106 protein-coding genes (2 of these 106 running past the window's edge) are annotated in these 113,719 nt (G+C 64.8%); 49 read left to right on the forward strand and 57 right to left on the reverse strand.

Annotated features, from left to right (window positions below; genetic code table 11):
• Positions 1-615 carry the end of an LLM class flavin-dependent oxidoreductase gene (locus QCE88_RS19845; RefSeq protein ID WP_309905251.1) on the forward strand. The gene continues 717 nt to the left of window position 1, outside the view, so only the last 615 of its 1,332 coding nucleotides appear in the window; its start codon lies off the left edge, out of view; its stop codon occupies positions 613-615.
• Positions 616-710: 95 nt separating this feature from the next.
• Here QCE88_RS19845 and QCE88_RS19850 read toward each other — a convergent pair whose 3' ends face one another.
• Positions 711-2,360: a rhodanese-like domain-containing protein gene (locus tag QCE88_RS19850; protein ID WP_309905253.1), complete on the reverse strand. Its 1,650-nt coding sequence runs from the start codon at positions 2,358-2,360 to the stop codon at positions 711-713.
• A gap of 520 nt (positions 2,361-2,880) precedes the next feature.
• Between QCE88_RS19850 and QCE88_RS19855 the strand changes: the two genes are divergently transcribed.
• Complete coding sequence (locus QCE88_RS19855; protein ID WP_309905254.1) at positions 2,881-4,461, forward strand: ABC transporter substrate-binding protein; 1,581 nt, start codon at positions 2,881-2,883, stop codon at positions 4,459-4,461.
• 96 nt (positions 4,462-4,557) lie between these two features.
• Positions 4,558-5,685 carry a YbdK family carboxylate-amine ligase gene (locus QCE88_RS19860; RefSeq protein ID WP_309905257.1) on the forward strand — a complete coding sequence of 376 codons (1,128 nt, stop codon included), beginning with the start codon at positions 4,558-4,560 and terminating at the stop codon, positions 5,683-5,685.
• Positions 5,686-5,703: 18 nt separating this feature from the next.
• Here the strand turns inward: QCE88_RS19860 and QCE88_RS19865 are convergent, their stop codons facing one another.
• The gene (locus tag QCE88_RS19865) at positions 5,704-6,882 is read right to left on the reverse strand and encodes an SGNH/GDSL hydrolase family protein (RefSeq protein ID WP_309905259.1); all 1,179 of its coding nucleotides are present in this window, start codon (positions 6,880-6,882) and stop codon (positions 5,704-5,706) included.
• Positions 6,883-6,957: 75 nt separating this feature from the next.
• A complete protein-coding gene (locus QCE88_RS19870) occupies positions 6,958-7,545 on the reverse strand; it encodes a MarR family transcriptional regulator (RefSeq protein WP_309905261.1) in 588 nt (195 codons plus the stop codon).
• Between the two features lie 257 nt (positions 7,546-7,802).
• On the opposite strand from QCE88_RS19870, the gene QCE88_RS19875 reads away from it, so the two are divergent.
• The 7 genes from QCE88_RS19875 (at position 7,803) to QCE88_RS19905 (ending at position 14,972) form a co-directional block, all read left to right on the forward strand.
• Positions 7,803-9,128: an MFS transporter gene (locus QCE88_RS19875; RefSeq protein ID WP_309906531.1), complete on the forward strand. Its 1,326-nt coding sequence runs from the start codon at positions 7,803-7,805 to the stop codon at positions 9,126-9,128.
• 165 nt (positions 9,129-9,293) lie between these two features.
• On the forward strand, positions 9,294-10,268 hold the full coding sequence (locus QCE88_RS19880) for a PDR/VanB family oxidoreductase (RefSeq protein ID WP_309905263.1): 975 nt from the start codon (positions 9,294-9,296) through the stop codon (positions 10,266-10,268).
• Between the two features lie 50 nt (positions 10,269-10,318).
• Positions 10,319-11,644 (forward strand): Rieske 2Fe-2S domain-containing protein, encoded by a 1,326-nt coding sequence (locus tag QCE88_RS19885; RefSeq protein WP_309905265.1) that lies wholly within the window; start codon positions 10,319-10,321, stop codon positions 11,642-11,644.
• Positions 11,644-12,831 carry a Gfo/Idh/MocA family oxidoreductase gene (locus QCE88_RS19890; protein WP_309905267.1) on the forward strand — a complete coding sequence of 396 codons (1,188 nt, stop codon included), beginning with the start codon at positions 11,644-11,646 and terminating at the stop codon, positions 12,829-12,831. Before QCE88_RS19885 ends, QCE88_RS19890 begins: the two co-directional genes overlap by 1 nt.
• Positions 12,832-12,833: 2 nt before the next feature.
• Positions 12,834-13,826, forward strand: a complete 993-nt coding sequence (locus QCE88_RS19895) for an ABC transporter substrate-binding protein (RefSeq protein WP_309905269.1) — start codon at positions 12,834-12,836, stop codon at positions 13,824-13,826.
• Positions 13,827-13,840: 14 nt separating this feature from the next.
• On the forward strand, positions 13,841-14,248 hold the full coding sequence (locus QCE88_RS19900) for a GFA family protein (protein WP_309905271.1): 408 nt from the start codon (positions 13,841-13,843) through the stop codon (positions 14,246-14,248).
• 82 nt (positions 14,249-14,330) lie between these two features.
• A complete protein-coding gene (locus QCE88_RS19905; protein ID WP_309905272.1) occupies positions 14,331-14,972 on the forward strand; it encodes a dihydrofolate reductase family protein in 642 nt (213 codons plus the stop codon).
• 12 nt (positions 14,973-14,984) lie between these two features.
• Here QCE88_RS19905 and QCE88_RS19910 read toward each other — a convergent pair whose 3' ends face one another.
• The 7 genes from QCE88_RS19910 to QCE88_RS19940 form a co-directional block, all read right to left on the reverse strand.
• A complete protein-coding gene (locus tag QCE88_RS19910) occupies positions 14,985-15,308 on the reverse strand; it encodes a hypothetical protein (protein WP_309905274.1) in 324 nt (107 codons plus the stop codon).
• Between the two features lie 41 nt (positions 15,309-15,349).
• Entirely contained in the window at positions 15,350-16,606 is a 1,257-nt protein-coding gene (locus tag QCE88_RS19915; RefSeq protein WP_309905276.1) for a hydantoinase/carbamoylase family amidase, read from the reverse strand.
• A 10-nt stretch (positions 16,607-16,616) separates the two neighbouring features.
• Positions 16,617-17,351, reverse strand: coding sequence for an amino acid ABC transporter ATP-binding protein (locus QCE88_RS19920; protein ID WP_309905278.1), 735 nt, complete (start codon positions 17,349-17,351; stop codon positions 16,617-16,619).
• Positions 17,332-17,985 (reverse strand): amino acid ABC transporter permease, encoded by a 654-nt coding sequence (locus tag QCE88_RS19925; protein ID WP_309905280.1) that lies wholly within the window; start codon positions 17,983-17,985, stop codon positions 17,332-17,334. The genes QCE88_RS19920 and QCE88_RS19925 overlap by 20 nt, the downstream gene beginning before the upstream one ends.
• A gap of 6 nt (positions 17,986-17,991) precedes the next feature.
• Positions 17,992-18,663 carry an amino acid ABC transporter permease gene (locus tag QCE88_RS19930; RefSeq protein WP_309905282.1) on the reverse strand — a complete coding sequence of 224 codons (672 nt, stop codon included), beginning with the start codon at positions 18,661-18,663 and terminating at the stop codon, positions 17,992-17,994.
• Between the two features lie 96 nt (positions 18,664-18,759).
• Positions 18,760-19,566 (reverse strand): transporter substrate-binding domain-containing protein, encoded by an 807-nt coding sequence (locus QCE88_RS19935; protein ID WP_309905284.1) that lies wholly within the window; start codon positions 19,564-19,566, stop codon positions 18,760-18,762.
• A complete protein-coding gene (locus QCE88_RS19940) occupies positions 19,563-20,342 on the reverse strand; it encodes an alpha/beta hydrolase (RefSeq protein ID WP_309905286.1) in 780 nt (259 codons plus the stop codon). The genes QCE88_RS19935 and QCE88_RS19940 overlap by 4 nt, the downstream gene beginning before the upstream one ends.
• A gap of 135 nt (positions 20,343-20,477) precedes the next feature.
• Here QCE88_RS19940 and QCE88_RS19945 point away from each other — a divergent pair, with 135 nt between their 5' ends.
• Positions 20,478-21,347 (forward strand): helix-turn-helix transcriptional regulator, encoded by an 870-nt coding sequence (locus QCE88_RS19945; protein WP_309905287.1) that lies wholly within the window; start codon positions 20,478-20,480, stop codon positions 21,345-21,347.
• Between the two features lie 207 nt (positions 21,348-21,554).
• Here the strand turns inward: QCE88_RS19945 and QCE88_RS19950 are convergent, their stop codons facing one another.
• From QCE88_RS19950 to QCE88_RS19970, 5 genes are all read right to left on the reverse strand, one after another.
• Positions 21,555-21,875, reverse strand: coding sequence for a hypothetical protein (locus tag QCE88_RS19950; RefSeq protein WP_309905289.1), 321 nt, complete (start codon positions 21,873-21,875; stop codon positions 21,555-21,557).
• Positions 21,876-21,964: 89 nt separating this feature from the next.
• Positions 21,965-22,111 (reverse strand): hypothetical protein, encoded by a 147-nt coding sequence (locus QCE88_RS19955; protein WP_309905291.1) that lies wholly within the window; start codon positions 22,109-22,111, stop codon positions 21,965-21,967.
• Between the two features lie 58 nt (positions 22,112-22,169).
• A complete protein-coding gene (locus QCE88_RS19960; RefSeq protein WP_309905293.1) occupies positions 22,170-22,487 on the reverse strand; it encodes a hypothetical protein in 318 nt (105 codons plus the stop codon).
• 374 nt (positions 22,488-22,861) lie between these two features.
• Positions 22,862-23,368, reverse strand: a complete 507-nt coding sequence (locus tag QCE88_RS19965) for a GNAT family protein (protein WP_309905296.1) — start codon at positions 23,366-23,368, stop codon at positions 22,862-22,864.
• A gap of 178 nt (positions 23,369-23,546) precedes the next feature.
• Complete coding sequence (locus QCE88_RS19970) at positions 23,547-23,990, reverse strand: diacylglycerol kinase (RefSeq protein ID WP_409018167.1); 444 nt, start codon at positions 23,988-23,990, stop codon at positions 23,547-23,549.
• 378 nt (positions 23,991-24,368) lie between these two features.
• Between QCE88_RS19970 and bcsB the strand changes: the two genes are divergently transcribed.
• The 9 genes from bcsB (at position 24,369) to QCE88_RS20015 (ending at position 39,525) form a co-directional block, all read left to right on the forward strand.
• Positions 24,369-26,636, forward strand: a complete 2,268-nt coding sequence (gene bcsB, locus QCE88_RS19975; protein WP_309905300.1) for a cellulose biosynthesis cyclic di-GMP-binding regulatory protein BcsB — start codon at positions 24,369-24,371, stop codon at positions 26,634-26,636.
• A gap of 474 nt (positions 26,637-27,110) precedes the next feature.
• Positions 27,111-28,232: a cellulose synthase complex periplasmic endoglucanase BcsZ gene (gene bcsZ, locus QCE88_RS19980; RefSeq protein ID WP_309906534.1), complete on the forward strand. Its 1,122-nt coding sequence runs from the start codon at positions 27,111-27,113 to the stop codon at positions 28,230-28,232.
• A gap of 59 nt (positions 28,233-28,291) precedes the next feature.
• Positions 28,292-32,242: a cellulose synthase subunit BcsC-related outer membrane protein gene (locus QCE88_RS19985; protein WP_409018193.1), complete on the forward strand. Its 3,951-nt coding sequence runs from the start codon at positions 28,292-28,294 to the stop codon at positions 32,240-32,242.
• Position 32,243: 1 nt separating this feature from the next.
• A complete protein-coding gene (gene bcsE / locus QCE88_RS19990) occupies positions 32,244-34,187 on the forward strand; it encodes a cellulose biosynthesis protein BcsE (RefSeq protein WP_309905305.1) in 1,944 nt (647 codons plus the stop codon).
• 3 nt (positions 34,188-34,190) lie between these two features.
• Positions 34,191-34,391: a hypothetical protein gene (locus QCE88_RS19995; protein WP_309905307.1), complete on the forward strand. Its 201-nt coding sequence runs from the start codon at positions 34,191-34,193 to the stop codon at positions 34,389-34,391.
• On the forward strand, positions 34,388-35,155 hold the full coding sequence (gene bcsQ, locus QCE88_RS20000; protein WP_309905310.1) for a cellulose biosynthesis protein BcsQ: 768 nt from the start codon (positions 34,388-34,390) through the stop codon (positions 35,153-35,155). The genes QCE88_RS19995 and bcsQ overlap by 4 nt, the downstream gene beginning before the upstream one ends.
• Entirely contained in the window at positions 35,152-37,671 is a 2,520-nt protein-coding gene (bcsA, locus tag QCE88_RS20005; RefSeq protein ID WP_309905313.1) for a UDP-forming cellulose synthase catalytic subunit, read from the forward strand. Before bcsQ ends, bcsA begins: the two co-directional genes overlap by 4 nt.
• A 67-nt stretch (positions 37,672-37,738) precedes the next feature.
• Positions 37,739-39,298, forward strand: a complete 1,560-nt coding sequence (bcsG, locus tag QCE88_RS20010) for a cellulose biosynthesis protein BcsG (protein WP_309905314.1) — start codon at positions 37,739-37,741, stop codon at positions 39,296-39,298.
• Positions 39,295-39,525, forward strand: a complete 231-nt coding sequence (locus tag QCE88_RS20015; RefSeq protein WP_309905315.1) for a hypothetical protein — start codon at positions 39,295-39,297, stop codon at positions 39,523-39,525. Before bcsG ends, QCE88_RS20015 begins: the two co-directional genes overlap by 4 nt.
• 21 nt (positions 39,526-39,546) lie before the next feature.
• Here the strand turns inward: QCE88_RS20015 and cynS are convergent, their stop codons facing one another.
• A complete protein-coding gene (cynS, locus tag QCE88_RS20020; protein WP_309905317.1) occupies positions 39,547-40,014 on the reverse strand; it encodes a cyanase in 468 nt (155 codons plus the stop codon).
• Between the two features lie 135 nt (positions 40,015-40,149).
• Between cynS and QCE88_RS20025 the strand changes: the two genes are divergently transcribed.
• From QCE88_RS20025 to QCE88_RS20065, 9 genes are all read left to right on the forward strand, one after another.
• Entirely contained in the window at positions 40,150-41,448 is a 1,299-nt protein-coding gene (locus tag QCE88_RS20025) for a nitrate- and nitrite sensing domain-containing protein (RefSeq protein ID WP_309905319.1), read from the forward strand.
• 278 nt (positions 41,449-41,726) lie between these two features.
• Entirely contained in the window at positions 41,727-42,566 is an 840-nt protein-coding gene (locus QCE88_RS20030; protein WP_309905322.1) for a formate/nitrite transporter family protein, read from the forward strand.
• Positions 42,567-42,750: 184 nt separating this feature from the next.
• Entirely contained in the window at positions 42,751-43,740 is a 990-nt protein-coding gene (locus QCE88_RS20035) for a TRAP transporter substrate-binding protein (protein ID WP_309905324.1), read from the forward strand.
• A gap of 55 nt (positions 43,741-43,795) precedes the next feature.
• On the forward strand, positions 43,796-44,374 hold the full coding sequence (locus QCE88_RS20040) for a TRAP transporter small permease (RefSeq protein WP_309905326.1): 579 nt from the start codon (positions 43,796-43,798) through the stop codon (positions 44,372-44,374).
• Between the two features lie 31 nt (positions 44,375-44,405).
• Complete coding sequence (locus tag QCE88_RS20045) at positions 44,406-45,710, forward strand: TRAP transporter large permease subunit (RefSeq protein WP_309905328.1); 1,305 nt, start codon at positions 44,406-44,408, stop codon at positions 45,708-45,710.
• Between the two features lie 44 nt (positions 45,711-45,754).
• On the forward strand, positions 45,755-47,866 hold the full coding sequence (locus QCE88_RS20050) for a hydantoinase/oxoprolinase family protein (RefSeq protein WP_309905330.1): 2,112 nt from the start codon (positions 45,755-45,757) through the stop codon (positions 47,864-47,866).
• Positions 47,863-49,521 (forward strand): hydantoinase B/oxoprolinase family protein, encoded by a 1,659-nt coding sequence (locus tag QCE88_RS20055; protein ID WP_309905332.1) that lies wholly within the window; start codon positions 47,863-47,865, stop codon positions 49,519-49,521. Before QCE88_RS20050 ends, QCE88_RS20055 begins: the two co-directional genes overlap by 4 nt.
• A 67-nt stretch (positions 49,522-49,588) precedes the next feature.
• On the forward strand, positions 49,589-50,479 hold the full coding sequence (locus tag QCE88_RS20060) for an alpha/beta hydrolase (RefSeq protein ID WP_309905334.1): 891 nt from the start codon (positions 49,589-49,591) through the stop codon (positions 50,477-50,479).
• Between the two features lie 48 nt (positions 50,480-50,527).
• A complete protein-coding gene (locus QCE88_RS20065; protein ID WP_309905336.1) occupies positions 50,528-51,490 on the forward strand; it encodes a LysR substrate-binding domain-containing protein in 963 nt (320 codons plus the stop codon).
• Between the two features lie 12 nt (positions 51,491-51,502).
• Here QCE88_RS20065 and QCE88_RS20070 read toward each other — a convergent pair whose 3' ends face one another.
• The 6 genes from QCE88_RS20070 to QCE88_RS20095 form a co-directional block, all read right to left on the reverse strand.
• On the reverse strand, positions 51,503-52,285 hold the full coding sequence (locus QCE88_RS20070) for a TIM barrel protein (RefSeq protein ID WP_309905339.1): 783 nt from the start codon (positions 52,283-52,285) through the stop codon (positions 51,503-51,505).
• Positions 52,282-52,704, reverse strand: a complete 423-nt coding sequence (locus QCE88_RS20075; RefSeq protein WP_309905341.1) for a RidA family protein — start codon at positions 52,702-52,704, stop codon at positions 52,282-52,284. The genes QCE88_RS20070 and QCE88_RS20075 overlap by 4 nt, the downstream gene beginning before the upstream one ends.
• Positions 52,705-52,721: 17 nt before the next feature.
• Positions 52,722-53,426, reverse strand: coding sequence for a substrate-binding domain-containing protein (locus QCE88_RS20080; RefSeq protein ID WP_309905342.1), 705 nt, complete (start codon positions 53,424-53,426; stop codon positions 52,722-52,724).
• The gene (locus tag QCE88_RS20085; protein WP_309905344.1) at positions 53,426-54,094 is read right to left on the reverse strand and encodes an arylsulfatase; all 669 of its coding nucleotides are present in this window, start codon (positions 54,092-54,094) and stop codon (positions 53,426-53,428) included. The genes QCE88_RS20080 and QCE88_RS20085 overlap by 1 nt, the downstream gene beginning before the upstream one ends.
• A 256-nt stretch (positions 54,095-54,350) precedes the next feature.
• Positions 54,351-55,118, reverse strand: a complete 768-nt coding sequence (map, locus tag QCE88_RS20090) for a type I methionyl aminopeptidase (RefSeq protein WP_309905346.1) — start codon at positions 55,116-55,118, stop codon at positions 54,351-54,353.
• The gene (locus tag QCE88_RS20095) at positions 55,115-55,336 is read right to left on the reverse strand and encodes a ParD-like family protein (protein ID WP_309905348.1); all 222 of its coding nucleotides are present in this window, start codon (positions 55,334-55,336) and stop codon (positions 55,115-55,117) included. The genes map and QCE88_RS20095 overlap by 4 nt, the downstream gene beginning before the upstream one ends.
• Positions 55,337-55,469: 133 nt before the next feature.
• Between QCE88_RS20095 and QCE88_RS20100 the strand changes: the two genes are divergently transcribed.
• Positions 55,470-56,381: a LysR family transcriptional regulator gene (locus QCE88_RS20100; protein ID WP_309905350.1), complete on the forward strand. Its 912-nt coding sequence runs from the start codon at positions 55,470-55,472 to the stop codon at positions 56,379-56,381.
• Between the two features lie 20 nt (positions 56,382-56,401).
• Here the strand turns inward: QCE88_RS20100 and QCE88_RS20105 are convergent, their stop codons facing one another.
• The 3 genes from QCE88_RS20105 to QCE88_RS20115 all read right to left on the reverse strand — a co-directional run bounded on the left by QCE88_RS20105 (position 56,402) and on the right by QCE88_RS20115 (position 59,829).
• Complete coding sequence (locus QCE88_RS20105) at positions 56,402-57,706, reverse strand: MFS transporter (protein ID WP_309905353.1); 1,305 nt, start codon at positions 57,704-57,706, stop codon at positions 56,402-56,404.
• A gap of 98 nt (positions 57,707-57,804) precedes the next feature.
• Positions 57,805-58,614: a class II aldolase/adducin family protein gene (locus tag QCE88_RS20110; protein WP_309905355.1), complete on the reverse strand. Its 810-nt coding sequence runs from the start codon at positions 58,612-58,614 to the stop codon at positions 57,805-57,807.
• Positions 58,615-58,770: 156 nt separating this feature from the next.
• Positions 58,771-59,829 carry a hypothetical protein gene (locus tag QCE88_RS20115; RefSeq protein ID WP_309905357.1) on the reverse strand — a complete coding sequence of 353 codons (1,059 nt, stop codon included), beginning with the start codon at positions 59,827-59,829 and terminating at the stop codon, positions 58,771-58,773.
• Between the two features lie 228 nt (positions 59,830-60,057).
• Between QCE88_RS20115 and QCE88_RS20120 the strand changes: the two genes are divergently transcribed.
• Both QCE88_RS20120 and QCE88_RS20125 read left to right on the forward strand, forming a co-directional pair.
• The gene (locus QCE88_RS20120; protein ID WP_309905359.1) at positions 60,058-61,215 is read left to right on the forward strand and encodes an epoxide hydrolase; all 1,158 of its coding nucleotides are present in this window, start codon (positions 60,058-60,060) and stop codon (positions 61,213-61,215) included.
• A gap of 120 nt (positions 61,216-61,335) precedes the next feature.
• On the forward strand, positions 61,336-63,273 hold the full coding sequence (locus QCE88_RS20125; protein WP_309905361.1) for a DNA/RNA non-specific endonuclease: 1,938 nt from the start codon (positions 61,336-61,338) through the stop codon (positions 63,271-63,273).
• Positions 63,274-63,279: 6 nt separating this feature from the next.
• Here QCE88_RS20125 and QCE88_RS20130 read toward each other — a convergent pair whose 3' ends face one another.
• The 14 genes from QCE88_RS20130 to QCE88_RS20195 all read right to left on the reverse strand — a co-directional run bounded on the left by QCE88_RS20130 (position 63,280) and on the right by QCE88_RS20195 (position 78,472).
• The gene (locus QCE88_RS20130; protein ID WP_309905363.1) at positions 63,280-64,236 is read right to left on the reverse strand and encodes a hypothetical protein; all 957 of its coding nucleotides are present in this window, start codon (positions 64,234-64,236) and stop codon (positions 63,280-63,282) included.
• Complete coding sequence (locus QCE88_RS20135) at positions 64,233-64,760, reverse strand: 2Fe-2S iron-sulfur cluster-binding protein (protein ID WP_309905366.1); 528 nt, start codon at positions 64,758-64,760, stop codon at positions 64,233-64,235. The genes QCE88_RS20130 and QCE88_RS20135 overlap by 4 nt, the downstream gene beginning before the upstream one ends.
• On the reverse strand, positions 64,757-67,549 hold the full coding sequence (locus QCE88_RS20140; RefSeq protein ID WP_309905368.1) for a molybdopterin cofactor-binding domain-containing protein: 2,793 nt from the start codon (positions 67,547-67,549) through the stop codon (positions 64,757-64,759). Before QCE88_RS20140 ends, QCE88_RS20135 begins: the two co-directional genes overlap by 4 nt.
• A gap of 275 nt (positions 67,550-67,824) precedes the next feature.
• Entirely contained in the window at positions 67,825-68,763 is a 939-nt protein-coding gene (locus tag QCE88_RS20145) for a glyoxylate/hydroxypyruvate reductase A (protein ID WP_309905371.1), read from the reverse strand.
• A 52-nt stretch (positions 68,764-68,815) separates the two neighbouring features.
• Positions 68,816-69,733: a LysR substrate-binding domain-containing protein gene (locus QCE88_RS20150; RefSeq protein ID WP_309905373.1), complete on the reverse strand. Its 918-nt coding sequence runs from the start codon at positions 69,731-69,733 to the stop codon at positions 68,816-68,818.
• A gap of 42 nt (positions 69,734-69,775) precedes the next feature.
• The gene (locus tag QCE88_RS20155; RefSeq protein WP_309905375.1) at positions 69,776-71,041 is read right to left on the reverse strand and encodes an FAD-binding oxidoreductase; all 1,266 of its coding nucleotides are present in this window, start codon (positions 71,039-71,041) and stop codon (positions 69,776-69,778) included.
• Between the two features lie 41 nt (positions 71,042-71,082).
• Complete coding sequence (locus tag QCE88_RS20160) at positions 71,083-72,336, reverse strand: MFS transporter (RefSeq protein WP_309905378.1); 1,254 nt, start codon at positions 72,334-72,336, stop codon at positions 71,083-71,085.
• Positions 72,337-72,451: 115 nt separating this feature from the next.
• Positions 72,452-72,988, reverse strand: a complete 537-nt coding sequence (locus QCE88_RS20165) for a flavin reductase family protein (protein ID WP_309905380.1) — start codon at positions 72,986-72,988, stop codon at positions 72,452-72,454.
• Positions 72,985-74,331, reverse strand: coding sequence for an LLM class flavin-dependent oxidoreductase (locus QCE88_RS20170; RefSeq protein ID WP_309905382.1), 1,347 nt, complete (start codon positions 74,329-74,331; stop codon positions 72,985-72,987). Before QCE88_RS20170 ends, QCE88_RS20165 begins: the two co-directional genes overlap by 4 nt.
• Before the next feature lie 164 nt (positions 74,332-74,495).
• Positions 74,496-74,849 (reverse strand): cupin domain-containing protein, encoded by a 354-nt coding sequence (locus QCE88_RS20175; protein ID WP_309905385.1) that lies wholly within the window; start codon positions 74,847-74,849, stop codon positions 74,496-74,498.
• 45 nt (positions 74,850-74,894) lie between these two features.
• On the reverse strand, positions 74,895-76,235 hold the full coding sequence (locus QCE88_RS20180) for an FAD-binding oxidoreductase (protein ID WP_309905387.1): 1,341 nt from the start codon (positions 76,233-76,235) through the stop codon (positions 74,895-74,897).
• Entirely contained in the window at positions 76,228-76,959 is a 732-nt protein-coding gene (locus QCE88_RS20185; RefSeq protein WP_309905389.1) for an amino acid ABC transporter ATP-binding protein, read from the reverse strand. The genes QCE88_RS20180 and QCE88_RS20185 overlap by 8 nt, the downstream gene beginning before the upstream one ends.
• A complete protein-coding gene (locus tag QCE88_RS20190) occupies positions 76,956-77,615 on the reverse strand; it encodes an amino acid ABC transporter permease (protein ID WP_309905391.1) in 660 nt (219 codons plus the stop codon). The genes QCE88_RS20185 and QCE88_RS20190 overlap by 4 nt, the downstream gene beginning before the upstream one ends.
• 104 nt (positions 77,616-77,719) lie before the next feature.
• Positions 77,720-78,472 (reverse strand): ABC transporter substrate-binding protein, encoded by a 753-nt coding sequence (locus QCE88_RS20195; protein WP_309905393.1) that lies wholly within the window; start codon positions 78,470-78,472, stop codon positions 77,720-77,722.
• Between the two features lie 213 nt (positions 78,473-78,685).
• On the opposite strand from QCE88_RS20195, the gene QCE88_RS20200 reads away from it, so the two are divergent.
• Positions 78,686-79,360, forward strand: coding sequence for a GntR family transcriptional regulator (locus QCE88_RS20200; protein WP_309905395.1), 675 nt, complete (start codon positions 78,686-78,688; stop codon positions 79,358-79,360).
• Between the two features lie 38 nt (positions 79,361-79,398).
• Here the strand turns inward: QCE88_RS20200 and QCE88_RS20205 are convergent, their stop codons facing one another.
• Genes QCE88_RS20205 through QCE88_RS20225 form a run of 5 tightly spaced genes read right to left on the reverse strand, consistent with a single transcriptional unit; the run spans position 79,399 to position 85,296 of the window.
• Positions 79,399-80,697, reverse strand: a complete 1,299-nt coding sequence (locus QCE88_RS20205) for an MFS transporter (protein WP_309905397.1) — start codon at positions 80,695-80,697, stop codon at positions 79,399-79,401.
• Positions 80,698-80,738: 41 nt separating this feature from the next.
• Positions 80,739-81,668 carry an amidohydrolase family protein gene (locus QCE88_RS20210; RefSeq protein ID WP_309905399.1) on the reverse strand — a complete coding sequence of 310 codons (930 nt, stop codon included), beginning with the start codon at positions 81,666-81,668 and terminating at the stop codon, positions 80,739-80,741.
• Positions 81,669-81,685: 17 nt separating this feature from the next.
• Positions 81,686-82,591, reverse strand: coding sequence for an amidohydrolase family protein (locus tag QCE88_RS20215; RefSeq protein ID WP_309905401.1), 906 nt, complete (start codon positions 82,589-82,591; stop codon positions 81,686-81,688).
• On the reverse strand, positions 82,588-83,889 hold the full coding sequence (locus QCE88_RS20220) for an MFS transporter (RefSeq protein WP_309905403.1): 1,302 nt from the start codon (positions 83,887-83,889) through the stop codon (positions 82,588-82,590). Before QCE88_RS20220 ends, QCE88_RS20215 begins: the two co-directional genes overlap by 4 nt.
• Positions 83,890-83,928: 39 nt before the next feature.
• A complete protein-coding gene (locus QCE88_RS20225; RefSeq protein WP_309905406.1) occupies positions 83,929-85,296 on the reverse strand; it encodes a homoserine dehydrogenase in 1,368 nt (455 codons plus the stop codon).
• Positions 85,297-85,749: 453 nt separating this feature from the next.
• Here QCE88_RS20225 and QCE88_RS20230 point away from each other — a divergent pair, with 453 nt between their 5' ends.
• Positions 85,750-86,466, forward strand: coding sequence for a GntR family transcriptional regulator (locus tag QCE88_RS20230; protein ID WP_309905408.1), 717 nt, complete (start codon positions 85,750-85,752; stop codon positions 86,464-86,466).
• A 24-nt stretch (positions 86,467-86,490) separates the two neighbouring features.
• On the opposite strand, the gene QCE88_RS20235 is transcribed toward QCE88_RS20230, so the two are convergent.
• Positions 86,491-87,618 (reverse strand): aminotransferase class V-fold PLP-dependent enzyme, encoded by a 1,128-nt coding sequence (locus tag QCE88_RS20235; protein ID WP_309905409.1) that lies wholly within the window; start codon positions 87,616-87,618, stop codon positions 86,491-86,493.
• Positions 87,619-87,712: 94 nt separating this feature from the next.
• Entirely contained in the window at positions 87,713-88,609 is an 897-nt protein-coding gene (locus QCE88_RS20240; protein WP_309905411.1) for a LysR family transcriptional regulator, read from the reverse strand.
• 98 nt (positions 88,610-88,707) lie between these two features.
• Between QCE88_RS20240 and QCE88_RS20245 the strand changes: the two genes are divergently transcribed.
• The 3 genes from QCE88_RS20245 to QCE88_RS20255 all read left to right on the forward strand — a co-directional run bounded on the left by QCE88_RS20245 (position 88,708) and on the right by QCE88_RS20255 (position 92,103).
• Entirely contained in the window at positions 88,708-89,358 is a 651-nt protein-coding gene (locus QCE88_RS20245) for a 4-carboxy-4-hydroxy-2-oxoadipate aldolase/oxaloacetate decarboxylase (protein ID WP_309905413.1), read from the forward strand.
• A gap of 66 nt (positions 89,359-89,424) precedes the next feature.
• Entirely contained in the window at positions 89,425-90,789 is a 1,365-nt protein-coding gene (locus QCE88_RS20250) for an MFS transporter (protein ID WP_309905415.1), read from the forward strand.
• A gap of 84 nt (positions 90,790-90,873) precedes the next feature.
• Entirely contained in the window at positions 90,874-92,103 is a 1,230-nt protein-coding gene (locus tag QCE88_RS20255) for an alpha-hydroxy acid oxidase (protein WP_309905416.1), read from the forward strand.
• Here the strand turns inward: QCE88_RS20255 and QCE88_RS20260 are convergent.
• From QCE88_RS20260 to QCE88_RS20270, 3 genes are all read right to left on the reverse strand, one after another.
• Positions 92,085-92,981: a DMT family transporter gene (locus QCE88_RS20260; protein WP_309905419.1), complete on the reverse strand. Its 897-nt coding sequence runs from the start codon at positions 92,979-92,981 to the stop codon at positions 92,085-92,087. The two genes, QCE88_RS20255 and QCE88_RS20260, sit on opposite strands and share 19 nt — an antisense overlap.
• A 22-nt stretch (positions 92,982-93,003) precedes the next feature.
• Positions 93,004-93,879, reverse strand: coding sequence for a glycine betaine ABC transporter substrate-binding protein (locus QCE88_RS20265; RefSeq protein WP_309905421.1), 876 nt, complete (start codon positions 93,877-93,879; stop codon positions 93,004-93,006).
• A gap of 196 nt (positions 93,880-94,075) precedes the next feature.
• Positions 94,076-94,696 carry a TetR/AcrR family transcriptional regulator gene (locus QCE88_RS20270; RefSeq protein WP_309905423.1) on the reverse strand — a complete coding sequence of 207 codons (621 nt, stop codon included), beginning with the start codon at positions 94,694-94,696 and terminating at the stop codon, positions 94,076-94,078.
• Between the two features lie 140 nt (positions 94,697-94,836).
• On the opposite strand from QCE88_RS20270, the gene QCE88_RS20275 reads away from it, so the two are divergent.
• The 4 genes from QCE88_RS20275 (at position 94,837) to QCE88_RS20290 (ending at position 99,982) form a co-directional block, all read left to right on the forward strand.
• The gene (locus tag QCE88_RS20275) at positions 94,837-96,873 is read left to right on the forward strand and encodes an NADH:flavin oxidoreductase (protein WP_309905425.1); all 2,037 of its coding nucleotides are present in this window, start codon (positions 94,837-94,839) and stop codon (positions 96,871-96,873) included.
• Between the two features lie 14 nt (positions 96,874-96,887).
• Positions 96,888-97,880 carry a LysR substrate-binding domain-containing protein gene (locus tag QCE88_RS20280; protein ID WP_309905427.1) on the forward strand — a complete coding sequence of 331 codons (993 nt, stop codon included), beginning with the start codon at positions 96,888-96,890 and terminating at the stop codon, positions 97,878-97,880.
• Between the two features lie 99 nt (positions 97,881-97,979).
• Positions 97,980-99,047 (forward strand): proline racemase family protein, encoded by a 1,068-nt coding sequence (locus QCE88_RS20285; protein WP_309905429.1) that lies wholly within the window; start codon positions 97,980-97,982, stop codon positions 99,045-99,047.
• A 2-nt stretch (positions 99,048-99,049) separates the two neighbouring features.
• A complete protein-coding gene (locus QCE88_RS20290) occupies positions 99,050-99,982 on the forward strand; it encodes an ornithine cyclodeaminase (protein ID WP_309905431.1) in 933 nt (310 codons plus the stop codon).
• A gap of 37 nt (positions 99,983-100,019) precedes the next feature.
• Here QCE88_RS20290 and QCE88_RS20295 read toward each other — a convergent pair whose 3' ends face one another.
• Genes QCE88_RS20295 through QCE88_RS20305 form a run of 3 tightly spaced genes read right to left on the reverse strand, consistent with a single transcriptional unit; the run spans position 100,020 to position 102,421 of the window.
• On the reverse strand, positions 100,020-100,850 hold the full coding sequence (locus tag QCE88_RS20295; RefSeq protein WP_409018169.1) for an amino acid ABC transporter permease: 831 nt from the start codon (positions 100,848-100,850) through the stop codon (positions 100,020-100,022).
• Entirely contained in the window at positions 100,840-101,583 is a 744-nt protein-coding gene (locus tag QCE88_RS20300; protein ID WP_309905435.1) for an amino acid ABC transporter permease, read from the reverse strand. Before QCE88_RS20300 ends, QCE88_RS20295 begins: the two co-directional genes overlap by 11 nt.
• A 1-nt stretch (position 101,584) precedes the next feature.
• Positions 101,585-102,421 carry a transporter substrate-binding domain-containing protein gene (locus tag QCE88_RS20305; RefSeq protein ID WP_309905437.1) on the reverse strand — a complete coding sequence of 279 codons (837 nt, stop codon included), beginning with the start codon at positions 102,419-102,421 and terminating at the stop codon, positions 101,585-101,587.
• 204 nt (positions 102,422-102,625) lie between these two features.
• Here QCE88_RS20305 and QCE88_RS20310 point away from each other — a divergent pair, with 204 nt between their 5' ends.
• The 6 genes from QCE88_RS20310 to QCE88_RS20335 are packed head-to-tail and all read left to right on the forward strand — an operon-like array spanning position 102,626 to position 108,868.
• A complete protein-coding gene (locus tag QCE88_RS20310; RefSeq protein ID WP_309905439.1) occupies positions 102,626-103,867 on the forward strand; it encodes an aminotransferase class I/II-fold pyridoxal phosphate-dependent enzyme in 1,242 nt (413 codons plus the stop codon).
• Positions 103,864-104,697 carry an amino acid ABC transporter ATP-binding protein gene (locus tag QCE88_RS20315; RefSeq protein WP_309905441.1) on the forward strand — a complete coding sequence of 278 codons (834 nt, stop codon included), beginning with the start codon at positions 103,864-103,866 and terminating at the stop codon, positions 104,695-104,697. The genes QCE88_RS20310 and QCE88_RS20315 overlap by 4 nt, the downstream gene beginning before the upstream one ends.
• 16 nt (positions 104,698-104,713) lie before the next feature.
• Positions 104,714-105,328, forward strand: coding sequence for a cysteine dioxygenase family protein (locus QCE88_RS20320; protein ID WP_309905443.1), 615 nt, complete (start codon positions 104,714-104,716; stop codon positions 105,326-105,328).
• Entirely contained in the window at positions 105,328-106,518 is a 1,191-nt protein-coding gene (gene metC / locus QCE88_RS20325; RefSeq protein WP_309905445.1) for a cystathionine beta-lyase, read from the forward strand. Before QCE88_RS20320 ends, metC begins: the two co-directional genes overlap by 1 nt.
• Before the next feature lie 25 nt (positions 106,519-106,543).
• Entirely contained in the window at positions 106,544-107,422 is an 879-nt protein-coding gene (locus QCE88_RS20330) for a transporter substrate-binding domain-containing protein (RefSeq protein ID WP_309905447.1), read from the forward strand.
• A gap of 3 nt (positions 107,423-107,425) precedes the next feature.
• Complete coding sequence (locus QCE88_RS20335; RefSeq protein ID WP_309905449.1) at positions 107,426-108,868, forward strand: NAD(P)/FAD-dependent oxidoreductase; 1,443 nt, start codon at positions 107,426-107,428, stop codon at positions 108,866-108,868.
• Between the two features lie 9 nt (positions 108,869-108,877).
• Here QCE88_RS20335 and QCE88_RS20340 read toward each other — a convergent pair whose 3' ends face one another.
• From QCE88_RS20340 to argC, 5 genes are all read right to left on the reverse strand, one after another.
• Complete coding sequence (locus tag QCE88_RS20340) at positions 108,878-109,441, reverse strand: hypothetical protein (protein WP_309905451.1); 564 nt, start codon at positions 109,439-109,441, stop codon at positions 108,878-108,880.
• A 68-nt stretch (positions 109,442-109,509) separates the two neighbouring features.
• On the reverse strand, positions 109,510-110,079 hold the full coding sequence (locus QCE88_RS20345; protein ID WP_309905453.1) for a hypothetical protein: 570 nt from the start codon (positions 110,077-110,079) through the stop codon (positions 109,510-109,512).
• A gap of 38 nt (positions 110,080-110,117) precedes the next feature.
• Positions 110,118-110,660 carry a hypothetical protein gene (locus tag QCE88_RS20350; RefSeq protein ID WP_309905454.1) on the reverse strand — a complete coding sequence of 181 codons (543 nt, stop codon included), beginning with the start codon at positions 110,658-110,660 and terminating at the stop codon, positions 110,118-110,120.
• A 34-nt stretch (positions 110,661-110,694) separates the two neighbouring features.
• Complete coding sequence (locus QCE88_RS20355; RefSeq protein ID WP_309905457.1) at positions 110,695-111,255, reverse strand: hypothetical protein; 561 nt, start codon at positions 111,253-111,255, stop codon at positions 110,695-110,697.
• A gap of 219 nt (positions 111,256-111,474) precedes the next feature.
• The gene (gene argC / locus QCE88_RS20360) at positions 111,475-112,404 is read right to left on the reverse strand and encodes an N-acetyl-gamma-glutamyl-phosphate reductase (RefSeq protein WP_309905459.1); all 930 of its coding nucleotides are present in this window, start codon (positions 112,402-112,404) and stop codon (positions 111,475-111,477) included.
• 123 nt (positions 112,405-112,527) lie between these two features.
• Here argC and QCE88_RS20365 point away from each other — a divergent pair, with 123 nt between their 5' ends.
• On the forward strand, positions 112,528-113,412 hold the full coding sequence (locus tag QCE88_RS20365; RefSeq protein ID WP_309905461.1) for a LysR family transcriptional regulator: 885 nt from the start codon (positions 112,528-112,530) through the stop codon (positions 113,410-113,412).
• 75 nt (positions 113,413-113,487) lie between these two features.
• A protein-coding gene (locus tag QCE88_RS20370; protein ID WP_309905464.1) for a hypothetical protein crosses the window boundary here: on the forward strand, positions 113,488-113,719 show its 5' portion. The gene runs 161 nt beyond the window's last position; only the first 232 of its 393 coding nucleotides appear in the window; it begins with the start codon at positions 113,488-113,490; the stop codon falls past the right edge of the window.

Genomic DNA, 113,719 nt, shown 5'->3' on the forward strand with positions numbered 1-113,719 from the left:
CCCACCGCGCAGGCTTTCTATACGGAGATGAAGGAGCGCGTGCGGCGCCATGGACGCAATCCGGATCATTTCCTGTTGTTGCCGGGGTTGTATCCGGTGATTGGCGGTACTGAAGCCGAAGCGCGGCAACGCAAGGCCGAACTGGATGCGCTGCTGGATACGGAGCGTGAGGTTGCGCGGCTTGCGGGCGCATTGGGACTTGCACCGGACGATCTGCGGATCGATGCGCCGCTGCCTTATGAGTTGATCGCGAAGGTGTCGCGCTCGGACCTGCCGCGCGGTTTCATCGATTCGACGGTCGCGCTGGCGCGCAGCGAAGGTCTCACGGTGCGCGACCTGCTCGATCGCAATCCGGGCGCGCACCGGATGATCGTCGGCACGCCGGAGCAGATCGCCGACGACATCGCGCGCTGGTTTCATGAACGCGGCGCGGACGGTTTCAATCTGAACGCGGATGTGTTCCCGTCTGGTCTGGCGGCGTTCGTGGATCATGTCGTGCCGCTGTTGCAGCGCAAGGGCATCTTTCGACGCGAGTATGAAGGCACGACCTTGCGTGAGCATCTGGGCTTGCCGCGTCCGGTCAGTCAGTATGAGCGTGGGGCGGATGCGGCGTGAGGCGCGGCTCGCGCCGCGATCATCCTGGGGGCTAATGCGGGAGCAACGGCATGCTCAGTTCCGGATCAGCTTACCGTTGCGCTTGGGTCTCGAGTCTAGCCCCCGCTGACCGCCGCCTCTCCCACGCGAAACACCGCGAGCTCGTCTTCCGCGCATTGCGCGATCAAGCCGGTTTCCCATTCGAGATAGGCGCGCGCGGCATCGAGATTGCCTTCGTGGCGATCATGCACGAAGAACAGGAAGTCGATGCGGTCTTCAGGCGCGAGACGGAGCGGCGTGTCATCCACGGGCCAGCCCGCGCTCGACCATCCGTTGATCCCGTGTGCTGCAAGCGTGACCCGTGCATGGCCCGCATCGCGAAGATCCTGCACGACGAGACGCGCGGCGTCGCGTGAGCGGGCATCGGCGAATATGACCAGCGGCGCATCGCGATGCACGTTGCCGGACCGCAGTGCGCCGAAGACGCGCGCGCGGTTCGTCCAGATGCTCCCGGCCGGCCGCGAAATCTGATGCGCTTCGCTGGCGCGCAGATCGAGCACGAGGGCGGCTGGATCGACCGGAGTGTCTTCGTCCAGTGCGGATGATGCCTTGGCCTGGGCACGCACCTGCAATGCCGCCGACGCCAGCGCTTCAGCCTCCACGATGGCCGTCTCATAGCCCAGTTGCACCAGCCAATGCGCCACCACCGGTGCACGGATGCCGTCGTGATCCACCAGCAGGATGCGTGCATGCCGCACGGCCACGCTCTGGTCCGTTGCCTGGATCAACTGGCCGCCGGGCGCGTGCCGGGCCGACGGCAGGCCATCGCGCCGATACTCTTCGGCGGTGCGGACATCGAAAAGATATGTGGTGCGGGCAGGGTCGCCGAGCCATTGCCGCGCCGTGCCGGCATCCACCGCGCCTACACCGAAGCGTTCCGCCAGCACCCGGGCGCGTTCACGCGCGGTATCGCGTTCGGCTGCGCTCAACGGCGGCAGATCGGCATGACTGCGTGTGCTGTCGTGTTCGAGCGCCAGGCCCGCGAGCGCCCAGCCCTGCGTGCCGTTTTCCAGCGCGAACACGTCGCGGCGCACGCCGAGATTGCGCAGCGTCTGCGCCCCGATGATGCTGCGCGTGCGCCCCGCGCAATGCACGACGATGGTGGTGTCCGGCGGTCCCGCGAAGGCGTCGACCCAGGCGGACAGTTCGCCGTTTGGCACGCATACCGAACCCGGAATTGCCATCTTGCGATGCTCTTCGCGGGTGCGTCCGTCGATCAGCGCGAGCGGACAGCCGCCGCGTTCGGCCTGCCAGCGCGACAGTTGCGACGCACTGACATGCGGTGTGCCGTACGCGTGTTCGACGAGTTCGCCGAACGTCTTGGACGGTACGTTCACTCCGCGAAAAAGTGTTCGGCCTGCGCGCTGCCAGGCCGGCGCGCCGCCCTCCAGCACCGCGAGATTGCCGTAGCCGAGCGCGTGCAGACGCGCGGCGGCTCGCTGCGCGACCGGCGCATGGTCGATGCCCGCGCCGCCGGGCGTCGCGCCGTCGTCGATCAGTACGATGCGCACGCTGGTGCGCGGCAGCAGGCGCGGCGCATCGAGTTCGAGGCGGCTGAACGGCAGCGGGATCGCGAAGAAGGGATGGCCTTCACCGAACTGTCCGGCCTCGCGGACGTCGAGTAGTGCGAGTTCGCGATCATCGTTGAGCCAGGCGCGCAGGGTGGCGGCGTCGATGAAGCGGATAGCGTCGATGGCAAAGGGCATGGGCGGGTTGTTGGTCACGGTGTTTGAAGGAGGGCGGCTCGCGTTCTGCGTTTTGTGTTTTGTGTTTGCGCTTCACGCTTCACGCATCACGCTTTGCGTCTCGTGCTTTATGTTTTGCGGTTCGCGGTTCGCGGTTCGCGGTTCGCGGTCCGCGCTTCGTATTTCGCGTTTCGCATTTCGCGTTTTGCGTTTTGGGTTTTGGGTTTTGCGGTTCGCATTTCGCATTTCGCATTCGCATCTCACGGAGAGCTCATTCTAGAAACGCCGCACGGCTTTCCGAACCAAGCATTCGTCACAACCTTATACGCGCGCAAACCGCGTTTCCCGCACGCGAGCTTTGCATAGCAGATCAGATTGGTTCGCGTGATGGCGCGCATGGCCTACGCTTTCGGTCCTTCGAAAGCACGGCGTCCCGCCGCGCGCAACCTTGTCTTCCAATCTGCCCATGAATCCGGATTCGCCCCTCATCACACGCCGCCGCATGCTGCAACTGCTTTTGGCAAGCTCCGGAGCCGGCCTCGTGTCCTCCGCTCACGCCGCGCAGACGCTGGCCGCATCGCTGCCCGGCGCCGTCGTGCGGGGCGGAACGCTGCTCGCGAACGTGACGCCCGAGCCGGGCGGTCTCGTGGCGGGCATCAATATCTCCAGTCCGGCTGTCGTGATCTCGGCGAACATCTTCGACGGCCTCCTGACCTACGACAGCGACTATCGCCCGAAACCGCAACTGGCGGAATCGTGGGACACGGCGCCCGATGGCAAATCCATCACGTTCCGGCTGCGCAAGAATGTCAAATGGCACGACGGCGTGCCGTTCACCTCCGCCGATGTCCAGTACTCGATCCTCAACGTGGTCAAGAAGACGCATCCGCGCGGCGCGTCGAATCTGGCGAAGGTAATCGGCGTGGACACGCCCGATCCGCATACTGTCGTGTTCCGGCTCAGCGGTCCTTCGCCGGTACTGTGGGCCGTATTGTTCGGCACTGAAACGCAGATTGTCCCGAAGCATCTGTACGAAGGCACCGATCCGCTGACCAATCCATGGAACGTGAAACCCATCGGTACGGGCGCGTTCGTGTTCAAGGAGTGGGTGCGCGGCAGTCATGTGACCCTGCAGCGCAATCCGGATTACTGGGACAAGGGCGCTTCCGGCAAGGAAGACAAGCCTTATCTGGAGCAGATCATCTTCAAGATGGTGCCGGACGCGGCGGCGCGGGCGGTCGCGCTGGAGACGGGCGAACTGACATTCGCAGCGAACAACCCGGTGCCGGAAGTGGATGTCGCGCGCTTGCAGAAGAACCCGAAGCTCGTGCTCGATACCGTCGGCTGGCAGGCGCCCGCGCCGATGTTCTTCTTCGACTTCAACTACCGCCGCAAGACCTTCGACGATATCCGCGTGCGACGTGCGTTCGCGCATGCCATCGACCGGGCCGCGCTGGCGCGCATCGTCTGGTTTGGTCTCGCCGATGTCGCGCAAAGTTGCGTACCGAGTTATCAGAAGCAGTTCTTCAAGCCGGGATTGCCGCAACACGCGTTCGATCCGAAGGAAGCCGAGCGCCTGCTCGATGAAGCCGGGCTGAAACGCGGCGCGGACGGCGTGCGCTTGCGCATCGATCATGTGACCGAGGTGGCGTATGGTCAGGTCTACCTGCGCGCAGCGGAATTGATGCGTCAGCAGTTGCGCAACGTGGGCGTCGAGATGACGCTGGTCAATCTCGACCTGCCGGGCGTGATCCGCAAGCTGTACACGGAACGCGATTTCGACACCGCCTCGATGTGGTATTCCGCTTATCCGGATCCGCAGATCGGCGTCACGCGCCGTTTCTGGAGCAAGAACATCAAGCAGGGCGTGCCGTCGAGCAATGCATCGAGTTATGCGAATCCGCAGATGGACCGGATCATCGAAGGCATTCAGGAAGAAGGCGATGTCGCGAAGCGCAAGGCGCTCATCGACGAGATGCAGTTGCTCGTGCAGACCGACGTGCCCTCGATCAACCTGCTCGAACTGAAGTTCTTCGGCTTCTATTCGAGCCGGCTCAAGGGATTGCGCGAGGGGCCGATGCTGTTCTATTCGACGCTTGCGGATGCATGGCTTCAAACCTGATCACGAATGGCACGGACGTGCGTCGCGGATAGCCATGACGTAGAGACGGCGCGCGTAGAATGAAAGCACGCGCTTCCCGACCGCACAGGACATCCCATGCTGCAAGCCTTTGCGTCATCAGATCCGTTCACGATCGGCGTCGAACTCGAAATCCAGGTCGTCAACACACACGACTACAACCTGACGAAGGCCACCACCGAGCTTCTGACCCGGGTGCGCGAAGAACGCTTCGCGGGCGCGATCAATCCCGAAACGACCGAAGGCATGATCGAGTTGTCGACCGGCGTTTGCCGGAACTTCGATCAGGCGCGCAGCGAGTTGCAGACACTGCGCGACACGCTGGTGCGCGCGGCGGATTTCCTGAACGTCGGCGTATGCGGCGGCGGCACCAACTTTTTCCAGAACTGGTACGACCAGCGTTCCGACGGTCGCGAGCGTTCCGAATATTTGATGGGCCTGTACGGTGCGCTTTATCAGCAATTCACGATCTTCGGCCAGCACGTGCACGTGGGCTGTCCCGATGCGGATTCGGCGCTCGTGCTGCTGCATTCGCTGTCGCGCTATGTGCCGCATTTCATCGCGCTGGCCGCTGCTTCGCCCTTCGTGCAAGGCAGCGACACGCAGTTCCAGTGCGCACGGCTGAACTCGGTCGCGCCGTTTCCGCTGTCGGGCCAGGCGCCGTTCATGACGAACTGGTCCGACTTCGAAGCCTACTTCGAGCGCATGACGAATACCGGGCTGGTTCATAGCCTCAAGGATTTCTACTGGGACATTCGCCCGAGTCCGGGCTATGGCACCGTGGAAGTGCGTGTCATGGATACGCCATTGCGCGTCGAATGGGCCGCCAGCATTGCCGCTTATATCCAGGCGCTTTCGCGTTATCTACTGATCGACAAGCCCTTGCGTCTCAGTGAGCGCGACTACGAGGTGTATCGGACGAACCGCTTCATGGCGTGCCGCTTCGGTCTGGACGGCGCTTGCGTCGATCCCGAGACCGGACAGCGCGCGCCGATCCGCGAACGCATCCTCGCGACGCTGGACGTCCTCGCGCCTCATGCGCAGGCGTTAGGCGCGGAAGAGGGACTGGCGGACATCCGGCGCGCCGTGACGCAAGGCGCCAGCGATGCCGCGTGGTTGCGTCGCGTGTATGGCGCGCATGATTCGCTGCATGAGGTCGTGCGTCAGCAGTGCCGGATATGGCGTGGGGCGCAGATGCCGGAATAAGGGCGTAGCGCGTGCCCGTCAGCGCGCATCACGCCGCGAGAAAGGACCATTGTCAGCAAAAGCGAACCGTGCGAACCGCTCGCCGATCAGGCGATGCGCCGGCCCGTCGGGATGCAGCTCGTCGGGCAGCGGATGCGTTTCGAATGCTTCAGGGCCATACAGAGACGTGCCGTCGAGATAATGCAGGTTCGGATCGTCGACGGCACGCTGCTCGACCATGCGGCGCAGTTCTGCGCGAATCACCTGCAAGGTCAGCTTCCCGGTTTGAACATCGTCCGGATTGCCGGTTGCGCGAAACGCTATCCTGCCTTCGGCCAGCGCGCCGAAATCGAATGCGCCTGGACCGGGCGTAGCTTCGTGGATCGGACAGTAGAGCGGTGAAACGATCAGCAGCGGCGTGTGCGGATGACCGTCGCGGATCGTATCTATGAAGCCGTGCATCGCCGGGCCGAAGGCGCGCACGCGCATCAGATCGAAGTTGACCAGATTGATGCCCATCTTGACGCTGATGAAGTCAGCCGGCGTGTCGCGCATGACGCGCGCCGTGAACGGGTCGAGCAGCGCGCTGCCGCTGAAGCCCAGGTTCATCAGCTCGACATCGGCGAGCCGGGCCGCGAGCGCGGTCCAGATCGATGTGGGGCTGTCGCCGTTCGAGCCCTGGCTGATCGAACTGCCATGATGCATCCATATCGTCCTGCCCTCCGTGCTGACTGCTTCGATGCGGCCATTCGTGCGCAGCGCGGCGAGCACGCTGAGTTCGTCGTGCGGCAACCAGATCTCGATGCGCTTGCTGCGCTCGGGAAGGCCGGAGAACGCGAGCGTGACAGGGCCGTCCGATTGCACGGAGGTGGTGTTCGTCGCGGCATTGACCGTTATGGTGTCGCCGCCTTCCGCGCGACGTTGCTGGGCGAGGTGGCCATCGACGACGAGATCGTGGAGGCCCGAAAGACGCGTCGGTGCACCGGCATGGACATGGCGCGTGGGCAGGACGTCGAGTTCGATGTCGGTCGCGGCGGTATCGAAGACGAGCCGCACGCCGGAAGGCTTGGCCTCTGCAAGCATCAGTTGCGGATCGGGACATTGCTTGCGTGCCCAGGCCGGCAAGCGATGCGGTCGCACGCCATTGGCCGTGTTTTCGAGTTCGATGGCGCCGCGCAGCAGCGAGGTATCAATGGGCGTGGTGATCCAGTCGTGCATGTCGTGTGATTGTGCGGTTAGGGCGAGCGCATCCCGCGTCATGCGGACGGGATCATGCCGAAAGGAACGAGCGAATCAGGCGTCTTCCAGACTCTCGCCGCGCTCGGCGATCAGCTTTCCAAGTTCGCGCGTGGACAGCACACGCCTTCGCGGATCGGTGGAACCCGACTCGTCATCCGCCAGATTTTCGATGATGGTCAACAGCACCTTGCGCGCGACCTTGATCTCGCGCTCGCTCAGTCCCGTCACGCTGATGTCGTTCACTTCTTCTGCGAGGGGCACGAGCTTGTCCTTGAGCGCGCGGCCCTCGGCCGTGAGATACACGTGTGTGTTCTTCTTGTTCTCGGGACGCTGCTGACGTTCGACCAGCCCGAGCTTCTCCATTGCCGTGACGGCTGCGAACGTCGTGGGCGCCATCACGCCGGCCTGCTCGCTCAGTTCGCGCTGCGTGAGCCCGTCCGTCTCCCACAGGATGCGCAGGAAGGTCCAGTGCCCGAACGATACCGCGTGCTCCGCGAGCCGCATCTGCAACCCGCGGACCATCGAGCGCGCGGCGTCCTTCACGAGGTGCGCGAGACGGTCGTGCGGCACGGACTCATGCCAGTGGCGCAGCATTTCCACGGTTTCGCGCGGCGCGCCTTCAACGGTCTTCTTTCGTGTCATGGCGATGTCTTCTTTCATGAGAGCGGGTTTCTCCCGACATGATAGCCGCTGGTCCCTGCAAGCAGCCGTCCAGCCGCGCGCGCGGCGCTCTCCGTGCAAACCCGAACTTGTTCGCACCGCGCCGTCTCCTTACCATTATGATTAGATATCGAATAAAAATAAATGCGTGATCCAGGCACTCGGGCCGGCTCGCGCATCATCCTCATTAGTACGGGAAACGGAGACGTTTGGTGGCCAAATCCACAGTCACGCAATTCATGTCGGAATCGGACGCAGCAGCGGCGCGCGTCGAGGCGACTTATCACAAGGTCACCTGGCGGCTGATGTCGTTCATCTTCGTCTGCTGGGTGTTGAACTACCTGGACCGCGTGAACGTGAGCTTCGCGCAATTGCATCTCAAGCAGGATCTCGGTCTGTCCGATGCCGCCTATGGCCTCGGCGTGAGCCTGTTCTTCATCGGCTACATCCTGCTGGAAGTGCCGAGCACGCTGTGGCTCAAGCGGATCGGCGCGCGGCTGACCATCTCGCGCATCATGATTCTGTGGGGCGGCATCTCCACCGCGATGGCCTTCATGACCACGCCGATGCAGTTCTACATCGCGCGCATCCTGCTCGGTGCGGCGGAAGCCGGTTTCTGGCCCGGCATCATCCTGTACCTGACCTACTGGTATCCAGGCGCGCGGCGCGCGCGCATCACGTCGCGCTTCCTGCTGGCGATTGCGGCGGCGGGCATCATCGGCGGGCCGCTGTCGGGCTGGATCCTGCATAACTTCGTCGATGTGCTCGGTTTCCGTAACTGGCAATGGCTGTTCTTCCTCGAAGGCCTGCCCGCGCTGCTGATGGGCGTGGTGGCGTTCTTCTACCTCGTCGATCGTCCGCAGGACGCGCGCTGGCTCGACGACGAACAAAAGCGGATCATCCTCGACGCACTCGCCGCCGACCGTGCCGAGAAAAAAACGGAAAAACACACGCGTCACCAGTTGCTGGTCGCGTTGAAAGATCCGCGCGTGTATATCCTCGCGGCGGGCTGGGGCACGGTGCCCCTGTGCGGCACGATCCTGAATTACTGGACGCCGACCATCATCCGTCAGGCCGGCGTATCCGACGTGCTCAACGTGGGTCTCCTGTCCGCCTTGCCGTACATCATCGGCGCGCTCGGCATGTTCGCGGTCGCGCGCAGTTCGGATGTCACGCTCGAACGCCGCTGGCACTTCTTTGCCTGCACGGCCATTGGGGCATTGGGCGGCTTCCTGTTGCCCGTGCTGTCCGGCAACACGGCGGCGGCGATCATCTGCCTCGGCATGATCTCCATTTCCTACTTCGGCGCGGCCGCCATCATCTGGTCGATTCCACCGGCCTATCTGTCCGACGAAGGCGCCGCCGCGGGCATCGGCGCGATCAGCTGTCTGGGCCAGGTCGGGGCGTTCTGCGGTCCGATCGCGCTCGGCTGGATCAAGACCATGACGGGCAGCCTGGCGATCGGGCTCGCGGCCATCGCGGCGATCGTGTTGCTCGGCGGACTGGCGGTGCTGATCGGCGTGCCTGCAAACACGCTGCGGGAGCACGCAGAAAAACTTACCTGACGTTCCGTTTTTTTTCGGCAGCGCGGCGCCTTCGTGTTGGAGGTGCCGTTTTTTTTTTGCAACGGCGCAACAGAAAAAACAGCGCGTTCAGGGAAAACCCGCTTGCCCCATAATGATTAGATATCTAACATAAAGAGCATGGAGATCAGCAAGGGAGCAGGGGCAATGAACGAGTCGGCGAGCAACGAACTGTCATTCAGGACGCTCGTGGTGACGAAGAAGGAATGCGTGGCGCAGGGCATCTTCCGTTTCGAATTGCGCGACGAGGCCGGGCGCGAATTGACGCCGTTCACGGCGGGCGCGCACCTCACAGTGCGGGTGCCGAGCGGGGCGAACCGCAACTATTCGCTGTGCAGCGATCCTGCCGAAGCCGACCGCTATGTGATCGCCGTGAAGCGCGAAGCAGCCGGTCGCGGCGGCTCCGTGAGCATGGCGGACGAGGTGGCGGAAGGCGCGCGTATCGAAGTCTCGGAACCGCGCAACGAATTTGGACTGAGCGAGCGCGCGCGAAGCTTCGTGTTTGTCGCGGGTGGCATCGGCATCACGCCGATTCTCTCGATGATGCGTCATCTCAAGGCCACGGACGGCCCGCGCTTCAAGCTGTATTACGTGTCGCGCAGCGCGGAGACCACGGCGTTTCTCGACGAACTCGCGAGTGAAGAATGGCAGCAGCATGTGGTGATTCATCACGATCACGGCGACCCTGCGCGTGCCTTCGACTTCTGGCCTGTTTTCGAAAAACCGGGCAGCGGGGCACACGTCTACTGTTGCGGCCCGCGCGCGCTGATGGATGGCGTGCGCGACATGACGGGTCACTGGCCGACCGGCAGCGTGCATTTCGAAAGCTTCGGCGTGGATCAGTCGCGCGCCGCGGAGAACACGCCTTTCAGCGTGAAGCTCGAACGGACGGGCCGCAGCTTTGCCATTCCCGCCGACCGCTCGATTCTCGAGATCCTGCGCGACAACGGCATCCGCGCGCCGAGTTCATGCGAGAGCGGCACGTGCGGCTCGTGCCGCACGAAGCTGTGCGCGGGCGTGGCGGAGCATCGCGACATGGTGCTCGGCGAGGACGAGCAGTGCGACCAGATCATGATCTGCGTGTCACGCGCCCGGAGTGAAGAACTCGTGCTGGATCTTTGAACCCATCCCCATTGCATTGATTGCAGATACGCAGGTCAGGAGAAGCGCTAATGCTTACGCACGAAGAAAACGAATTGCTGTGCCGCGTCGAAGGCGACGCGCCGATGGGCCAGTTGATGCGTCGTCACTGGACGCCGGTCTGCCTCATCGAGGAAGTGAGCGAGCCGGACGGCGCGCCAGTGAAGGCGCGTGTGTTCGGTGAAGACCTGGTCGTGTTCCGCGATACCGACGGCAACGTCGGCGTGATGGACGAATACTGTCCCCACCGCCGCGTGTCGCTGGTGTACGGGCGCAACGAGGACTGCGGCCTGCGCTGTCTCTATCACGGCTGGAAGATGGACGTGAAGGGCAACGTCATCGAAATGGTCTCGGAGCCTTCATGCAGCGACATGACGAAGAAGGTCCGCCACAAGGCCTATGAAACGAAGGAGTGGGGCGGCTTCATCTGGGCGTACATGGGCCCGCAGGACGCGATCCCCGCGTTCGTGCCGCCCGCGTGGGCGCCGACCGAGGACACGCGCGTGAGCATCGCCAAGGTCATCGTGCCGTGCAACTGGGCGCAGATACTCGAAGGCGCGATCGACTCCGCGCACAGTTCGAGCCTGCATTCGTCGGACTTCGTGCCCGCACGCGTCGGCGGCGCGGAAGCCACGGCGAAGAACTGGCTGCGTCCGTCGACGGACAAGGCGCCGCGCCTGCAAGTGCATCGCACGAGCTATGGCTTCCGCTATGCCGCGCTGCGTCGTCCCATCCAGAACGCCGCCACGCATGACTACGTGCGCTCCACCGTGTTCGTCGCGCCGGCCACGGCGCTGATTCCGCCGAACAACCTCTACAACGTCGCCAACATCAACGTGCCCTGCGACGACACCACTACGGCCTTCTATTTCATGGCGTGGGGGCATCCGGACAAGACGCCGGAAACCGAAACGTGGCGCAAGTTTCTCGGGCAGCAGGTGGGCGTCGATCTGGATGCGACATACCGGCCGCTGCGCAATCATGACAACCGCTTCTGGCAGGATCGCGAGGCGATGAAGAACGGCAACTTCACCGGCATCAAGGGCTTCCCGAATCAGGACATTGCGATGTGGGTGACGATGGGGCCGATCGCCAATCGCACCGAAGAAAGGCTCGGCGCCAGCGATGTGGCCGTGGTCGAGTTCCGCCGCCGCATGCTCGACGCGCTGCGGGAATTTCAGGCGGGCGAGGCCGGTATCGGTACGGGTGAGCAGGCGATTCCGCGCCACGTGTGCTCGTTCCAGGCGATGGTGCCCAAGGACACCGACTGGAAGCAGTTCCCCGCGCATCCGGTGTGGGTCGAGCCGGCTGCGGAAGCGGCGCCGGAGCTCGAAACGAACTATCAGGTGCAGGTCTGATGGAGCCGCTGCGGCTTGGCATCGTGGGCCTCGGGCGCGCGTTCTCGCTGATGCTGCCGACCTTTCTCGCGGACCCGCGCGTGCGGCTGGTCGCGGCATGCGATCCGCGCGAGACAGCACGTGCGCAGTTCACAGCCGACTTCGACGCGCCCGCCTTCGCCGATATCGAAGCACTCGCGCGACGGACGGACATCGATGCGCTGTACATCGCCAGTCCGCATCAGTTTCATGCGGCGCATGCGCGTGTAGCGGCCCGGCATGGCAAACACGTATTGGTCGAGAAGCCGATGGCGCTCTCGCTCGCCGAATGCGACGCGATGATCGACGCGTGTCGTGATGCGCATGTGCATCTGATCGTCGGCCATTGCCACAGCTTCGACACGCCGTATCTGCGCACACGCGAGTTGCTTGCATCGGGTGCATACGGCGATGTGAAGATGATCCAGGCGCTCAACTTCACGGACTATCTGTACCGGCCGCGCAGGCCCGAGGAGTTGCAAACGGAAGAGGGCGGCGGCGCGGTGTTCAGTCAGGCGGCGCATCAGGTGGATATCGTGCGGCTGCTCGCCGGAAGCCGCGTCACGCGCATCCGTGCGGCGGTGGGACGCTGGGACGCCGCGCGTCCGACCGAAGGGGCATACACGGCGACGCTGTGGTTCGAGAACGGGGCGTTCGCGACGCTCTCGTACAACGGCTATGCGCACTTCGATTCCGACGAATGGACCGGATGGATCGGCGAGATGGGGCAGCCGAAGCATGCCGCCGATTACGGCGCTGCACGCCGCAAGCTGGCCCGTGTGCAATCGCGGGACGAAGAGGCGCGGCTAAAGGCTGCGGGAACGTATGGCGGCGCGGCTTATTTGCCAACCAAAGCCGATGCGCGCTGGCATCAGCACTTCGGGCCGCTCATTGTCTCGTGCGAACGGGGCGACCTGCGGCCGTTGCCGGACGCCATCGTCGTGTATGGCGACGAGCGCTGCGAACGCATCGCGCTCGATGCGCCGCAGGTGCCGCGCGCTGAAGTCGTCGACGAACTGATCGCCGCCGTGCAGGGCGATATCGCGCCGCTGCACGACGGCGTGTGGGCGCGCGGCACGCTCGAAATCTGCCTTGCCATGTTGCGGTCGAGCGCTGAGCAGCGCGACGTACTCATCGGCGGCGAGACGCTTACAACACAGGAACTTTAACGATGAGCAAGTTGAATCTGTCGGTCGCGGTGGGCAACTACGACCGCATGCGGCCGCTGGTGGATGGTGAGGTGCAGATCGACGGCGTCGATCCGGTGTTCATGCTGCAAGACCCGGAAGAGATTTTCTTTCGTGCCTTCCGTCACGCGGATTACGACATCTGCGAACTGTCGCTCTCCAGTTACAGCGTGAAGACAGCGGCAGGCACGAGTCCGTATATCGGCGTGCCGGTTTTTCCGTCGCGCGCGTTCCGTCATACGTCCATCTACGTGCGCAATGATCGCGGCATCGATACGCCTGCCGATCTGAAGGGCAAGCGCATCGGCGTGCCCGAGTATCAGCTGACCGCCAATGTATGGGCGCGTCTGTTTCTCGAAGAAGATCATGGCGTCAAGGCGTCGGACGTAACATGGGTGCGCGGCGGTTATGAAGAGACCGGCCGTGAAGAAAAGATCACGCTGAATCTTCCCGCCGATGTGCGCCTGGAGAACGCGCCGTCGAATGCGACCATCACGGGCATGCTCGCATCCGGTGAAATCGATGCGGTGATCGGGCCGCGCGCGCCTTCATGTTTCACGAGCGGGCATCCGAACGTGAAGTATCTTTACGACGATCCGCAGAAAGCCGCCGCCGACTGGTACACGCGCACGAAGCTGTTTCCGGTGATGCATCTGCTGGGCGTGCGGCGCACGCTCGCCGAGCAGCATCCGTGGTTGCCGGGCGCGGTGGCCAAGGCGTTCGAGAAAAGCAAGGCGCTTGCGCTCGCGAAGTTGAGCGACACGTCCGCAACGAAGGTGACGCTGCCTTTCGTCGAGGAACAGTTGAGCAATGCGCGTCGTTTGATGGGCCACGATTTCTGGTCGTATGGGTTCGCGCCCAACCGGCATGTGTTGTCGCGCTTTTTGAAGCGGCATCATGACGAAGGTCTGTCGTGCCGGCTGCTGCAACCGGAAGAGTTGTTCCATCCGGCTACGCTGGAGAGCTTCAAGATCTGATCGGAGGGGTGTCCATGAAAGTCGAAGGGCAATGTCATTGCGGCGCGATCGCCTATGAAGCCGAGGTCACGCCTGGAACCGTCGCCATCTGTCATTGCGCGGACTGTCAGACGCTGACGGGCTCGGCGTTTCGCGTGAACATCGCTGCGCCTGCGGAGACCTTTCGTATCCTGAAGGGTAAGCCGAAGCGCTATCTGAAGACCGCCGACAGCGGCGCGCGCCGCATCCACGCATTCTGCGCGGAGTGTGGCGGGCCGGTGTATTCGTCGGCGGAAGAGAACCCGTCCTCGTATTCGCTGCGTGTTGGCGCGCTGAAGCAGCGCTACGAACTCGGCGCGCCGAAGCGGCAGTCGTGGACCCAACGGCGCTTCGATTGGCTCTCGGGTCTCGGCTCAGCGGAGGCCTTCGAAGGGCAGCCTTGAAGAGACAAACCGCTATTGCGTCCGCGTCGATTCGTGCTCATGCTGTGCTGACCGACATGCACGACCTGACACGGAGACGTGAATGAGCAAAGTAAAAGTTGCCGGCTTCAGCGTTTCACTCGATGGCTTTGCTGCGGGCCCCGCTCAAAGCCTCGATCATCCGCTCGGCGTGCGGGGCCACGAACTCTTCCAGTGGTTCTTCCCGACGCGCACGTTCCGCGCGATGCAAGGCAAGGACGATGGCGACACCGGCCTCGACGACACCTTCGCCCGCCGCGCCATGGACAACTTCGGCGCCTTCATTCTGGGCCGCAACATGTTCGGGCCGGTGCGTGGAGAATGGCCCGACGATGAATGGAAAGGATGGTGGGGCGAAGATCCGCCTTATCACGCGCCGACGTTCGTGCTGACGCATTACGCGCGCCCTTCCATTGAAATGCTCGGCGGCACCACGTTTCATTTCATCACTGGCGGAATCGAGGAAGCCTTGCACCGGGCCCGCGAGGCGGGGGGCGCACGGGACGTCAAGATCGGCGGCGGGGTGTCCACGGTGAAGCAAACCATTCAAGCGGGCCATGTGGACGAGATCCATCTCGCGATGGCGCCCGTCGCATTGGGCACTGGAGAATCACTCTTCGACGGGCTGGATCTTCATGCATTGGGCTACCGGACAGTCGAGCATGTTCCGACCGAACGCGCCACGCACATCGTCCTGACGCGCTGAAGACTGCCGCGCTCAGATCACCACGTCGTTCGAGAAGGCGAAAGCGAATGCGTTCAACGCATCGATCAGCGCGGCATCGCCTGCCTTGGTGGCCGTGCGCAGACGCGTGACATCGGCGGCGAGGTTATCGACGAAACCTCGCAGCGCGTCGTTGGTCATCGCGATGCCTTCATGCCGTTCGAAGAACGCCGATGCCTTCTCCGCCAGCAGGATCAGCGCAGCAGCATCGCCACCGGGCTGACGGGCGCCGTCACGGCATTGCAGCGCGAACGCGCGAATATCGGTCAAGCCCAGACCCCGTCTCGAAAGCGATGCCGCTGCCAGTTCCAGATTCATAATCCCTTCTCCAAAGATGAGGCGTCGCGCTGTGCGACCGGTCAGACGAAGGCGTTGATGCTGTCGTACAGCAGCGCCACGCCGTCCATGTAATCGACGAGACGCATGGCCTCGTCGGGATTGTGCGAACCGTTCTGGTTGCGCACGAAAATCATCGCGCTGCGAATGCCGGCTGCGGCGAACATGGCGGCGTCGTGACCGGCGCCGCTCGGCACATGCGGCGCGGGCAACTTCAGTGCACACGCGTGCTCTTCGAGCAACGTGATCCAGCCCGCATCCATGCGCGCGGGCGCGGTCTGCAACAACGCACCCGTTTCGAAGCGCACGCCATGGGAGGCAGCCGTGTCCGCGAGCGTGCGTTCGAACACGTCGAGCACCTGCGCCAGCGCGTGCGGGTCCGCGCTGCGTGCTTCGAAGCTGAAATCGACTTCGCCTGGAATGCGCGAGATCGCGTGCTGTTCCGCACGCGTGCCGAACACGCCGCACGTGATCACGAGGTCCGCGCCTTCGGCGAGCGCGTGCTTCCAGTACGCATCGAGCGCGCTGACCACGTGGGCCGCCGCGAACACCGCATCGTGACGACGCTCGCGCGGCACCGCGCCTGAATGACCCGGCTCGCCGATACAGCGCACGTTGCGATAACGGACGTTGCCGCGTATCGACGGCACGATGGCCACCGCGCGTTGCGCATCATCGAGCAGCGCACCCTGTTCGATATGCAGCTCGATATAGCCCGCGACCTCGTTCGCGTCGAGCAGCACTTCGCCCGCCGCGATGGCATCGACATCGGCACCTGTATCGCGCATGCAGGCCGCAAGCGTCTCGCCTGTCGAGCGCTGTTGCGCGTCCAGCGTCGCCCGCGGCAAGCGGCCGAAGAGCGCGCTGGAGCCGATATACGCCTTGCCGAACCACGCGCTTTCTTCGCCGCGCAGCGCGAGCACGCGCAGCGGATGCGTGCCGCGTCGTCCTTCGTCGCGTTGCCGCATGAGGCACAGCAGGCCCGCGACGACGCCCGCAAGACCGTCGAAGTTGCCGCCCTCTGGCACGGAGTCCATATGCGAGCCGCACAGGATGGGCTGCGTCCGTGCATCATCGGGATGCGAGAAGGTGACGTTTCCCGCGCGATCGACCTGTGTGGCGAAGCCTTGTGCCTGGGCAAATGCCGTCAGCAGTTCAATCGCGCGGCTTTCGCCCGCGCCATACGATTCGCGTGTCACGCCGCGACCTTCGGCTGTGGCTTCGCGCACCGTGTCGAAGAGATGCTGCGCGATGCGCGCGTAATCAGTCGATGCCGTCATGCGAGTGCGCTCATGCATCGTGGGCCGCAGCGAGAAACTGACGCAGCTCGTCGGTGCGCGGCTGGTTGAAGAGCACGTCGGGTGCGCCGCTTTCATGAATGCGCCCTTGATGCAGGAACACCACGCGATCGCAGACCTCGCGCGCGAAGCGCATTTCGTGCGTGACCATCACGAGCGTCATGCCGCCTGCCGCGAGTTCCTTCATCACCGCAAGCACTTCCTGCACGAGTTCCGGATCGAGCGCGGACGTGATCTCGTCGCATAGCAACGCCTTGGGCGACATGCATAGCGCGCGGGCAATCGCCACGCGTTGCTGCTGCCCGCCGGACAGTTGATCGGGATAGGCATCGAACTTGTCACTGAGGCCAACGCGTTCCAGTTGCAGGCCCGCTTGCCTGCGGGCTTCGGCGGGCTTCATGCCGAGCACGATCATCGGTGCGAGCATTACGTTGCGGCCAATGCTCAAGTGCGGAAACAGATTGAACTGCTGGAAGATCATGCCGACCTGGCGCCGCAACTGCTTGAGCGCTGCGGCGTCATCGGACAAGGGTGTGCCCGCGACATCGATGCGGCCACCGTCGATGCTCTCCAGCCCGTTGATGCAGCGCAGAAGCGTGCTCTTGCCCGAGCCGCTCCTGCCGATCAGCGAAATGACTTCGCCGTGGCCGATGTTCAGGTCGATGCCCTTGAGCACTTCGTTACCGCCGAAGCGCTTGGTGACCTGGTCAATTGCGATAAGGGGCATTGAAATGCTTCTCCAGATGGCGGCTCAACGCGGATAGGGCCGAGCACAGCAGGAAGTACATCAGCGCGACGAGCCCGAAGGTTTCGAGCGGCCGGAAGGTCGTGTTGCTGATCATCGTGCCTGCCTTCGTGAGTTCGACGAAGCCGATGATCGACGTGACCGAGGTGTTCTTGACGATCTGCACGCAGAAGCCGACCGTCGGCGCAACGGCGAGACGGCAGGCCTGCGGCAGCACGATATGGCGGTATTGCTGGATGCGCGTCATCGCCAGCGAAGCCGATGATTCCCACTGTCCGCGCGGCACCGCTTCGATGCAGCCGCGCCAGATCTCGGCGAGAAACGCTGCCGACCACAGCGACACCGCCATGCCCGCCGCGAGCCACGCGGGCACGTCGAAGCCGAACAGCGCGATGCCGAAGAACACGATGAACAGTTGCATCAGCAACGGCGTGCCCTGGAACAGTTCGATGAAGGCAGCCGCCACGCCGCGTGACAGGCGCGAGGGCGTCAGGCGCAGCCACATGATCGCGAACGCCAGCGTGCCGCCGCAGACGAACGCGACGCACGAGAGCGCCACGGTCCAGCGCAGCGAAACGAGCAACACGCGCAGGATGTCCCACAGGGTGAAGTCCATGGCGGCTTACCTTGCAGGGCGCGCGGTCACGAAGCGCTTGCCGAGCGTGCGCAGCGCATGGCGCAGCGCGATGGCGAGCAGCAGATATGTGAGCGTCGTGGTGGCGTAGGTTTCGAACGAGCGGAAGGTGCGGCCCTGGATGAAGTCCGCGACATGCGAGAGGTCCATCAGCGCGATCTGCGAGCAGACGGAGGTCGTCAGCATCATGATGATGAACTGGCTGGTGAGCGCGGGCCATACCTTCTGCAATGCGGGCCGCAGCAGCACGTGACGGAAGGTTTGCAGACGCGTCAGCGCAAGACTCGCGGCAGCTTCATGCTGGCCGCGCGGCGTGGCCGCAATCGCGCTGCGCAGGATCTCCGTGCCGTAGGCGCCGAAGTTGATCATCACGGCCAGCAGCGCGGCCTCGAAGGCATCGAGCCTGACATGCAGTTGCGGCAAGCCGAAGAAGATGAAGAACAGTTGAATCAGGAACGGCGTGTTGCGGAACACTTCCACATAGGCCCGCGTGATGGCGCGGGCCCACGGCTGGCCTTCCGCGTGAATCCACGTACCGGCGATGCTCAGCGCGAAGCCGCCAAGGCCGCCGGCGATACTGACGGCAAGCGTCATCGCCACGCCCTGGACGAGCAGGGGCAGATACGGCGCAATGGCGCCGAAGTCGAATTGATAGGACATGGTCTGAGGCTATCCGGAGCCGGATGCGGCGGAAGGGCGCTTCACTGCCTCATGCAACGCATGGGAAGCGGATGAGGCGGCGAAGTGCGGCGGCTTTCAGGGTTTTGCGTCGAGCGGCTGCCTGAGCCACTGGCGCGACAATGCGTCGAGCTGGCCGCTGGCCTTCTGTGCCGCGAAGACGCTGTTGACTGCGGCGAGCATCGCGCTGTCGCCCTTGCGCACGGCGGCGCAGACCGGCGAATCGATCAGCAGCAGCTTCTGGGCGAAATGCTTCTGCGGATTGTCGGCCAGCAGCTTCGCACCGACGATGTTGCCCGTCGCGAGGTATTCCGTCTGCCCGGACAGGAACGCCGCCACCGCCGAGCTGTTGTCCTGGTAGCGCGAGAACAGCGTGCCGGCCGGGGCGTTCTTCGTGATGAACAGGTCTTCCTGCGAGCCCGTCACCACGCCGATCTTCTTGCCCTTCAGGCCGCCGACGTCCGGCAGCGCATTGGCTTGCGGACCGAACACGGCTGTGTAGTACGGCGCGTATGGCGATGTGAAGTCGATCACTTCGGCGCGCTGCGGATTCTTGCCGAGATTGAGCACGAGATCAACCTTGTTGGTGACGAGGAACGGAATCTTGTTGGCCATCGTCACCGGCACGATCTGCAGCTTCACATGCAGCGCGGCGGCGGTCAGCTTCGCCACTTCGACATCGTAGCCGTGCAGCTCCATGTCGCTGCCCACGGAGCCGAACGGCGCGTAATCCTGCGGCACCGCGACGCGGATCACGCCGGTCTTCTTCACGGTGTCGAGCGTGTCGGCGTGCGCGGCCGGGGCGTGGCTCAGCAGCGCCATCGCGCCGGCAACCGACAACATGGCCGCACCCAGGCGGCGCTTGAACGTAGCGGTGAGACTCATCGTGCAGACTCCGGAATGGACTTCAGGAAAGCGTGGAAGGCGTCGTCGAATACAGCGGGGGTTTCGAGCATCGGCGAGTGGCCGCTGTCGGTCATGGCGGCGAGCGTGCTGTTCGGCAGGCCATCGAGCAGGCGCTGCGCATGCTCCATCGTGCGGCCGCTGTCGTGCGCGCCCCAGACCACCAGCGCGGGAAGCTGCACGCCCGGCAGGTGCGGGCGCATGTCGGTCTCGATCAGCGAAGACTGGATATCGATCATCGCCGTCAGCGGCGCGGCCTTGGCGCGCTCCACGTAGCCATCGAAGAACGGTTGCGGCAGTTCGCGGAACCAGTGCGCGCTGATCTCGCGCATCGTGTCGATGCCTTCGTTTTCCAGTTGCGCGAGCAGTGCGCGGCCCAGTGCGTGATTGGTCATCGAGGGACCCGTGCAGACCAGCACGATGCCGCCGAGCTTCTCCTGATAGCGCACGGCCGTCATCTGCGTGACCACGCCGCCCATCGAATGACCGACCACAACGGGCCGCTCCAGTTCGAGCCGGTCGATGAACGCGGCTACGCGGCGCGCAAGCGCTTCGATGGTGAAGCCATCGGGCGGCGCATCCGAGCGCAGGAAGTTGTCGATGGCGAGACCGCGATAGCCGGGCGGCAGCGCGTCGATGGTGCGTTGCCAGAGTTCCGACGAACTGCCGAAGCCGCCGTGCAGGAAGATGACCGGGCGGCCTTCGCCACCGCTGTCGGTGTAGTGAACGCGGGCGCCGTCGAGTCGGATGATGGGCATGAAGTGCTCCTGGTTGGATGGAGCGAGTATCAAGCGGCAAAACCAGCGGGCCAACGCTCATTTTTATGATTTGACGCAGATTTATGGCGCATGTAACTTTTTTGAGTCACGGACCACCACAAAAAAACGCAACGCATGGAGAGTTTTCGCGCCATCGGGGAGCGCCTGAAATGGCATCGCCAGCAATTGAAGATGACCGCCGATGAAGTCGCCGAGGCCATCGGTGTCTCGCGCGCGCTGTTGCACCGGTATGAAGCGGGCAATATCGTCAAGCTGGAAACGCTCGAAAAATTCGCGCGGGTCTATGGCATGTCGCCGAGCACGCTGCTCGGACTCGGCGCCGAATACCTGACCGACGGGTTCCGCTTTTTCGAGCGCGTCGCGAGCCTGGAAGAGAAGGCGGATCGTGTTTCAGTCGTGTTCGGTCCGCTGATTTACGTGCTGAGTTCGGCGGGTTACGACCGCTCGCTTGCGCGCAGCCTGCACGATCCGCAGGACCTCGATCCGCTCACACCCGCCGAAGGCAAGCGGCTGTTGCAGGTCCTGGAGCGGCGCAAGGCGATCTTTCGTTTCCGCCAGCCGGCGATGGTCAACATCGTTCCGTTGAGCAGCATCGAACGCTATCTTGCCAACGGACTCGCGGTGACGGCTGACAAGCCGTACGCGGAGCGCGCCGAACTGAGGCGCGAGGCCGCGCGCGAGATCGGGCATATGGCCGACCTGATCGCTTCGCCGCCGATGCATGTGCAGATCGGCCTGACGACGCAGCCCTTGCCCACCTCCGGCTATCAGATCATCCACGCGGAAGGGCGGCGGTATCTCGTGAACAGTCCGTTCCGGATCGGTCAGCCCACCAACCTGCGCTATGGCGTGGGCACCATCACGGAAGATCCGGAGGCGCTGGCCAAGCACGATCATCTGACCGGAACGCTATGGGAAAGCGCGTTGAAGGGCGGGCAGGCGGAGCACGAGTTGCATCGGCTCATCAAGAAGTATTCGGACTGAGTGTGATGGTTTGCGGGAAGGACGCGTCGGGCCTCGTTGCGCGGAGACGGGCTGAACGTCGCAAGCACTGCATCATCCCGGCGTTGTCACTTGCGCGAGTTTGAAGAAGTTGGCTTGCCTCGTGCCCTTCGAGGTTCGTTTCGAAGAGACAGGGTTCGCGCGTCCATGGCCTTGCAGGAACGCGAACCGCTTCCGGCATGCTGTTCCTTAGTAGTAGCGCCAGTGTCCCGGTATCCATCGGCCGTAGGGGCCGTAGTGCGCAGGCACCCAGACATACGGGCTTTGCGCCACGACCGGCGGCGCGACCACAACAGGCGCGGGCGGCGCGACCACGACCGGCGCGGGCGGGGCAGCCGCCACCACAGGCGCGGTCTGTGCTGGCGTCACTGCCGCATCGGCAACGGGGGATGCTACTACGGGCGCAGCCGGCAAGGGGCCGAGCAGTTGACCATTGGGCGTGTCATAAACAGCGCACCCGCCGAGTCCGAGCCCGAGACCCAGCACAGTGATTGCATGGAAGGTTTTCAAGGTTTCTCCACTCCAGCGATAAATAGTCGAGCCAGCCTCTTCGAACGGTCTGGCGGGATGCACGCGCGTGATGGAACGGATAGCGCGCATCATCTCCAGTGCCCCGGAATCCAGCCGCCGTAAGGGCCGTAATGCGCCGGCACCCATTGCGCCGCAGGCAACGGTTCCACCACACATCCGCCGAGCATCCCGGCCAGTAAGCCCGACACGATAAGTAATCTGAACAGCCTGTTCATTTGCGCTCCACCAGCAAACCAGAAACGGGGATGACCAGCTAATGCGCCGTTACCCGGCCTACCACCTGCGATGGCCCCAGTGGTGATAGACGACCCGCGCATGCCATCCGTAATGCGGATGCCACCATCCCCAGCCGCCTCCGACGCGATAGCGCCACAGATAGCCCGGGGCCGGCGCCAGGCCTACGGGCGCGACATACGCCACGCCTGGCGGCGCGACCACGGGTGGCGGCGCGACAAGTACTGCGGGCGGCGGCGCAACCACGACAGCCGGAGGCGGCGCGACCGCTACGGCCGGCGCCACGATGACCTGCGCCTGGGCGTTGGATAGATAAAGTGCACCGGCAAGCGCGAGAAGTGTGAGGGTGGCTTTCATGATCGGTGAGCCTCATAGGACGTTTTCGAATTGATGTGCGCCGTCACATTTCCAGGCGGCACGTTTTTCGAAACGGTGGTGAGCCGCTTTGAACAAAACCGCGCGTGAACATGACATCAGCCAATCGTGCGTATTGCCTCGGACAGGATTTTCGTCGGGCAATGATTCTTTAACGTCGCTGTGCTTTTCGATCCGTCGCGCCCGTCCGGCTTTTCGTGTAACCGAATATTTTTCGCCGATAAATAACGGAATGCGTTTCGAAAATTAAAACAATGCGCGATGGAAAAACTTGAGGCATTGAAACAGTCGGAACGTGCGCGTGCTTTCCGCTCGTGAAGCGGTGCGGTCGTGCCTGCGTCCGGGCACTCGTGTTTTCAGATACGGACGAGAAGCTGCATCAGCATCTCGTCGTGCAACCGTCCCTCGGCGAAGATCGCGTTGCGCTCCAGCCCGAACTGCTCGAATCCGAGCGAGGCATACAGCCGTATCGCGGCTGCGTTGTCCGCATTCACGGTCAGGTTCAACTGCGTGATCCCCGGCGTGCGCTGCGCGAAGGCGATGGCTTCATTGAGCAGGCTTCGGCTGATGCCTTTGCCTCTCCTGTCCCGGGCGACATACACGCCCCAGACGAAGGCCTTGTGACTCAACTTCCGTAGAGCCTCGCGCTTCACGCCCGCGATGCCGATCAGGCGTGATCGTTCGAAGCAGCCCAGAACGCCCTGGTCGTCGCTCGTCTCGAGCATGCGCTCGACATGCAGCGCGGAGCGATCCACTTCTTCTTCATGACTCGATGCAAACGATGCCGGACATTCGCTGAGTCCGGCGAGTCGCAGTGCCTGGAACGAGGTTGCGTCGGCTGCGGTGAGAAGGCGAACAAGCATGGCGGCTCCGCGAATCGATGAAGGCGATGAAGGTGACGATCCTTACTCATGGCTTTCGAAGAGAACATCTTTCCGACTTCGTTCGCGACAAGCGCAGCGTCGCCACGCGCTTGCCATCAAGTTCCAGGCATGCGCGCCGACATACGTTCGAAGGAACGCGGCACGGCACAGCGCGTCGTCACAGATGCGCCCGCAGCCACTGCCACGCGAGCGGTCCGCAGATCACGCTCCATGTCATGACACCGATCACGAGCGCCACGGTGACTGCCGCGCTGCCGCAGTCCTTCGCGCGGCCGGACAGTTCATGGCGTTCGAGCGAGATGCGGTCGATGGCCGCCTCGATGCTCGAATTGATCAACTCGACCAGCAGCACGAGCAGCACCGAGGCAGCCAGCAAGACGCGCTCGGCGCTCGTGACCGGTACGAGGAACGCGATCGGCAGCAGGACCACTGCGATGCACACCTCCTGACGGAATGCGCTTTCTTCGCGCCACGTCGCGACGATGCCGTCACGGGAATGGCGCAACGCGAAGAAGCCGCGCAGCAAGCCGCTGCGTTTGCCGTTGCCCGGCTTGGAAGAAGGCATGGCCTTGGACGATGACGAAGAAGTGGAACGAACCATGTCGCGTATGTGGCATTTGTGTTGAAGGAAATTGATGCAGATACAAATTGTTTCAAATTATGCTACTGTTGCGCCCGCTGTTTCGCGACAAACGTGCGTCAAGCGCTTGACAGACAGCAAAAAAACAACAACGGACCGTGCCTTGCCGCCGTATGCCGCATGCATCTTTCGCTTCTGCACTGTGCCTCAGAAAGTCATTGCAGTCCGGGCCTGCGCCATCGCGACGTTGCCGCCTTCCGCGCGCATCGTTCGACCTCTTTCCGTTCATTGCCTTGCCGCTGCCTGCAGCGCGGCGCTCGTCGTCCCGTCTCACATCATCAAGCACGCAGCCTTGAAGCACGCGGCGTGCGGCCGTAAAACCCGGAAGCTGATCTGTCGATGAAACCAGTCGTCTCGTTCTGCCTGTCTCTCACGCTGGCCACCAGCGCCCTGTATGCCGCCGTGCTGCCTGCCGCGCAACTCGCGACGCCGGCCGCAACTGCCGTGAATCCTGACGCGTCTTCGAACGCCTCCACGATCCATGTGCCGTTCGCGGCGCTCGGCGCCTATCAGGCGATGCATCTGCGCGGCCTCGAAGATGCGCGGTCCATTGCGCTCGGCGTGCGGCTCGACCGCGTGGTGACCGGCGCGCGCCTGCGTCTGCGCTATACGTATTCGCCGTCGCTGGTGTTCCCGCTGTCGCACGTGAAGGTCTCGCTCAATAACGAGGTGATCGCCACGGTGCCCTTCGACAAGGATCACGCCGGCTCCATGGTCACGCAGGACATCGTGCTCGATCCGAAGCTGCTGACCGACTATAACCAGTTCGGGCTGCGCTTCATCGGTCATTACACGCTCGATCATTGCGAGGATCCGGCCAACACCGCGCTGTGGGCCGACGTCAGCCCGACCAGCGAATTCATTCTCGACACCGCGCCGATCAAGCTCCCCGACGATCTCGCGCTGCTGCCCGCACCGTTCTTCGATGCCCGCGACGTGAGCCGTCTCACGCTGCCGTTCGTGCTGCCCGCTTCGCCCGACAACGCGACGCTGCGCAGCGCCAGCGTGCTCGCGTCGTGGTTCGGCGCGCTCGCCGACTATCGGCAGGCGCGCTTTCCCGCGTTGAACACGCTGCCGACGGACCAGCACGCGGTGGTCATCGGCACCCGCGCGCAGTTGCCCGCGAACCTGAAGCTGCCGGCCATCGATGGCCCGACGATCCTCGTCGCCGACAACCCGGCGTCCACGGACCGCAAGCTGCTCATCGTGACGGGCAACGACGCGGCGCAAGTCGACGATGCCACCGCTGCGCTGGTGCTCGGCCGCACGGCGATGTCCGGTGCATCGGTGAAGGTCGCGCACGTGGATATCGGCAAGCCGCGCGAACCGTACGACGCGCCGCGCTGGATGCCGACCAACCGGCCCGTGAGCTTCAAGGAACTCGTCGACGATCCTGCGCAACTGCAAGTGACGGGCGGTGCGCCCGACGCCATCCGCCTGAACCTGCGCGTGCCCGCCGACCTGTTCTCGTGGAACAGCGCGGGCGTGCCGCTCAACCTCCGTTATCGCTATACGGCGCCGACGGTGCAGAACAATTCGGCGCTGGCCGTCGATATCAACGAGCAGCTCGTCAAGTCGTTCCGCCTGCCGGCCGCCAAGAGCGATGACAGCCAGGGCCGCTTCAGCCTGCCGATCCTCGCGAGCGCCAACAACGGCGCGAACAATGCGCTCGACATTCCGGCGTTCCGCGTCGGCAGCTCCAATCAGTTGCAGTTGCGCTTCACGCTTGAATCGCAGAAGCAGGGCGTGTGCGCGGGCGTGGCGTCGAATCCGGCGCGCGCGGCCGTCGATCCGGACTCGACCATCGACTTCTCCGGCTTCGTGCATTACGCGCAGCTGCCGAACCTCGCGTTCTTCGCCAATAGCGGCTTTCCGTTCACGCGTTACGCGGATCTCGCGCAGACGGCCGTCGTGATTCCGGACCGGCCCGCCGCGAACGAACTCGAAGCTCTGTTGACGATGATGGGCCACATGGGCCAGTGGACCGGCTTCCCGGCGTTGCGCGTGAGCATCGCGCGTCCGGGCGACGTGCCGGGGCTGGCACAGAAGGATCTGCTGGTGATCGGCGGGGCGCCTTCGTCGCCGGTGTTCGCGCGTTGGCGCGATGCGTTGCCGCTTTCCATCGCGAGCACGGTGGCCAATCCCGATCAGACCGCGCAAGGCGGCATGGCGCGCGCGTCGTTTTCGATCGGCGAACGCTGGCGCGATGGCAAGCTCGTCACGCACGGCGGCGCGTCGCTCGATCAGAGCGGGCCGATTGCCGCGCTGATGGGCTTCGAATCGCCGGGCACGAAGGGACGCAGTGTGGTCGCGCTGGCCGCGACGGGCGCCGGCCGTCTCACCGATCTGCTCGACGTGCTGGAGCGGCCCGACCGCGTGGCGCAGGTGCAGGGCGATGTGTCGCTGGTGCGGCGCGGCGGCGTGGACAGCATGCGCGTCGGCGATACCTATCTCGTGGGTTATGTGCCGTGGTACGCGAAGCTGTGGAGCCGTCTGATGCTGCATCCGGTGCTGCTCGGTTTGCTGGGTGCGCTCGCGGGGCTGCTGATCGCGGTCGGCGCATTCGCCGCGCTGCAGGAACTGGCTGCACGCCGCCGGGGCATCTGAGCGATGAAGCGCATCCCCGGACTCGAGCCGATCCTGGCCCTGGCCGCGTCCGCGGTCTTGTTTGCGGTATTCGCGGTAGCTGCCGTGCGCTGCGGTGGATGGCGGCTCGCACTGGCGCGACGGAGCAGGTAAATGAAGGCTCTGTTTGTCAGGCGCGGGTGCGCCGCTGTGGCGATGGTGTTCGCTTGCGTTGGTGTGGCGGGTGCGCCTGATGCACACGGCGCGACGAACGCGACCAACGCGACCAACGCGACCAACGCGACCAACGCGACCAACGCGACCAACGCGACCAACGCGACCAACGCGACCAACGCGACCAACGCAACCAACGCAACCAACGCAACCAACGCAACCAACGCGAGCAACGCGACCAACGCAACGAACGCAACCAACGCAACCAACGCAACGAACGCAACGAACGCAACGAACGCAACCAACGCAACGAACGCAAACAAAACACCCACCGCCCCCCGCATGACCAACCCCACCGCGCCGCGCACCTGCGTGCCGGCCGCGAACGCCGCACCTCCTTCAACCTGGCCACGCTGGGAAGCCTTCAAACGCGACTTCGTTTCGAACGAAGGCCGCGTGATCGACGTCGGTTCCGCCGATGCGCGCACCGTCTCCGAAGGCCAGTCCTACGCGCTGTTCTTCGCGCTGGTGGCGAACGACCGCGCGAGCTTCGACACGATTCTCCGCTGGACCGAGGACCAGCTGGCGCAAGGCGATCTCACGTCGCATCTGCCCGCCTGGCTGTGGGGACGCGACGACACCGGCAAGTTCCGCGTGCTCGACACGAACGCCGCATCGGACGCCGATCTCTGGATTGCCTACGCGCTCATCGAAGCAGGCCGCGCGTGGGGCGAGCGCAGCTATACGGCGCGCGGCGCGGCGCTTGCCCGCCGCGTGCTCGACACCGAAGCCGCGCAGTTGCCGGGTCTCGGTCTCACCCTGCTGCCCGGACCGGTGGGCTTTCATCCCGCCGCCGATACCTGGCGCGTCAATCCGAGTTATGTGCCGTTGCAGGTGCTGCGTGGCATTGGCGTGTCGCTGCCGGACGATCCGCGCTGGCAGCGTCTCGCCGCGACGAGCGCGCGCCTGCTGACCGACACGGCGCCGCACGGCTTCTCGCCCGACTGGGCGCTGTATCGCGTGCAAGGGGGCTTCGCGCCTGACGAGGACACGCAGGCCGAGAGCGCCTACAACGCCATTCGCGTGTACCTGTGGGCAGGTCTGCTCGATGCCGCCGATCCGGCGCGCGCAGCGCTGCTGGAACGCTTCGCGCCGTTCGCTGCGTATATCGCGGAACACGGTGCGCCGCCCGAGCGCATCGATACGCGCAACGCACAAGCCGGCCCGAACGACGGCAACGCGGGCTTCTCCGCCGCCGCCGTGCCTTTCCTGACGGCACGCGGTGAGACCGCACTCGCCGATGCACAGGCCGCGCGTGCCGCGAACGCCGTCGCGCCGGGCTATTACACGAGCGTGCTGACGCTGTTCGGCCTGGGCTGGCGCGAAGGCCGCTATCGCTTCGACGCGGACGGCCGCCTGCACGCCGCATCGCTCGATGCACGCGTGTGCGAGGGTGCGAAGTGAAGCACACGCGCCCGATCTCGTTCATACGGCTGCATGCGGCACTGGTTTCGCTGAGCGCGATGTGCGCGTTGCCGTGCGCCGTGATGCCGGCGCATGCCGCCGACTCGCGCGCGCCGGTTCAGAAGGCGCACGATCCCGCCATGCCCGTGCTCGCCGAGCGTCTCTACGGCACCGCGCGCGCGTGGGGCAACAAGCATCGCGACGACCTGGCGCTGCAAGCCATCGACAAGGCCTTGCTGATCGCCCCCACCGATCCGCGCTTGCTGGCCGAACGCGTGCGCATCCAGTTGCGGCTCGGCCAGGCGCAGCAAGCGCTCGCCACGCTCACCCGCATGAAGACGCTCGCGCCAGACGCGCTGCTTACGCGCCAGCTGGACGACGAGTATCGCGTCGCTGTGAGCGGCCGTCAGGAAATGGCGGCTATCCGGCTGTTGTCGCGCAGCGGCCAGTCCGATGAAGCGGCGCGCCGGCTCGGCGCATTGTTCCCGCACGGCGCGCCTTCCGGCGCGCTCGGCGCGGAGTATTACCAGATCATCGCGGCGACGCCCGCGCGACGCCAGGAAGCACTCGATGCATTGCGCCGCCGCGTCGCCGCCGATCCCGCCGACGTCGATGCCGCGCAGACCCTGGCGCGCCTGCTCAACAGCAGCGACGCGACGCGTGCGGAAGCGAACCGCATTGCGTGGAATCTGGCCACGCGCGACGACACCGACCGCAATGCCGCGCTCGATGTCTGGCGTCACGTGCTGCAATCGGCGGGTGCGGATGTCGCGTATCTGCCGTCCTTGCGCGCTTATCTCACGCTCGTGCCCGACGACACCGAATTCAAGGACCGCGCCGCGCTGCTCGACGCGCGCGTCGAGGCGCAGCGTGCGCTCGAACGCGATCCGGACTACATCGCGCAACAACGCGGCCTCATGGCGCTGACGCGCGGCGACCTCGCCGCTGCGGCACCCTTGCTCGCGCGCGCGGCGGCAGCGCGTCCGAACGATGCGGACGCGGTCGGCGGCCTGGGCATGCTGCGCATGCGCGAGGGCAATCGCGACGAAGCGCGCGCGTTGTTCGAACGTGCCGCTTCGCTGGGCGGCGACGATCGCTCGAAATGGCAGAGCCTCGCGCGCACGGCGCTGTTGTGGGGCACGCTCGCGCATGGTCGCGATGCGGCCGCCGCCGGCCGGCCCGCCGATGCTGAGCGCTATGCGCGTCAGGCGCTGACGCTCGATCCGGGCAACGCCGACGCCAGCGTGCTGCTCGCCGATGCCTTGCTCGCGCAGGGCGACTTCAGGCATGCCGAGCCGCTGTTGCGCGCGCAGCTCGCTGGCCGCGCGCCGAGCATGTCCGCATTGCGCAGCACGCGCACATTGCTGGAGAGCACGGGACGCGCCGATGAAGTCGAACCGCTGATCGCCGCGTTGCAGACGCGCTTTACGTCCGCTGAAGATCGCCAGAGCCTGGTCGAGATGCGCGCGGACAAGGTCGCGTCCGACGCGAAGCAACTGGCCGATCAGGGCCGCAACGGCCCGGCTGCGCAGCGCTACGAGGCGTCGTTGCGCATCGAGCCGGATCAGCCATGGACGCGTTTCGCGCTGGCGCGCCTCTATCAGAACCTGGGTCTGCCGCAACTCGGCCGAGCCGTGATGGATGACGGTCTGGCGCGCGCGGAACAAGGCGAGAAGCAAGGAGAAAACGCGGCACAGATGCGTTACGCCAGCGCGCTCTATCGCAATTCGCTCGACGATCTCGCGGGCGCGCAAGCGGCGCTCGCAGGCATCCCGGAGTCCGCGCGCAGCGACGCGATGCGCGCGCTGTCCCGCAACCTCGACGCCCAGCAAGCCTTGCTCGATGCCCGCGCGGCCGACGCGCGCAACGACACCGACGCCGCGAAGCATGCGCTCGCCCGCGCCGAAGCGCTGTCGCAGGACGATCCGAACCTGCTTGCGTCGGTGGGCTCGCTGTATATCGATCATGGCGAGACGCAGCGCGGTCTTGCGCTGATGCAGGACTGGATGAACACGCATGCCGCAGCCACCGATGCCGACGTGCGCCTGCGGTACGGCGACCTGCTCGGCGGCGCGCGCCGCGAAGACGCCTTGGCGGCGACGCTCGCCACGGTGCGTCGCGACCCCGCGCTCACACCGCGTCAGGCTGAACGTCTGGAAGATCAGGCGCTGCGCATGACGCTGCGTCAGACCGACGACGCCATCGACGCAGGCGACTATGCGCGCGCGCAGACGCTGCTTGCCAACGTGAGCGCGGCGGGCCGACGCGACAAGCGCTATGCCTTCGAAGTGGCCGATCTGGCGCGCGTGCAGGGCGGCTATGCGCAGGCGCGCGCCGCGCTCGCGCCGGTGCTCGCCGCCGCGCCCGACGATGCCGAAACGCAGCTTGCCCTCGCGCGCGTGCTCGGCGACGACGGCCAGCGCCGCGACGCGCTCGCGCTCGTGCAACGCGTGGTGGATGGCGCCGCGCCCGACGATATCGACACACGTCTTTCGGCGGCGCGCCGTTACGCGGCGCTGCATCGTCCGCTGGCGGCGCAGGCGATCACGCAGCCGTTGCGCGTCGCGTATCCGGCGCGGCCGGACGTGACTGTGCAGGCGGGGCGCGTCGCGGAAGACCTCGGCGCATACGAGGAAGCGGCGTCGCTGTACCGGCTTTCGCTGGATCAGGAGCGCGCGGCGGGCATGACGCCGGGCTTCAGCACGCCGGCGGGCGCGTCCGGTTTTGCAAGCGGCTACGCTCAGGCACGCCCGACGCCCGCGCAAGCCGCCCTCGACGACCTCGACCAGCGGCGCGATCCCGAAGTGGAAACGGCGTGGATTCCCGCCTACAAGTCCGGCGATGCGGGCGTCTCGGCGTATCGCGCGCAGCAGGTGCCGATCTACGCGCAGATTCCGTATCGCTACGACGGGCATTTCTTCGTCCACGCCGATGCCGTGCATCTCGATGCCGGCACGCTCGACATCAGCGGCATCGACCGGACTTCGGCCACGCCGAGCCTGCCTTACGTGGTGCAGACCTTCGGCACGAACGCCGGCTTCTACGACGGCACCGCGCAGTCAGCGGCGCAACTGGCCCAATACCTGAAGACCTCGCCGGTCACGACAGGCGATCTGCATCAGCACGCCAACGGCCTGGGCGGCGGCGTGGGCTATCAGTCCGATGCATGGCGTCTCGATCTGGGTTCATCGCCGCTCGGCTTCCCGGTCCACTACCTGGTGGGCGGCGCGCGCTACAAGTTCGATGCGGGTCCGGCGAGCTTTTCGGTATCGGCCTCGCGCCGCGCGGTGACGAGCAGCGAACTGTCGTACGCGGGCCTCACCGATCCGCTCACGCACGTCACCTGGGGCGGCGTGCGGCGCGACGGCATCGACGTGCACATGGGCGTCGACTTCGGCCGCGTGAGCACCTTCGCGGATCTCGGCGCAGGCGTGCTGAGCGGACGCAACGTCGCGAGCAATCAGGAGTTCATCCTGCGCACGGGCTTCACCGTGCCGGTCTATGAACGCGGCACGATGCGCGTGCTGACGGGCCTCGTCGGCAATGCCTGGCATTACACCGACAACCTGCGCTACTACACCTTCGGACAGGGCGGCTATTACAGCCCGCAGCGCTATCTCTCGCTGGGCGTGCCGATCGAATGGATGGGCAAGCGCAATGACTTCCGCTGGGACATCACGGCGACGGTCGGCGTCTCCAATACCTATGAAAAGGATTCGCCGTACTTCCCGAACGGCCTGCCGAACACGCCCGGACTGAGCCAGACGAACCTGGGCAACCTCGTGTTCGGCGGCAGCTCGACGCGCGGCGTCGGCTTCTCGTACGGGCTCGGCGCGACGCTTGAGTATCGCGTGAATCCGCAGTTCGTCGTGGGCGGGCGCGTGAGCATCGACCACTCGCACGACTATGCGCCGAGTTCCGGGATGATCTACGCGCGCTTCGCGTTCTCGCCGCGCAAGGACGAATACCGCATCGGGCCGCAGCCGGTGCGCCTCTATTCGAGCTATTGACATGCATCCGAACCCCCTGGGCGACGCGCGCGACGCGTCATCGACAGCAGGACAGACCGAAGTGAGCAACGAGACCCATCGCAGCGGCGAGAGCGGCGTAAGCGGCGGAACGGGCGTGTTCGCCGCGCTCGCGCAGTGGCTGCGCAGACGGCTGACCGCAGGCGAACACACGGCGAGCCGGCTCGCCATCGACGCTTTGCCCGACGATCTCGCGACGCTCGTGCCGGGCGCGCTGCATGCCGTACACGTCACGCCGGGATCGCCGGAATGCGACGCGCTGATCTGGTCCAGCGCGCGCGCCGCGAACACGCGCCACGTGACGGTGGTGCTGGCGCGAGGGCGGGCGCAAGCGGCGGTACGCCTGCGCGAACTCGGTTTCTCCGGCGCGGCGGCAGAGGGCTGGCCGCGTCATCTGAACGTGCTGGCGATGCCCGCCGATGCGCCCACCGAAGCCGACGCGGAAGCCCCCGTAACCGAGCCGCCCGCGTTCGCGCGACTGTTCGGCGGACTGCGCGCGCTGAAGCGTTTTGGCTTGCGGCGCGGGGCGCTGGTGTTGGTCGAAGGCGCCGGGCGCTGGTTCAGCTGGAACGATCCGGCCGCGCTGGCGCGTGAAGGACGTCTGCTGTCGGGTTGGTGCGCGTCGCGCGGCATCACGATGGTGCTGCTGCTCGGCCCGAACGCGGGCGAGGAACAAGACGACCTCGACGACGCCCAGCCGCACGCCGGCCGAAGCGAACTGAACGGCGCGTGCGCGGGTGTCGCGCGGGTGCGCCGCTCGCATGGCGAACTGCTGTGGCAAGTGGATTTCTGGCGCGCGGGCAAGGCGCTGGTCACCGGCGACGTGCGCGCGCTGCGTTTCGCCGGCGATGGCCGCCTGAGCGTCGCGCCGCAGGAACGCGTTGCGACGGATCAGGCCCCGCAGCAGGCGCGTCTGGCTCGCGATGAACAGCGCGTCGTGACCTGCCGCGCCGTTACCGGCGATCAGGCTGGCGTGCCGCGCGACTGGGACGTGCTGACAGACCGCGATGCCGTCGTCGCCGCATGCGAGGGCGCGCGTGGCGCGACCGTCGTGCTGGCGTATCGGAACCGCGCGGAACTGGACGCGCTGTGCGCCGCCGTGCATACGCTGCGCCGTCGCTGCGGCCGCGCGCTGAAAATCGCGGTGGTGGAGCGCGGCGAAGTGCTGCGTCACCAGTACGAGCTGCTGATGCTGAGCCTCGGCGCGAATCTGGTTGTCGGGCGCGACGTGCCGTTCTCGCGGCTCGAATCGCTGTTGCAGTCGCTGCAAGGACAGCTCTATACGCGCGCGCTGGTGCCGGACTATCGCACGGCGCTGGCCGCGTCGCTCGCGGATGCCGCGCTCGGCTATCTCAATCTCGCGGCCTTCTGCGCGCATACCCACGGTGCGCTGGCGCGCGGCGCGATGCTGCGTCTGCCGCACGTACTGGCCCGGCTGACGCTGCCGCCCGCGCTTGCGCACGTCGAGGCGCTGGGTCAGTGCCATCCGCGCCGCGCCGGCGATGTCTTCACGGCGGACGCGACGCATCTCTATGTGTTCCTGTTCGGCTGCCGTCAGGCCGATGCGGGCGCCGCGCTGGCGCGCATCTTCACGGCGCCGCTGGAGCGCATCGCGAAGGACGTGACCTATCTGGCGAACGAGCAGATCGAAGCGGCGTTGCAGGCGCTCGAAGCGGCGAACCGGCGCGCGCCCGCTGCGGACTATACGGATCTGTTCGCGGCGTCTGCACGACCGCAGATTGCACACGCTGAGCAAGAACCGCAAGCCGCCGATCCCGTCGAGCGCGCCCGCGCCGAGCTCGCCGCCATCGAACACGCGCTGCACGAAGACACGCGCCGGCACACGGCACTCGACGAACTGCACGGCAAGCAACGCGTGCGCCGCGCGATGCCCGCGCGCATGCCGCTCGCTGAACCGAGGAACTGAACCATGGACATCCTGTTGTTCTCCGTGATGATCGGCGCGCTCGCGGGCGTGCCCGCGTGGATGATCTGGCAACGTGCGAGCGCGCGTCGTGGCCTGGCGGATCTGCGCGGTTTCGATCCCCGCGATGCGGTGCCGTGCGTGCTCGAACCGGTCGTGCTCAATGCGCGCCTGCTGCCCGAGCGCAACGACGAGGCTCGCTCATGAAAACCATCGCCCTGATTTCCACGGCAGGCGGCGCGGGCCGCACGACGCTGACGGCCGCGCTCGCGACCTTGCTGGCCCGCGCGGGACGCGAGGTGGTCGCGCTCGATCTGGATCCGCAGAACATGCTGGGCGCGCATCTCGGACTCGATGAATTGCCGCCGTCCGGCATCGCGCAGGCGCTCACCGACACGACGCGTCACTGGCACGATCACACCTTCCGCAACGAAGACGGCGTGCTGTTCGTGCCGCACGGCCAGGTGACGCTCGCCGAAGCCGCCGCGTGCGATGCCCGGCTCGCCGCGCAGCCGCGCTGGCTCGAACGCGCGCTGGGCGAGATCGGCTTGCCGGAGACGGGCGTGGTGCTGCTCGACACGCCGCGCTACCCGTCGCCCCAGGCGGACCACGCCGTGCGCGCCGCCGATCTCGTGCTGTGCGTGACGCCGCCCGAGCCCGCAGCCTGCGCGACGCTGGTCGCGCGTCTGGCCGCGCTGCGCGAAGCCTGCGCCGACGTGCGGCTGGTGGTGAACCGGTTGAACCCCGCGCGCGAGATGCAGCGCGATCTGCTGGCGATGCTGCGGGTCGCTTCGCACGGCGCGTTGCTCGCACAGCGCATCCATGTCGATGCCGCGCTGCCCGAAGCCTTTTCGCGCGGCGCGTGGCTGTTCGACGAAGCGCCGCATTCGCAGGCATCGCACGACCTGCATGGGCTCGCGCATGAACTCGATGCGTGGTTGCCCGCGAAAACAGCGGATGTAACGGCATGAAGCCCTTTCGCAAGCACGCCATCGACTGGATCGCGCGCGGACTCGGCGTGCCGGACACGCGTTCGGCCATCGACTGGTGGGTGCGCATTTTCTTCAAGCCGCCGCGCGCGGGTCGGCGCGATATCGCGCGTGAACTGCTGCGGGCCTTCGTGCTGGCGTGGGCGCGCGAGTGGGGCGTCATGGACGTGCGCAATCCGTGGGCGTGGCTCCTGCGCGCGTTCGTGCGGCCGCCGCGTGCCGACGCGAAGAGCGTGCGCGTGCGTCTCGCCGCCGTGTCGCGCGTGCTTGTAAGGGTGTGGACGCCCATCGGACAGTCACTGGCGTGGGCGAAACGCGCGATCGACACGCAGATCGACAAACTGCCGTGGTCACGTTGGGGCGCGCATCTCGAAGGCGGCGCGAACGGTCTCAGCCGCGTGCGCTTCCTGCTGCCGGTGCTGGCCGCCATCGGGCTGCTGCTGTGGGCGCTGGTCGGTACCTCGCCGCTCGCGGGGCACGGCCAGTTCGGCTTCTTTGCCGTGCTGATCGGCGTGGCGCTGGTCATCCGCCGCATTCCCGGACGCATGCCGGTGCTGATTCTCGCGGGCATCGCGCTGCTCGTCACCGCGCGCTATGTCTGGTGGCGCACCACGCAGACGCTCGACTTCCGCACGCCGGGCGAAGCGGTGGTGGGTTATGCATTGTTCGCCGCGGAAGCCTATACGTGGATGATCCTGCTGTTCGGCTTCATCCAGACCGCCTGGCCGCTCGACCGCAAGGTGTCGGCGCTGCCCGCCGATCCCGCCCTGTGGCCGAGCGTCGACGTCTACATTCCGACCTATAACGAACCGCTCGCCGTCGTGAAGCCGACGCTGTTCGCGGCGCAGGGCATCGACTGGCCGGCGGACAAGCTGCGCATCTATCTGCTCGACGACGGCCACCGTCCCGAGTTCGAGGCGCTCGCGCGCGAGGCGGGTATCGGCTACCTCACGCGCGACGACAACCAGCACGCAAAGGCGGGCAACATCAACCGCGCGCTCGCGAAGACGCAGGGCGACTACATTGCAATCTTCGATTGCGATCACGTGCCCACACGTTCGTTCCTGCAAGCAACGATGGGCACCTTCTTCGCCGATCCGAAATGCGCGATGGTGCAGACGCCGCATCATTTCTTCTCGCCCGATCCGTTCGAACGCAATCTCGGCACCTTCCGCCGCGTGCCGAACGAAGGCAGCCTGTTCTATGGGCTCGTGCAGGCCGGCAACGACCTGTGGAACGCCACGTTCTTCTGCGGCTCGTGCGCGGTCATCAAGCGAGCGCCGCTGGAAGAGGTGGGCGGCATTGCCGTGGAAACCGTGACGGAAGATGCGCATACGGCGCTCAAGCTGCATCGGCGCGACTATACGACGGCGTATCTGCCGACCGTGCAGGCCGCGGGGCTTGCCACCGAATCGCTCGCGAGCCACATCAAGCAGCGCACGCGCTGGGCGCGCGGCATGGCGCAGATCTTTCGCATCGACAATCCGTTCATCGGCCGGGGCCTCGGCTTCTTCCAGCGCCTGTGCTACGGCAACGCGATGCTGCACTTCTTCTACGGCATTCCACGCCTGGTGTTCCTCACCATGCCGATGTGGTACCTGTTCTTCCAGATGTACTTCATCAACGCGGCGGCGACCACGATTGCCGGCTTCGTGCTGCCGTACATCGTGATTGCGAACATCGCGAACTCGCGCATGCAGGGCAAGTACCGCCATTCGTTCTGGGCCGAGGTGTATGAGTCCGTGCTCGCGTGGTACATCGCGCTGCCGACCACCATCGCGTTCTTCAGCCCGAAGCACGGCAAGTTCAACGTGACGGACAAGGGCGGGCGCATCGACCAGACCTATCTCGACTGGGCGATGAGCAAGCCGTATCTGATCCTGCTCGGCCTGAACGCGGCGGCGATGGCCTTCGGTCTCTACCGCCTCGCCTTCGACGCCGGCGACGAAGCCGCGACCATCCTGATGAACGTCTTCTGGACGCTCTACAACCTCGTGATGCTGGGCGCGGCGGTGAGCGTCGCGCGCGAAGCGCGGCAGGTGCGCGTCACGCATCGCATTGCGATGAACATGCCCGCCACGCTCGTGCTCAACGACGGCAGCACGGTCGCGTGCCGCACGAGCGATTACTCGACGGGCGGTCTCGGTCTCGTGGTGGAAGCGGGTGCTCTGGACCTGCGCGCGGGCGACACGCTCGGCGTCGTGGTGACGCGCGGCGAGCGGCCGTTCCATTTTCCGGTGCGCGTGTCGCGGCATGCGGGCGCGCATCTGGGCGTGCAGTTCGATGCACTCACGCTGGAGCAGGAGCGCCGGCTCGTGCAATGCACGTTCGGCCGCGCGGATGCATGGCTCGACTGGGAAGATCACAGCGAGAAAGATGCGCCGCTCAAGGGCCTGAAGGAAGTGCTGCTGATGGGCTTCGAAGGCTATGCGCGTCTGTTCGACGGCGCGCGGCGCACGCTGCTCGCGTGGCTGGCGCTGGACCGGCCGCGCTATTGAAAGCGGCCTTCAAAAGATTTGCACGACGCGCCGTTCAGCGAGCGGCGCGTCAAACAAGAGCACGACAATGACATTCTGGAACCTGTATTTCATCATCAAGCTGGCGCTGTTTTCCACGGGCCATCTGCAACCGCTGTGGTGGGCGAACATTGCGTTCGCGCTGGCGCTCGCGATGAGTTCGCCGCTGCGCGCGCAGCTGTGGCGCGCGGTGCGGCTCGTCGCCGGACTGGCGATTGGCCTGCCGCTCATGTATCGCGAGGCGAACGTGCCGCCGTTCGCGCGCATCGTCGAGGAGTTCGGCAATCTGCGCACGTTCAGCTTCGACTACTGGCTCGAACTGCTGCCGCGCTTTCTTCCGCCGATGCTGATCGTCCTCGCGCTGTGCGGGCTGGTTGCGTATCTCGTCGTCAACCGCTGGCTGCGCGTCGCGACCTTCGTGATCATTGCGCTGCTCGCGCTGCCGATGTGGCAAGGCGCGAACGCCGTGCTCGCGCGCCTGCACGCCGCGCCGCAAGATACGGCCGTGGCTGCCGCGGGCACCGGGCCGTCCAGCGGGCCGCTGGACTATAACGCGACGCTCGCCGCCTTCCGCGCGAAGGAATCGCAGCGACAGGTGAGCTTCGGGCATCTGTCGGCGGATCAGAAGGAACAGTTCGATGTCATCGTGCTGCATATCTGCTCGCTCTCGTGGGACGACCTCGATGTGTCGAAGGAGCGCAATCACCCGTTCCTTTCGCACTTCGATTATCTGTTCACGAACTTCAGCACGGCCGCGAGCTATAGCGGCCCCGCCGCGATCCGCGTGCTGCGCGCCGCGTGCGGACAGGAAGCGCATGCGGACCTGTACAAGGACGCGCCTGCACAATGCCACCTGATGGCCGACCTTGCGCAAGCGGGCTACACGCCGCAAGTGACCTTCAATCACGACGGCCACTTCGACAACTTCACGCAGGTGGTGAAGGACAATCTCGGCGTGCCGAACGTGACGATGGTGCCCAACACCGGCGCGCAGGTCGGCATGCATGCGTTCGACGGCTCGCCGATCATGGACGACTACGGCACGCTGGCGAACTGGTACGCGCAACGCGCGCAGGTGCCGGGTCCGGTCGCCCTGTACTACAACACCATCAGCCTGCACGACGGCAACAAGCTCGCCAACAGCAAGCTTACGAGCCTGGAGTCGTATCCGGTGCGCGTCAACAAGCTGATGAGCGACTTCGATCGCTTCGCCGATCTGATCCAGCAATCGGGCAGGCGCGCGGTGATCCTGTTCGTGCCCGAACACGGCGCGGCCCTGCGCGGCGATAACAATCAGGTCGCCGGCCTGCGCGAGATTCCGACGCCGTCCGTCGTGCATGGACCGGTCGGCGTGCGTCTGGTCGGCTTCACGGGCAATCATGGGCCGACCACCGTCGTCGATCAGCCGACCAGCTTCCTCGCGGTCTCGCAGTTGCTGTCGAACCTGGTGTCGAACAGCCCGTTCAAGCCGGGCGTGACGCTCTCGCAATACGCGGCCAATCTGCCGCAGACGCCGATGATCGGCGAGAACGAAGGCACCGTCACGATGAAGACGGCGAATGGCTATGTCGTGAAGACGCCGGACGGCGTATGGCTGGAGCAGAAATGAGCGATGCGTTGCATGGCGCGAAGCCGCCGCGCGGGCAGCATGATGTCGCGGCGCTGGCGCACAAGCTGGAAGGGCTCGACGCCGCGCGTTATTTCGATGCCCAGGCCGACGACGAATACCGCGCGGCGCTGCAACGCTGGGCGACGCTCGCGCGGCTGATGGGTCTCGCGCCTGTGTCGGCGCGGGGCGTCGCCGAACACGAAACGCCGCTTGCTACCGTCCGTTGAACGGCCCGTTGCAGCGCCTGCTCAGAACGGCTTGTACGGCAGGAACTTGCCGTCCAGCGTGATGACCGCCCGCGATCCGCCTTCCGGGTCGTCCACTTTCTTGATGTCGATGCGAAAGTTGATCGCGCTGATGATGCCGTCGCCGAACTGTTCATGCACGAGCGCCTTCAGCGTCGTGCCGTAGACCTGGACCATTTCGTAGAAGCGATAGATGGTCGGGTCGGTCGGCACGTTGCCGGGAATGCTGCCGCGCAAGGGGATGGTTTGCAGCAGCGCGGCGGCGTCGGCGTCCATGCCGAGCTTCTCGGCGACGCTCTGCGCGGCCTGTTCGGGCAGCGGATGCTGGCCGAGTATCGCGGCCGTGACGTAGGGCACGCTCAGGCCGGTGCCTTCCGCGAGTTCGGCATAAGTCAGGCCCAGGCGCGCCTTGGCCGCGACGAGCGCCTCGCTCAGCGTGGCACGCGACAACGACGAGATCTGCGATTGCATGACGTTTCCTCCTGTCGATTCGAACAGCGGGAAACACAGTTGAACACTTCAAAAATCCACGTGCTGCGGCGAATATTGGCCGGCTTATTTTCGGGCTTAGAATCCGCACCATTCGCCTTCGCTTTTTCCAAAACGATGTTCGCACCCGCATCGCAGTTCGCGCTGCGCGCCAAGCAACGAGAGATCGCCTCGTTGCAGCTTCTGGCCGACCGTATCGAACTCGTCGATCTCATCGGCCGCACCATTCACGTCCTGCAACGCGAGCGCGGCATCACGAGCATCTTTCTCGCGTCCGGCGGCAAGCGCTTCAGCGAAGAACGCCTGACGGCGCGCGGCGAGCTTGCGCCGCTCGTCGTGCAATTGCAGGCGCATCTCGAACTCCAGCTCATGCCCGAGCGCGATGCGTCGTCGCGCATGCTCGCATCGATCGCGTGGGTGTTGCTCGACCTCGACTCGCTCGATGCATTGCGTGGACGGATCGACCGTCGCGGCATGTCCGCGCCAGCTTCCGTGCTGGCCTTCAGCAAGGTGATCGGCGGCCTGATGGAGCTGGTGTTCCAACTGGCCGACGGTGCACCCGAGCCGGCCATTTCGCGGCTGCTCGTCGCGCTGGTGCATGTGGTGCAGGGCAAGGAGGAAGCCGGACAGGAACGCGCGGTGGGCGCGCATATGTTCGCGTCGGGCGGCTTCCCGGCGGACCAGCAGCAGCGCTTGCTGCATCTGATCCACGCACAGGACCGCAGTCTCGAAGTCTTCGAGAATTTCGCCGATGCCGCGCAGGCCGACTGGTGGACCAGCCGTGCGCTCACGGCGCACGCAGGCGCGCTGATGCGGCTGCGGCGCATCCTGTGCAGCGCGCAGGCGGGCGAGACGCTCGATGCATCGCTGACCGACTCCTGGTTCGATGCCAGCAGTGCGCGCATCACCGACCTGTGGCATTTGCAACTTGCGCTGACGGCGCTCGGCCGCGCGGCGTGCGATGCCTCCATCGCGCTCGCGCAACAGGCGCTGCGCGACTCCGAAGCGCTGTTGCAGGCGTTGCGCGATACGCCGCCCACACACGCGCAGGCGCTCGATCATTTCTTCGCGGGCGATGGTGCGCCGGTCTCGTCGGACACGCTGATCGGCGCGGACCGCGCTACGGTCAGCAGCCTGAAGTCGGTGCTGGAGGCGCAGTCGGCACGGCTCGCGCGCATGGAAGTCGAACTCGACGAAGCGCGCCGCGCATTGCATGAACGCAAGCTCGTGCAGCGGGCCAAGCACGCGCTGATGGCGCGGCATGGCCTCAGCGAGGACGTCGCCTTCAGACTGTTGCAGAAGACCTCGATGGACCGCAACCGCTCGCTCGTGGAGCTTGCTGAAGAGATCCTGATCTCGCCGGAGACGGTGAGCTTCTCGCCGGGTCATGCGCGTGTGGACAAGCGCTCTTCCTGAGCACGCCTGCACTACATTGGTCCCGCACGATTCACCGAAGCACTCCCGCAGTGCAGCCGCGAACGCACGATCGGCACGCACGCCCCGTCATACCGTCATGAACGCTGCATGGTATGGAAGGTGCTTTTAGAGGGCATCAAGCTAACGGTGGTTTGATCGTCGCGCAGGCATCACGCTGCGCGTCAACCCGTGGATAACGAAGTCCGCGCACAAGGTCACGCATGCGAATGCGTTGCCCGTGCGCGGTTTTTTTTTGGCTTTTCAAAGCGAGTACACCCATGGCCTATCTGTCTCCCGCCGAGTTCGTTCCGAAGATGATCGATGCAGGCGAGTCCAAGCTGCTGATGTCCACCCGCGATACGCTGATCCGCGCCTACATGGCCGGCGCCATTCTCGCGCTGGCAGCGGCGTTCGCGGTCAGCATCACCATCAACACGGGCAATGCGCTCGTCGGCTCGCTGCTGTTTCCGGTGGGCTTCTGCATGCTGTATCTGCTGGGCTTCGACCTGCTCACCGGCGTGTTCACGCTCGCACCGCTCGCCGTGCTCGACGGCCGTCCCGGCGCGACATGGGGCGGCGTGATGCGCAACTGGTCGCTGGTGTTCATCGGCAACTTCGCGGGCGCGCTGACCGTGGCCCTGTTCATGGCCATCATTTTCACGTTCGGTTTTTCGGAAGCGCCGAACGCCATCGGACACAAGATCGGCGGGATTGGCGAGGCGCGCACGCTGGGCTATGCGGCGCACGGCGCGGCGGGCATGCTGACGCTCTTCATTCGCGGCGTGATGTGCAACTGGATGGTGTCCACCGGCGTGGTGGCGGCGATGCTCTCGACGTCGGTGACCGGCAAGGTCGTCGCGATGTGGATGCCGATTCTCGTGTTCTTCTACATGGGCTTCGAGCACTCGGTCGTCAACATGTTCCTGTTTCCGTCGGGCCTGATGCTCGGCGGTCACTTCACGCTGATGGACTATCTGCTGTGGAACGAGATTCCCACGGTGGTGGGGAATCTGGTCGGCGGTTTGACGTTCGTCGGCGCGACGCTGTATAGCACGCACTACAAGACCGCGCCGGCGCGTACGCCGGGTGCGCGTGGCGTGCGGGTGAGCAAGGCCTGAGCGCCAGGCGCCCTGATGGAGGGCGGCTGAAGCCGCTTGAAGTCCGTCCTCCGCGCCGTTGAATTTCATTCAACAAGTCATTTCTTTTTTGAACTGGCCGGCCCCAACCCGGCTGATTAACCTGATCGAAGTCGAGTCAGGCGAAGCCCGATCTCGCCGATGAACCCCTTCGAACAGGTGAGACATGAACGGATTGAAAATGCTGGGCGCGGCGTGCGCGTGCGCCGTTGCAGCGCTTGCGGCGATGCCCGCGCATGCCGTGAGCTGGGACTTCGCGACCGCCAACGCGCCCGGCAATTACCAGACCAGACTGGACGAGAAATTTGCGGCGGCCGTCGCCGCGGCCACGCAGAACGACGTGCAGATTTCCGTTCACGCCGGCGGGCAGCTGGGCTTCAAGGGCCCTGAAATGCTCGGTGTGATCCGCGACGGACTGGTGCCGATCGGCTCGTTCCAGTTCGCGCAGCAAGTGGGCGTCTCGCCCGTTCTCGGCGCTTCCTCGGTGCCGTATCTGGTGTCCGGCTTCGACGAGATGAAGACCTTCCGTACCGTCTCGAAACCCTACTACGACGCCGAATTCAGGAAGTTCAACCAGAAGCTGCTGTTCACGATTCCGTGGCCCGGCCAGAACATCTTCTCGAAGGCAGAACTGGCGAACGCGGACACCTTCCGCTCGATGAAGATCCGCACCACCGACCGCAACGGCAGCGACTTCTTTCGCAGCCTGGGGGCATCGCCTGCGCAGATTCCATGGGGCGAAGTGGTGCCGGCGCTGTCGACGGGCGTGATCAACAGTGTGTCGACGTCCACGTCGTCGGCGGTGGACGGCCAGTTCTGGGACTTCCAGAAGTTCTGCAATGTCGTCAACTGGCAGTCGAATTTCGAAGGCGTCACGGTCAATCTCGACGCGTGGAACAAGCTCAGCCCGAAAGACCAGAAAGCGATCGAGGAGGTCGCGGCGAAGCTCGAGCCTGAGTTCTGGGAAGCGGCGAAAGAAGAAGACGCGCGTAACTTCACGATGCTCAAGGCAAAAGGCATGGCCATCTACACGCCGCCAGCCGACGTGCGCAACGCCATGGCGGCGAAGGGCAAGGCGAGCTGGACCGCCTTCGAGCAGGCCGTTCCTTCCGCCCGGCCGCTGCTGGATCAATACCTGAAGGCGGCCGGCAAGTAAGCAGCCGCATCCTCTTTCTCGCACCGGCCACCGACCGAAGCGGAGCGAATCAATCATGGAAAACATCGAATCAGGAGCCCACGTCACGGGCTCCCGGAGCCGTGCGTTCGCGCAGAAGGCGTTGCTCGCGATCGACACGCTCGCGCGGCTCGACGGCTGGCTCGGCGCGCTGTGTCTGTTCCTGCTGTGTCTGCTGATGATCGCGGGCATCGTCGTCCGGACGCTGTCGAGCGTGGTCAGCTGGCTGCCGAAGGACATTCCGATCGCGTGGGAATACAGCTCGTACCTGATGGCCGTGACCTTTACCTTCGGCGCGGCGCTCACGTTGCGTGCCGGTGGCCACATTCGCGTGCGGATCTTGCTGTCGAATGCGTCGCCCGCGGTCGTGAACGCGCTCGAATGCATCTCGAGCGCGGCGGGTCTTGCCTTCGCCGTCTTCTTCTCCATCGCGATGACGCACTTCTCCTATCAGGCCTACACGCTCGACGAACGCTCGCTCGCCAGCAATACGCCGCTGTGGATACCAGAAGCTCTGGTCGCTTTCGGCGCGATGCTGCTCGCGTTGCAACTGCTCGCGCGCCTCGGCCAGCTGATGCTCGGCGAGCCGGTCGAAGACAAGAACCTGATCCGCTGAGCGCAGCGGCGATCACACGGAGGTAACGCATATGGGAACCGTACTGGCCACGATGGGCGTGCTGCTGTTCGGCGGGCTGTCCATCGGCATCTGGGTCGGACTGACGCTGGCGATCACCGGCTCGCTCGCGCTTTTCATCTTCAAGTCCATACCGGTCGACCGCCTCGTCGCGCAGTATGCGTGGAACGTGATGACCACACAGGAACTGCTGGCGCTGCCGCTTTTCATCGTGATGGGCGAGATCCTGTTCCGCACGCGCATTTCCACGTCGCTGTTCAAGGGACTCGCGCCATGGGCCAGTCTGTTGCCCGGCAAGCTGCTGCATTCGAACGTGATCGGCTGCTCGCTCTTCGCGGCGATCTCGGGGTCCTCGGCCGCGACGACGCAGATCGTCGGGCGCGTGACGCTTGCCGAACTCGACCGGCGCCACTATGACCGCCGCATCTCGATGGGCAGTCTCGCGGGCGCAGGCACGCTGGGTTTTCTTGTGCCGCCCTCGAACATCATGATCGTGTACGGCGTGCTCGCGCAGGTGTCGGTGCTGAAGCTGTTCGCGGCCGGACTCGTGCCCGCCATCCTGCTGGCGTCCTGTTTCATGGCGTGGATCATGATTCACACGACGTGGAACAAGAAACTGATCCCCGAGGAAGAGAGCATGGCGACGCTGCCGTGGAGCGAGCGCTGGGCTTCGCTCAGGCATCTCGCGCCGGTCTCGCTGCTCATCGGCGCGGTGCTCGGCAGCATGTACGGCGGGCTGGTCACGCCGTCCGAGGCCGCGGCGGCCGGCGTGGTGGGCGCGCTGGCGATTGCCGGATGCCAGCGCGACCTGAGCGTCGCCAAGCTCAAGGAAGTGGGCCTCGGCGCGGTGAAGACCTGCTCGATGATCGCGCTCATCATCCTGGGCGCGTCGATCCTCGGCAGCGCCTCGGCCTTTCTTGGCGTCGGGCAGGCGGCGGCGTCCTTCGTGCATCAGCTGCATCTGTCGCCGTTCGCGCTGCTGTTCGTGCTGTTCATCGGCTACATCCTGCTCGGCTCCTTCCTGGAAGGCTTTTCCATCATCGTCATCACCTTGCCCATCGTCCTGCCGATGGTGCTCGCCGCCGGCTTCAACGCGATCTGGTTCGGCATCTTCCTCGTGATTGCCGTGGAGATCGTGCAGGTGCATCCGCCTATCGGCTTCAACCTGTTCGTGATCCAGGGCATCACGGGCGAGAAGCTGTCCGTCATCACGAAAGCCACGCTGCCGTACCTCGCGCTGCTCATCCTGTTCGGCATCGCGCTGATTGCGTTTCCGCAGATCGCGCTGTGGCTGCCCGAACACCTCGGCATGAAATGAACGCAACGACCCTCCGCCCATTGCATCGTCAAATGAAAAACACCATGACGTCCAGGTTTGCTGTTTCAGTGGATATCGGTGGCACCTTCACCGACTTCGTCGTGCTCGACCACGAGACACACCGCGTGACCACCGCCAAGGTGCTGAGCACGCCGCCGCGCCCGGAAGAGGCGATCTTCTCGGGCTTCGACCATCTGCGCGATGACGCGCATCTCGATCTCGCCGCTTGCGACGTGTTCCTGCACGCCACCACGGTCATTACCAATGCCGTGATCGAGCGGCGCGGCCACGACTTCATCCTGCTGCATACCGAAGGCTTCGGCACGACGCTGGAGACCGGCCGTGAGCATCGTTACAACGTGTCCAACCTGCGGCTGGCGTTTCCGAAGCCGCTGACGAAGCATCGGCTGAAGGTGCCGGTGCAGGAGCGTGTGGGCTATGACGGCGAAGTCGTGCGGCAGCCCGACAAGGAAGCGCTGCTGGCGGAGGTGCAGCGGCTGGTCGAGGACACCGGCATCCGCAACTTCGCCATCTGTTTCCTGCATGCGTTCCAGAATCCCGCCAACGAACGGCTCGTCGAAGCCTGGCTGCTCGACGCGCTTCCGGATGCGGTGGTGTCGGTGTCCAGCGCGCTCGCGCCGCGTTCCGGCGAATACGAACGCTGGATGACCTGCGCGGTGAACGCGTTCACCAAGCCCTTGCTGGCGCAGTACGTGACGCGTCTGGATGCCGGCGCGCGCGAGAAGGGTTTCGACGGCCGTCTGCTGATGATGACGTCCTCCGGCTTGCCCTTGCCGATCGATCACTGCGTGCGCGCGCCGGTGCGGCTGATCGAATCCGGACCGGCGGCGGGCGTGCTGGCGGCGCGCGAGATCGCCGCGCGCAACGCACCGGACGATGCCGCGCCGGACGCTCACACCGTGCTCGCCTACGACATGGGCGGCACGACCGCGAAGGGCGCGTTCCTGATCGGTGGAAAGGTGGATGTGCAGGCCGGGCTCGAAGTGGCGCGCGAAGGCGCGTTCGAAGCAGGCAGCGGCTTCCCGCTGATGATCCCGGCGCTGGACCTGATCGAGATCGGCGCGGGCGGCGGCAGCATCGCGGAGATCGACGAACGGGGCGCGCTCTCGGTCGGACCGCGCAGCGCGGGCGCGGCGCCGGGACCGGCGTGCTATGCGCGCGGCGGCACCGAAGCCACCGTCACGGACGCGAATCTGTTCCTCGGCTTTCTGGGCGAAGCCAACTTTCGCAACAGCGGCATCGAGGCGACGCGGACGGAAGCGCAGCGGGTCATCGAAGAACGGATCGCGCGCCCGCTCGGGATCGCCGTGGAACGCGCGGCGCTCGGCATCCACCGAACGATCAACGAGAACGTGGCGCGCGCCTTTCGCGTGCATGCGGCGGAACGGGGTGTCGATTACCGGCGGGCCACGCTGGTCTGCACCGGCGGTTCGTCGCCGGTACACGCGCTGCCCATTGCCCGTCTGCTGTCGATCCGACGTGTGATCTTTCCGTTCGCCGCGGGCGTGGCATCGGCGATGGGCCAGTTTGCGAGCAGCGAAGGCATCGTGCTGCAACAGACGCGCAAGATGAACCTCGCGGACGTGGACGATGAAGTGATTCGCCGCGCCGTCGACGCGCTCATTGCCGGCGAGCCGTATGCGCGGCAACTCGTGTCCGGCGGTGCGCAGACCAGCGTGAAGCTCGGCATGCGCTACGAGGGGCAGGATTCCGAGGTGACAGTCGAGATATCCGCTGAAGGACGTTATCTGGATGCGGCCGCGATCCGCACGCGCTTCCTCGCCGCGTACAAGGAAATCTTCGGCCTGAACTTCGCCGACTACGGCATCGAGATCAGCACCTGGGAGGTCGAGGTGTCGATGCCGGAGCAGCTCAAGTCCGTGCGCCGCTTCACCTACGACGCGCTGACACCCGCCGCGCAGCAGGAGAAGGCGCCGCGCGCCTGCTACATCAACGATGGCGAGCGCGACACCTGGACCGACGTGCCCGTGTTCAACCGCTATGCATTGCCGGTCGGCTGGACGCGGACGGGTCCCGCGCTGATCGAGGAGAACGACACGACCCTCTACATTCCCGCTTACGCGCACGCGCGTGTGGCGCCGACGCTGGACCTCATCGCGGAGATCATGCAGTGACAACCCCAATCAACATGGACCCGGTGGATGCCGGCATCATCTGGTCGCGCTTCGTTTCCGTCGCCGACGAAATGGTCTCGGCCATGGAACGCACCGCCTTCTCGACGATGGTGCGGGCCAGCGGCGACTTTTCCTGCATGCTGTTCGACGCGCGCGGCCGTCTGATCGCGCAGGGCGCAACGAGCGTCCCGTCGTTCACCGGCACGGGTCCGAGCACGCTGGGCCACATGCTCGATGCGTTCGATGCAGCCACGCTGCGGGACGGCGACATCATCGTGACGAACGATCCGTGGATCGGCACCGGACATACTTTCGACATCAACGTGATGAAGCCGGTGTTCCATGAGGGCGCGCTCGTCGGATACTGCCTGACCGTGTCGCATCTCGCGGATGTCGGCGGCGTGGGAATGGGTTCGGTCGCGCGCGACGTCTACGAGGAAGGTTTCTCGCTTCCGCCGGTCAAGCTTTACGAGGCAGGCGTGGAGAACCGCTTCGTGATCGAGTTCATCCGGAACAACGTGCGTACCGTCGATTACGTGCTCGGCGATATCTATTGCAATATCGCGGCCTGCAACGTGGGCGCGCAGGGGCTCGTCAGGATTCTCGCGGAGCACGGGCTTGCGACGACGACGGATGCCGCCGACGCCATCTTCGCCCTGACGCGCAAGTCGATCCTCGCGAAGCTCGAATCGATGCCGAAGGGACGCTATGCGGCGACGATCCCGGTCGAGGGCGGCAGCGATTTCCCGGACATCACGCTGGCCGTCGCGGTGACGCTGAGCGACGCGGGCTTTGCCTATGACTTCGCCGGCACGGACCCCGTGGTGGCGCGCGGCGTGAACGTGCCGCTGTGCTACACGCGGGCGTTCTGCTACTTCTGCACCAAGGTGCTGGTGGCGCCCAATATCCCGAACAACCAGGCCATTCTTGACTTCGTCACCATCGATGCCCCGGACAACTGCATCCTGAACGCGCTGCGTCCGAACCCGACCGGCGCGCGCCATGTGTTCGGGCATTTCGTCGGGCCGCTGATCTTCAACGCGCTCGCCGATGCCTTTCCGCACGACGTGCAGGCCGACTCGGGCATGGTGTTCCAGATGAACCTGCGCGGCCAGACGCGCGCGGGCAAGCCGTATTCGTCCATCTACTTCTCGGCGGGCGGCTATGGCGCGCTGCTGGGCTACGACGGTCGCGCGGCACTGCCGGCGCCGGCCAACATCATTGGCGGCTCGGTGGAGTTCTGGGAGCAGCAGATCAGTTGCACGTTCCTGCGCAAGGAGGTGCTGGAGGATACCGGCGGCCCCGGCGAGTATCAGGGCGGCAACGGTCAGGTCTTCGCGATCCGCAACGACACCGGACGGCCGCTCGAAGCGTCGTTCATGGCATCGCGCACGCGCATTGCGGCGAAGGGCTTTGCAGGCGCACAGCCGGGCGCGCACCGGCGGGTGATCGTGGATGGCGTGGAGACCGATCCGAAGGCACGTGTGCTGATTCCGGACGGCGGCATCGTCGAGATTCGCGACGCGGGCGGCGGCGGTTTCGGCGATCCCGCCCGGCGGCCGGTTGCGCGCATTGCAGCGGACCTCGATGCGGGCCTCGTCAGCGCGCAGTTCGTCGCGGCGCATTACCCGCGGCAGGCGCGCGAACTTGCCTGAAGTGACGGCAATGCGCCGATACAATCGGCATGCGGCGCTCCCCCGACAACTCTCGAAGAGGACTCTCATGGAAGGCGTGATCGATCTCGGCGGCAAGCCCTTCAAGCGCCGCTTCGTCCGCAGCGGCGACATCCGCTATCACATGGTGGACGGCGGAACCGGGCCGACGGTCGTGCTCCTCGCCGGCTTCCCGCAGACGGCGTACGCGTGGCGCCGCGTCCAGCCGCTGCTGGCGGGTGCGTACCGCACCATCGCCATCGACCTGCCGGGCCAGGGTTACACCGACAAGCCGATGAGCGGCTACGACACTGAAACCGCCGCGGCCCGCATCCACGACCTGCTGAAGACGCTGGGCGTAGGCCGGCATTTCTATGTGGGGCACGACATCGGCTCGTGGATCGCGTACCCGTATGCACATCACTACGCGGACGATCTCGACGGCATCGTGTTCATCGACGGCAATATTCCGGGCATCACGCTCAAGCCGGAAGTATCGGTGACGGCGCCGTCGAACTGGCGCAGCTGGCATTTCCTGTTCAATGCCGTGGAAGACCTGCCCGAAGCGCTGATTGCGGGCCGTGAGCGCATCCTGATCGAATGGTTCTTCAACCGCAAGACCGCGAACGCGATGGCGACCTTCGAAGCCGCCGATGTCGACGAGTACGTGAAGGCCTATGCGGCGCCCGGCGGGCTGCGCGGCATGCTGGGTTATTACCGCGCTGTCGAGGAAGACATGCGCCAGAACCAGCAATTGTTCGCCAGGCGCATCCGGCCGCCGGTGCTGGCGCTCGGCGGCGACGTCGGCAGCGCGCCGACCATCCACGAACTGATGCAACCGCTGTGCGAGCGGCTTGACGGCGGCGTGATCGAAGCGTGCGGTCATTACATTCCCGAAGAGCAGCCTCAGAAGCTGGCCGACGAGCTGATGCGCTTCTTCAGTCTGTGCCTGGGTCGCTGACTTGAACTGCGTTATGCTGGCCGTCATCGAAAAGCGAAGGACAGTTTCATGACGGCTGAGTCGAGGAAGAAGAACGGCGAACCGGCGGAGTCGGCCGCCGATACGCGCCGCGTACGCTTTCCGCCGCTCAAGTCCCTGATTGCCTTCGAGGCCGCCGCACGTCATGGCAGTTTCACGCAGGGCGCGGACGAAATCGGCATCACGACGTCCGCCGTCAGCCACCATATCCAGCAACTCGAGGACTTCCTCGGCGTGCCGCTGTTCCAGCGCCACGCGGGCCGCGCGGTGCTGACCGTCGCCGGCCGCTCGTACGCGCGCGAACTCGAGAAGGCGTTCGGCCTGATCGCGAACGCGACCAACGCGCTTGCGCCGCAGTCGTGGGGCGGCTATCTGGCGATTGCCGTGCCGAACAGCTTTTCGGTCAAGTGGCTGCAGCCGCGCCTGCAAACCTTCCTGAAGGCCAATCCGCTGTTCCGAGTGCGCCTCGCCACGCTGCATACCCACGAACTCGATTCCAACCGTTACGACATCGCCATCGCGCACGGTCCGCAAACGCCTGGTCTCAAGCTGGCCGAGCCGTTGCTGGTCGAACGGCTGAGGCCGCTGTGCAGTCCGCAACTGGCCCGCGAACTCGCGCTGGAAAGCCCGCGCGATCTCGCCAGGGCGACGCTGATCCATTCGAACAATCCGCTGAACTGGGTGGACTATTTTCGCCGTGTGGGCAATCTCGTCGTCAAGCCGGCGCACGATTTGTGGCTCGACCGTTCGGCCATGGCGATCGAGGCCGCAGTCGAGGGATTGGGCGTGGTGCTGGAGAGCGAGATTCTCGCGGAAGAGGAGTTGCGCGACGGACGGCTGATCGAGCCTTTTCCGGACCCGAAGTACCACGTCGACAATATCTCGTACTACCTGCTGCGGTCGTCGAGCCTGCGCAACTCGGCCGAGGCCGCCGTGTTCGAGAAATGGTTGCGCGTGGAACTGGAGACGGCGAACCTGCGGACGATGTTCTGAGCGCCGCGCTGCTTAGCGTGGTGTAGCCGGGAAGTCGTTGCGCCAGTCGAGGCCCGCGAGCGTCGTCGTACGGGGACGGTATTCGCAACCGATCCATCCGGCATAGGCACTGTCGTCGATGGCGCGCAGGATCGCGTGCCACGGCAGACGGCCGGATCCGGGTTCGTGGCGTCCGGGCAGATCGGCTATCTGGATATGCGCGATGTTTCCCTGATGCGTGGTGAACTCGCGTGCCACGTCTACGCCGCTCATGCCGGCGTGATAGCAATCGAACAGCAGCCTGACATTGCGTTGCAGGAACGCGCTCGCATGGTTGAGACTTTGCAAAAAGTAGCCAGGCACGTCCTGCTGATTAAGGCACTCGAGCACGAAGGTCACGTTTTTTCCCGATGCCCGCGCAGCCGCCCATGCAAGGTTGTCGCGGAAGACCGCTTCGGCTTCTTCTTGTGGGCACGTATCCGGCCGCTTTCCGGCAAGCAGATGGATCAGACCGCAGCCGAGAGCGTCGGCGTAGTCGAGTGCCTGATCGATGCCTTCGCGGAACACATCGACCTGGCCCGGCAGGCACGCATAGCCGTTCGCGCCGGCCGTGCCCGGCTGCGCCGCGGGCGTGTTGATGAGCACCTGGGTCAGGTTCCAGCGTTCGAGTTCGCGTCGAAGGTCGGTCGGATCGAATTCATAGGGCGAAGCGTACTCGACAGCATCGAAGCCTTGCCGCGCCGCCGCTTCGAAGCGTTCCATGAACGGCAGTTCGGTGAACAGCCATTTGAGATTCGCGGCGAAGCGGCGCTTCATGTCAGCCCCACGATCATTTCGACTTCCACTGCCGCGCCATGCGGCAACTGCTGGACGCCGATCGCACTGCGCGCGTGGCGGCCGCGCTCACCGAGGGTATCGATCAGCACGCGTGACGCGCCGTCGATCACCGCGCCTTGCTGCGTGAAATCCGGGGCGGAGGCGACGAATCCCGTGATCTTCACGATCTGAGCCACGCGCGCGTGGCCATCGAGCGCGCGGGCGAGCGCTTCGAGACAGGCCTCCGCGCACAGTGCGGCGGCGCGGCGGGCTTCGTCCACGGACAGGTCGGCGCCGACCTTGCCCGAATACATCACGGCGCCATTCTGGCGCGGCAACTGGCCGCTCACGAACGCGAGGCTGCCGAACACGGTGACGGGCGTGATGAGTGAACTGGGTGTGTGCTGATTGAGGTCCATTGGATCGTGCTTGCGAGTCAGAAGACGGTGAGGCCGAAGCGCGCGTAGGCGTAACGGGCGGTAGCGGAGAACAATGCGTCGACGAACGCGGCACTCGCGGGCAGACCTGCGCTTGCGTCGAACATCGCAACGTCGAAGTCGGTGTAGTGCTGCACCTCTTCAGGCAACGGGCCGGCGAGCGCGATGCCGTCCACCATCGCCAGTTCGCTCATCTGCTGGATCGCGACATCCGCCTCGCCGCGCAAGATGCATTCGCCCGTCAAGCCTTTCTCGATGATGGTTGCGCGCGCATCGACCTGTTCCGCGATGCCCAGTCTCCGAAGCAGCGACGCGAAGTACACGCCGCTCGCGCCCGTGTGCGAGTAGGCGACCGAGCGCGCGTCGAGGAGCAGCGGGCGCAACGCATCGACGTCGTGCAGGGACGGCAGGGCCACGTCTCCGGCAACTGCAACGCCGACGCCGGTCCTGACCAGCGCACGCACGCTCGGCGCGGCGACGATCCTGTCGTGCGCGAGGCCCTGCACGCAGGCGCGCGTCGCGATCAGGACGTCCGCCCGCGTGCCGCCCGAGATGCGCTGTTGCAGCACGTTGGTGGGATCGAAGCGCGCTTGCACTTCGATGTCGTGTTCAGTCTCGAAGGAAGGGATCACCGTATCGACGAGCGCGCGTTTCACGGCCAGCGTGCTCATCAGCGAAATGGAAGAGAAGAGGGACGGACGCATCAGCACGACACGCCAAGCCGTTTCTTCAGATGCGCGATCGCACTGCGCGGCGCCGAAAACACCGGACAAGACGCAACGGACGTGACGGCATCGAGCGCCTGCGCCGTCGAGAAATGCGCGAGCATGATCGCGTCGTAGCCATGCAGGCTCGCAGCCTTGTCCGCGACGAGACGGTTGTGTGTCGCGGCATCGCCGGCGCGCAGATGGTCGATCGCATCGTCCACCACGAACGTCGAGAGCGTCGCGCCCGGATTGCTGCGTTCGGCTTCCTCGAAGAACTCCGCGACCATCGTCGGCAAGGCGGGCGCGAAGGTCGCGAGCATCGCGATGCTTTGACCCTGCGCCAGCGCGTCCGCGAACATCGCAGTGTTCGGCTTGCAGACCGGGATGGGCAACTCGGCGTCCGCTGCCTCGATGGCGGGACCGAAGGCCGAGCAGGTGGCCAGCACGGCATCGGCGCCGGTCTCGCTGCCATAGCGCGCAAGGTTGACGAAGCGCTGCCGCAGCGCACCGTCCAGGTCCCGGCTCTTGCCGCGGGCGGCCGTCAGGCCGTCGTCGAGCAGATTGCTCAGTTTCGCTTCGGGCCAGTCAGCGGCGAACGCGGCCTGAATCGGCGCGATCGCGACGGGCGTTGCGTGCAGAAGCACGATGGAATGGTCGAGTTTCATGGAGGTCGGTGCGCCGTGTGCGGGCGCCGGATCGAGCGTCCGGCAACTCATCCCAGCGTACCGGCCCGCACGCGGCCGCTCAAACTCAAAAAACACAACAGGTGTTGAGTCGATGTCACCGGCGCGAATGCGTCCGTGCTCGACCGCCGTCTCGTGATCGCGGAGGGACCGGGTGCGGCCGAGGCAGGGTGTTGCGTGGGACGTCAGCGCCCTTTTTGTCATGCGACCTTCAACATGCCGCCGCGCCAGGTCCTGTTCAGTTCAGGCGCGTCTCTTCAGCACGCAGCGTCAGGACGCGTACGCCGTTGCGCGTCACCGCGACCGTATGCTCGAATTGCGCGGAGAGCTGACCGTCGCGGGTGAGGACGGTCCAGCCATCCTGCTCGGTCCACACGGCGGAGCGCCCCTGGTTGAGCATCGGTTCGATGGTGAACACCATGCCTTCCTGCAGGCGCAGGCCCGTTCGCGGCCGGCCCCAGTGCAGCACTTGCGGATCTTCATGCATTTCCCTGCCGATGCCATGACCGCAATATTCCCTCACCACCGAATAGCCGTTCCTGCGGGCATGCCGCTCGATCGCATAACCGATGTCACCGAGTGTGGCGCCGGGACGCACCGCCTTGATGCCCTTCCACATGGCTTCGTAAGTCACCTGCACGAGCCGTCTGGCCGGCGCAGCAACGTTGCCGACCAGATAGGTCTTGCTCGAATCCGCGATATAGCCGTTCTTCTCCAGCGTGATGTCGAAGTTGACGATGTCGCCGCTTTGCAGAATCTCCGCGTGGGACGGGACGCCATGGCAGACCACGTCGTTGCGGGACGCGTTGAGCGCGTAGGCATAGCCGTATTGCCCCTTGCTCGCGGGACGTGCGCTCAGTTCATCGACGATGAGGCTGTCCACCAGATCGTTGACCTGCATCGTCGACATGCCGATCAGATCCAGGCTGTTGAGATGGCCGAACACCTGCGCCAGCAGCCTGCCCGACTCGGCGAGCAAGGCGATTTCCTCCGGACGCTTGGTCACGCTGGCGCGACGCCGGCAAGCCCGGCGGACTCCGCGACCACGCCCGCCGCGCGCAATTCCCGCGCGACGATCTCATTGAGCGTCATGGTGGGATTCATCTCGCACAACATGCCGGCCTTGATCCAGAAAGCCGCTTGCGCGTTGATGGACCGGCATGACACGGCGCTCGCCTTGCGGATCTGGTCGTGCAGATCGTCGTCGATATTGACAATGCCCATGTTCCCTCTCCTTATATGAACCATATACGAATCGTATATTGAAGCTAAGGGCAGTGCAAGTCCCGGTAGGACGGCATGCGGCCGCTGGCTAAGATGCTCGCTTTGCCCCCCCTCTCGAGCGTGCATAGCGAACATGAAGGACGAACGTCTCGTCGAAATGAAGATCTTCAAGGCCGTCGCGGAAAGCGGCGGCTTCACCGCCGCTGCGCTCCTGCTCGATCTTCAGCAGCCGTATGTCAGCCGCGCCGTGTCGGCGCTGGAGAAGCGCCTCGGCGTGGCGCTGTTGCGGCGCTCCACGCGCAGTCTTCAGGTGACGCAGGAAGGGCACCAGTACCTCGCGCTGTGCAGGCGCGTGCTCGATGACATCGATACCGCCGAGGCGCAGCTCGCGCGCGCCAGTCAGGACATGACCGGCGGCATCCGCGTGACGGTGGCGACGTCGTTCGGCATGGACCAGATCGTGCCGCTCATTCCGGGGTTTCTCGAACGCTATCCGGGGCTGCGCGTGCGGCTCTCGCTGTCGGACACGCTGGCGGACATCATCGGCGAAGGCTTCGATGTCGCGATACGCATGGGCAGCCTGCAGGACTCGAACCTCGTGAGCCGCAAGCTGTGTCATCTGCAACGTGTGGTCACCGCGTCGCCCTTGTACATTGCGCGGCACGGCGTGCCGTCGGTGCCCGCCGATCTCGCCCGGCACAACTGCCTGATGTGGGAACCGCCGATGGATCATCTGAATCACTGGCCGTTCATGATCGACGGCGAGCGCACCTCCATGCTCATCAACGGCAACTTCCAGACGAGCAGCGGCGTGAGTTCGGTGAACATGTGCCTGGCGGGCGTTGGCATCACGCGCATGGCGGAGCACATGGTGCTGCCGTCGATCCGCAGCAAGATGCTCGTGCCGCTCCTCACCGACTTCCAGCCCAGCGATGAAACCGCCATCTATGCGCTGTATCCGCGCGATGCGTCGCTGCATCCACGGGTGCGGGCGTTCATCGACCATGTGGCGGAGCGGCTCAGGCGGCCGCCGTGGGCCGCCTGAGCGCGAGGCGACGTCAGCGGTCAGCGGTCGTCGAGCGTCTTCGGCAGGCGCATGGTCAAGGCCCCGCCGAGCACGAGAAACGCGGAGATCACGTACATGCCGACCTCCGCGTGCCCGACCATCACGTTGAGCATGCCGACGAGCCAGGGCGACATGAAGCCGGCGATGTTGCCCACCGAATTGATGAACGCGAGCGCGGCGGCCACCGATGCCCCGACGAAGAGACTCGTCGGCAACGCCCAGAACAGCGCAATGCACGAGTAGACACCTGCGGCGGCGACGGAGAGACAGGCTGTCGTCACGAGCGGTCCTGCCGAGAACCACATGCTGGCCGCGAGCCCCGCTGCGCCGATCACCATGAACAGCGCGAAGTGCACGCGGCGGCCGCCGGTGCGGTCGGCGCTGCGGTTCGACACATACAGCGCGATGGCCGCGAAGATGTTGGGCACGGCCGAATAGAGCCCGATGGCGAAGGGATCGATCACGCCGCTGCGCTTGATGAGCGAGGGCATCCAGAAGCCCAGCGCGTAGAGGCCCATGATGAGGCAGAAATAGATGCCGCAGAACTCCCACAGCTTGCGGTTGGAGAGGAACGCGCGCACGCTTGAATGATCGACCTTGCCGGCGTTTTCTGCGCGCAGTTCGGCCAGCACGTTCTGGCGTTCTTCTTCGCTGATCCAGCGGGAGTGCGCGGGATCGTCATCGAGGAAGGCGAGCACGATGAACGCCAGCGCGACCGCCGGAATGGCTTCGATCAGGAACAGCCACTGCCATGCCGCGAGGTGCTCGCTGCCGGAGAAAGTGTGCAGGATATAGCCCGAGATCGGCCCGCCGACGACGAACGCGAGCGGTGCGCCCATCACGTAGATGGACATCGCGCGGCCGCGGTAGCGTGCCGGGAACCAGAGCGTGAGCAGATACATGATGGCGGGCGCGAAGCCGGCCTCCGCCGCGCCGAGCAGAAAGCGCGCGACGTAGAACATGGTGGGCGTCTTGACGAAGATCATCGCCGCCGAGATCACGCCCCAGGTCAGCATGATGCGCGCGATCCACTTGCGTGCGCCTACCTTGCGCATGACGAGATTGCTGGGCACCTCGAAGAAGAAGTAGCCCGCGAAGAAGATGCCCGAGCCGAGGCCGTAGATGGCGTCGTCGAAGTGCAGGGCATCGAGCATCTGCAGCTTCGCGAAGCCCACGTTGACGCGGTCCAGATAGGCGACCAGATAGCAGATCAGCAGCAGCGGCAAGAGCCGCCAGTAGGCGCGGTAATACGTGCGGCTCGTGTCTGTCTGCCGGACGGTGTCTTCACCATAGAGCGCTTCCATGCATGTCTCCGATATAAGTTTTCTCGAGCGCTTTCGTGCGGCATGGGCGACGTGCAGGTTCGCTCATGCCGCCGATGTACTGGGGGAACGCCGGTGTGTCAGTCGAGGTAGTCGGGCTCCTGCTCGTTGATCTCGTAAAGCATGGTCTGGAAGTGCAGCCAGCTGATGAACGAATTGCCCAGATGCTGATGCGAATATTCCGCGAAGGTCGGATCGATCTGCACCGGGCGCGATTCGGTCGCGTCCATCAGCAACTGCATCCTGCAGCAGTGATCGAGCGCGATGAAGGTCCATACCGCGTCGTCGATGCTGTGGCGGCTCGCCGTCAGCAGGCCGTGGTTCTGGTGAATGATGGCCTTGTGATCGTGGAAGGCGCGCGCGATCGGACTGCCCGATTCGTCCGCCACCGGCACCTTGCCCGCGCCGTCGCGCACCACGGCATGGCTGCCGTAGAACATGCAGGCATCCTGCGTCACGTAATCGAGCGGCTTGCCCATCGCGGCCCACGCATCGCCGTGGACGGTGTGCGCATGGCATGAGCCGATGATGTCGGGGTTATCGGCGTGGATCGCGGAATGCAGCACGTAGCCCGCGCGATTCACCGCATATTGGCCTTCGATCACCGTGCCCGTGTGATCGACGAGGACGAGTTGCGAGGTCTTCGTGCGCGACCACGGCACGCACATCGGGTTGGTCCAGAAGAGTTCGGGGTGTTCGGGATCGCGCACCGTCAGATGGCCGCCGAAGCCGAAACTGAAGCCGTGCCGGGCGAAGATCCGGCACCCGGCGGCGAGATGTTCCTTGCGATAACGGCGCTCCTCGGCGGAACTGGCGAAGCTGGGTTCCTGCGGGAAGATCAGGCCGTTTTGCGTGGGGCTGTAGATCGAATCCTTGGCGTCCATCAGCATCGATACGTCTCCTCGTGTGGGGTGAGGAGCCAGTATAGGAGCGGAGTTTCGAGGGATTCAGGGGGCGGGAGGAATAGGTTTTATGCAGCAGCGTGGTGGTGGAAAACCCTGAGGCAGGGCGATGTGAGCAGGCGCGGCGGCCGCCAGGAGGGGCGCCTAGTCCTCGGCCTGATACGAGAACCCGTGACCTTCCGGCATGCAGGCAACGATGTTCTCCACCGCCTCCAATGTCCGGTTGCCCCACTGGTTCGTGAGCGCGTAGGTCATGCCGCCGACGTGGAAGAGTTCAGCGTCCGCGCAGAAGAAGCGTCCGGATTGCCGGGTCGGAAAAGCGGCCATCAATTCCTGTCCCGACAGTCGACCCTTCGCGCTGAGGAACATGCTGCTTTCTTTCCAGGGCACGGCATGACCGATCCGCTCGGGCGCGATGCCGTGCTGGATCGCCTCATTCACCGTGCGGTACATCAGCCAGCGCCTAGGCAAGCGCTCGAAGACTTCACCTGACTGGCTCCGTACACGGAAGCGCGTGAAATCGCGGCCGCTCGTTTCGACAGCCACGGCCTCGAGCGTCTTGTCGCGAATGGCGATCTGGAATTCGGCTGCCTCCGGAAGCGGCAATACCTGCTCCACGTCCAGCAGGATGCCGTGATTGAACGCATAGGGAACGGCCTTCACGCAGGTCACGCTCAGTCCCTGCGCGTTCAGCCACAACACCGTGGACGTGATCTCCCGTGAAAAATTCATCGACACGAGGACGATACGCACCTGTCCCACCAGCGATACGGGTCCCTCCGGTATCGACAGGAATTGCCTGATCGCGGTCTCCGCGTTCCCGCACGGCAGGGAACGCGACAGAAGATACTGCCGGTGAGCGGTCACCGCTTGCTCGAAGCGCATGGTGGACACCATTGCCGCATAGCGCAGCGCCTGGAGTTCCATATGACCGCCGTCGTCGCTGCGTTTCAGTTCGACCACCACGAGATGCGCTTCCCGGTCGATGCACAGCAGATCGATGCGTCGCTTGCTGTCTTCCCAGTCGCCGTATTCTTCGGCAAGCACCATCAGGTCGGGAGATATCGCGTCGATGTGATCGCGCAGCACGCGCTGCATGTCCTGCCGTTCGCGCAAGTTCAAGTCGGCGTAGGTGGAAGCCGGCAATGCGGCTAATGCGTCGGTGGTTAATTCGTAGAGGGCCATGGAGCGGACGATACTCACTGAATACGTTCGAAACGCAAGATAAGTGATGCGGACGATGCGCCAGGTATCGTCAGCAGCGACGTGAACATGCAAAGGCTGAAGCGAGTGCGCGGGCACGGTTCGAGGCATCCGCGCGACGCGATCATATCAACGAGAATCCTGCTCTTTGCCAAGCAGATCGCCTCCAGGCGGCGCACACCATAAACCGCTAAGCTGACCTCTCCCGCTCAAGCACCGGACCGTGCCATGAACCTGCGACCCTTCACCATCGCCATTCCCGATGCCCAGATCGACGATCTCAAACAGCGCCTGCGCCAGACCCGCTGGCCATCCTTCCTCGACGCGGACGATTGGGAAGACGGCACGAGCCTCACGTATCTGCAACGCCTCACGAACCGCTGGCTCAACGATTTCGACTGGCGCGCCCAGGAAGCGCGCCTGAACCGTCTGCCGCAGTTCCAGGCGAGCATCGACGGCCAGGACATTCACTTCGTTCATCAGCCTGGCCGAGGCCCCGCGCCCATGCCGCTCATCCTGACGCATGGCTGGCCCGGTTCCTTCATCGAAATGGAGCAAATCATTCCGCTGCTGACCGATCCCGCTGCGCACGGCGGCAATGCGGCCGATGCGTTTCACGTCGTCGTGCCATCGCTGCCGGGTTTCGGTTTTTCCGCGCCGCCCGCCGGTCCGGGTTGCAGTGCGCGCCACATCGCCGGACTATGGCGCGGGCTGATGAACGCGCTCGGCTACGAACGCTTCGGCACGCAAGGCGGTGACATCGGCGCAACGGTTTCCTTGTGGCTGGCGCGCCGTTTCCCGGAGGAAGTCATCGGCGCGCATGTCAATTACATTCCCGCCAGTTTCCGCCCGGCAATGGGCCCGAGCCTGCCCCCTCCGAGCGCGGACGAACAGGCCTATCTCGACACGGTCGCCACATGGGCCTCGGCGGAAGGCGCGTATGCGGCCTTGCAAGGCACGAAGCCGCACACGCTGAGCTTTGCCATGACCGACTCTCCCGTGGGCCTCGCCGCGTGGGTCGTGGAGAAGTTCCGGACCTGGAGCGATTGCGACGGCGACATCGAACGCGCACTCGCCCTGGACGACGTGCTGACCGACGTGTCCATCTACTGGTTCGGCCACATGCTCGATGCGTCGTATCGCATCTACAAGGAGAACCGCCGTCAGCCGCTGAGTTTCGCTCCGTCCGAACGCGTTTCGACACCGCTTGGCGTCGCGCTGTTTCCGCGCGAGTTGCCGATGCCGCCGCGCTCGTGGCTCGAACGCGTTTTCGATGTGCACCGCTGGAACGCCATGCCGCGCGGCGGACACTTCGCGGCGCTGGAACAGCCGGACCTGCTCGCGGAGGAGATCCGCGCATTCTTCAGGCCGTTGCGCGCGAAGTGAGCGGGCGCAGCGCGAGCGGCTTTACATTTCACCCGGTTTCTCCTTTCATTCATGTCGGAGCGTCGCCTCCGGCGGACGCGGCGCGCGTCGCATGACGCGCTCACTGACAAGGAGAAGGGCATGGCCAGGTCGCAACGCACGCAAGCCCCAGCCCGGAAGACTCGGCCCGCCGCGAAGACGTCTGCCCGCAGCAAGACCGGCGATATCGAACGCATCAAGCGCCTGATTCGCGCCCAGGGCGAAGCGCTGCTTCAGCGGCCGAACGTGACCAGTGTCGGTATCGGCATGAAGCAGGTCGGCGGCAAGACCACCAATGTGCCGGCGCTGCAATTCACCGTCGAGCAGAAACTGGCGCCCGAAGCGCTCGAGGCCCGCGCCATTGCGCCGCTGCCCGAAAGCATCGAGTTCGAAGGACGCCGCATTCCGGTCGACATCCTGCAACGCAGCTATGTGCCGACCTTCAAGGTGGTGCAGCTCGAAGCCAAGCCGGCGCGCAAGGCGCGTCAAGATCCGGTTCGCGGCGGCATCAGCATTGGCCATATCCGCTCCACCGCCGGGACGCTCGGGACCATTGTGCGCGATGTCGCGACGGCCCAGCCGCTGATCCTCAGCAACTGGCACGTGCTGAGCGGAGCGTCCGGCGCGCCGGGCGACACGATCGTGCAGCCGGGCCCGTTCGACGACGACCGCCTCGCGCAGAACGCCGTCGGCAAGCTGGTGAGAAGTCATCTCGGCATTGCGGGCGACTGCGCGGTGGCGAGCATCGAGAATCGCCAGTTCGATACCCGCCTGCTCGAACTCGATATCGCGGTGGCGAACATCGGCAAGGCCGAACTGGGCGATCTCGCCGTCAAGAGTGGCCGCACGACGGGCGTGACGTATGCCACGGTCACGCGCATCGAAGCGCTCTTCAAGATGACCTATGAAGGCGTCGGCGAAAAGGCGGTCAGCGGTTTCGAGCTGGAGCCATCGCCCGCGCATCCGGCGCCGGATCACCAGATCTCCAAGGGCGGCGATTCGGGTTCGGTCTGGATGGCGGTCAATCCGAAAACCGGCAAGGTGACGGACACGCTGCTCGGACTGCACTTCGGCGGCGAAGCGGACGGCTCGGCAAGCGACTGCGCGCTCGCCTGCAATGCGTATGCGGTCTTTCAGAAACTCGAGATCGCGCCCTGGACGGGCGAACCGGCGCCACAGGCCGTGGCACGAAAAAGGCCGCCGCATGACAGCCCGCTGCGCACCGGTTTCGACTCCGGCTTCCTTGCGTTCGCCGTGCCGAGGCCCACCTTCCTGAAACGAGTCGAGGCGGATCTGCGCGGCCTGGCAGGACAGGATTCGATCGACTACTGCCATTTCACCGCGTGGCTCTCCGCGTCGCGCAAGCTGCCGTTGTGCTGCGCGTGGAACATCGACGGCGGCGCTAAAAAATCGATCGACCGGAAAGGCCTCCGGTTCGTCAAGGACGAGCGCGACGGTCTCGATGCCTTCCAGGTCGGCGATGAACTGTACCGTCATAACGACATCGACCGCGGCCATCTCGCGCGCCGCGACGATCTCGTATGGGGCAGCCTTGAGGAAGCGCGGCAGGCGAATCAGGACAGTTTCTTCTTCACCAACATGACGCCGCAGCATCGCGCGTTCAACCAGTCGAAGCTGAACGGCAAGTGGGGACTGCTGGAGAACGCCGTGCTCGAAGACGTCGTGCTGCACAAGCTGCGCGTGAGCCTGATGGGCGGCCCCGTGCTCGATCCCGACGACGCCGCTTACCGGGGCGTGCAGCTTCCCCGGCAATTCTGGAAAGCCGTCTTCTTCACCGACGACGACGACCACGCCAACAAGGCCCGCGCATTCCTGCTGACGCAGGACGATCTGCTCAAGACACTCAAGCCCGAAGCGCTCGAACTCGGCGAGTTTCGCTGGTATCAGGTGCCGCTCGGCAAGATCGAAACGCTGACGGGCCTGCGCTTCGGCCGCGCGTTGCATCGGATCGACACGCTGTTTCCGGAACGTGCGGGCGAACCGGCCATACTCATCGAAGGCAGCAACTTCTTCAGATGATGGCGCTCATTTCGGCATTGGCGTGAAGGTGCAGCCGGGCGTGCTCCGATCACGGCAGCACGCTTGCAGCGCGGCGATGGAGTCGTGATGCGCGGCTTTCCACTGGGCTTCGCTCAGGTTGGTGTCCGTGGGCATCCAGTGGCTCAACGGAAAGCGGTCGGCAAGCGTGCCGTTGCCCGGCGCGTGCGCGCCCGCCGAGAGGCCGAGAAAGACCTCGCACGTCTGCTTCGTGCCGATCCGATGGCAGCCGACGCAGGTATTGCCCGGCGTGGTCATCGTCTTCAGACGCTCCATCTGGAAGGCCGGTCCGATGCTCGAATACTTGCCCCAGGGATCGGTCGGCACCTTGTCCCACACCTGCGCGATGAACGGGCTCATGATGAACGGCCCGGCATCGTGGCATGCAATGCAGTTGGGCTTCTTCGCGGCCAGCTTGTCCGGCGTCTGCCAGAATTCGACCGCGGCAAGCTTCTCCGCAGGCGGCATCTTCTCGTCGGGCGGCGGGACGCGCGACGTGTCCCAGCCGGCATTCGGATCGGGCGGATCCTTCGAGGCAAACCAGCACGTCTTGCCGTTCCCCGTGTGATGCAGCACGATCACGACCTCGTCGAAACGGGCGGCAACCGTGTTGCGAAGATCGTTCTTGCGGCAGTAGGCGGAAATCTGCGTCGCGCCGCGCGACAGATCGAGAATCCGCGCGCCTGGCAGGCACTGCTGCGCTTTGTCATCCTGAGGATAAAGCAGCGACGGGCGGTCGCAACGCGCGGGATGTTCGTCCGGCCCGATCCGCCTGCCGTCGACGGTGATGGGTATCTCGGTGCCGCTGGCGCAATCGAATGGCGGAATCGTGCCGATGTCCCGCGAACACTGTGCGCCATAGTCGAGGATGCTCTGCGGCTGCGGCGGCGCCGCTTCAACGGCAAGCACCACGGCCAGCGCAGCGATGACAAGCAAGCGTCTCATGATCCCGCTCCGCCCTTGAGCTTCGCTTGCGCGACCCGGCGGATCGCTTCCTTGTATCTGACGTAACCGGTGCACCGGCACAGGTTGCCGCCGACCCAGGTATCGATCGCGTCGTCGATCCGTTCGGCGGACGCGCCGTACTGGCCGAGATGCTCCAGCATGGCCGTCGCGGCCATCAGGAAGCCGGGCGTGCAGTAGCCGCACTGGAACGCGAACGCTTCCAGAAAACTCTGCTGAAGCGGCGCGAGCCGGTTGCCCTGCGCCAGGCTCTCGACCGTATAGACGTGCTGGTTCGCAAGCGTGCTGACAGTGGTGACGCACGCAAGCGTTTTCTCCAGCAGCGCATCGGGCCGGTTGCGGATGCCGACCGTGCACGCACGGCACACGCCGATTCCGCAACAGACCTTCGTGCCGGTCAGGTCGAGGCGCTCGTGCAGATAATCGGCGAGGCTCATGTCGGCATCGTCGGCGCTGACGGTGAGCGCCTGGCCGTTCACGTGCAGCCTGATGACCGCGCCGTTCACTTGAGCGCCTCGCGGATCACTGCCGGCGTCACCGGCGTCTGCCTGAAGCGATGTCCCGTCGCCATGGCGAGCGCGTTGAGCAGGGCGGGCGCGATCGGGCACATGACCGCTTCGCCGATGCCGCGCGCCGTGTGTTGCTGGCCGTCATCCGGCGGATCGAGCGTATGGAGTTCCTGCTCGGGCGCTTCCTGCATGCTCATGATCCGGTACCGGTCCAGATTCCATGTGCCGTTGCCCGGGCCGTCCGGTCCCGGACGACAGGCTTCGCTCAGCACGTTGCTGAGGGCCATCGCCACCGCGCCGTGTGACTGTCCGCTGACGATCTCCGGACACAGGAGCCGCCCGGCGCTCAGCGTACTCACGACCTGCTCGACCTTCACGCGGCCCGTTTGCGCATCCACCGCCACGGACACGAGCGCCGCCGCCGGCGCATAGTTGGTTCGCCCATAGCCGACGATGATCTCCTTCGGCTCATGCAGCACGCCGTGCGTCACGGGGCGCAGTTCGCTCACGCTCGGCCCGGTGGCGATGAAGTCGCAGTCCATCAGGGTCACGCCCGACTGGAAGACATAGTTGCTCTTCCAGAAGTCGCCGGCATAGGTGAGATGGGTTGCGGCAACGGTATGCAGGCGCTGGCGGTTGATGGCATCGAGCAGCCGGGACCAGGTCAGCGGCTCGTGCCCCGGCGCAGTGAGATTGCCGTCGATCCATTTCAGGTCGCCGGGCTGGACCTTGTCATCGCGCCAGATCGCGCGGGCGGCCGGCAGGACGCTCTGGAGCATCAAGGTCAACGCCGCGCGATCGACCGCCTGAACGTGATGGAACGCGCCGAGGCACGCACTCGACGAACCGAACGGCCCGGACAGCCCTTTGACATTGCGGAACTTGCTCCACACGCCAGACTGGCTGGCATCGTAATCCTTGATGGCCAGGAAGACGGCCGCGTCGCTCATCCTGATCTGTTGCGCATTGCGGCCGAGATGCCGGGCCGGCGCGAGCGCCAGCGTGGTGGCCGCGCCGTTGCCCATGTCGGTGTAGTGCGTCACGACGCGCACGCCCGTCGTCTGGCCGATTTCCACCAGCGCGAACACGCCATCCTTCGCCGTGCCATAGGCTTGATTGGACATGGCGAAGCCGACGCCATAGCGCAACCCGTCCTTCGCTCGCTCGCTGCGGGTGCGCATGCGCCCGGTCCAGAGCGGATGCGTTTCCAGCCGCTTCAGATGCTGGTTCAACTGGAGATCGAACAGGATCTTGCCGCCCGTGATGGTCCGGCTGCCCGGCGTGCCGAGCAGGTTCATGCGCCGGATCTCGAACGGAGATTTGCGAAGCGCGCGGGCCGCTTCGTCGAGCAGGGTCTCGATGGCGATGAAGGCTTGCGGGCCGCCGAAGCCACGCTGCGAGCCGCCATAGATTTCCGGCGAGAAGAAGGTGACGCCCTCGGCGCTGGCACGCGGAATGTCGTAGCAGCTCATCGCGCTCATCGCCGCAAGGTCGCCGACCGCGCCCGTCAGGTTCTGCCTGCCGCCGGAGTTGAGCAGGAAGCGGCTGCTGAGCGCCTGGATCCGGCCGCCATGATCGAGCCAGATCGATTCCTCGAATCTCGTCTCGGTGCGCTTCAGGCCCACTTGAAACTGTTCGTAGCGCGACAGCTGCCAACGCAAGGGCGCCTTGGCGAAGCGCGCGGCGAGGCCGAGATACGCGGGAAACGGCGACTTGTCGCGCCCGCCGAAGCCGCCGCCCGGATAACAGGCAATGATGTCGACGCGGTCGAGCGGGAGGTCGCTGGGCTTCAGCAGATCGGTGACGCTGAAACCATCGTCACGTGGCGATTGCGTGCCCAGCACCATCTTCATGACGCGCGTGTCCGGGTCGAACCAGGCGAGGCCCGATTCCGGTTCCATGAACACCGGATCCATCGCGGGGGTCTGGAAGATGTGTCCGTCCGAGGTGCCGAATTGCAGCCATTTCCCTTGCCGGACCCGATCCCGGGCCAGGTCGAGGATGCCCGCGCGTTCGTCACGCGCGACCGCCTTGAATGCCTGCGTCGGATTGCCGTTATTGTCCGGCTGCATGTTGGTGTTCCAGAAGCCGTGTTCGTCGTTCCGGACGTAGATCTTGCTGTTCTTGAAGACATCCGAATCCAGCGTCGGATAGGGCGTGACGGCACCGGGTTTCGTTGCGCCGTAGCGGATGACGGCCGGATTGAAGTCGAGGATCTTCTTCGCCCGGCGATAGATGTCGAAGTTATCGAAGATCAGCAACGCGACCGGCTGTCCATAGCATCCCGCCGTCGCGGATCGTTGCGCGAACAACTCGGCGGCGGGATGACCGATGCCGCTGCTGTCGGCGGAGGCCGGTATGTTGTGTTGTGCAAGCGTCTCGCTGGTGATGATCACGGCCGGCTTCAGCGCGCGAGGCAACATGCTCAGGTCGATATCGTCGATGACCTGATCGATGCGGTCGCAGCGCAGCGCGTACAGCCAGTTCTCCTGCTTCGGCCAGCCAGCGAAGTCGGCGGCCTTGAAGTCGCGCGCATAGACCTTCGCGCCCGTGACCTTGCTCACGCCCTCGATCCGCCAGCGTGCCTTGCCGGGTTCGGGCGCCCAGTCGGGGTTGCCGGCAGCGACGGGCCAGGCGTTGTCGGCGGTGCGTGGCGGCGCGTCGTCGACGGCCTGCGTCGCGCAACCCTCCATCAGCGACGCGATGCCGCTGACCGTGACCGTCGCGGCGCTGCCGCCGACAGCCTTGAGGAAGGCCCGCCGTGTAACCGGAAATCGACCGTCCATGCTGCCCTCGACACAGGGTGGTTAGCAACCGCAAGGATGGGCCTGCACGATAGCCGTTCGTGCAGCGGCGACTTCAGCTTCTACTGCTCAGGAAAGCGCGCAATGCGCGCGGTGTCGGGATGGATGTCGGTTAGATATGAAGCTAGGCGATGACCCGTCTCTAAACAAGGTCAAAATGCAGCGCTTTTCCGCTCGTTGTTCGCGTTTGTGGCGAAAGAGCGCTGCGGGGGAAGTGTCCAGTCGTTCGGTTCAGCGGCTTCCGGAGCTCTCTGGATTCAGTACCCCAGCACCCGGTCATACACATGCTGCAAGGGCTTGCCTTCGAGATGCTCGCGCAGCGCTCGCGCAACCTGCTCTGCGCGTGCGCCGCGAGAAGGCAGCGAAGCCACATGCGGCGTGACGACCACGCCCGGATGCGACCAGAGGCGGCTCTCAGGATCGAGCGGTTCCTGTTCGAAGACATCGAGCCACGCGCTGCGCAAGCGGCCTTCGTCGAGCGCGGCAAGCACGTCGTCGAGCACGACTTGCGGGCCGCGGCCCGCATTCACGATGGACGCGCCCATCGGCAGTTTCGCGAGCAAGGCTGCGTCGATCATGCCGCGCGTCTGCGGCGTGTCGGGCAGCAGATTGACCACGATATGCGCGTTCTCCAGCAGCGCATCCTGTGCCGCATCGCCGCTGAAGCACGTCACGCCCTGCAAGTCTCTCGGCGAACGCGACCAGCCCCTGACCTGGAAACCGTTCAGCGCGAGCCGTTGCGCGCAGGCCGCGCCGAGTTCGCCGAGACCGAGCACGGCCACGTTCGTCTCGCCCGAGCGCCTGCCGATCAGTTCGTCATTCCAGCTACGCCGGCGCTGCGCGTCGTGAAGCGCCGCGAAGTCGCGCGTGATGCCGAAGCACGCGGCCATCACATAGTCGGACATGCGTTCCGTGGTCTCGGGCGTGACCATCCGCACGATGGGCAGATGCGCCGGCACCGAGCGGTCCGACATGATGTGATCGACGCCTGCCGCGGCGCTGAACACGATCTTCAACGCAGGCATGCGCGCAAGACGTCCCGGCGTCGGTTCCCAGACGAGGACGAAGTCCACCTGGGCATCGTCGACTTCGGGATCGTTCCAGCCGCGCACCTCGAGTTCGGGCAGCCACTTCGCAAAATGATCCTGCCATTCGCCGACCGCGCCGGGTCCGCCCGAATTGACCAGTAACAACATGAAAACGTCTCTCCTCGATAGTGCAATGCGATTCCGGAAACAGGGTGCCGCGTCACGCGGACGGACTGCATCGGGCGGCCACGTCCGCAAGCCATTCGTCGCGGAACTCCTTCATGAACGCGACGAAGGTGCGCCCGAGCTTCGACAGCGGACGATGCGTCGGGTACATCAGCCCGACGCGAAAGCGGATACAGGGATCGACCGGCCGGGCATCGACGCGATCCAGATAGCCATGCACGCTGAACGGATCGACGAAGCCGATGCCCAGATCCAGCGCCGCCATCTCGCAGGTGGCATGCGACAGCGACGTATCGATGCGCGTGATCCGGCTCACGTCGTGACTGTCGAAGAAACGGTCCACATGGCCGCGCGGCTGGTAATGACCGGTCATCGAGATGAAGGTGCGGCCGTCGAAGTCCTTCGGTGACAACACATCCTTCGCCGACAGTTCGTGCTGCTTCTTCATCACCGCGTAGTAGGGCACGTTGCAGAACTCGTCGACGGTCAGATCGTGCGCGACCGCAGGCAGTTCGGCCAGCCCGAAATCGATCTGCTGCGCCGCGATCCAGTCTTCGATCTTCGAGGACATCTGCACGTCGAGCGACACGTCCACTTCCGGATGCGCCTCGCGAAAGCGTGCGATCACCGTGGGCATGAAGGTGATGCCGAGCGCGGGCATGCAGGCAATCGCAATGCTCCCCACGCGCAGCTTGCGCACGTCGGCGGCGAGTTCGGCAATGCGTTCGTGCGAGCGGATGGTCGCCTCGACCTGCTCGCGGATCATGCGGGCTTCCGGCGTCGGCACGAGCCTGCCATTCGCGCGGTCGAACAGCGTGACGCCCAGCGCGCGTTCGAAATCGCTGATGAGCCGGCTGACCGACGGCTGCGACAGCCCGAGCAATTCGGCGGCGGCTATCATCGTGCCGACTTTCATCGTGGCCTGAAATGCTTCGAGTTGCCGGATGTTCATGATGACGACGGCGCAACCGCCCTGCACACGGAAGCCCACATCCTAGGTGGAAAACCGTTCGAGAGCAAAGTCACGCGGATCGACGCGCGGTCGGTCGCCCGTCACGAGATCCGCCAGCACTTGTCCAGCAGCAGGCCCAATGCCGAAGCCATGTCCCGAGAAGCCCGAGCCGAGATGAAAGCCGGGCAGCGCCTTGACCTTCGAGATGACCGGTATCGCGTCCGGCGTGACGTCGATCATGCCCGCCCACGAACGCTGGATCGTCGCGCCCGCGAAGCTCGGGAACGTGGCCTTGAGCCGCGCGAGCGCGTCGTGCAGCATCGGCAGGTTGGCGGCCGGGTCCAGCGTCCTGCACGCTTCGAACGGCGACGGACGGTCGAGACCGAAGCGGCGCGGAATCATCATCTCCTCGAAGAAGCGCCGGCCCAGGCGCAGCTTCAGATACTTGCGCTCGCTGAGCCACGCGCGCATGAACTTCGTGCTGAGACGGATGCTGTCGGGCGTGAGATCGGCCACCGATGCGCCGAGCTTCGACACCGTATAGCCGCCGTCGCTGCGCTTGCGGCAGGTGAAGTCGCCGCCGTTGATGGTGACGTCGAGGCCGGCGTCGATGGGCGCGGTCTGCATCACCGAGGCATGCACCTTGAGCTGCGGAAAGTCGATGGCGTGATTGCCGCAGAACAACCGCGACCACGCGCCGCCCGCCAGTACCACGTCCGCACATTGCACGCGCCCGTGCTCGGTCACGATGCCCGCGACGCGTCCGGCGGCCACGTCGAGTCCGCGCACCGCGCAGTGCTCGATGATGCGCGCGCCATGCGCCCGCGCCAGGTCAGCGATGCCGCGTGTGGCCGCGAGCGGTTCGGCGACGCCGTCGGAATCGCTGTACAGCGCGCCCGCCCACGGCCGCTGCGAAGGCGGGATCAGTTTCGCCAGCGCGGCGCGGTCCATGAGCCGCGCGTGCGCGCCCTTGGTGTGCGCTGCGTCGAGCCACTTCTCGTGCGCGGCCATGTCGGCATCGGAGGCAGCGAGATAGGCGAGGCCGGTGGTGCGATAGCCGACATCGACCTGCGACTGGATCTCTTTCCATATATCGTTCGCGAGTATCGACAAGGGCAGTTCGCGCACATCGCGGCCCACGCTGCGAATCCAGCCCCAGTTGCGCGACGATTGCTCGCCGGCCACCGTGCCCTTTTCGAACACCGCGACGTCGATGCCCTTGCGGGCCAGCGCCAGCGCGCAACTCACGCCGATGATCCCGCCGCCGACAATGGCGACGGACACTTGCTTGGGCAGATCCGGTTTCAACGCGCGTGCTCCGAAGTGAGTCAGTTGATGCGGTTCGGACGTCAGGCCAGGCGCTTTCGGCTCGCGGCGAGACCGCAAAGCGCGAGCGCCGAGACGGCGATCAGATACCACGCGGGCGACATGATGCTGCCGGTCGTCTTGACCAGCAGGCTCGTCACCAGCGGCGTGAGGCCGCCGAACAGCGTCATCGCGATGACATAGGCCAGCGACACGCCGGTCGTGCGGCAGCTCGCGGGGAACAGCTGCGACAGCAGCGAACCGACCGGCGAGTAATAGAAGCTGTAGAACACCAGCGAAAGAATGCACTGGAATGCGACCAGCGTGACCGGCCCCGGCGCGCGCGTGAGCATATAGAACAGCGGCAGGATCAGCACCATGCCGGTGATGAGTGCGGCGCGCATCACCTTCACGGTGCCGAAGCGGTCCGCCGCCATGCCGCCGACCAGCGGCAGCAGCACGCACACCACGCCGCTCGCAATCGACGACGAAAACGCCGCGTCCTTGCTGACGCCGAGATTGTTGATCGCGAAGGTCGGCATGTAGATGTTGATGAAGCTCGCCAGCCCGCCCGCACCCGCGACGATCGCGCCGATCAATACGGCCGACTTGTGCGAGCGCGCGGTTTCACGCAGCGGTGAATGGTCGGTCTTCTTCACCTGTTCGAAGTCGGCGGTCTCGCTCACCTTGCGGCGGATATACAGGCCGACCGGCCCGATCAGGCAGCCGAATACGAAGGGCAGACGCCAGCCCCAGGAGTTGACCTGCTCGGCCGTCAGGAAGTGGTTGATGCAGTAAGCAAACAGCGACGATGTCAGCACCGCGAGGCCCGACGCCGAAAACTGGAGGCTGCCGAAGAAGGCCATGCGGCGCTTGTCCTGTTCGGTCAGGAACGAGTTCGCGGCGCCGAATTCCCCGCCCGCCGAAAAGCCTTGCAGCAGACGTCCGGCGACGAGAATCACCGGCGCGAGCACGCCGATGCTTTCATACGTCGGCACGATGGCGATGGTCGCCGTGCCGAGCAGCATCAGCAGGGCGGCCAGACTGAGCGCGAAGCGCCGGCCGCGCCGGTCGGCAATCACGCCGAGCACGATCGCGCCTACCGGACGGATGACGAAGGAACTGCCGAAGGTGAGGAGACTGAGCAGCAGCGCGGATTGGCCGTCGCCGGTCGGAAAGAACAGCTTCGACACGGTGATCGCGAACATCGCGTACACGAGCAGATCGAACCATTCGAAGAAGGTGCCGAAGTTCGCGGCGATGACGTCCCGCACGCGGTTTGGAGCGGGTTGGTCCACGACGGGAGTGTCCAGGGTGCTGGCCTTGTTCAACATATTCATCCTTTGCAGTCTTGAGCAGGCGGAGCGGCCGCCGGATGCCGTGGTGCCAACGTTCAATAGCGATAGTGCTGAATCAGACCTCAACTGCCTTCAAAACGCTTTGCGCCGCACCCAGCGGCGTGCTGCGCGCGAAGCTCCGGCCATGCCAGAGCAGACAAGCGGAATCGACATCGCGGCGCGACGAAATCCGCTCGATCACGCCGACAAAAATCGAATGCGTATAGCCATCGTGACATTTGTCGAGCCGGCAATCGAGCACGACGGCGGCATCGGCGAGCACGGGCGCGCCGGTTTCTAGCGTTGTCCACTGGCCGGGCTCGAAACGCGCGTCGCCCTGCGCGGCGCGAAAGCGGTCCACGATGTCGCTTTGTTCCACTGACAGCAGATTCACCGCGAACGTGCCATGCGCGACGATCGCGTCGTGCGCGGAGGCGTTCTTGTTCACGCACACGACGAGCGAAGGCGGATCCGACGACAGGCTGCACACCGACGTCGCGATCAGCCCCGCGGGCTTGCCGTCGCGCAAGGTGGTGACGGCCGTGACGCCGGCCGCGAACAGCGCCATCGCGTCCTGGAAGCTGTGTTCCGTATGAGTTGCGCTCGGCATCATGACGCGCCTCCGATACGCTGGAAGACGCTCGGCGCGAGGCCAAGGTTAGCCCGCAAGGTCGTGCCTTCGTAGCGCGAGCGGAACAGCCCGCGCCGACGCAGCTCGGGCACGAGAAAGTCGCTCATGTCGTCCATGCCGGTGGGGAGAATCGGCGGACAGATGTTGAAGCCGTCGGCGGCGTCGTTGCGGAACCATGACTCCATTTCGTCGGCGATGTCCGCCGCCGTGCCGATCAGCAAACGCACGCCGAACGTCGACGCCACGCGCTGACCGAGTTGCCGGATGGACAGGTTCTCGGCATGCGCGACGTCGACCAGGTTCTGCGCGATGCTGCCGATGTTCTTCGAGTTCATCGTGTCCAGCGCGGGCACCGGACCATCCAGCGGATAGGCCGACAGATCGCCCAACTGCCCGTACAGCGCCGCCAGTCCGCTCAGCGGATGGATCAGCGCCTGGAGTTCCTCGTACTTGTCGCGGGCTTCCTCACGCGTGGCGGCAACGAAGGGCGCGATGCCCGGCATGATGAGCAGGTCATCCGGCTGGCGTCCATGAGCGGCGAGACGGCCTTTGAGGTCGGCGTAATAGGCCTGCGCGCTGCTGAGATCGTGCGCGTTGCTGTAGACCACTTCCGCGCAGCGCGCCGCAAGCCGGCGGCCCGCTTCGGACGCGCCCGCCTGCACGATGACCGGCTGTCCCTGCGGCGTGCGCGCCGAGTTCAGCGGGCCGCGCACCTGGAAGTGCTTGCCCTTGTGGTTCGGCGTGTGCAGCTTCGCTTCGTCGTAGAACAGGCCGGAGTCCTTGTCGCGCACGAAGGCATCGTCTTCCCAGCTGTTCCACAGCGAGCGCACGACGTCCACGAATTCGTCGGCGCGTTCGTAACGGTCTGCATAGGCGAGGTTCTCGGTGCGGCTGAAGTTCCGCGCCTCTTCATCCGACCACGACGTCACCACGTTCCAGCCCGCGCGCCCGCCGCTGATGTGATCGATCGATGCGTACTTGCGCGCGACGTGAAACGGCTCGTTGTACGTGGTCGATGCCGTCGCCACCAGACCGATATTGCGCGTCGTGGCCGCGAGCGCCGCCAGCAGCGTCAGCGGTTCGAGTTCCGCGTTGCGCATGTCGCGGGCGAGCGAACCCTTCGGATTGTCGTTGGCGCGGATGCCGAGGCCATCCGCGAAGAAGATCATGTCGAAATGAGCGGCTTCCGCCTTGCGCGCCGTGTTCAGGAAATGCTCGAAGCTGAGCGCGCCATCCGCGGGCACCGACGGATGCCGCCATGCGGCCACGTGATAGCCGAGATACCGCATCGAGAGACCGAGTCTCAGTTTGCCGTCCTTCGTCATTCCGACACCTCCATGTGCTGCCGTTCATCTCGCCGCTTCGGTGTGAGGCGGCGTCATGTAAGCATGGTGAGTCGCGAAATCGGGCGACTCAACGCTGTCAAAATTGGTCGGCTATCCGGAAAACGAATAGGGCGGCGTCAGTGCGGTGCGGCATGCGTCCGGGACTACTCGTAAATGACGAAAATCTTCCGTACGGTCTCGATGTTGCGCCACACGCCGGTGAAACCGGGCTTGATCAGGAAGCTGTCGCCGGGGCCGTAGCGGACGGGCGTGCCGCCGTCCTCGGTGATCTCCACGAGGCCCGACAGGATGTGGCAGAACTCGAACATCTCGCCCCGGATCGAGCGGTTCGCGCCGGGTGTCGATTCCCAGATGCCGGTCTGGATCTTGCCGTCGAAGGCTTCGTCGAGCAGCCAGGTCTGGTTCTGCGGATTGCCCGAGATCAGCCGTTCGGGCAGCGGCGCGCCGGGTTGGGGCGCGAAATCGGGCGCGGTGTCGAGTGAGACGAGCAGGGACATGGGCTTCGTTTTATAAGGTCGTGTCAAAAAGAGCGAACGCCGCGATCACAGCAATCCGGCGTCGCGCATGCGATACCAGCTCACCACCGCCGCGAGATAGAGCCGCTGCAAGCCGTGGAACGGGATCGGCGAGACGCGCGTCAGCGGGAAGGGCAGGGCGCGCGCATCGCGCGTGAGGGTGTAGCGGGCGAGCGCATCGCCCATCGCGGTTTCCAGCGCGACGCCCCGCCCCATGCAGCCGATATTGACGAGCACGCCCGGCTCCGGTTCATGCACGTGCGGCAGGAAATCGCGCGTCACCGAAACATGGCCGCACCAGCGATGATCGAAGCCAATGCCCGCGAGCTGCGGGAACATCTTCACGACGGCGCGTTCGAGATGCGCCCAGTCGTTGTTCGATGCAGGCTGGCGGAACGGCCCGCGTCCACCCATCAGCAGACGGCCCGTATGGTCCTTGCGGAAGTACAGCAGCAGGTTGCGCGTGTCGGACGAAACCTGTCCGCCCGGCATGACGCTCTCCGCCTGTTGCGCGGTCAGCGGCACGGTGGAAAGCTGATACGAGTTCGGCGTGATGACCGTGCTCGACAGCTTCGAGGACAGTTCGCGCGTGTAGGCATTGGTGCAGACGATGACCGTTTTGGCCGTCACATGCGGTCCCAAAGCCGTGTTCACTCTCCACGCATTGCCTTCACGCTGCCAGCCTGTCGCGGGCGTCTGGCCGAAGATGCGCGCGCCCGAGGCAAACGCCACGCGCGCGAGTTCCCGCGCATACGTCAACGGTTGCAGGCCGCCCGCACGCGGGTCGAGCCAGCCGCCCTTGTATGTCTGCGTGCCGAGCAGGTTGCGCATTTGCGTGGCGTCCAGCAATTGCGCGCCTTTGAGGCCGCGCCGCTCCCATTGACGCATGCGCGATTCCACCGTGTGCAGCGCGGCGTCGTTATGCGCGCCCTGCACCCAGCCGTGGCGCACGTGCGGCACCGCGAGCTTTTCGGTGTCGATCATCCTGAAGACGTGCTCGGTCGTGGAGCCGGCGAACGCCGCCACCGCACGGCCCGCTTCAGGGCCGAAGCGTGCTTCGAGTTCGTCCGGATCGTATTTCAGGCCGGGAATGATCTGCCCGCCGTTGCGGCCCGAGCCACCCCAGCCCGGTTCGCGCGCTTCCAGCACGACGACGTTCACGCCGTTCTTCGCGAGATGGCAGGCCGTCGATAAACCGGCATAGCCCGCGCCGACGATCACGACATCCGCCGTGCAGCTTGCGCCGAGCGCGGGCGTGGAGACGGCGGGAACGGCCGTGTGAGCCCACAGCGAAGGGGCCAGCGGAAAGAGTTCGCCGGGCGCGGCGGCGCGGAATTGCGCGGCGGGCGTCAGCGTGGAATCAGACATGCTCGATGACTCGCTTCAAAAAGTCCTGTGTTCGCGGATGCTGCGGATTGCCCAGCACCTCCCTGGCCGCGCCTTGTTCGACGATCCTGCCGCCGTCCAGAAACAGCACGCGGTCTGCGACATCGCGTGCGAAACCCATTTCATGCGTGACGACGATCATGGTCATCTGCTCGTCGGCGAGGCTGCGCATCACCGCGAGGACTTCGCCGACGAGTTCGGGGTCGAGTGCGGAGGTCGGTTCGTCGAAGAGAATGGCCTTCGGCTGCATGGCGAGCGCCCGTGCAATCGCCACGCGCTGCTGCTGGCCGCCCGACAGTTGCGCCGGATACGCGTGTTCCTTGGCCGACAGGCCAACGCGCGCCAGCAGGCTGCGGCCGCGTTCCATGGCTTCCTTCTTCGGCTCGCGCTTGACGAAGATGGGCCCTTCGATCACGTTCTCGAGCACCGTCCGGTGCGGAAACAGGTTGAAGCGCTGGAACACCATCGACACACTGGCGCGCAGTTCGGCGATCGAGCGATGCGCGGCGTCCACCTTGCGCCCTTCGACGGTGATCGTGCCCGACTGATAGTTCTCCAGCCCGTTGATGCAGCGCAGGATGGTGGACTTGCCCGAGCCCGAAGGTCCGATGAGGCACACCACTTCACCCTTCGATACCGTGGCCGACACGCCCTTGATGACTTCGAGCGAGCCGTAGCTCTTGTGAATGTCGTGCAGTTCGATCATTTGCGTCCGCTCCCGAGTCTCTTTTCAAGCTGGCCTACGAGCAGGAACAGCGGAATGCACATCACCAGATAGAGCGCCGCGACCAGCGTGAACACCGTGGTATTCTGGAACGTGGACGACGCAATCAGCTTGCCTTGCAGCGCGAGCTCGGCCACCGTGATGGTCGATGCCTGCGAGCTGTCCTTGAGCATCATGATCATGGTGTTGCCGTAGGGCGGCAGCGCGATCTTGAACGCCTGCGGCAGGATCACGCGGCGCATGGTCATCGCGCCGCGCATGCCGATGGAATGCGCCGCCTCGATTTGCCCCTTGTCGATGGCCTGGATACCGGCGCGAAAATTCTCCGCCTGGTACGCGGAATAGGCGACGCCCAGGCCGATGATCGCCGCCTGCAAGGCCGTGATCGAGATGCCGAAGTCCGGCAGCACGAAATAGATCACGAACAGCTGCACGATGATCGGCACGCCGCGAATGAAGTTGATGAAACCGCGCGCAATCAGGTCGAGCGAACGCACGCCCGACACCCGCATCAGCGCCCACACCATGCCGAGCACGGTGGAGAGCAGCAGCGAGCCAATCGTGACGATGATCGTCAGCTTGACGCCGCGTAGAAGGATCGGCAGGTATTCGGCCGAGTGCTGGAAAAAGTCTTGCATGAATCAGGTTCTCCTGGCCGATTGGCCGGCCAGTTCAGCGGGGCTTGGAAGTGGCCTCAAGACAAGCGGCACGCCGGCGCCATACCGGCGGCCGCTTCGGGAAATCAGAGTCCCCACTTCTTCACGACGGCGTCGATCCGGCCATCGGCCTTGACCTTGGCAATGGCGGCGTTGAGCTTGGCGATCCGCTCCGGATGACCCTTCTGCACCGCAATGCCGATCTGCCCCGGCATCACGGCCTTGTAGCTGGTCACGAGACGCGTGTTGTTGAAGCCGCCGTGCGAGACCTGGTACGCAAGAATCGGATAGTCGGCGACAGCGGCATCGACGCGGCCGGTATTGGTGTCGCGCAGCAGATCCTGGAGCGTTTCATAGACCTTCACTTCGGCGAACAGGCCGGAGTCCTGCATCGCCTTCAGGAACGGCGTGCCGATCTGCGCGCCCACCACCTTGCCCTTCAGGTCCGCGAAGCTCACGTAGTTCTTCGTGTCCGACTTCGGCACGATCAGGCCTTCGCCGTACTGGTAGACGGGGTCGGTGAAATCGACCACTTTCTGGCGATCCGGCGTGATGAACATCGCGGCGGCCACCGCATCGATCTTGCCGGTGGTGAGCGACGGAATCAGCGCCGACCATGCCAGCGGCACGGTCGTGACCTGATCGCCCGCTTCCTTGCCGACCAGACTCATGATGTCGACCATGACGCCGGTGATGGTGTCGTTCTTCGTGTCGAGGAACGTGAACGGGACGCCCGTGGGCGTGGAGCCCACTTTCAGCGTCTCGGCGCCTGCCGTGCCGCTCAGCGTCACTCCCGCTACCATCGCGATACCCGCGAAAAATCCAAGCCAGTTCCTCATTGCGAAGCTCCCCTCTGAAGTGGTCGTTACCTTGATGTCGCGCGCCGCGTCGAAGATTTCACGCTGCTTTCGGTATACATTAACCACATCAAAAAAGCCTAACAAGTCTAAATTGCAGGTTTTTCGTTGGTATTTTCCCGTTCGAACCAATTTTCGGTATGCTGAACCGATGGGCGACGCCGGCTGGCGGCCCAAGCGACAGAGAGGAAGAAGATGTCGGACGACGACGTGATAGTCGAAGGCGCGGCCAACGGGCCGTTGCGCGGCAGCGTGTACGGCAGCATCAAGGCCGGGATTCTGGAGATGCGCCTGCTGGCAGGTGCGCCGCTCCAGGAAGTGGAACTGGCTTCGCACTACGGCGTGAGCCGCACGCCGGTGCGCGAGGCGCTGCGGCAATTGCTCGACGAAGGCTTCGTCGAACGCAAGGGGCGGTTCTATCAGGTGAAGGAACTGACGCCTGGCGACGTTCGCGACCTGTACGAAGTGCGCGAGAGTCTGGAAACAACAGCGGTGCGGCTATGCGTGGAGCGTGCCGACGATTCCATCCTCGACCGGCTGCGGGAAACCATCGCCGGGCAGATTGAGGCGCTGGCGGCGAATGACCGGCAACGCTTTTCGGTCTGCGACTCGGCCTTCCATCTGACGCTCGCGGAAGGCGCGGGCAATGGCTTGTTGTTACAGCAGTTGACGGCCATTCACGAAAAAATCCGCCTGACGCGCGGCCGCGAATACGACGTGCCCAACTGGCTCAAGTATTCGATCGACGAACACTCGCGCGTGCTGAGCGCCCTGGAACGGCGCGATGCCACTATCGGCATCGCGGAGATGACGTATCACATTCGCAGCGTGGTCGATCTGCACTTCGGGACAAGGCGGCGGAAGGATTGAAGGCACTGCCGCGCGATGCGCGGCAGTGCGTCGCTACCTCAACGCGCTTCCACGCTCACCCGCGCGGGCTGCGGACGCGACCGCACGATCGCCGCCACCAGCAGCGCGCCCAGCACGAGTCCGCCCGCCACGACGAACAACGCCGTATCGGTGCGTCCGGTGATGTCCTTCAGATAACCGATCATGTACGGCGAGACGAAGCCCGCGAGATTGCCGAGCGAGTTGATCATCGCGATGCCCGCCGCCGCCGTGACGCCGGTCAGGAACGCGGTCGGCAGGCTCCAGAACAGTGCCGGAATGGACAGCACGCCCATGTTGGCGATGCACAGCGCAACCAGGCCCAGGACCGGCTGCGTCTGCCACAGCACGCACAGCGAGAAACCGACCGCCGCCATCGCGAACGCCACGATCAGATGCCACTTGCGTTCGTTGTGCCGGTCCGCGCTGTAGCCGAACGCCAGCATGCTGACGATCGCGCAGACACCTGGAATCGCCGTCATCACGCCGATGGTGAACGCATCCTTCACGCCCATCTTCTGCACCAGTGTCGGCATCCAGAAGCTGATTGCGTACAGCCCCATGTTGTAGACGAAGTAGATCACGACCAGCGCCCAGATCCGCCCGTTGCCGAGCAGTGCGGCGAAACCGTGGCCGAGCTTGTCGCGGTTCTCCGCGGCGAGCAGGCCGGTCAGATGCGCCTTCTCCGGGTCCGACAGCCACTTCACCCGGCCAATGTCCTCGCTCATGCGGAAGAAGATATAGATGCCGAGCAGCACGGTGGGCAGGCCTTCGACGAGGATCAGCCATTGCCAGCCGCGCAGGCCGCCGAGTCCCGACATGAAGCCGAGAATCGACCCCGACACCAGCCCGCCGATCACCCCCGACGAAGCCAGCGCGATATAGAACACGCCCCAGGCGCGGCCGCGTCGCGCGGACGGGTACCACTGGCTCATGTAGTAGATCGCGCCTGGAATGAAGCCTGCTTCGGCGAGCCCGAGCAGGAAACGCATGATGTAGAACTGCGTGGGCGTGCGCACGAAAATCGACGCGCACGAAATCAAGCCCCACGTCACCATGATGCGCGAGATCCAGCGCCGCGCGCCGACCTTGTGCAGGATCACGTTGCTCGGCACTTCAAGCAAAAAATAGCCGACGAAGAAGATGCCCGCGCCGAAGCCATAGACGGCGTCGCTGAAGCTCAGGTCGCTCGCCATTTGCAGCTTGGCGAAGCCTACGTTCACACGGTTCAGATAAGAAAAGAAAAAGCCGAGCATTAAAACCGGAAGGATCCGTATCGATATTTTCCGGAACAGCGCGTTTTCGTCGATGGTCTGCATTGCTTGTCTCTTGATGATTTTTTTGGAACGAACCAGAGGGGTCAGTCGATGCGGTAAAAGCGTTTCGCCGTGCCGGCGAAGAGCTGGCGCAGTTGCGTTTCGTCGGCCTGCGGCACGGCTGCGAGCACATCGGCGACGATCTCCGTCATGCTCGCCGACAGATTGCCCACGGGCAGATTGCTCGCGAACATCGAGCGGTCATAGCCGAACAGTTCCACGGCTTCGCGGATCACGCGACGGTTGCTCGCGCTGTCCCACGTACCGTTCGGCAGGCCGAGTTCCGATACTTTCAGGAACACGTTGGGGCAGGCCGCGAGCGCTTCCATCCCCGTGCGCCAGATCGCGATGCCTTCCTCCGAGCGGTCGAGCGGCAGGCCCAGATGATTCGTGACGATCGGCGTATCGGGAAAGGCCCGTGCCACCGCCGCCGCTTCTTCCAGATGCCAGTACGGCACACGCAAATCCCACGAGAAGCCGTACTTGCCGAGCAAGGCGAGGCCGCGCAGCCAGGCGTCGTCCTGCATCGTGCCGGGGCGTCCCTGCACCGAATCGCCCGGGCCCGCCGAGATTTCCGGCTTCGAGCGCACGCCGCGCATCAGCGGGCTTTTCGCGTGACCGGCGAGAATCGCTTCGCAATCCGGCTGCACGAAGAACACATGCCCGACGATCGCGCTCGGCAGTCCGGTTTTAGCGTTCAGTTGCGTGAGCCACTCGGTTTCGCGCACCTGCTCCTTGCGCGAGCGTTCCGCTTCCACGTGCACCGTGCCGATCACATCGAAGCCCGCCGTCGCGCGGCGATATTGCTCCGGCAGGAAGTCGCTGCACATCTGGCGGTAATCGCCGAGGAAGAAGCTGTCGTCGTATTCGTCGGTGAGCCACGGAAACGTGCCGTCCGACAGATCCCAGAAATGATGATGCGCATCGAGGATCGGCAATGTGAAGCCGAGCGCGTTGTCCGTTTGGGTGGTCATGCAAAGTCCTTGCTATGTCAGAAAGCCAGTCCGAGCGGGCGATACACACGCTCGGCCGTGTCATGGAAAAACGCCCGCTGCTGCGCCTGCGGCCACGCGCGCACGAGTTGCTTGAAGCCGTTCAGCAGGCCGTCGAGCGAAATGAACATGCCGTCGACCGGAAAGTTGCTGCCGAACATCAGTCGCTCCGCGCCGAACAGCGCATGCAGCGTATCGATGACCGGCTGGTTCGCCGCCACGCTCCATGGCTGGCCGCGTTCGCACAGGCCCGACACCTTCACGGCGACGTTCGGCAGCGCGGCGAGCGTGGACATCGCGTCGCCCCAGCCGCGCAGCGTGTCCGGCGAGCGGTCGCCCGGCACGCCCGAGTGATTCACGATCAGTAGTGTTTCGGGAAAGTCGCGGGCGAGGCGCGCCGCTTCGTGCATCTGGGTCCACGGTGCCTGCAATTCAAAATGCAAACCGTGTTGCGCGAGCCGGGCATAGCCGCGCAGCCAGCGTTCGTTCGACATCAGCGTGCGGCCCGCGTCATCCGGCGCGCCGGGCTTGTGGCGCACGCTGCGCACGCGCTCGAAGGCGGCCTGCGCGGCGAGCAAGCTGTCGGTGTCGTCGCGATCGAGCCACGCCTGCGCGGCGATTGCATTGGGCCGTCCGCTCGATGCCGCCAGTTGCGACACATAGCGCGTCTCGCCAAGCGGATCGGCCGGATCCCATTCCGCTTCGACATACACGCTGCCGACCACGTCGTGACCGGCGGCATCGCGCAGATAGTCCGCCGGCAGGTACGTGCGCTTGATCGCGGAATAGTCGCCGTAGCGGTGCGGCACCAGCGTGTCGCCCGTGAGCCACGGATAGTGATTCGCTTCGAGATCCCAGAAGTGCTGATGGGCGTCGATGATCGGGCCGTCGTAAAGCGTCGTCATGCGCGCTCTCCGGCCTTGCCGCCGCCGAAGTCGATCAGCAGCGAGCCGACCAGATACGCGAACGCTGCCGCGGCGAAGAACAGGATGACGGCGTTGAAGCCGCCGGTGGCATCGACGAGCACGCCGACGACGATCGGCACCACGATGGCGCCGCCCGTGCCCGCGAAGTTCATCACGCCGCCGACGAGGCCGACCTGTTCGCGCGGCGCGAGCATGGCGGGAATGAGCCAGTAGAGGCCGCCCCACAGATGGAAGAACACGCCGAGCGACAGCAGCGCGACCGCATAACGGATGTCGGAGACGAACGGCAGCGCGAGCAGGCAGACGAGCGACATGCCGCCCGACAGGCCGAACAGAATCCGGAACGCCACCTTGCGCGAGAAGCGCTTTTGCAGCCAGTCGGCGGTCACGCCCGACAGCACTTCGCCGATGGCGCCCGCCAGGAAGATCAGGAAGGTGGCGAAGCCCATGCTGCGGATATCGAGACCGCGTCCGGCGGAGAGATAGTTCGGTCCCCACGTCACGAGGCCGAAGAACACCATGGCCCAGCCGATCCGGCCGACCACCATCGCCGCGATCGTCGCGCGCGAGAGCGGTGCTTTTTTCGCGCGGGGCGCTTCGCCGGCGGCGAGTTTCTGCGCGCGGATATAGGCGGCTTCGCTTTCATCGATGCCGGGATGCTGCTCCGGCGTTTCGCGCAGCAGCCGATACACGACCAGGCCAAACACGATGGTCAGCCCGCCGACGATCAGGAACGCGGTGCGCCACGAGCCGGTGAACGCGAGCAGCGCGCTGATGGCAAGCCCGCCGATGGCCGAGCCGAGCGGCGCGCCGCTGTCGATCAGCGTGACGCCGCGCGCGCGTTCCGCGGGCGGCAGCCACGCGGCCGTGAGCTTGGTCGCGGCCGGCATGTACGGCGCTTCGAACACGCCGAGGCCGATGCGCGACAACAGCAACGTCACGCCGTTGACCGCGAAGGCCGCGAGACACTGGAAGCCGCCCCACAACACCGCCGCGATGCCGATCATGCGGCGCCCGCCGAAGCGGTCGGCGGCCCAGCCGGCGGGAATCTGGAACGTGCTGTAGGTCCAGAAGAATGCCGAGAGAATCAGCCCCTGCATGGTCGCGGCGAGATGGAACTCGTGGACGATGGTCGGCATCGCGATGGACAGCGACATCCGGTCGACGCAATTGATCGTGTACAGCACGAACAGCAGCAGCACCATGCGCCAGCGCGTGGTGGATGCGAGCGAGCGGATCGATCCGGACGATGCCGCAACGGGGCTTTCGGTTTGCATGTCTCTTCTCTCTTATTTCTGCTTCGAATGCATCAACGCTCAGTGCGCCGGGTTGCGCTGCCACGCCGCATACAGCGTCGAGCCTTCGAGATCCAGCGCGGCGAGCGGCACGCGTTCGCCCTTCGCGACATCGGCGAGCAGGCGCTTGTTGGCCGCCAGATAGAACGGCGCTGCGCCATCGGCCTTTGCCGTATCGACGAGCAAGGGCGTCGCGCCCTCGATGGTGTGGTGATGGCCGCCCATCGCCAGCGTCTCGCCCGCCTTGAAGTCACGCTCCACGCGCGCCACCATGCGCGCGTGCGGCCGTTGCGCGGCGCTGCCCGTCGGCTGGCCGAGCAGCACGGCGGAGAACAGGCTCATCGGGGTTTCGAGGCCCATCAGGTGATAGGGCAGATAAATGCACGCGTAGCGTCCGTTCTTGCCGACCACGTGGCCCTTCTGCTTCAGCAATTGCCAGGTTTCGTCATCCTTGCAGCGCACGACGACGAACACGCCGCCGCCGAAGCTGACATCGTCCGGACGGCGCAGGCAGTTGAAGACATCGACCACGCCGGTGCGCTCCAGAATGCCGCCGTCTTCCTTCGGCACGAAGATGTCCGCCAGTTCGCTGATGCGCGCGAGCGGATAGTTCAGCGCGTCGGCGGCGGGCAGCAGGCCGGTGGAATTGGCGACCACGTTCAGTTCGCAATAGTCGGGCGTCGCGTTTTGCGGAAGCATCGAAAGCGCCTGGCTGCGCGCGGCGAGCGTCGCGGGGATGTCGTCGCCGAGCGCCCAGCATGCGTCCAGCGACACCGCGTGACGCTGCTCCAGATAGTCGATGCTGTGCGCAGCCGGATCGTAGATGTAGTCGTATTCGCTCGACTTGCCCGCCGCCACCACGTCGAAGCCGAGGACCCGCGCCCACGTGACGAGGCCGATCAGGTTGCTCGGCTGGTCGCCGTCGGGCGTCGTGTAGACCACCTTGTTCTCCAGCGCCAGCTGGTTCAGATACGGTCCGACGACCGAATCGGTTTCCTTGGTCGCCATCGCGACGTGCACACCGCGCCGCAGCGCGTTCTCCGCAATCCGCACGCTGGCTTCGGGCTGGCCGGTTGCCTCGACGAGGATGTCGAGTTCCACGCCGTCGAGCAGCCGGTAATCGGCCACGAGCGCAATGCGGCTCGCGGCGCGCGCGCTGCGGACATCGGCGGCATCGTTGCAGACGGCGACCGCGCTGGCGTCAAAACCGAGCGAGGCGAGGGTGGCGAGCGTGCCGTCCACGTCCAGGTCGCACAGCGCGGCGATCTCGATGCCCGGCAGCGCGCGGCATTGAACCAGCAGCGAGCGGCCGAAGCCGCCCTTCGGCCCGACGAGCGCCATGCGGATCGTGCGGCTGCCGAGCGACTGAAAGAGATGTTCGTAATTCATGTGTGTTCGTCCTTGTCCTTGGGCGAGCGGGAGTGTGCTGTGCCGCACATTCCGGCGGATGACGGCCTGAAGCGGCGGTCGTTTTCAGGTTGAGCAGTCTGTCTTGTGATCTGGCGCGGTATACCAACGATCGGGCTAGGTGGCCTGATGAAGACGTTCTGTCGCGTTACCCGTCAATCGGGTGTAAAGCCTTGTTGGATATGGCTTTCAGAGGTCTCCGGACGTGGTTTCCTGCCGGTTTCATTGTTATTCACGACGGCGCTTCATCTGCTTTCCTGTGATGAAATTGCCGTTCTGGTATACCAAAATTTATCTGGAGGTCATGATCCGGTCAAGTGCGGGATAACACCAAAGAGAGCAAAAGGCTTGCGCGGCTGTCGTCACCGTACGCGCGCTGGTAAAGTGGCATACCAACAGAGCCGACGATGCGTTTCGGCCAGGAAGGATCGCCCCATGACGGATTCCGAAGACGACACCGAAGCCTTAGAGAACGGCGAAGCGCCCGACGAACTGCTGTCGATGCAGATCGCGCAGCGTTTGCGCACGCTCATCGCCACCGACGAACTCAAGCCTGGCGAACGTCTGCGCGAGCGCACGCTGGCCGAGCGGCTCGACGTATCGCGCACGCCTCTGCGCGAGGCATTGAAGGAACTCGCAAGCGATGGCTTGGTGGTCGTGCTGCCGAAGCGCGGCGCCGTGGTGGCGGACCTCGGGGCGGCGCAAATCGCCGAGAAGCTGGACGTGCTGGGGGTGATCGAGGCGTTCGGCGGCGAGGCCGCCTGCCGGATGGCAACGGGCGAAGAGATCGCCGAAATCCGCGCGCTGCATCACGAAATGCATGCGGCGTACGAGCGGCGCGACCGGATGAACTACTTCCGGCTCAATCAGGCGATCCATACGAGCATCATCGCGGCCGCGAAGAACGCGACGCTCAGGGAAGTGCACGAGCGCCTGAACCGGCAGTTATACCGCTACCGGTTCCAGGGCAGCGTGACGTCGGAGACGTGGCATACCGCCATCGACGAGCACGAGGTCATCATTCGCCTGCTGACCGCCCGCGATGGCGCGAAGCTCGGCGAGTTCCTGCGCCGGCACGTGCACAGCACGTGGGAACAGCTGTCGCCGCATGATGCGGAGCCGGCCCCCGCCGCGGAACACGAGGCGCAGTGACCGGCTCTTTCGTGCTGTCGTGCGTCAGACGACTTCGTTCAGCGCCTTCTCGAAGCGGGCCACGGCGCCCGCCACATCATGCAGTTTGTCGAGGCCGAACAAGCCGATGCGGAAGGTCTTGAAATCCGCCGGCTCGTCGCACTGGAGCGGCACACCGGCCGCGATCTGCACGCCCGCATCGGCGAACTTCTTGCCGGAACGGATGCCGTCGTCGTCCGTGTAGCAGACCACGACGCCCGGCGCTTCAAACCCCGTCGCAGCCACACTCCTGAAGCCCTTGTCGGCCAGCACGGCCCGGATGCGCCGGCCCAGTTCCAGTTGCTCGGCCTTCACCTTGTCGAAGCCGTAGGCCTCGGTTTCCTTGATGACGTCGCGCAGGATCGCGAGGCTGTCGGTGGGCATCGTGGCGTGATACGCGAAGCCTTTGTTCTCGTAGGCTTCCATGATCTGCAGCCACTTGCGCAGGTCGCAGGCGAAACTGCTGCTGGTCGTCCCGTCGATGCGCTCGCGAGCCAGCGCGCTCAGCATGACCAGCCCGCAACATGGCGACGCGCTCCAGCCTTTCTGCGGCGCGCTGATGAGCACGTCGACGCCGCTTGCCTGCATATCCACCCAGACCGTGCCCGACGCGATGCAGTCCAGCACGAACATGCCGCCCACTTCGTGCACCGCGTCCGCCACGGCGCGCAGATAGGCGTCGGGCAAGATGATCCCGGCGGCGGTTTCCACGTGCGGCGCGAAAACCAGATCCGGCTTGTGTTCGCGGATTGCCGCGACCACTTCCTCGATGGGCGCCGGTGCATACGCGGCCTGCTGTCCCGCTTCGACCGGACGCGCCTTCAGCACCACGGATTCGGACGGAATGCCGCCCATGTCGAAGATCTGCGTCCAGCGGAAGCTGAACCAGCCGTTGCGGATGACAAGACATTTCTTGTTCGTGGCGAACTGCCGGGCCACGGCTTCCATGCCGAACGTGCCGCTGCCGGGAACGATGGCGACCGCGTGCGCGTTATAGACTTTTTTCAGTCCGGCGGAGAGATCGCGCATGACGCCCTGGAACAGCTGCGACATGTGGTTGATCGACCGGTCGGTGTAGACGACCGAATATTCGAGAAGTCCCTCGCGGTCGACATCGGGGAGTAACGCTGGCACGGTCGCCTCCTGCACTTGGGGAAAAAGGGTGAAAACCGATTCTAACGAAAGCTGCCCGATGACGCGTCGCGCGCTCCGTGTCGCTCCGTGCCGCTCAACGCCGTCCACTCGACTTCGACAGCGCCTCGCGAAAGGTGTCCACCAGCCGGTTGTCCTCGCCCGCACGCGTGAGCATGACGAGCTTGGTCCGCAGATCGAGGTCGGTCACGGGAATGAAGCGCACGTCGCGGCGGTTGTTCTTCGAGGTCGAGCGGCCGACGAGCGTCGCGCCCAGTCCCGCGCCCACCAGCGCGAGCGCGGTATGAATCTCGATGGCTTCGTGCGCCACGCGCGGATCGCCGCCCGCGCGCTTGAGCGCCGTCAGCAACTGCTGGCCGAACGGACTGCGCGCATCCTTGGGATAGTGGATGAAAGGCAGCCGCGACAGTTCCGCCGCCGTCACCGAGCGCTGCTTCGCGAGCGGATCGCCGGCCGGCACCGCTGCAACGAACGGTTCTTCGAGCACCACGGCGCAGTCGAGATCCAGACTCGGTTCGAGCGGTCCGATGAAGCGCGAGATGCCCACATCGATCCGCCCTTGGCGCAAGCGCTCCGGCTGATACTCGGAGAGCGCCTCGACCAGATCGAGATGCACGTCCGGACAGCTTTGCCGAAAGCGCCGCACCGCAGCCGGCAGCACCGAATAGGACACCGAGCGCACGAAGCCGATGCCCAGCCAGCCGCGCTGACCCGAGGCAATGCCGCGCGCTTCGTCGTCGAGCCTGCCGGCGTGGGACAGCAATTCCTTCGCTCGCGGATAGAAATATTTGCCCAGCGACGTGAGCTCCATCGGGCGGCGCGAGCGGTCGAACAGTTCGCCGCCGAGATGCGCTTCGAGCTGTGCAAGCTGCATGCTGATGGCCGTCGGCGCGACGTGGAGCGCGTCCGCCGCGCTCGTCGCGCTGCCTGCTTCGACCACTGCGCAGAAGTACCGGACCTGTCGTAGATTCATTTTTTTTGAGCTTAGGCTCAGAAATCGATGTTTGATAGCGGAGAAACTTTATCTAAAACTGTCGCTGCCATCAAACTTCCAGACTTCCAATCAGAGACATGAGCAGTCACGAGACATCCGCCGATCTCATCGCGGCGCTGCGCGCACTCGGCAGCGCTACCGTCTACGAAGCCCAGGGCGCGCACGGCGCGCTCGACAGCGGCATCAAGCCCATTCATCCGTCGATGTGCATGGCCGGCCCGGCCGTGACCGTCGATACCCGTCCCGGCGACAACCTCATGCTGCACTACGCGATGCTCAAGGTGAAACCCGGCGACGTGCTCGTGGTCGACGCCAAGGGTTTTCTCGAGGCCGGTCCGTGGGGCGACGTGTTCACCGAACTCGCGCTGCAGAAGGGACTCGCGGGGCTCGTGATGCACGGCGCGGTGCGCGACGCGCGCACGATCATCGACATGGGGTTTCCGGTGTTCAGCCGTGGTTTGAGTATCAAGGGCACGGGCAAGAACCAGCCGGGGCGCGTGAACGTGCCGGTGTGCATCGGCGATGTAGCAATTCAACCGGGCGATATCGTCGTGGGCGACATCGATGGCGTGGTTATCGTGCCGAAGCATGACGTCGAACGCGTGGTGCAGGTCAGCCGCGCGCGCGAAGAGAAGGAGAGCGTGTTCCGGCAACGGATCCGCGAAGGCGCGAGCACCGTCGAACTGCTGGGATTGCAGGACACGCTGGAGAGGCTCGGCCTGCAATGACCGCGTGTGTTTCAAGACTCAACCCGACAAAAACCGCATAAAGCCGCCAGTATGGAGCGAGACACCATGAAAGAATCAACCGGAATTCCCGCGATGGACACCGTGGCCGCCACGGCGCGTCCGACGCGTTATCGCTGGGTCGTCGCCACGCTTTTCTTCCTGATCTACACCGTCGCCGCCGCCGATCGCGCGAACCTCGGCATCGCCTTGCCGTTCCTGCGGCGCGAATTCGCGATGAGCAACGCGGAAGCCGGCGCGCTCGTCAGCGTGTTCCTGATCGCGTATGCGTGTGCGCAGTTGCCCTCGGCGTGGATCGTGTCGCGTTTCGGCGTGCGCCGCACGCTGCCCATTTCGATGATCCTTACTTCAGTGGCCACCGCGCTCACCGGCATGGTGGGCTCGCTGTTCGCGCTCAAGATGTGCCGGCTCGCGCTCGGTTTCGCAGAAGGCCCCTTGCCGCTCGGCATCGCCGCGACGATCAACCGCTGGTTCCCGGCGAAGGAGAAGGGCACGGCATCCGGCCTGTTTCTGTCGGCGGTGAAGTTCGGCCCGGTCATCACGCCGATCATCGGCGCGGCGGTCATCTCGCTGTGGGGCTGGCAGGCCATCTTCATCGTGTTCGCGGTGCCGGGCGTGCTGTTCTCGGCCGTGTGGTGGCTGATGGTGGCCGATCGTCCGTCCGATAGCCGCGCGGTCAATCAGGCCGAGCGCGACTTGATCGACACGGCCAAACCCGGCACGCCTGCCGCGACCCAGATCGAACGCACGCGTGCGATGCCCTTGCTCGACCGCCTGACGCGCGTGCGCAGCGAGAAGCCGCTGGAGACGAGCCGCGCTGTCGCGACGTCGTGGAACATCTACGGCTGTGCATTGGGCTATTGCTGCCAGCTCGGCATTTCGAGCGTGCTGCTCGCGTGGATCCCCACCTATCTGCTCAACGTGAAGCACTTCAGCGTCGCGGGGATGGGCTTTGTCGCCGCCGCGCCGTGGGTGGGCGCGGTGTTCGGCAACATCGCGGGCGGGCTGCTCTCGGACCGCGCGCTCGGCAAGCGGCGCAAGCCCGGCATGATGTTCTCCGCCATCGCGACCGCCGTCATGATGGTCGCGCTGATCGAGTCGCCGGCCTCGCCGGTCGTGTACGGCTTCCTGATCTTCATGACCGGCGTGACGCTGAGCATCGGCTTTTCGGCGTATATGGTCTATCCGACTTCGTTCGTATCGAGGGAGAAGTTTCCGCTGGCGAACGCCATCGTCAACATGGGCGGACAACTCGGCGGCGCGGCGACGCCGTTCATCGCGGGATTGCTGCTCGATCACTTCGGCTGGAACTACGTGTTCGGCTTCATGTCGGCGATTTCGGCGCTCACCTTCATCATCCTGCTGACGATCTCGGAACCGCTCGATGTCGAGCCTGCGCGTCGATATCGATGAAAGGCATCGGCAATGTGTTGGACGGGCGGTCATGCCGCGCCTAACATGTGCCGGACATCAGAATCGTGATCAACGGCGCAACGCATGCACTCAAACAAACAGCCCCGAAGACTCAAATCCATCCTCAGCCTCGACGACTTCGAGCCCGCCGCCCGGCGCTTCCTGCCGCGTCCGGTGTTCGGCTATATCGCCGGGGCGGCGGAGACCAACACGTCGCTTGCACAGAACCGCCTGAGCTTTCAGGACTATGATTTCGTGCCGAACGTGCTAGTCGATGTATCGAAGCGGTCGTCGCAGGTCGAACTCTTCGGCGTTCGCTATGCATCGCCGTTCGGCCTTGCGCCGTTCGGCCTGGCCGCGCTGTCCGCGTATCAGGGCGATGTCGTGCTCGCGCGTGCGGCGCAGCAGGCGAACGTGCCGATGATCATGAGCGGTTCCTCGCTGATCCGTCTGGAAGACGTCGCGAGCGTGGCGCCAGGAAGCTGGTTCCAGGCCTATCTGCCGGGGCAGACCGCGCAGATCACGCAACTGATCGACCGCGTGCGCGCGGCGGGTTTCGGGACGCTTGTCATCACGGTGGACACGCCGGTCGCCGCCAATCGCGAGAACAACATCCGCACCGGTTTCTCAACGCCCCTGCGGCCGACGCTGCGTCTCGCGTGGGATGGCATGACACATCCCTCGTGGCTCCTGGGCACCTTCCTGAAGACGGTGCTGAAGCACGGCATGCCGCACTTCGAGAACAACTACGCCACACGCGGCGCGCCCATTCTTTCGCCGAGCGTGTTGCGCGACTTCTCCGATCGCGGACATTTCACCTGGGATCACCTCGCGATGATCCGGCAGATGTGGACGGGCCCGCTGGTGGTCAAGGGCATCCTCAACCGGCGCGATGCAGCGAAGGCCTGCCAGATCGGCGCCGACGGCATCATCGTGTCCAATCATGGCGGACGGCAACTCGACGGCAGCGTGGCGCCGCTGCGCGTGTTGCCGGGCATCGTGGACGCGTGCCGGGACGTGCCGGTGATGATCGACAGCGGCGTGCGGCGCGGCACCGATGTACTGAAGTGCCTGGCGCTCGGCGCGAAGCTGGCCTTCGTGGGGCGGCCTTTTGCGTATGCATCGGCGATTGCGGGCGAGGCGGGCGTGCACCATGCCATCCGTCTGCTCGCCAATGAAGTGACGCGCGACATGGGCATGCTCGGCATCACGTCGCTCGATCAGCTGGATGCCTCGTTTCTGATGCAGAAGTCGTTCACGGTGCCGGTGCCCGTTCCCGGGCGGCAGCCGTCTGCTCAAGCGACGGCGCGTTGAACGGTTCGTTGACGGCCGAGATGCAGGGTCACCACGCTCAGGATGATGAGCACGAACGCCGTCATTTCGAGCCAGCCGAAGCGTTCTCCCACCGCCCAGCCGATCAGCAACGCAACCGCCGGCGCAAGATACGTTGCGGCGGATGAAGCAACGGCGCCGAAGCGGTCGAGGAGATAGTAGTAAAGGAAGAACGACACGCCGGTCCCCAGCACGCCGCCTCCGATCACGAGCGCCACGGCCGCGAAGGGATCGTTGAGCAGATGGCTGGCACCATGAAAGTCCGTCACGGCCGCGAGCACCAGCACGGCGATGCCCATCTGCCAGGTTGCCAGTGCGAGCGGCGGCAAGCCCAGCGGTGTCAGGAAGACACGCACGTAGACGTAGGAGAGCCCGAGCACCATCGAACTGGTCAGGAGCCACAGCACGCCCGACAAGTCGATCGTTCCACTCGCGCCTTCCCAGGGCCGCGCGATCGGCGTGATGCCGAGGAAGCCCAGCAGCACGCCGAAGGTCATCGTGCTGTTGAGCTTCTCGCTTCTCAGGAAGAGCGCGGAGAAGATGGCGGTGAACAGCGTGGCGCCATTCGCGAGCATCGCAGCCATGCCGGAGGGAACAAGCGCGGTGCCGCGCGTGATCGCGACATAGTAGAACGCCGTGGCGAGCACGCCCATCACGCAGAAATGATGCAGATGACGCAACTGGCGCAGCGTGATGACCTTCGTGCGCCAGGCCACCAGCGCCAGCGGCAGAAAGCCGAACAGCACGCGCACGAAGGCAATCTGCATCGGCGTGATGGAGGACGCGGCCCACTTCATATAGATGAAGTTGGAACCCCAGAACAGACCCAGCAAAACAAACGCAATCCGCGCCATTCTCATGATGGCTGCTTCGCTGAAGCCGTCATTGCTGGAGCCATTCCTTGAGCTTCTCCGGATGCGCATCGACGAACTTCTTCGCGGCCGCATTCCAGTCGTTCGATGCATTGCCGTCGAACTCGATCTGCTCGACCTCGGCCAGCGTCAGCTTGTAATGCTTGATGAAGGTGTTGGCGCGCGGAAACTTGGTCGCGAACTGCTTGGAACCGAAGCCGCGAATCTGTTCGTCGCCGCCCAGCACGCCCTTGGGATCCTTCAGATAGCGCATCTTGTACTTCTGCCATAACCAGTGCGGGCTCCACACCGTCGCGACAATCCAGTTCTTCGCCGGATAGGCGCGCGAGATCGCGGTGAGCATGCCGGCCTCGCTTGCGCGAATCAGGTTATAGCCCGCGAGATCGTATTCCTTGAGCGCCTTCTCCGACGCCACCATCTCGCCCGCACCCGGTTCGATGCCCTGAATCGTGCTGTTCAGCTTGGTCTTGACTTCCGGCTTGTTCAGGTCGGCGATGGAAGCCACTTCGCTCTCGGGTACATAGTCGGGCACGGCCCAGCCGATCTTCGCGCCCGTGTAGATCACGCCGAGATCGTCCATCTCGTCCTTGAAGCGCGCGTAATAGGCCGCGTGCGTTACGGGGAGCCACGCACCCAGCATCAGGTCCACGTCGCCGCGCGCTACGCCCTGAAACTGAATGCCGAGGTCGGCGACGATCAACGTCACCGGCTGATTCAGTTTGGTTTCGAGCACGTATTTGGCGGTATAGGTCACCGCCTGGGTGTCGGCCCAATTGGCGAGTGAGATCTTGAGCGGATCGGCGGCGCTGGCGGTCATCGCGAACGCAGCGGTGGACACTGCAATGCCAGCCTGGAGAACGAAACGTACGAGCGTGGACTTCTTCATTTGAGGCTCCCGGTGTTCTTGCCGCGACGAAGAAACTGCATCGATCTGCTGATTGATGGAATACCCTGATTCGTGCTTCTAAAGCGCTTGCCAACGCGATGGGGCTTGAGTATTCGAGTGCATTAAAGGACTGTCAACGTGATTTGAAGTTGTGACGCCATTACTTCAGGTTATGCGAGACGCGCCGGATGACGCATCAACTTTCGAAATTTCTGCGCGCGTAGAAGCGCTGCATTTCGTGATCTTGCGGACGGACGCCGGTGAATACTTCGACGAATGCCGGGATGCGCTTCATGCGCGTTTCGAACGTTTCCTCCGCCCGCATCGCTGCATAGCCCACTTGGGTGAGATACGTGGTGCGGGCGCGCACGTCCGCTACGTCGGCGTCATAGCCGAAGCGCACGAAGGTCGCGGTCAAGACCTCGATGCGCAGCGCATCGTCTTTCTGAATGAGGCGCGTGATCTCGGGCGACTGCTGCGCCCAGTTGCGGATGGCAGCCTCGAAGCGGGTGTCGAACAGCGAGTTGTCGAACCAGCAGTCGAAGATGTTCAGCATCGCCTCGCAGATGCTGTCCGCATAGGCTTCGTTGCGGTTGACCCAGTTGCCCGTGTTCTTCTCTTCCCAACGCGCGACCAGTGCGTTCAGCAATTCGTCGCGGTCGCGGAAGAACCAGTAGAAGCTCGTGCGCGCAAGATTCAGCTTCTTGGCCAGCGGCAGGATGCGCACCGCTTCCACGCCGCCTTCCAGCAGGCTTTCGTAGGCGCAGTCGAGCCACATGTCGGCCGAGCCGCGCACCGTGTCGACGGTCTGATCCATGACATTTCCTTCTTGCTTGCTTGCGTGCGATTCCCGTACTGTACACCACTGTCGTTTCACTTGACACCTGTGTACATGCGACCTAATCTGAGCGCACGACACGTCTTTCGATTCCCCCAATCGTCCCGCACGAGGCGCTCATGTCCACGGACCCGCTGCTCCAGCCGTACACGCTCAAACATCTCACCTTTCGCAACCGCATCATGACGACGTCGCACGAGCCCGCGTATGCCGAGGACGGCATGCCGAAGGAGCGGTATCGCGCGTATCACGTCGAGCGGGCTCGCGCGGGCATTGCGCTGACGATGACGGCGGGTTCCGCGGCGGTGTCGAAGGACAGTCCGCCGGTGTTCAACAACATCCTCGCGTACCGGGATGAAGTCGTGCCGTGGATGAAGGATCTCGTCGACGAATGCCACGAGCATGGCGCGAAGGTGATGATCCAGCTCACGCATCTGGGACGGCGCACGCGCTGGGACAAGGGCGACTGGTTGCCGGCGGTGTCGCCGTCGCATCATCGCGAGCCTTCGCACCGTGCGTTTCCGAAGAAGCTGGAAGAGTGGGACATCGAGCGCATCGTGAAGGATTTCGCCGATGCCGCCGAACGCATGAAAGCGGCCGGTCTCGATGGACTGGAGATCGAATCGTACGGGCATCTGATGGACCAGTTCTGGTCGCCGCTGACGAACACGCTCGAAGGTCCGTATGGCGGTTCGCTCGATCATCGGCTGCGCTTCACGTTCGACGTGATGCGCGCGATGCGTGAACGCGTCGGCGAACATTTTCTGCTTGGCATTCGTTATACCGCCGACGAAATGATGGGAGGCGGCATCACGAAGGAAGAGGGCATCGAGATTTCGAAACGGCTGAAGAACAGCGGGCTGGTGGATTTTCTCAACATCGTGCGCGGACATATCGACACCGATGCCGGCCTCACCGATGTCATCCCGATCATGGGCATGCGCAGCGCGCCGCAACTGGACTTCGCAGGCGAGATCCGCCAGGCGACGGACTTTCCCACGTTTCACGGCGCACGCATCCAGGACGTGGCGACGGCGCGCTTTGCCATCGAGTCGGGCAGGATCGACATGGTCGGCATGACGCGCGCGCACATGACGGATCCGCATATCGTGCGCAAAATCATCGAGAAGCGGGAAGACGATATCCGGCCTTGTGTCGGCGCGAACTACTGTCTGGATCGCATCTATCAGGGCGGGATGGCGTTATGCATTCATAATGCCGCGACCGGACGTGAGCTGGAGATGCCGCACCGGATCGCGCCGGCGCTGACGAAGCGCAAGATCGTGATCGTCGGCGCTGGGCCGGCCGGACTCGAAGCAGCGCGCGTGGCGGGTGAGCGTGGGCATGAGGTGACCGTGCTCGAAGCCATGAACGATCCGGGCGGACAGATTCGCCTCACCGCGCAGAACGTGCGCCGCAAGGAGATGATGGGCATCGTCGACTGGCGCATGGCGCAGTGCGAGAAGTTCGGCGTGCGTTTTGCATTCAATACGTGGGCAGATACGGAGACGGTGCTGTCCTACAGTCCGGATGTGGTGATCGTCGCGACGGGCGGCATGCCGCATACCGACGTGTGCAGCGCGGGCAACGAGCATGTCGTTTCGTCGTGGGACATCATTTCCGGCGATGTGAAGCCGGGCGCCAACGTCCTCGTCTTCGACGACGCCGGCGATCATGCCGCGCTGCAAGCGGCGGAAACCATCGCGCAGGCAGGCGGCAAGGTCGAGGTGATGACGCCTGACCGAACCTTCTCGCCTGAAGTCATGAGCATGAACCTGGTGCCGTACATGCGTGCATTGCAGAAGCTCGCGACGACCTTTACCGTGACTTTCCGTCTGGAGGCCGTGCGCCGCGAAGGCAAGGAACTGGTGGCGACCATCGGCAGCGACTATGGCGGGGTGACGAAGGAACAGCGCTACGATCAGATCGTCGTCAATCACGGCACGATTCCGATGGACGAGCTGTACTTCGAGCTGAAGCCGCTGTCGCGCAATCTCGGCGCGGTCGATTACGAGGATCTGATCGATGGCAAGGCGCAGGTTGTCGAGCGCAATCCCGAAGGGCGCTTCCAGCTTTTCCGGATCGGCGATGCGGTCTCCGCGCGCAACACGCATGCGGCCATCTATGACGCGCTGCGGCTGATGAAGGACCTTTGAATGAGCCCACGGCAATGACGGCGCGTTTCGATGTCAGCGACAGTCTGTCTGGTGCGCTCTCGCTGAGAGCCATCAAGGCTTTTCTCGCGGCCGCGAAGTGCCGAAGCTTCACGGCCGCGGCGGACGTGCTGTGCGTGACGCCTGCCGCCATCAGCAAGCAGGTGCGGGAACTGGAAGACTACCTGGGCACGACGCTCTTCGTGCGGACAGGCAGGGCCGTCACCCTCACCTCCGATGGCGAAATGTTCAAGGATGCCGCCCAGCTTTCCCTCATCAACATTCATCAGGCGGCCGAGCGTCTGCGCAAGAAGATCTCCGCGCGGCAGACGCTCATCGTGTGCTGTTCACCGGCGTTTTCCGCGCTCTGGCTGCACCGGCGTTTGCCCGAGTTCATCCAGGCGCATCCCGATATCGAACTCACGGTGCTGGCGACGCAGAACTTCATCGCGATGGAAGCGGGCGTGCAGCCGGACGTCTACATCGCGAAGCTCGCGAGCATGCGCGACGGCTACGACACCGAGCACCTGTTCGACGACGAGGTGTATCCCGTCTGCACGCCGCAGTACTTGCAGCGCCATGGCCCGATCGATACGCCGGAGGCGTTGCTGGGCATGTCGCTGCTCGACATCAGCGCCTACGGCCGGTCGCAGATCTCCGAGCATATCGACTGGAAGGTCTGGCTTGCGCTTCACGACGTGGACACGGTCTGGCGCGCCGACATCCCGCGTCAGCTTTTCACCAGCAATGACTACCCGGCGATGGTGCAGATGGCGCTGGCGCATCAGGGCATCGTGCTTGGCTGGCATCACCTGGTCGGGCATCTGGTCGCAAGCGGCGACCTCGTGCGTCCGCTGCCGCACAAGACGGTGATGAAGAATCGCGGCCATTATCTTTCCGTGCGACGCGACAAGACCGATGCCGTCGTATGCAGAAGGTTCTGCGAATGGCTCAGGCCACAGCTTGCGCTTTTCGCAAACGCCAACGATGCCGCTTCAACAAAAAGTTGAAGCAAGGCCGGAAAAAACGTCGTTTGGGTTGCGCCGCGAACTCGAATAGATTGCCTCATGCGCCGCGCCTGCCGTGCGGCATGAACGAGGACATCATCGATGGGCTTCAAACGAACCTTGCACGCGGTGGAGACGCATTCGGGCATCCCGATGCGCGTCGTCACAGGCGGACTTCCGCACATTCCCGGCGACACGGTCCGGGCCAAGATGCACTGGCTGGCAGCGAACGACGATGGCTTGCGCAAGCTGCTGCTGCGCGAGCCGCGCGGCTATCCGGCGCATTGCTGCAATATCGTCGTGCCGCCGTGTCATCCGGAGGCGGACGCGGGCTTCATCATCCTCGAACAGGTCGAGTATCCGATGATGTCGGGCGGCAACACCATCTCCGTCGTCACGGTGCTGCTGGAAATGGGCATGCTGCCGATGCGCGAGCCCGTCACCGAACTCACGCTGGAAGCGCCCGCAGGATTGATACGCATCGTCGCCGAGTGCGAGCACGGCAAGGTCAGGCGGGTGACGTTCAGGAACGTGCCGGCATTCGCCGCGCATCTGGATGCCGTCATCGACGTGCCGCATCTGGGCAAGGTGCGCGTGGATGTCGGCTGGGGCGGCATGTTCTATGTCATCGCGGACGTGCGGCAATTTCCGGGGCTCGAACTCAAGCCCGAACACGGCAAGGAGATTACGCGGGTGTCCGCGTTGATCCGCCAGGCGGCCATCGAGCAATTGCCGGTCGCGCATCCGGACTATCCGGGCGTGGGCATCACCATCTCGCAGCTGTCGGGTCCGTCGGATGATCCTCGCGCGGACTGGAAGAACGCCGTCACCATGCCGACCGGTCCGCTTTCCTGGGACGATCCCTCGACCTGGACCGGCGCGATCGACCGTTGTCCCTGCGGCACCGGAACGTGCGCGAAGATGGCCGTGCTGCACGCGAAGGGCAAGTTGCCGTTGCACCAGGACTTCCGGCATCAGGGCATTTTGGGCACGATGTTCACGGGCCGGCTGGTGGAGCAGGCGCGCATTGGCGGCCATGATGCGGTCATTCCCACGCTGTCGGGCACCAGCTGGATTCATGGCATCAACACCATCGTGCTGGATCACGATGACCCGTTTCCCGAAGGCTATATCGTGGGCGATATCTGGCCGCATCAACAGGAGCATTGAAGATGCAGATCGTGACGGCGCAGCAGATCAGGTCGGTGCTGGACTGGGCGGGCGTGCTCGACGCATTGCGCGCGGGACATGCAGGTGCGCGGCCGATCGGCGACAGCTATTTTGTCGGCGATGCCGGGTTCGGCCTGTTCAGCCGGGGCGTCATCTTGCCGGGCAAAGGCGCGGGATTCAAGGTCGCGTCGCTCTGTCCGGCCAATCAGTTCGCGAGTCCGCCGCAGCCCACCGAGCAGTCCGCTTTTCTTGTGGTGGACGAGCACAGCAGAAGCATCGTCGCGATGCTGGACGGTCCTGAGATCACGCGCTGGAAGACCGCCGCCGATTCCGCGCTGGCTGCAACGAGGTTGAGCCGGGAGGACAGCGAGGTGCTGCTCGTGCTGGGTGCGGGGCCGGTCGCGCTGGCGTTGGCGGAGGCTTATCTGCATATACGGCCATCGCTTCGCGAGGTGCTGCTGTGGAATCGCACGCTGTCGAAGGTGGACGTTATGCGTGTGGCATTGGAGGGCAGGAACGTGCGGGTGAGCGTGGTCGAGGACCTGGATGAAGCCGTTGCCCGCGCGGATATCGTGACGGCGGCCACGGGCGCATCCGTACCTGTGATACGGGGAGAGCTACTTCGTCCGGGTACGCATATGGATCTCGTGGGCGGCTATCGTCCGGACATGCAGGAAGCCGATTGCAATGCGCTCAAGGGCGCGCGCATCTTCGTCGACGATCGCGAGAATGCGAGCGTGTCAGGCGACATCCTGATCCCCATGCAGGCGCAGATCATTCATGCCGAGCAGATCGAGGCGGACCTGTTCGAGTTGTGTCAGGACACGGCATTTCATCGCGGCGCGGCCGACCGCACAGTCTATAAAAACGCCGGCGGCGCGTATCTGGATCTGCTCGTCAGCCAGTATGTCGTGGAGCGGTTGAGGTCGTGCTGATGCGCGACCTCGCGCCACCACTTGCCGCAGGAACACGCTACCGCACCTTCACCCGCCGTTCCAGCCAGCGCGTGAAGCGCGATATCGGATAGCAGTAGGCAAAAAACACCACCAGCGTCGCGACATACGTCAGCACCGTGAAGCTCGAACGCGCGACCGTGCTGCTGGCGATCTGCGCCGTATCGATCAGATCGTGAATCCCGACCAGCGACGACAGCGCCGTGCCCATCGTGATGATCGCGTAGACGTTCGTCCACGGCGGCAGCATGCGGCGAGCGCATTGCGGCAGGATGATATGCACGAGCACCTGGCGCCGCGAGAACGCCAGCGATTGCGCGGCTTCCCATTGCGCGGTCGGCGTCGAGGCTATCGCGCCGCGAAAGATCTCCGCGATGTTCGCGCTCGCCGGCAGCGCCAGCGCGAACGTCACCTTGAGCCAGTCCGGGAACGGCAGCGTCGTGCCGAACACGGTGAATTCGAAAGGAAACACATAGGTCGTGAAATAGATCAGCACGAGCCACGGCGCGTTGCGAAAGGCCTGGATCAGCCCGCGCGCCACGCGTCCCGCAAACGAGTGCGACAACGCAATAGCGCCCGCGATGACGCCGCCGATCGTGCCGAGCACGACCGCGCCCAGGCTGATGAGAATGTTGAGCAAGAAGCCATGCGCGAGCGCGGGCGCCCATTCGACGAGTTGCCCGAGCGTGTCGATGCGCGACCCGGCTTCGGGCGCGATCGCCCATAGCAGCGCGCCAAACCCCAGCACGCCGAGGATCGCCGCCGTGCCCGACGTGAAGCTTTGCAACGGCCGCGTCCTGCCGCGCGAGGAAGGCAGTGCCGAAGGAGGAACGAGTGCGTCACGCGCCATAGCCGGGGATCCACAAACGGCGTTCCAGCCAGCGGCCCGCGCGGCTCACGAGCCACGTCAGCGCGCCGTAGAACAGAAGAATCAGCACCATGAGCGCAAGCACGTTGTCGCGTTGCGTCCAGATCATGATCGATTGATAGGTGATGTCGCCGACCGCGATCGCCGATGCCAGCGCCGATGCCTTCACCAGCTCCACCGCGTTGTTGACGAGCGTCGGCAGCGCGGTGCGCAGCGCGAGCGGCAGTTCGATGCGCCAGAAGCGTTCAGTGCGATCCAGCCCGAGCGACACCGCGCCTTCGAGGGTCTGCGCCGGCACGGCATCGAATCCGGCGCGCAGCGCTTCCGCATGGAACGCGCCCTTGTGCAGCGAAAGCACCAGCACGATCCAGAAGAACGGCTTGAACGGATTGTCGACATGATGCATCTGCAATCCTTGCGTGATGAGCATGTTCACGACGAGAAACGCGCAATACAGCTGCACGAGCGTCGGCGTGGCGCGCGTCAGTTCGATGAACGCGCGCGCGGCATTCGCGAGCCACACGCGCCGGCCGCGCACCGCGACGAGCAGCGCCAGCCCCGCAATCGCGCTGCCGATCATGGTCGCCACGATGATCTCGATGCTCACGCCGATGCCTTGCAGAAACGGATCGCGTTCGTAGGCATCGAGCAGGAAGCGAAAGTCGAAGCCGCCGCGCGCGGCCCAGTCGAGAACGGGATGCAGGGATGCGCTCATCTCACGGCCCCTTCGGCGGATTCGCGTGCCATTCGGCGAGCGCGGCGGAAGGCGGCAGTCCGGCCTTCGCCTCCGACGCAATCAGAAAGCCGCTGCGATGCCACGCCTCGACGATGCCATTGAGCTTCGCCGCCGTGTCCTTTTCGCCCTGGCGCACCCAGATGACCGACGACGCCGGGATCAGTTCGGGCTGCAAGGTGCGGTAGTCGCGCCATTCGGGATCGTGCTGCTGCAACGGATAGAGCAGGGGCGCCGCGTCGTGTACGGCCGCGACGCAACTGCCCCCGCGCAGCGCGAGCAAGGACTGCGACGCGCCCGGAAACGCGCGCGGCACGGCGCCGTAGCGTTCCACCATCGGACGGATATAACTGCTGCCTTGCGAGATGCAGACGGGCTTGCCGCGCAGGTCTTCCCAGCGCGTGATGCCGCTGTTGTTGGGCGTGATGGCCGTGCCGCCGACGCGGTAGTACGGCGTCGGCACGAAGTCGAGTATCTCCGCGCGTTGCGGCGTGTACTCCATGTTGGCGATCAGGATGTCCGCCTTGCCTTGCTGAAGAAACTGCACGCGAGTCGAAGGCTGCACGGACACGAGATTGACCTTGACGCCGAGCTTCTGGCCGATGTCGTTCGCCAGATCGACGTTGATGCCGCGCGGCTGCTGGGTCTGCGGATCGAGCGAGCCGAACGGACTGCCCGCGATCATCACGCCGACATCGATCTGATGACGCGATGCGATGCGGTCGAGGGTGGCGTCCGCGTGGGCGGCGAGGCTCAACGAGGCAAGCAGCGCGCTTGCAGTTGCGCGGATTGCGCGAACAAGAAGGGAAGTTGTAATCATGCGAGACGTTGAAGGATGCGGAGCAGGGCAGCAACGACGATAGCGGCATGCCCGTGCCCGGCCAACGAAGCGAATCTGCTAAGCAAATGGGGCTGACCGGCAAATGGGCATTGGCCAATCCGCGATAAGCATGTGCGGATTCGATGGTTCGCGCCCGCAGGACCGGTTCATAGAATTCATGACCGACTTGCACAGGACCCGCCGATGGCTCATCTGATTCTTTCCCGCCGCGCCGCGCGCATCGGCCTTGCGCCCAACGCGGCGGCCAAGGCGCGCGCGCAGGCGCTCGCGGCCAGCGGACGTTCCGTCGTCGAACTGACCGCAGGCGAACCCGACTTCGACACGCCCGAGTCCATCAAGCAAGCCGCGATTGCAGCGCTGGCGGCCGGCGACACGAAGTACACGCCGCCTGCCGGCACCGCCGACCTGCGCGCCGCCATCCGCGACAAGCTCGCACGCGAGAACGCACTGGACTATGCGCTGGAGCAGATCATCGTCAGCGGCGGCGGCAAGCACGTCATCTACAACGCGTTCGCCGCGACGCTGCGCGACGGCGACGAGGTCATCGTGCCCGCGCCCTACTGGCAGTCGTTCCCGGCGATGGTGTCGATCAACGACGGCACGCCGGTGACCGTCGCTTCGCGGCCAGAAGAAGGCTACAAGCTCACGCCCGCCACGCTGGAGGCGGCCATCACGCCGCGCACGCGCTGGCTGATCCTGAACACGCCATCGAATCCGAGCGGCGCGGTCTTTACGACGGACGAACTCGCCGCGCTTGCCGTCGTGCTGCGGCGTCATCCGCATGTCTGGGTGCTGCTCGACGAAATCTACGAACACATCCGTTTCGATGAAGGCACGCGCGAACATTTCCTGCGCATCGCGCCGGATCTCGCGGACCGCACGCTGATCGTCAACGGCGCATCCAAGCCCTATGCGATGACCGGCTGGCGCGTCGGCTACGGCGCGGGGCCGGCCGAACTGATCGCCGCAATGACCGTCGTGCAGTCGCAATCGACTTCGTCGCCGTCCTCTATCGGACAGGCGGCGCTCGCTGCCGCGCTACGTGGCGACCAGGCTTTTGTCGCGGCATCGGTGGCGGCGTATCGCGAACGGCGCGACCTGTTGCTCGCCGCCTTCGCGACGATCGACGGCGTGCGCTGTGTGCCGCCGCAAGGCGCGTTCTTCGCGTTCGTCGATGTGAGCGCGTTGATCGGCGCCGTCACGCCGAATGGAGAGACCCTTGCCAGCGACGTCGATCTGGTCGCTTACCTGCTGCATGAACACGGTCTTGCCGTGGTGGACGGCACTTCGTTCGGCACGCCGGATCACATTCGCCTTTCGATGGTCGCGGAGCACGCGCAACTGACGGAAGGCGTTGCACGGCTCGCCACGGCCGTCGCGGCGTTGCGGCGTTCGCCTCTCACTTCACAACGGGAGGCTGCATGAACCGCGCCGCGCTCGCATCGACGTTCGACGAATCCCTCGCCGCCGCCGCGCACGCTGATGAAGCGCTGATAGCGATCCGCGACCTGCATCTCGCCTACGACGGCGTGCCTGTTCTCAACGGCATCGACCTGACGGTGAAGCGTGGTCAGGCCGTGTCGATCATCGGGCCATCGGGCTCCGGCAAATCGACGATCCTGCGCTGCATCAACGGCCTCGCGACACCTCAGCGCGGCACCATTCATATCGACGGCATCGACGTTGGTGCGCAGCAGACCGAGGCCCAGCGGCTGGCCTTGCGCAAGCGCGTGGGCTTCGTGTTCCAGCAGTACAACCTGTTCCCGCATCTGAGCGTGCTCGACAACCTGACCATCGCGCCACGCCGCGTTCTCGGCAGGAGCTGCGCGCAAGCCGAAAGCGAAGCGCACGCGCTGCTCGCCAAGGTACGTCTCGCCGACAAGGCACAGGTGTATCCGGGCGAGTTGTCGGGCGGACAGCAGCAGCGCGTCGCGATTGCCCGCACGCTGGCCATGCGTCCCGATCTGATCCTGTTCGATGAAGTCACGTCGGCGCTCGATCCCGAGACCGTCGGCGAGGTGCTGAACGTGATCGGCGAACTGGCGGACGAAGGCCAGACCTGCGTGCTCGTCACGCACGAGATGCGCTTTGCCGCCGAGATCAGCGATGAAGTCTTTTTCACGGAACGCGGCGTGATTGTCGAGCACGGGCCGGCCGCGCAACTGTTCGGCCAGCCGCGCCACGAGCGCACGCGGCTGTTTCTCCAGCGCGCGCGCGGCGAAGACCGGAGCCGTTTGCCGTTGCGCGCCGTCTAACCTTTCCCCACGAAACATGACTATCACGCACAAGGAACAACGACGCCGCGAAGCGGTGCAGGCGCTGCTTGCCGATGCCCGCAGCATCGTCGAGGAAGACGGGCTGACGCGCGCCGCGCTCGAACGCCTGAGCGCGCGTCTTGCCACGCTCGCCACGCAGGACGGTCTCTTCGATGCCGCCGACTTTCCGCCGCCGCAAGTCCACAGCGGCGATACCTCGGTGCGTTACCGGTTGAATCCGGACGAAGAGGGCTTCGCGCTCTATCTCAACTCGCTGTTGCCGGGCAAGACCACGATCCCGCACAACCACGATACGTGGGCGGTCATCGTCGCGGTCGAGGGCGAGGAGTTGAACCGCGTGTATCGGCGTGTGGACGACGGCGTTGACCCCGACCGTGCGCAGCTCGACGTGGCGCGCGAGGTGGTGGTGCGGCCCGGTACGCCCATCGCGTTCCTGCCCGAGGACATTCACAGCATCCACGTGAACGGGAGCGCGCCCACGCTGCACTTTCATCTCTATGGCCGGCCGCTCGAAACGCTGACGGGCCGTCTCGGCTTCGAGCCGGACACGGGCCGCGTCGTGCGCTACAACGCCGAGCACATGAAGCGCGCGACGCAGGCGGTGGGCTGATGCCGGAACGCCGCGATCATCTGCATACGCGCGTGCTGCATGCGGGCGCACCTGCTTTCGATGGCGGCACCGCGCCCGTCAACGCACCGCTCGTGCGCACGAGCACGGTCCGCTTCGAGAGCGATGCCACGCGCGCCGCGTTGCATCATCGGCGGGAGGCGGGCGAAGCGGTCGCGACCTATGGACGTCATGGCACCGCGACGCATCGTGCGCTCGAAGCGGCCCTCGGCGAACTGGAAGGCGCGGAGCATGTCCTGCTCGCGCCGTCCGGGCTCGCGGCCATCACGCTGACGTTCATCGCGCTGGTCTCTCCGGGCGATCACGTGCTGGTCCAGGACAGCGTGTACGGGCCGGTACGCGAGCGCATCGAGCCCTTGCTCGAACGGCTGGGCGTCGCGTTCTCGTACTTCAATGCAAGCGCCGGCCTGCCGCATGATGCGGTGCGCGCCAACACACGGTTGATCTATGCGGAATCGCCTTCTTCGTTCCTGTATGAAGTGATCGACCTGCCCGCGCTCGCCGCCTTCGCGCGGCAGCATGGCGCGCTGCTCGCGGCGGACAACACGTGGGGCGCGGGCGTGCTGTATCGGCCGCTGGAACGGGGCGCGGATATCTCGATCCAGGCGCTCACCAAATACGTGAGCGGGCACTCGGACCTGATGCAGGGTGCGGTCGCCGTGAAGGATCGCGACGTGGCGCGCCGCCTGCGGGACACGCACGAGGCGCTGGGTTTGTCGGTCGGCGCGGACGACGCCTGGCTCGCGCTGCGCGGCGTGCGCACACTGGCCGTGCGGCTCGCGCAGCATCAGCGGCATGCGCTGCACGTGGCGCGCTATCTCGCGGATACGACCGGCTACGTCGGCCGCGTGTTCTATCCGGCGCTGCCGGAAGATCCAGGTCATGCGCTGTGGCAGCGTGACTTCCATGGCGCGAACGGGCTGGTGTCGTTCGCATTGCGCAATGCCGTTCACGCCGATGCCGTCGCTTTCGTCGATGCGCTCCGGCTGTTCGGCATTGGCGCCTCATGGGGCGGCTATGAAAGCCTGGCGCTGATCGCGCCCGCCTCGCGGCTCGCGATGCACGGCGTGTGGCGCAGCGGTGCGCCGGTGGTGCGACTGCATGTCGGGCTCGAGGATCCGGGCGATCTGATCGACGATCTCGCGCAGGCTTTCGCGCGCATCGCACGCTGACTTTCTCTTTCGACCGGATGATTTCATGAAGCATCGCTCAAGCTCGCGGGCACGCTCTGCCGCGCTGTTCACCGCATCTCTCACGGTTGCGCTTGCCGCCGCCACGCCGGCGCATGCCGATGCCACGCTGGACCGCATCAAGGCGCGTGGCGTGCTGGTCCTCGGCGTGGTGCTCGACGGCACGTATGGCTCGCTCGATCCCGCGACGCGCCGGCCCATCGGCTATAACGTCGAACTTGGACAAAGCCTGGCGCAGCATCTCGGCGTGAAGTTCGAGGCCGTGGAAGTGACGCCGCCGAACCGCGTGCAGTTCCTCCAGCAAGGCAAGGTCGATGCGCTCATCGCCAGCATGCAGTACACCAAGGAACGCGACGAGATACTGAGCTACGTGCCGACGCCGTTCGAGGAGATCGGCGGTTCGGCGATGGTGCGCAAGGGCGCGGGCATTCATGACTGGGCCGATCTGCGCGGCAAGCCGGTATGCGTCTCGCAGGGCAGCAACTACACAAAGCCGCTGATCGAACAGTACGGCGCGCAGGTCAAGGGCTTCAAGGGCATGCCTGAAGCATTGCTGGCATTGCGCGGCGGCGCGTGCGTCGCGTCGGTGCATGTGACGCCGGGCATTCAGGCGCGGCTGCTGAACGAACCCGGCGAATGGAAGGACTATGAAGCGCCGATCGGCACGCAACTGATTCCGTCGCCCTCGGTGATCTGGGTGCGCAAGGGACAGGGCGATACGGTCGCGGCGCTCGACGGCATCGTGAAGGACTGGCATCGCACGGGCTTTCTGATCGACGAAGGCAACAAGTGGCACATGCCGCCCTCGAAGCAACTGCTCGCGTGGCATCAACAGTACGCGGGCAAGCAGACTGCGGCCGCGCAGACCAGCGCAAACAAGGACTGATGCATGAGCGATGCTATCGACGTGGACGCCGAAGCGCGTCGCGCGCTGGATCTCCTCGGACCGCTTCCGGAGAACTGGGTGCCCGCCCGCGAAGGCATCGACCACGATGTGTTCGTCGTGGGTGGCGGGCAGACCGGTTGCGCAATGGCGTTCGCGCTGCGGCGCGCGGGCATCGGGCGCGTGAGCGTCATCGATGCGGCCGCCGAAGCAGCGGGTGCGGGCGTATGGCTCAATCGCGCGCGGATGAATACGCTGCGCACGCCCAAGACGCTCGTCGGTCCGGAAGGCGATGTCGCGGGCCTGAGTTTCAGAGTCTGGTATGAGGCGCGCTTCGGCGGCGCTGCGTACGAGTCCATCGAGCGTGCGTCGCGCACGCTGTGGGCCGAGTATCTCGCATGGTATCGCGCGTTCCTCGATATTCCGGTGCGCTATGGCGTGCGTCTCGTGCGGATCGAACCTGCGCAGTCGCACTTTCGCCTGCATCTCGAAGTGGAGGGCGAGACGCGTATCGAAACCGCGCGCAAGGTCGTGCTGTGCAATGGCGTCGCGGGCAATGGCAAAGCTTTCGTTCCCGAGGCGCTCGCGCACCTGCCTTCGAGCACGCTTGCGCATACCTCGCAGGCCATCGACTTCGACGCGCTGCGAGGCAAATCGGTCGCCGTGATCGGCGCGGCGGCCTCGGCGTTCGATGCGGCCGCCACGGCGCTCGAAGCCGGCGCCGCGAACGTGCATCTGTTCGCGCGCCGCGCCGTGCTTGCCGCTAAGCCGGTCTCGCGCACGCGCGGCTATCCGGGCGCCTATGACAACTATCCGGGATTGCCCGACGCGCTGCGCTGGTCACAGGCCCGGCGCTTTCGCAACGAAGGCTCGACGCCGCCGCGCGATTCAGTCGAGCGCGTGACGTGCTTCGCGAACTTTCATCTGCATCCGGGCGTGGAGATCGAGGCGGCGCACATCGACGCGCGTCGCGCCGTGCTGAACACGCCGGGCGAGTCGTTCGCTTTCGATTTCGTCATAGCGGGGACCGGTTACGCCATTGACCTGTTCGCGCGACCCGAACTCGCCGAGGTTGCGCCGCACGTGTGCCTGTGGCGCGATCAGTACACGCCGCCGCCCGCTGAAGCCGACGCTGCCCTCGGCGCGCATCCCTATCTCGGCGAGGCGCTCGAATACAGGGAAAAGAAGCCGGGCGCGGCGCCCTGGCTGCGCGACATTCATGTCTACAATCCAGCGGGCTTCGTCAGCGCGGGCGTGCCGGTGGGCGACGTGCCCAGCATGCGGCGCGACATTCCCGCCGTGGTGCGGCGGATCAGCCGGGATCTATTCCACGCCGATCTCGATGCACACGCGGCGCGCCTGAACGCCGACGTGCCCGCCGACTTCGACACGGCGTTCTACGCGGCGAACGTGTGGCGGGCAGGGGAAGCGCAGATTGCCGACGCGTGAGACGAATGCCTAGTGCGGATTGATCTGCTTGACGATATCGGCGGCGATGGCGCGCGCCTGCTTGTCGGACGTCGGCGCGAAGATGCCCTGCCACGCGGACGACGAAGTGTTGTAGTTGCGTTCGCCGAACACGCGCCCGCTTTGCAGATCGCGGAAGGTGACGCGGGCCTGCATGAATGCATTGCCGGTCATGATGCCCAGCGTATAGCGCGCACCGGGCGCGACGAAGTGGAAGTCCTCTACGTAGACATCGACCACCGTGCCCGCGCCTTGACGTGCCGTGCGCTTGACGGTTTCATCGAAGAAGGTCGAACTGGCGTCCCTGGACGCGCCTTCCATGGCTTCACGCCATTCCGTCTGCACACGCGGCCAGTCGGATGCGGATGTGGCAACCGAAGATCCGTTCATGCGCAGCACGATAGTATGCGTGGACGCCGGCGGCACCACGACGCCCGGTTGCGTGGTCTTGGCGGTCGGCGATGCCGTGTCCTGGGTTTGCAGCGTGGCGGCACATCCGCTCAGAACAATGGCGATGCCCGCGAGAGTCAGGGAAGAGAGATGACGTGTGCGCATGTTCGACTGGTTTGTTGGAGGTGCGTCACAATATAAAAAATAAGCGCCTTGTACGGCGCACCGGTACATCAGTAACTGACCGTCAAGGGTTCCGGATGCTCGCGGGTCAATACGATCTTGCTGCCCATCGGCCATCCTGTGCGCTGCGTCGGCGTGGACAGAGGCGTGCAGGCCTCGGTTTGCGTGCTCCGTTGCGATGCGATGCTGAACGACTGCGAAGCCGTGTTGCCCGCGACATAGGCGGTCACGGTCGTGCCTTCGCGCACCACCACGGCGGGCGTCGGACCTTCGGAGGCAATCACGATGGGGTCGCCGCTGCAATCGGCGGAAGTGTAGTAGAGCAATGAGTCAACGCTGTGATAAAGGAATAGCGACGCCGAAGACGGCGCCTTGATATCGCTCGGATCGTCAGTCGTCGTCTTGCGCTGCAAGGGCACGACGAAGCGCGTGTTGCCCCGCGTGATCAGCGGCCCATAGTTGTACTGGAAGTGAGAAAGTGCGCCGACGGGGTGGCCGGCTGCATCGAGCACATTGGGCGGCGCACTCGGCGCACTCGGCGCAACGGCCTCCGGTGATGTCTGCGCGTGAGCGAGGCTCGTGCCGAGCACGGTCAGCAGGGCGATGAGCGCCTTGTTCATGGTCAGTCTCCTCGAAGCATGAATCACGATGATCCGGCTCAGTAACGAACCGTCAGCGGCTCGGGATAACGCTGCGTGAGCGAGAAGGATGTCTGCGGCGTCCAGTACGAAGGCACCGAGCGGCTTGCCGTCACGCACGAGCCGTCATACGAGATATAAGAGTTCGCGGTGAGCGGACTGCCATAGCCGGGACCGGCGATATACGCGGTCACATCCGCGCCGGTTCTCACGAGGTCGACGGGCCGCGGCGATGACCCCATCATGATGAGCGGCGCACCGCTGCAATCCGCGGACGGAAACGTTGCGGCCGTGTCATCGGCCCATTCGAACTGCGACTCCGAGTACTGAGTGGCGGAGACCTTCTTGTGACGCAGCGGCATGAACACGGGCGTACGCCCGAAGTTCATATACACGCCCTGCGCGCGTTCATAGCTTTCGACCGGGCCGACCGGCTTGCCTTGCGCATCGAAGACTTTGAGTACATTGGTCTGGCCGGCGGGGTTCGAAGCTGACGTTGCGACTTGCGCATGCGCGGCCGTCGCGCTCACAAGCAGCAGGGCGGGCAAGGTAATGCTGCGCATCAGTGGCTCCTCGATGTCGTTATGCGGGAGTAAGTCAGTAATCGATCGTCAGCGGTTCGGGATAGCGCTGTGATACGTCGAAGCTCGACTCCGGCCTGACGCTCTGCATGGTCGCCTTCTGCGCGACGCAGGACGTGCCGTTCAGGATGGAAGCAGCGGGGAGGGGCGTGGTGTTCGTATCGCTGCCGACATAGATCACGACATCGGCGCCCTGACGAATGGCGACGGACGAGCGTGGCCAGTTCGAGTCGTAGTTGATGACCGGCTGACCGCTGCAATCCGCGCTTTCGAAGTAGGCGGTGTTGAGCGTCGACCAGGCGAATGCATTCGCCGGCGTGCCGATGCGGGTGCTGTTGCTGGCCGCGTCCAGCGGGCGGCCGATGCGCACGAAGGTCGTGGTGCCGTTGATCGCGATATAGACGCCGTCCGCGCCGTTGTACGAAGCCAGCAGACCGATGACCTTGTGATGCGCGTCATAGACCTTGAGCGCAGGCTTCTGCGCGCCTTGCACCGACGTGGCCGGCACGCTGGATTCGTCGGCATGGGCGGCCGTGATGGCAAGCATCAGAGTGGTGGCTACGCTGACCCAACGCATGAGCTGTCTCCTCGAGTCGTCGGGCACCGCGTGCATGCCTCCGACGTGTCCTGGTTATCGCTTCTATTTGTCGCCAGCGCCGAGGATAGTGAAAGCCTTTCGTTTTATCAAGTGAACACTTAACACTGTGAAATATCTTCCGAATGCTATTTCACGACGTGGGAGTGTGAGTAACATCGGCACGCTTCGAGCGTTGAAGTGCGACTGAAGCTTGTGCCTTCAATCACGCGCCAGCATCAAGTCCAGGTTCTGAACTGCTGCGCCGGATGCGCCTTTGCCGAGATTGTCGAACACGGCTGACAACAGGACTTGCCCGTGCTCCGCGTTGGAAGACACGCTCAGGCGCATGTCGTTCGTGCCGTTCAGTGCTTGAGGGTCCAGATGCGTCAGCGCTTCGGATTCATGGTGCGGCAGGACGTGCACGTGAGCCGCATCTTCGTAATGACGCGCGAGGCACGCGTGCAGCGTGGCGCCGTTCACGCCGGATGCCAGCAGTCGCAAGTCCAGCGGCACCGTCAACACAATGCCCTGACGATAAGAACCATATGCCGGGATGAAAAGCGGCCGCTGCGCGAGTCCCGCGTGTGTCTGGATTTCCGGCGTGTGCTTGTGCGCGAGTCCCAGACCGTACACCTGGAACGAGGACGTGTTGACGGCATCCTTCCCTTCGTGTTCCTCGACGCCCGCGCGACCGCGTCCGGAGTAGCCGGACACCGCGTGAATGCTGACCGGATAACTGTCCGGTATGAATCCGGCCTGCAACAAGGGCCGCAGCAAGCCGATCGCGCCTGTCGGATAGCAACCGGGATTGCTGACGCGATGCGCGTTGGCAATACGCGTGGCCTGTCCCGGCGTCACTTCCGGAAAGCCGTAGGTCCAGCCCGGCTGTATGCGGTGCGCCGAACTGGCATCGATGACCCTTACCGCAGGATTGACGATGGCCTCCACCGCGTCGCGCGCGGCGGCATCGGGCAGACAGAGAATGGCGATATCGCAGGCATTGATCGCTTCCGCGCGACGTCGCGCATCCTTGCGTTCCGCGGCAGGAAGCGTGGACAGCGTGATATCGGTCCGATTGCGCAAGCGTTCGTGGATTTGCAGTCCGGTGGTGCCTTGATCGCCATCGATGAAAACAACGGGTGCGCTCATATGCGGAAGACTCGAGATGAAGTTGAAGGGCGGAACGAGCGCTGATGTTCACCGAATCGATAGAATAGGAAAAGTTGAATTTCATGACCGAGTCATTCATTTTTCCTGAATCAGGATGCCGCCATGCGAGAGATCAGTCTGGACCGCTTGCGCACGCTGGTTGCGATCAGCGAGCGCGGTTCGTTCGCCGACGCAGCGCGCGCGCTGAATCTGGCCCCTCCCACCGTCAGCCTCCATATCGCCGAGCTCGAAGACCGCGTCGGCGCGCCGCTTCTGTCACGCAAGCGCGGGCAGGTGAGGCCGTCGGCGATAGGAGAGGTGCTGGTGGAGCGCGCGCGTCGACTGCTGGCCGATGCGGAGCAGGCTCTGGACGATATCCAGCGCCAGGTGCAGGGGCTCGAAGGGCGCGTGCGGCTCGGTGCATCGACAGGCGTGATTTCATACCTGTTGCCGCAAGCGCTCGACACATTGCGTCAGCATCACCCCGCCATCGATATCCAGCTGGCCGTGCTGACGTCGCATGAGACGCTGTCGCGGCTGGCGGACGGAACGCTGGATGTCGGGCTCGTTGCGCTGCCACAGCCGCCCGTGGCGGGCCTCGTCATCAAGCCCTGGCGTCGCGACCCCGTGATGGCCTTCGTGCCGGCGCATTGGGCGTGCCCCGCGCGTGTCACGCCGGCATGGCTGGCCGCTCAGCCTCTGATCCTCAATGACACGACGACGCGTCTCTCCCGCCTGACAACGGAATGGTTCGCAGCGGCGGGGCATCATCCGGCGCCGCGCATTCAGCTCAACTACAACGACGCGATCAAGAGTCTGGTGGCGGCTGGTTATGGCGCGGCGCTGCTGCCCCATGAGGCCACGACCCCGTTGCCGGAGAAGCGCATCGTCATGCGGCCGCTGCGGCCGGCGTTGTGGCGTCGACTCGGTATGGCGCACCGCGCCGGGCACGTCGAGCGTGCCACTCAACACGTGCTGGATGTCGTGTGGAATCTGCGCTCGGCATAGGGTGGTAATTCCCGGCTAATTCTCGACGCGTAAGCTTCGCTTACTGCACTCATCGGCGACAAGAAGGAAAGAACCATGCGACGTGAAGGCGTGACCTACGAACTGCATCACATCGGCATTCCGACCGGCGAACACCGGCCCGGCGAGCGCTATGCAGCAAGCATCGACATGTACACGTCCGACGATCTTACCGGCCCGCTGCCGATTCAATGGCACCGGTTCGGCCCGAACTGCACACTGGCCGAGCCCATGCGCAGTCAGCCGCACATTGCCTACAAGGTGGATAACCTGGAGGCGGCGATCGAAG

It is taken from the genome of Caballeronia sp. LZ035, from assembly GCF_031451175.1.
GTDB lineage: Bacteria > Pseudomonadota > Gammaproteobacteria > Burkholderiales > Burkholderiaceae > Caballeronia.

Coding starts and splice junctions, on each gene's coding strand:
- QCE88_RS20125 (WP_309905361.1), top strand. CDS start 61,336: ATGGCCAGGTCGCAACGCACGCAAGCCCCAGCCCGGAAGACTCGGCCC.
- bcsG (WP_309905314.1), top strand. CDS start 37,739: ATGACATTCTGGAACCTGTATTTCATCATCAAGCTGGCGCTGTTTTCC.
- QCE88_RS19885 (WP_309905265.1), top strand. CDS start 10,319: ATGCTTACGCACGAAGAAAACGAATTGCTGTGCCGCGTCGAAGGCGAC.
- QCE88_RS20275 (WP_309905425.1), top strand. CDS start 94,837: ATGTCCACGGACCCGCTGCTCCAGCCGTACACGCTCAAACATCTCACC.
- QCE88_RS20250 (WP_309905415.1), top strand. CDS start 89,425: ATGAAAGAATCAACCGGAATTCCCGCGATGGACACCGTGGCCGCCACG.
- QCE88_RS20015 (WP_309905315.1), top strand. CDS start 39,295: ATGAGCGATGCGTTGCATGGCGCGAAGCCGCCGCGCGGGCAGCATGAT.
- cynS (WP_309905317.1), bottom strand. CDS start 40,014: ATGCAATCGCAGATCTCGTCGTTGTCGCGTGCCACGCTGAGCGAGGCG.
- QCE88_RS19930 (WP_309905282.1), bottom strand. CDS start 18,663: ATGTCCTATCAATTCGACTTCGGCGCCATTGCGCCGTATCTGCCCCTG.
- bcsA (WP_309905313.1), top strand. CDS start 35,152: ATGAAGCCCTTTCGCAAGCACGCCATCGACTGGATCGCGCGCGGACTC.
- bcsB (WP_309905300.1), top strand. CDS start 24,369: ATGAAACCAGTCGTCTCGTTCTGCCTGTCTCTCACGCTGGCCACCAGC.
- QCE88_RS20210 (WP_309905399.1), bottom strand. CDS start 81,668: ATGACCACCCAAACGGACAACGCGCTCGGCTTCACATTGCCGATCCTC.
- QCE88_RS20355 (WP_309905457.1), bottom strand. CDS start 111,255: ATGCGTTGGGTCAGCGTAGCCACCACTCTGATGCTTGCCATCACGGCC.
- QCE88_RS20285 (WP_309905429.1), top strand. CDS start 97,980: ATGGGCTTCAAACGAACCTTGCACGCGGTGGAGACGCATTCGGGCATC.
- QCE88_RS20170 (WP_309905382.1), bottom strand. CDS start 74,331: ATGACGAAGGACGGCAAACTGAGACTCGGTCTCTCGATGCGGTATCTC.
- QCE88_RS20175 (WP_309905385.1), bottom strand. CDS start 74,849: ATGTCCCTGCTCGTCTCACTCGACACCGCGCCCGATTTCGCGCCCCAA.
- QCE88_RS19965 (WP_309905296.1), bottom strand. CDS start 23,368: ATGCTTGTTCGCCTTCTCACCGCAGCCGACGCAACCTCGTTCCAGGCA.
- QCE88_RS20145 (WP_309905371.1), bottom strand. CDS start 68,763: ATGTTGTTACTGGTCAATTCGGGCGGACCCGGCGCGGTCGGCGAATGG.
- QCE88_RS20195 (WP_309905393.1), bottom strand. CDS start 78,472: ATGAGGAACTGGCTTGGATTTTTCGCGGGTATCGCGATGGTAGCGGGA.
- QCE88_RS19925 (WP_309905280.1), bottom strand. CDS start 17,985: ATGGACTTCACCCTGTGGGACATCCTGCGCGTGTTGCTCGTTTCGCTG.
- QCE88_RS19910 (WP_309905274.1), bottom strand. CDS start 15,308: ATGAATCTGGAACTGGCAGCGGCATCGCTTTCGAGACGGGGTCTGGGC.
- metC (WP_309905445.1), top strand. CDS start 105,328: ATGCCGGAACGCCGCGATCATCTGCATACGCGCGTGCTGCATGCGGGC.
- QCE88_RS20180 (WP_309905387.1), bottom strand. CDS start 76,235: ATGTCTGATTCCACGCTGACGCCCGCCGCGCAATTCCGCGCCGCCGCG.
- QCE88_RS20185 (WP_309905389.1), bottom strand. CDS start 76,959: ATGATCGAACTGCACGACATTCACAAGAGCTACGGCTCGCTCGAAGTC.
- QCE88_RS20045 (WP_309905328.1), top strand. CDS start 44,406: ATGGGAACCGTACTGGCCACGATGGGCGTGCTGCTGTTCGGCGGGCTG.
- QCE88_RS20065 (WP_309905336.1), top strand. CDS start 50,528: ATGACGGCTGAGTCGAGGAAGAAGAACGGCGAACCGGCGGAGTCGGCC.
- QCE88_RS20315 (WP_309905441.1), top strand. CDS start 103,864: ATGAACCGCGCCGCGCTCGCATCGACGTTCGACGAATCCCTCGCCGCC.
- QCE88_RS20340 (WP_309905451.1), bottom strand. CDS start 109,441: ATGCGCACACGTCATCTCTCTTCCCTGACTCTCGCGGGCATCGCCATT.
- QCE88_RS19960 (WP_309905293.1), bottom strand. CDS start 22,487: ATGAAAGCCACCCTCACACTTCTCGCGCTTGCCGGTGCACTTTATCTA.
- bcsE (WP_309905305.1), top strand. CDS start 32,244: ATGCATCCGAACCCCCTGGGCGACGCGCGCGACGCGTCATCGACAGCA.
- QCE88_RS20035 (WP_309905324.1), top strand. CDS start 42,751: ATGAACGGATTGAAAATGCTGGGCGCGGCGTGCGCGTGCGCCGTTGCA.
- QCE88_RS20220 (WP_309905403.1), bottom strand. CDS start 83,889: ATGCAAACCGAAAGCCCCGTTGCGGCATCGTCCGGATCGATCCGCTCG.
- QCE88_RS19900 (WP_309905271.1), top strand. CDS start 13,841: ATGAAAGTCGAAGGGCAATGTCATTGCGGCGCGATCGCCTATGAAGCC.
- QCE88_RS20290 (WP_309905431.1), top strand. CDS start 99,050: ATGCAGATCGTGACGGCGCAGCAGATCAGGTCGGTGCTGGACTGGGCG.
- QCE88_RS20200 (WP_309905395.1), top strand. CDS start 78,686: ATGTCGGACGACGACGTGATAGTCGAAGGCGCGGCCAACGGGCCGTTG.
- QCE88_RS20310 (WP_309905439.1), top strand. CDS start 102,626: ATGGCTCATCTGATTCTTTCCCGCCGCGCCGCGCGCATCGGCCTTGCG.
- QCE88_RS19875 (WP_309906531.1), top strand. CDS start 7,803: ATGTCGGAATCGGACGCAGCAGCGGCGCGCGTCGAGGCGACTTATCAC.
- QCE88_RS20080 (WP_309905342.1), bottom strand. CDS start 53,426: ATGCGTCCGTCCCTCTTCTCTTCCATTTCGCTGATGAGCACGCTGGCC.
- QCE88_RS19870 (WP_309905261.1), bottom strand. CDS start 7,545: ATGACACGAAAGAAGACCGTTGAAGGCGCGCCGCGCGAAACCGTGGAA.
- QCE88_RS19905 (WP_309905272.1), top strand. CDS start 14,331: ATGAGCAAAGTAAAAGTTGCCGGCTTCAGCGTTTCACTCGATGGCTTT.
- QCE88_RS20120 (WP_309905359.1), top strand. CDS start 60,058: ATGAACCTGCGACCCTTCACCATCGCCATTCCCGATGCCCAGATCGAC.
- QCE88_RS20150 (WP_309905373.1), bottom strand. CDS start 69,733: ATGAACATCCGGCAACTCGAAGCATTTCAGGCCACGATGAAAGTCGGC.
- QCE88_RS19935 (WP_309905284.1), bottom strand. CDS start 19,566: ATGAGTCTCACCGCTACGTTCAAGCGCCGCCTGGGTGCGGCCATGTTG.
- QCE88_RS20330 (WP_309905447.1), top strand. CDS start 106,544: ATGAAGCATCGCTCAAGCTCGCGGGCACGCTCTGCCGCGCTGTTCACC.
- QCE88_RS20040 (WP_309905326.1), top strand. CDS start 43,796: ATGGAAAACATCGAATCAGGAGCCCACGTCACGGGCTCCCGGAGCCGT.
- QCE88_RS20095 (WP_309905348.1), bottom strand. CDS start 55,336: ATGGGCATTGTCAATATCGACGACGATCTGCACGACCAGATCCGCAAG.
- QCE88_RS19890 (WP_309905267.1), top strand. CDS start 11,644: ATGGAGCCGCTGCGGCTTGGCATCGTGGGCCTCGGGCGCGCGTTCTCG.
- QCE88_RS20305 (WP_309905437.1), bottom strand. CDS start 102,421: ATGATTACAACTTCCCTTCTTGTTCGCGCAATCCGCGCAACTGCAAGC.
- bcsZ (WP_309906534.1), top strand. CDS start 27,111: ATGACCAACCCCACCGCGCCGCGCACCTGCGTGCCGGCCGCGAACGCC.
- QCE88_RS20190 (WP_309905391.1), bottom strand. CDS start 77,615: ATGCAAGACTTTTTCCAGCACTCGGCCGAATACCTGCCGATCCTTCTA.
- QCE88_RS20110 (WP_309905355.1), bottom strand. CDS start 58,614: ATGCTGATGGACGCCAAGGATTCGATCTACAGCCCCACGCAAAACGGC.
- QCE88_RS20345 (WP_309905453.1), bottom strand. CDS start 110,079: ATGAACAAGGCGCTCATCGCCCTGCTGACCGTGCTCGGCACGAGCCTC.
- QCE88_RS20225 (WP_309905406.1), bottom strand. CDS start 85,296: ATGAATTACGAACATCTCTTTCAGTCGCTCGGCAGCCGCACGATCCGC.
- QCE88_RS20350 (WP_309905454.1), bottom strand. CDS start 110,660: ATGCGCAGCATTACCTTGCCCGCCCTGCTGCTTGTGAGCGCGACGGCC.
- QCE88_RS20230 (WP_309905408.1), top strand. CDS start 85,750: ATGACGGATTCCGAAGACGACACCGAAGCCTTAGAGAACGGCGAAGCG.
- QCE88_RS19865 (WP_309905259.1), bottom strand. CDS start 6,882: ATGCACGACTGGATCACCACGCCCATTGATACCTCGCTGCTGCGCGGC.
- QCE88_RS20240 (WP_309905411.1), bottom strand. CDS start 88,609: ATGAATCTACGACAGGTCCGGTACTTCTGCGCAGTGGTCGAAGCAGGC.
- QCE88_RS20335 (WP_309905449.1), top strand. CDS start 107,426: ATGAGCGATGCTATCGACGTGGACGCCGAAGCGCGTCGCGCGCTGGAT.
- QCE88_RS20075 (WP_309905341.1), bottom strand. CDS start 52,704: ATGGACCTCAATCAGCACACACCCAGTTCACTCATCACGCCCGTCACC.
- QCE88_RS19880 (WP_309905263.1), top strand. CDS start 9,294: ATGAACGAGTCGGCGAGCAACGAACTGTCATTCAGGACGCTCGTGGTG.
- QCE88_RS19895 (WP_309905269.1), top strand. CDS start 12,834: ATGAGCAAGTTGAATCTGTCGGTCGCGGTGGGCAACTACGACCGCATG.
- QCE88_RS20205 (WP_309905397.1), bottom strand. CDS start 80,697: ATGCAGACCATCGACGAAAACGCGCTGTTCCGGAAAATATCGATACGG.
- QCE88_RS20245 (WP_309905413.1), top strand. CDS start 88,708: ATGAGCAGTCACGAGACATCCGCCGATCTCATCGCGGCGCTGCGCGCA.
- QCE88_RS19995 (WP_309905307.1), top strand. CDS start 34,191: ATGGACATCCTGTTGTTCTCCGTGATGATCGGCGCGCTCGCGGGCGTG.
- QCE88_RS20295 (WP_409018169.1), bottom strand. CDS start 100,850: ATGGCGCGTGACGCACTCGTTCCTCCTTCGGCACTGCCTTCCTCGCGC.
- QCE88_RS20215 (WP_309905401.1), bottom strand. CDS start 82,591: ATGACGACGCTTTACGACGGCCCGATCATCGACGCCCATCAGCACTTC.
- QCE88_RS19955 (WP_309905291.1), bottom strand. CDS start 22,111: ATGAACAGGCTGTTCAGATTACTTATCGTGTCGGGCTTACTGGCCGGG.
- QCE88_RS20165 (WP_309905380.1), bottom strand. CDS start 72,988: ATGATGCCGAGCGCAACTCATACGGAACACAGCTTCCAGGACGCGATG.
- QCE88_RS20085 (WP_309905344.1), bottom strand. CDS start 54,094: ATGAAACTCGACCATTCCATCGTGCTTCTGCACGCAACGCCCGTCGCG.
- QCE88_RS20300 (WP_309905435.1), bottom strand. CDS start 101,583: ATGAGCGCATCCCTGCATCCCGTTCTCGACTGGGCCGCGCGCGGCGGC.
- argC (WP_309905459.1), bottom strand. CDS start 112,404: ATGAGCGCACCCGTTGTTTTCATCGATGGCGATCAAGGCACCACCGGA.
- QCE88_RS19970 (WP_409018167.1), bottom strand. CDS start 23,990: ATGGTTCGTTCCACTTCTTCGTCATCGTCCAAGGCCATGCCTTCTTCC.
- QCE88_RS20130 (WP_309905363.1), bottom strand. CDS start 64,236: ATGAGACGCTTGCTTGTCATCGCTGCGCTGGCCGTGGTGCTTGCCGTT.
- QCE88_RS20140 (WP_309905368.1), bottom strand. CDS start 67,549: ATGGACGGTCGATTTCCGGTTACACGGCGGGCCTTCCTCAAGGCTGTC.
- QCE88_RS20105 (WP_309905353.1), bottom strand. CDS start 57,706: ATGGAAGCGCTCTATGGTGAAGACACCGTCCGGCAGACAGACACGAGC.
- QCE88_RS20265 (WP_309905421.1), bottom strand. CDS start 93,879: ATGAAGAAGTCCACGCTCGTACGTTTCGTTCTCCAGGCTGGCATTGCA.
- QCE88_RS20050 (WP_309905330.1), top strand. CDS start 45,755: ATGACGTCCAGGTTTGCTGTTTCAGTGGATATCGGTGGCACCTTCACC.
- QCE88_RS19985 (WP_409018193.1), top strand. CDS start 28,292: ATGTGCGCGTTGCCGTGCGCCGTGATGCCGGCGCATGCCGCCGACTCG.
- bcsQ (WP_309905310.1), top strand. CDS start 34,388: ATGAAAACCATCGCCCTGATTTCCACGGCAGGCGGCGCGGGCCGCACG.
- QCE88_RS20070 (WP_309905339.1), bottom strand. CDS start 52,285: ATGAAGCGCCGCTTCGCCGCGAATCTCAAATGGCTGTTCACCGAACTG.
- QCE88_RS20100 (WP_309905350.1), top strand. CDS start 55,470: ATGAAGGACGAACGTCTCGTCGAAATGAAGATCTTCAAGGCCGTCGCG.
- QCE88_RS20320 (WP_309905443.1), top strand. CDS start 104,714: ATGACTATCACGCACAAGGAACAACGACGCCGCGAAGCGGTGCAGGCG.
- QCE88_RS19945 (WP_309905287.1), top strand. CDS start 20,478: ATGGAGAGTTTTCGCGCCATCGGGGAGCGCCTGAAATGGCATCGCCAG.
- QCE88_RS20270 (WP_309905423.1), bottom strand. CDS start 94,696: ATGGATCAGACCGTCGACACGGTGCGCGGCTCGGCCGACATGTGGCTC.
- QCE88_RS20260 (WP_309905419.1), bottom strand. CDS start 92,981: ATGAGAATGGCGCGGATTGCGTTTGTTTTGCTGGGTCTGTTCTGGGGT.
- QCE88_RS19915 (WP_309905276.1), bottom strand. CDS start 16,606: ATGACGGCATCGACTGATTACGCGCGCATCGCGCAGCATCTCTTCGAC.
- QCE88_RS20365 (WP_309905461.1), top strand. CDS start 112,528: ATGCGAGAGATCAGTCTGGACCGCTTGCGCACGCTGGTTGCGATCAGC.
- QCE88_RS20255 (WP_309905416.1), top strand. CDS start 90,874: ATGCACTCAAACAAACAGCCCCGAAGACTCAAATCCATCCTCAGCCTC.
- QCE88_RS20280 (WP_309905427.1), top strand. CDS start 96,888: ATGACGGCGCGTTTCGATGTCAGCGACAGTCTGTCTGGTGCGCTCTCG.
- QCE88_RS19860 (WP_309905257.1), top strand. CDS start 4,558: ATGCTGCAAGCCTTTGCGTCATCAGATCCGTTCACGATCGGCGTCGAA.
- QCE88_RS19850 (WP_309905253.1), bottom strand. CDS start 2,360: ATGCCCTTTGCCATCGACGCTATCCGCTTCATCGACGCCGCCACCCTG.
- QCE88_RS19940 (WP_309905286.1), bottom strand. CDS start 20,342: ATGCCCATCATCCGACTCGACGGCGCCCGCGTTCACTACACCGACAGC.
- QCE88_RS20030 (WP_309905322.1), top strand. CDS start 41,727: ATGGCCTATCTGTCTCCCGCCGAGTTCGTTCCGAAGATGATCGATGCA.
- QCE88_RS20060 (WP_309905334.1), top strand. CDS start 49,589: ATGGAAGGCGTGATCGATCTCGGCGGCAAGCCCTTCAAGCGCCGCTTC.
- QCE88_RS20025 (WP_309905319.1), top strand. CDS start 40,150: ATGTTCGCACCCGCATCGCAGTTCGCGCTGCGCGCCAAGCAACGAGAG.
- QCE88_RS19920 (WP_309905278.1), bottom strand. CDS start 17,351: ATGCCCCTTATCGCAATTGACCAGGTCACCAAGCGCTTCGGCGGTAAC.